The organism is Streptomyces sp. Y2F8-2, assembly GCF_014905555.1.
Classification (GTDB): domain Bacteria; phylum Actinomycetota; class Actinomycetes; order Streptomycetales; family Streptomycetaceae; genus Streptomyces; species Streptomyces cynarae.
In genome coordinates, this window is record NZ_BNGS01000003.1 from 1 (window position 1) to 112192 (window position 112192).

At 70.7% G+C, this 112192-nt stretch carries 106 protein-coding genes, 1 rRNA gene and 3 pseudogenes (1 of these 110 cut by a window edge); 76 read left to right on the forward strand and 34 right to left on the reverse strand.

Going from position 1 to position 112192, the window contains the following annotated elements; genetic code table 11:
• The 10 genes from rrf to SY2F82_RS09980 all read left to right on the forward strand — a co-directional run.
• Positions 1–78, forward strand: a 5S ribosomal RNA gene (gene rrf / locus SY2F82_RS09935); the annotation flags it as partial.
• Between the two features lie 61 nt (positions 79–139).
• On the forward strand, positions 140–784 hold the full coding sequence (locus tag SY2F82_RS09940; RefSeq protein WP_200418661.1) for an HAD family phosphatase: 645 nt from the start codon (positions 140–142) through the stop codon (positions 782–784).
• A 93-nt stretch (positions 785–877) separates the two neighbouring features.
• Entirely contained in the window at positions 878–1615 is a 738-nt protein-coding gene (locus SY2F82_RS09945) for a VC0807 family protein (protein WP_236041335.1), read from the forward strand.
• Between the two features lie 78 nt (positions 1616–1693).
• Complete coding sequence (locus SY2F82_RS09950; RefSeq protein ID WP_200418662.1) at positions 1694–2935, forward strand: MFS transporter; 1242 nt, start codon at positions 1694–1696, stop codon at positions 2933–2935.
• Positions 2886–4058 carry an acetoin utilization protein AcuC gene (locus tag SY2F82_RS09955; protein WP_200418663.1) on the forward strand — a complete coding sequence of 391 codons (1173 nt, stop codon included), beginning with the start codon at positions 2886–2888 and terminating at the stop codon, positions 4056–4058. Before SY2F82_RS09950 ends, SY2F82_RS09955 begins: the two co-directional genes overlap by 50 nt.
• A gap of 624 nt (positions 4059–4682) precedes the next feature.
• Positions 4683–5498: a phosphatase gene (locus tag SY2F82_RS09960; protein WP_200418664.1), complete on the forward strand. Its 816-nt coding sequence runs from the start codon at positions 4683–4685 to the stop codon at positions 5496–5498.
• A gap of 129 nt (positions 5499–5627) precedes the next feature.
• A complete protein-coding gene (locus SY2F82_RS09965) occupies positions 5628–5840 on the forward strand; it encodes a helix-turn-helix domain-containing protein (RefSeq protein WP_158712621.1) in 213 nt (70 codons plus the stop codon).
• A gap of 143 nt (positions 5841–5983) precedes the next feature.
• Positions 5984–6082, forward strand: a complete 99-nt coding sequence (locus SY2F82_RS09970; RefSeq protein WP_003948845.1) for a 30S ribosomal protein bS22 — start codon at positions 5984–5986, stop codon at positions 6080–6082.
• A 327-nt stretch (positions 6083–6409) separates the two neighbouring features.
• Positions 6410–7471, forward strand: a complete 1062-nt coding sequence (locus SY2F82_RS09975; protein ID WP_200418665.1) for an NAD-dependent epimerase/dehydratase family protein — start codon at positions 6410–6412, stop codon at positions 7469–7471.
• A 14-nt stretch (positions 7472–7485) separates the two neighbouring features.
• Positions 7486–8535: a lysophospholipid acyltransferase family protein gene (locus SY2F82_RS09980; protein ID WP_200418666.1), complete on the forward strand. Its 1050-nt coding sequence runs from the start codon at positions 7486–7488 to the stop codon at positions 8533–8535.
• Between the two features lie 75 nt (positions 8536–8610).
• On the opposite strand, the gene SY2F82_RS09985 is transcribed toward SY2F82_RS09980, so the two are convergent.
• The 3 genes from SY2F82_RS09985 to SY2F82_RS09995 form a co-directional block, all read right to left on the reverse strand.
• Entirely contained in the window at positions 8611–9828 is a 1218-nt protein-coding gene (locus tag SY2F82_RS09985) for a DUF5667 domain-containing protein (RefSeq protein WP_200418667.1), read from the reverse strand.
• A gap of 264 nt (positions 9829–10092) precedes the next feature.
• A complete protein-coding gene (locus SY2F82_RS09990) occupies positions 10093–10866 on the reverse strand; it encodes an ECF subfamily RNA polymerase sigma factor, BldN family (protein ID WP_200418668.1) in 774 nt (257 codons plus the stop codon).
• 1130 nt (positions 10867–11996) lie between these two features.
• Positions 11997–12908 carry an HAD family phosphatase gene (locus tag SY2F82_RS09995; protein WP_200418669.1) on the reverse strand — a complete coding sequence of 304 codons (912 nt, stop codon included), beginning with the start codon at positions 12906–12908 and terminating at the stop codon, positions 11997–11999.
• Positions 12909–13091: 183 nt separating this feature from the next.
• On the opposite strand from SY2F82_RS09995, the gene SY2F82_RS10000 reads away from it, so the two are divergent.
• The 6 genes from SY2F82_RS10000 (at position 13092) to hemB (ending at position 20137) form a co-directional block, all read left to right on the forward strand.
• Positions 13092–13382, forward strand: coding sequence for a glutaredoxin family protein (locus SY2F82_RS10000; protein WP_200418670.1), 291 nt, complete (start codon positions 13092–13094; stop codon positions 13380–13382).
• A gap of 236 nt (positions 13383–13618) precedes the next feature.
• Positions 13619–14392 carry a redox-sensing transcriptional repressor Rex gene (locus SY2F82_RS10005; RefSeq protein WP_200418671.1) on the forward strand — a complete coding sequence of 258 codons (774 nt, stop codon included), beginning with the start codon at positions 13619–13621 and terminating at the stop codon, positions 14390–14392.
• The gene (locus SY2F82_RS10010; RefSeq protein WP_200418672.1) at positions 14389–16131 is read left to right on the forward strand and encodes a glutamyl-tRNA reductase; all 1743 of its coding nucleotides are present in this window, start codon (positions 14389–14391) and stop codon (positions 16129–16131) included. The genes SY2F82_RS10005 and SY2F82_RS10010 overlap by 4 nt, the downstream gene beginning before the upstream one ends.
• The gene (hemC, locus tag SY2F82_RS10015) at positions 16128–17126 is read left to right on the forward strand and encodes a hydroxymethylbilane synthase (RefSeq protein WP_200418673.1); all 999 of its coding nucleotides are present in this window, start codon (positions 16128–16130) and stop codon (positions 17124–17126) included. The genes SY2F82_RS10010 and hemC overlap by 4 nt, the downstream gene beginning before the upstream one ends.
• Positions 17123–18829: a uroporphyrinogen-III synthase gene (locus SY2F82_RS10020; protein ID WP_200418674.1), complete on the forward strand. Its 1707-nt coding sequence runs from the start codon at positions 17123–17125 to the stop codon at positions 18827–18829. Before hemC ends, SY2F82_RS10020 begins: the two co-directional genes overlap by 4 nt.
• A 306-nt stretch (positions 18830–19135) precedes the next feature.
• A complete protein-coding gene (gene hemB / locus SY2F82_RS10025) occupies positions 19136–20137 on the forward strand; it encodes a porphobilinogen synthase (protein WP_200418675.1) in 1002 nt (333 codons plus the stop codon).
• Between the two features lie 19 nt (positions 20138–20156).
• Here the strand turns inward: hemB and SY2F82_RS10030 are convergent, their stop codons facing one another.
• Positions 20157–20753: a DUF4232 domain-containing protein gene (locus SY2F82_RS10030; protein ID WP_200418676.1), complete on the reverse strand. Its 597-nt coding sequence runs from the start codon at positions 20751–20753 to the stop codon at positions 20157–20159.
• Between the two features lie 356 nt (positions 20754–21109).
• Between SY2F82_RS10030 and SY2F82_RS10035 the strand changes: the two genes are divergently transcribed.
• The gene (locus tag SY2F82_RS10035; RefSeq protein WP_200418677.1) at positions 21110–22015 is read left to right on the forward strand and encodes an SAM-dependent methyltransferase; all 906 of its coding nucleotides are present in this window, start codon (positions 21110–21112) and stop codon (positions 22013–22015) included.
• A 21-nt stretch (positions 22016–22036) separates the two neighbouring features.
• On the opposite strand, the gene SY2F82_RS10040 is transcribed toward SY2F82_RS10035, so the two are convergent.
• On the reverse strand, positions 22037–22969 hold the full coding sequence (locus SY2F82_RS10040) for a phosphotransferase family protein (RefSeq protein WP_200418678.1): 933 nt from the start codon (positions 22967–22969) through the stop codon (positions 22037–22039).
• Positions 22970–23131: 162 nt separating this feature from the next.
• On the opposite strand from SY2F82_RS10040, the gene SY2F82_RS10045 reads away from it, so the two are divergent.
• Complete coding sequence (locus SY2F82_RS10045; protein WP_200418679.1) at positions 23132–24337, forward strand: PLP-dependent aminotransferase family protein; 1206 nt, start codon at positions 23132–23134, stop codon at positions 24335–24337.
• A gap of 7 nt (positions 24338–24344) precedes the next feature.
• On the opposite strand, the gene SY2F82_RS10050 is transcribed toward SY2F82_RS10045, so the two are convergent.
• On the reverse strand, positions 24345–24539 hold the full coding sequence (locus SY2F82_RS10050) for a DUF397 domain-containing protein (RefSeq protein WP_200418680.1): 195 nt from the start codon (positions 24537–24539) through the stop codon (positions 24345–24347).
• Positions 24536–25363, reverse strand: a complete 828-nt coding sequence (locus SY2F82_RS10055) for a helix-turn-helix transcriptional regulator (RefSeq protein ID WP_200418681.1) — start codon at positions 25361–25363, stop codon at positions 24536–24538. The genes SY2F82_RS10050 and SY2F82_RS10055 overlap by 4 nt, the downstream gene beginning before the upstream one ends.
• A 113-nt stretch (positions 25364–25476) precedes the next feature.
• On the opposite strand from SY2F82_RS10055, the gene SY2F82_RS10060 reads away from it, so the two are divergent.
• The gene (locus tag SY2F82_RS10060) at positions 25477–25893 is read left to right on the forward strand and encodes an ATP-binding protein (RefSeq protein ID WP_374707141.1); all 417 of its coding nucleotides are present in this window, start codon (positions 25477–25479) and stop codon (positions 25891–25893) included.
• A gap of 55 nt (positions 25894–25948) precedes the next feature.
• On the opposite strand, the gene SY2F82_RS10065 is transcribed toward SY2F82_RS10060, so the two are convergent.
• The gene (locus tag SY2F82_RS10065; protein WP_200418682.1) at positions 25949–26935 is read right to left on the reverse strand and encodes an XRE family transcriptional regulator; all 987 of its coding nucleotides are present in this window, start codon (positions 26933–26935) and stop codon (positions 25949–25951) included.
• Positions 26932–27759: a peptidoglycan-binding protein gene (locus SY2F82_RS10070; protein ID WP_200418683.1), complete on the reverse strand. Its 828-nt coding sequence runs from the start codon at positions 27757–27759 to the stop codon at positions 26932–26934. The genes SY2F82_RS10065 and SY2F82_RS10070 overlap by 4 nt, the downstream gene beginning before the upstream one ends.
• A gap of 333 nt (positions 27760–28092) precedes the next feature.
• Here SY2F82_RS10070 and SY2F82_RS10075 point away from each other — a divergent pair, with 333 nt between their 5' ends.
• The gene (locus tag SY2F82_RS10075; protein WP_200418684.1) at positions 28093–28548 is read left to right on the forward strand and encodes a peptidoglycan-binding domain-containing protein; all 456 of its coding nucleotides are present in this window, start codon (positions 28093–28095) and stop codon (positions 28546–28548) included.
• A 91-nt stretch (positions 28549–28639) separates the two neighbouring features.
• On the opposite strand, the gene argS is transcribed toward SY2F82_RS10075, so the two are convergent.
• Entirely contained in the window at positions 28640–30403 is a 1764-nt protein-coding gene (gene argS, locus SY2F82_RS10080) for an arginine--tRNA ligase (RefSeq protein ID WP_200418685.1), read from the reverse strand.
• 220 nt (positions 30404–30623) lie between these two features.
• On the opposite strand from argS, the gene lysS reads away from it, so the two are divergent.
• On the forward strand, positions 30624–32366 hold the full coding sequence (gene lysS, locus SY2F82_RS10085) for a lysine--tRNA ligase (protein ID WP_200418686.1): 1743 nt from the start codon (positions 30624–30626) through the stop codon (positions 32364–32366).
• Between the two features lie 77 nt (positions 32367–32443).
• On the opposite strand, the gene SY2F82_RS10090 is transcribed toward lysS, so the two are convergent.
• From SY2F82_RS10090 to SY2F82_RS10100, 3 genes are all read right to left on the reverse strand, one after another.
• On the reverse strand, positions 32444–33751 hold the full coding sequence (locus SY2F82_RS10090; protein ID WP_200419393.1) for a DUF2637 domain-containing protein: 1308 nt from the start codon (positions 33749–33751) through the stop codon (positions 32444–32446).
• A 180-nt stretch (positions 33752–33931) separates the two neighbouring features.
• On the reverse strand, positions 33932–34897 hold the full coding sequence (locus SY2F82_RS10095; RefSeq protein ID WP_200418687.1) for a DUF3558 family protein: 966 nt from the start codon (positions 34895–34897) through the stop codon (positions 33932–33934).
• Positions 34898–35015: 118 nt separating this feature from the next.
• Positions 35016–35906 (reverse strand): DUF3558 domain-containing protein, encoded by an 891-nt coding sequence (locus tag SY2F82_RS10100; protein WP_200418688.1) that lies wholly within the window; start codon positions 35904–35906, stop codon positions 35016–35018.
• 193 nt (positions 35907–36099) lie between these two features.
• On the opposite strand from SY2F82_RS10100, the gene SY2F82_RS10105 reads away from it, so the two are divergent.
• Positions 36100–37293 carry an RtcB family protein gene (locus SY2F82_RS10105; RefSeq protein WP_200418689.1) on the forward strand — a complete coding sequence of 398 codons (1194 nt, stop codon included), beginning with the start codon at positions 36100–36102 and terminating at the stop codon, positions 37291–37293.
• Positions 37294–37361: 68 nt separating this feature from the next.
• Here the strand turns inward: SY2F82_RS10105 and SY2F82_RS10110 are convergent, their stop codons facing one another.
• The 3 genes from SY2F82_RS10110 to SY2F82_RS10120 all read right to left on the reverse strand — a co-directional run bounded on the left by SY2F82_RS10110 (position 37362) and on the right by SY2F82_RS10120 (position 38754).
• The gene (locus SY2F82_RS10110; protein WP_200418690.1) at positions 37362–37532 is read right to left on the reverse strand and encodes a hypothetical protein; all 171 of its coding nucleotides are present in this window, start codon (positions 37530–37532) and stop codon (positions 37362–37364) included.
• The gene (locus SY2F82_RS10115) at positions 37532–38308 is read right to left on the reverse strand and encodes an SDR family NAD(P)-dependent oxidoreductase (protein WP_200418691.1); all 777 of its coding nucleotides are present in this window, start codon (positions 38306–38308) and stop codon (positions 37532–37534) included. Before SY2F82_RS10115 ends, SY2F82_RS10110 begins: the two co-directional genes overlap by 1 nt.
• 110 nt (positions 38309–38418) lie before the next feature.
• Complete coding sequence (locus SY2F82_RS10120; RefSeq protein WP_200418692.1) at positions 38419–38754, reverse strand: YnfA family protein; 336 nt, start codon at positions 38752–38754, stop codon at positions 38419–38421.
• On the opposite strand from SY2F82_RS10120, the gene SY2F82_RS10125 reads away from it, so the two are divergent.
• Together SY2F82_RS10125 and SY2F82_RS10130 are read left to right on the forward strand one after the other, a co-directional pair.
• Positions 38753–38962, forward strand: coding sequence for a hypothetical protein (locus SY2F82_RS10125; RefSeq protein WP_200418693.1), 210 nt, complete (start codon positions 38753–38755; stop codon positions 38960–38962). The two genes, SY2F82_RS10120 and SY2F82_RS10125, sit on opposite strands and share 2 nt — an antisense overlap.
• A gap of 97 nt (positions 38963–39059) precedes the next feature.
• A complete protein-coding gene (locus SY2F82_RS10130) occupies positions 39060–39518 on the forward strand; it encodes a hypothetical protein (protein ID WP_200418694.1) in 459 nt (152 codons plus the stop codon).
• Between the two features lie 6 nt (positions 39519–39524).
• Here the strand turns inward: SY2F82_RS10130 and SY2F82_RS10135 are convergent, their stop codons facing one another.
• Positions 39525–40319 (reverse strand): DUF6597 domain-containing transcriptional factor, encoded by a 795-nt coding sequence (locus SY2F82_RS10135; protein ID WP_200418695.1) that lies wholly within the window; start codon positions 40317–40319, stop codon positions 39525–39527.
• Between the two features lie 106 nt (positions 40320–40425).
• Between SY2F82_RS10135 and SY2F82_RS10140 the strand changes: the two genes are divergently transcribed.
• The 4 genes from SY2F82_RS10140 to SY2F82_RS10155 all read left to right on the forward strand — a co-directional run bounded on the left by SY2F82_RS10140 (position 40426) and on the right by SY2F82_RS10155 (position 45014).
• Positions 40426–41556 carry an LLM class flavin-dependent oxidoreductase gene (locus SY2F82_RS10140; protein ID WP_200418696.1) on the forward strand — a complete coding sequence of 377 codons (1131 nt, stop codon included), beginning with the start codon at positions 40426–40428 and terminating at the stop codon, positions 41554–41556.
• Complete coding sequence (locus SY2F82_RS10145) at positions 41553–42299, forward strand: FMN reductase (protein ID WP_200418697.1); 747 nt, start codon at positions 41553–41555, stop codon at positions 42297–42299. The genes SY2F82_RS10140 and SY2F82_RS10145 overlap by 4 nt, the downstream gene beginning before the upstream one ends.
• A 435-nt stretch (positions 42300–42734) precedes the next feature.
• Positions 42735–43445, forward strand: a complete 711-nt coding sequence (locus tag SY2F82_RS10150) for a response regulator transcription factor (protein WP_200418698.1) — start codon at positions 42735–42737, stop codon at positions 43443–43445.
• Between the two features lie 45 nt (positions 43446–43490).
• On the forward strand, positions 43491–45014 hold the full coding sequence (locus SY2F82_RS10155; RefSeq protein ID WP_200419394.1) for a HAMP domain-containing sensor histidine kinase: 1524 nt from the start codon (positions 43491–43493) through the stop codon (positions 45012–45014).
• An 11-nt stretch (positions 45015–45025) separates the two neighbouring features.
• On the opposite strand, the gene SY2F82_RS10160 is transcribed toward SY2F82_RS10155, so the two are convergent.
• Positions 45026–46981: an APC family permease gene (locus SY2F82_RS10160; RefSeq protein ID WP_200418699.1), complete on the reverse strand. Its 1956-nt coding sequence runs from the start codon at positions 46979–46981 to the stop codon at positions 45026–45028.
• Between the two features lie 371 nt (positions 46982–47352).
• Between SY2F82_RS10160 and SY2F82_RS10165 the strand changes: the two genes are divergently transcribed.
• The 6 genes from SY2F82_RS10165 to SY2F82_RS10190 all read left to right on the forward strand — a co-directional run bounded on the left by SY2F82_RS10165 (position 47353) and on the right by SY2F82_RS10190 (position 53388).
• On the forward strand, positions 47353–47856 hold the full coding sequence (locus SY2F82_RS10165; protein ID WP_200418700.1) for a hypothetical protein: 504 nt from the start codon (positions 47353–47355) through the stop codon (positions 47854–47856).
• A gap of 176 nt (positions 47857–48032) precedes the next feature.
• Positions 48033–48395, forward strand: coding sequence for a DUF952 domain-containing protein (locus SY2F82_RS10170; RefSeq protein ID WP_200418701.1), 363 nt, complete (start codon positions 48033–48035; stop codon positions 48393–48395).
• Between the two features lie 357 nt (positions 48396–48752).
• Complete coding sequence (gene kdpF / locus SY2F82_RS10175) at positions 48753–48830, forward strand: K(+)-transporting ATPase subunit F (RefSeq protein WP_374707157.1); 78 nt, start codon at positions 48753–48755, stop codon at positions 48828–48830.
• Positions 48831–48862: 32 nt separating this feature from the next.
• Positions 48863–50539: a potassium-transporting ATPase subunit KdpA gene (kdpA, locus tag SY2F82_RS10180; protein ID WP_200419395.1), complete on the forward strand. Its 1677-nt coding sequence runs from the start codon at positions 48863–48865 to the stop codon at positions 50537–50539.
• Positions 50540–50571: 32 nt separating this feature from the next.
• Positions 50572–52698, forward strand: a complete 2127-nt coding sequence (gene kdpB, locus SY2F82_RS10185) for a potassium-transporting ATPase subunit KdpB (RefSeq protein WP_200419396.1) — start codon at positions 50572–50574, stop codon at positions 52696–52698.
• 21 nt (positions 52699–52719) lie between these two features.
• Entirely contained in the window at positions 52720–53388 is a 669-nt protein-coding gene (locus SY2F82_RS10190) for a potassium-transporting ATPase subunit C (RefSeq protein WP_200418703.1), read from the forward strand.
• Between the two features lie 217 nt (positions 53389–53605).
• Here the strand turns inward: SY2F82_RS10190 and SY2F82_RS10195 are convergent, their stop codons facing one another.
• On the reverse strand, positions 53606–54286 hold the full coding sequence (locus SY2F82_RS10195) for a hypothetical protein (protein ID WP_200418704.1): 681 nt from the start codon (positions 54284–54286) through the stop codon (positions 53606–53608).
• 139 nt (positions 54287–54425) lie between these two features.
• On the opposite strand from SY2F82_RS10195, the gene hemL reads away from it, so the two are divergent.
• The 8 genes from hemL (at position 54426) to SY2F82_RS10235 (ending at position 62989) form a co-directional block, all read left to right on the forward strand.
• Positions 54426–55745: a glutamate-1-semialdehyde 2,1-aminomutase gene (gene hemL / locus SY2F82_RS10200; protein ID WP_200418705.1), complete on the forward strand. Its 1320-nt coding sequence runs from the start codon at positions 54426–54428 to the stop codon at positions 55743–55745.
• Complete coding sequence (locus tag SY2F82_RS10205; protein WP_200418706.1) at positions 55742–56431, forward strand: histidine phosphatase family protein; 690 nt, start codon at positions 55742–55744, stop codon at positions 56429–56431. Before hemL ends, SY2F82_RS10205 begins: the two co-directional genes overlap by 4 nt.
• A gap of 241 nt (positions 56432–56672) precedes the next feature.
• On the forward strand, positions 56673–57989 hold the full coding sequence (locus SY2F82_RS10210; RefSeq protein ID WP_200418707.1) for a hypothetical protein: 1317 nt from the start codon (positions 56673–56675) through the stop codon (positions 57987–57989).
• A 66-nt stretch (positions 57990–58055) separates the two neighbouring features.
• Positions 58056–58691 carry a TlpA disulfide reductase family protein gene (locus SY2F82_RS10215; protein ID WP_200418708.1) on the forward strand — a complete coding sequence of 212 codons (636 nt, stop codon included), beginning with the start codon at positions 58056–58058 and terminating at the stop codon, positions 58689–58691.
• A gap of 1 nt (position 58692) precedes the next feature.
• Positions 58693–59463, forward strand: a complete 771-nt coding sequence (locus SY2F82_RS10220) for a cytochrome c biogenesis CcdA family protein (protein ID WP_200418709.1) — start codon at positions 58693–58695, stop codon at positions 59461–59463.
• Positions 59464–59466: 3 nt separating this feature from the next.
• Entirely contained in the window at positions 59467–61371 is a 1905-nt protein-coding gene (locus SY2F82_RS10225) for a cytochrome c biogenesis protein ResB (protein ID WP_200418710.1), read from the forward strand.
• Positions 61368–62450, forward strand: coding sequence for a c-type cytochrome biogenesis protein CcsB (gene ccsB, locus SY2F82_RS10230; RefSeq protein ID WP_200418711.1), 1083 nt, complete (start codon positions 61368–61370; stop codon positions 62448–62450). Before SY2F82_RS10225 ends, ccsB begins: the two co-directional genes overlap by 4 nt.
• A 119-nt stretch (positions 62451–62569) precedes the next feature.
• The gene (locus SY2F82_RS10235; RefSeq protein WP_200418712.1) at positions 62570–62989 is read left to right on the forward strand and encodes an SRPBCC domain-containing protein; all 420 of its coding nucleotides are present in this window, start codon (positions 62570–62572) and stop codon (positions 62987–62989) included.
• Here the strand turns inward: SY2F82_RS10235 and SY2F82_RS10240 are convergent.
• Together SY2F82_RS10240 and SY2F82_RS10245 are read right to left on the reverse strand one after the other, a co-directional pair.
• Entirely contained in the window at positions 62986–64527 is a 1542-nt protein-coding gene (locus SY2F82_RS10240; RefSeq protein ID WP_200419397.1) for an ABC transporter substrate-binding protein, read from the reverse strand. The two genes, SY2F82_RS10235 and SY2F82_RS10240, sit on opposite strands and share 4 nt — an antisense overlap.
• A 103-nt stretch (positions 64528–64630) precedes the next feature.
• Positions 64631–66748: a hypothetical protein gene (locus SY2F82_RS10245; RefSeq protein WP_236041336.1), complete on the reverse strand. Its 2118-nt coding sequence runs from the start codon at positions 66746–66748 to the stop codon at positions 64631–64633.
• 156 nt (positions 66749–66904) lie between these two features.
• Between SY2F82_RS10245 and SY2F82_RS10250 the strand changes: the two genes are divergently transcribed.
• Positions 66905–67882, forward strand: a complete 978-nt coding sequence (locus tag SY2F82_RS10250; protein ID WP_200418713.1) for an isopenicillin N synthase family oxygenase — start codon at positions 66905–66907, stop codon at positions 67880–67882.
• A 26-nt stretch (positions 67883–67908) separates the two neighbouring features.
• Here the strand turns inward: SY2F82_RS10250 and SY2F82_RS10255 are convergent, their stop codons facing one another.
• A complete protein-coding gene (locus SY2F82_RS10255) occupies positions 67909–68307 on the reverse strand; it encodes a PLD nuclease N-terminal domain-containing protein (RefSeq protein WP_200418714.1) in 399 nt (132 codons plus the stop codon).
• A 187-nt stretch (positions 68308–68494) separates the two neighbouring features.
• Here SY2F82_RS10255 and SY2F82_RS10260 point away from each other — a divergent pair, with 187 nt between their 5' ends.
• The 9 genes from SY2F82_RS10260 to SY2F82_RS10300 all read left to right on the forward strand — a co-directional run bounded on the left by SY2F82_RS10260 (position 68495) and on the right by SY2F82_RS10300 (position 77596).
• Positions 68495–69952 (forward strand): menaquinone biosynthesis decarboxylase, encoded by a 1458-nt coding sequence (locus tag SY2F82_RS10260; RefSeq protein WP_200418715.1) that lies wholly within the window; start codon positions 68495–68497, stop codon positions 69950–69952.
• Positions 69949–70851, forward strand: a complete 903-nt coding sequence (gene mqnP / locus SY2F82_RS10265) for a menaquinone biosynthesis prenyltransferase MqnP (RefSeq protein ID WP_200418716.1) — start codon at positions 69949–69951, stop codon at positions 70849–70851. The genes SY2F82_RS10260 and mqnP overlap by 4 nt, the downstream gene beginning before the upstream one ends.
• A 200-nt stretch (positions 70852–71051) precedes the next feature.
• Positions 71052–73313 carry a glycosyltransferase family 39 protein gene (locus SY2F82_RS10270; RefSeq protein WP_200418717.1) on the forward strand — a complete coding sequence of 754 codons (2262 nt, stop codon included), beginning with the start codon at positions 71052–71054 and terminating at the stop codon, positions 73311–73313.
• Between the two features lie 148 nt (positions 73314–73461).
• The gene (locus SY2F82_RS10275) at positions 73462–74151 is read left to right on the forward strand and encodes a UbiX family flavin prenyltransferase (RefSeq protein ID WP_200418718.1); all 690 of its coding nucleotides are present in this window, start codon (positions 73462–73464) and stop codon (positions 74149–74151) included.
• A gap of 104 nt (positions 74152–74255) precedes the next feature.
• Entirely contained in the window at positions 74256–74711 is a 456-nt protein-coding gene (locus SY2F82_RS10280; protein WP_200418719.1) for an Lrp/AsnC family transcriptional regulator, read from the forward strand.
• 41 nt (positions 74712–74752) lie between these two features.
• The gene (gene mqnE / locus SY2F82_RS10285; RefSeq protein WP_200418720.1) at positions 74753–75916 is read left to right on the forward strand and encodes an aminofutalosine synthase MqnE; all 1164 of its coding nucleotides are present in this window, start codon (positions 74753–74755) and stop codon (positions 75914–75916) included.
• An 8-nt stretch (positions 75917–75924) separates the two neighbouring features.
• The gene (locus tag SY2F82_RS10290) at positions 75925–76449 is read left to right on the forward strand and encodes a GNAT family N-acetyltransferase (protein WP_200418721.1); all 525 of its coding nucleotides are present in this window, start codon (positions 75925–75927) and stop codon (positions 76447–76449) included.
• A 106-nt stretch (positions 76450–76555) separates the two neighbouring features.
• Complete coding sequence (locus SY2F82_RS10295) at positions 76556–76855, forward strand: DUF4229 domain-containing protein (RefSeq protein WP_103838156.1); 300 nt, start codon at positions 76556–76558, stop codon at positions 76853–76855.
• A gap of 39 nt (positions 76856–76894) precedes the next feature.
• A complete protein-coding gene (locus SY2F82_RS10300) occupies positions 76895–77596 on the forward strand; it encodes a TetR/AcrR family transcriptional regulator (RefSeq protein ID WP_200418722.1) in 702 nt (233 codons plus the stop codon).
• On the opposite strand, the gene SY2F82_RS10305 is transcribed toward SY2F82_RS10300, so the two are convergent.
• Positions 77541–78416 (reverse strand): MaoC/PaaZ C-terminal domain-containing protein, encoded by an 876-nt coding sequence (locus SY2F82_RS10305; RefSeq protein ID WP_200418723.1) that lies wholly within the window; start codon positions 78414–78416, stop codon positions 77541–77543. The genes SY2F82_RS10300 and SY2F82_RS10305 overlap by 56 nt on opposite strands.
• 332 nt (positions 78417–78748) lie before the next feature.
• Between SY2F82_RS10305 and SY2F82_RS10310 the strand changes: the two are divergent.
• From SY2F82_RS10310 to SY2F82_RS10325, 4 genes and pseudogenes are all read left to right on the forward strand, one after another.
• Positions 78749–78921 (forward strand): annotated as a pseudogene (locus tag SY2F82_RS10310) (acetyl-CoA C-acyltransferase); the annotation flags it as partial.
• A 207-nt stretch (positions 78922–79128) separates the two neighbouring features.
• Entirely contained in the window at positions 79129–81066 is a 1938-nt protein-coding gene (locus tag SY2F82_RS10315) for a long-chain fatty acid--CoA ligase (RefSeq protein WP_200418724.1), read from the forward strand.
• A gap of 157 nt (positions 81067–81223) precedes the next feature.
• Positions 81224–82234, forward strand: a complete 1011-nt coding sequence (locus SY2F82_RS10320; protein ID WP_200418725.1) for a DUF1259 domain-containing protein — start codon at positions 81224–81226, stop codon at positions 82232–82234.
• A gap of 70 nt (positions 82235–82304) precedes the next feature.
• Positions 82305–83510 carry a cytochrome P450 gene (locus tag SY2F82_RS10325; protein ID WP_200418726.1) on the forward strand — a complete coding sequence of 402 codons (1206 nt, stop codon included), beginning with the start codon at positions 82305–82307 and terminating at the stop codon, positions 83508–83510.
• A 15-nt stretch (positions 83511–83525) separates the two neighbouring features.
• On the opposite strand, the gene SY2F82_RS10330 is transcribed toward SY2F82_RS10325, so the two are convergent.
• Together SY2F82_RS10330 and SY2F82_RS10335 are read right to left on the reverse strand one after the other, a co-directional pair.
• Positions 83526–83840: an AzlD domain-containing protein gene (locus SY2F82_RS10330; RefSeq protein WP_200418727.1), complete on the reverse strand. Its 315-nt coding sequence runs from the start codon at positions 83838–83840 to the stop codon at positions 83526–83528.
• On the reverse strand, positions 83837–84553 hold the full coding sequence (locus SY2F82_RS10335) for an AzlC family ABC transporter permease (RefSeq protein ID WP_200418728.1): 717 nt from the start codon (positions 84551–84553) through the stop codon (positions 83837–83839). Before SY2F82_RS10335 ends, SY2F82_RS10330 begins: the two co-directional genes overlap by 4 nt.
• A gap of 70 nt (positions 84554–84623) precedes the next feature.
• Between SY2F82_RS10335 and SY2F82_RS10340 the strand changes: the two genes are divergently transcribed.
• A complete protein-coding gene (locus tag SY2F82_RS10340) occupies positions 84624–85199 on the forward strand; it encodes a helix-turn-helix domain-containing protein (protein WP_200418729.1) in 576 nt (191 codons plus the stop codon).
• A 142-nt stretch (positions 85200–85341) separates the two neighbouring features.
• Here SY2F82_RS10340 and SY2F82_RS10345 read toward each other — a convergent pair whose 3' ends face one another.
• Entirely contained in the window at positions 85342–85545 is a 204-nt protein-coding gene (locus SY2F82_RS10345) for a cold-shock protein (RefSeq protein WP_043442843.1), read from the reverse strand.
• A 286-nt stretch (positions 85546–85831) separates the two neighbouring features.
• Between SY2F82_RS10345 and SY2F82_RS10350 the strand changes: the two genes are divergently transcribed.
• From SY2F82_RS10350 to SY2F82_RS10370, 5 genes are all read left to right on the forward strand, one after another.
• A complete protein-coding gene (locus SY2F82_RS10350; protein WP_200418730.1) occupies positions 85832–86680 on the forward strand; it encodes a menaquinone biosynthetic enzyme MqnA/MqnD family protein in 849 nt (282 codons plus the stop codon).
• A gap of 33 nt (positions 86681–86713) precedes the next feature.
• On the forward strand, positions 86714–87439 hold the full coding sequence (locus tag SY2F82_RS10355; protein WP_200418731.1) for an A24 family peptidase: 726 nt from the start codon (positions 86714–86716) through the stop codon (positions 87437–87439).
• Positions 87440–87528: 89 nt separating this feature from the next.
• Positions 87529–88743 carry a cyclic dehypoxanthinyl futalosine synthase gene (gene mqnC, locus SY2F82_RS10360; protein ID WP_200418732.1) on the forward strand — a complete coding sequence of 405 codons (1215 nt, stop codon included), beginning with the start codon at positions 87529–87531 and terminating at the stop codon, positions 88741–88743.
• 7 nt (positions 88744–88750) lie between these two features.
• The gene (locus SY2F82_RS10365; protein WP_200418733.1) at positions 88751–89200 is read left to right on the forward strand and encodes a hypothetical protein; all 450 of its coding nucleotides are present in this window, start codon (positions 88751–88753) and stop codon (positions 89198–89200) included.
• A 79-nt stretch (positions 89201–89279) separates the two neighbouring features.
• Positions 89280–89975, forward strand: a complete 696-nt coding sequence (locus SY2F82_RS10370; protein WP_200418734.1) for a demethylmenaquinone methyltransferase — start codon at positions 89280–89282, stop codon at positions 89973–89975.
• On the opposite strand, the gene SY2F82_RS10375 is transcribed toward SY2F82_RS10370, so the two are convergent.
• Together SY2F82_RS10375 and SY2F82_RS10380 are read right to left on the reverse strand one after the other, a co-directional pair.
• Positions 89962–90303: a PASTA domain-containing protein gene (locus SY2F82_RS10375; RefSeq protein WP_236041337.1), complete on the reverse strand. Its 342-nt coding sequence runs from the start codon at positions 90301–90303 to the stop codon at positions 89962–89964. The genes SY2F82_RS10370 and SY2F82_RS10375 overlap by 14 nt on opposite strands.
• 93 nt (positions 90304–90396) lie before the next feature.
• Positions 90397–90903, reverse strand: coding sequence for a GNAT family N-acetyltransferase (locus tag SY2F82_RS10380; RefSeq protein ID WP_200418735.1), 507 nt, complete (start codon positions 90901–90903; stop codon positions 90397–90399).
• Between the two features lie 159 nt (positions 90904–91062).
• Here SY2F82_RS10380 and SY2F82_RS10385 point away from each other — a divergent pair, with 159 nt between their 5' ends.
• Positions 91063–92352 (forward strand): geranylgeranyl reductase family protein, encoded by a 1290-nt coding sequence (locus SY2F82_RS10385; protein WP_200418736.1) that lies wholly within the window; start codon positions 91063–91065, stop codon positions 92350–92352.
• Positions 92353–92432: 80 nt separating this feature from the next.
• Here the strand turns inward: SY2F82_RS10385 and SY2F82_RS10390 are convergent, their stop codons facing one another.
• The gene (locus SY2F82_RS10390) at positions 92433–94835 is read right to left on the reverse strand and encodes a hypothetical protein (protein ID WP_200418737.1); all 2403 of its coding nucleotides are present in this window, start codon (positions 94833–94835) and stop codon (positions 92433–92435) included.
• A 200-nt stretch (positions 94836–95035) separates the two neighbouring features.
• On the opposite strand from SY2F82_RS10390, the gene SY2F82_RS10395 reads away from it, so the two are divergent.
• The gene (locus SY2F82_RS10395) at positions 95036–95635 is read left to right on the forward strand and encodes a hypothetical protein (RefSeq protein ID WP_200418738.1); all 600 of its coding nucleotides are present in this window, start codon (positions 95036–95038) and stop codon (positions 95633–95635) included.
• Here the strand turns inward: SY2F82_RS10395 and SY2F82_RS10400 are convergent.
• The 3 genes and pseudogenes from SY2F82_RS10400 to SY2F82_RS10410 all read right to left on the reverse strand — a co-directional run.
• Positions 95624–95848 (reverse strand): annotated as a pseudogene (locus tag SY2F82_RS10400) (IS5/IS1182 family transposase); the annotation flags it as partial. The gene SY2F82_RS10395 and the pseudogene SY2F82_RS10400 overlap by 12 nt on opposite strands.
• Positions 95849–95956: 108 nt before the next feature.
• Positions 95957–96673, reverse strand: coding sequence for a class I SAM-dependent methyltransferase (locus SY2F82_RS10405; protein WP_200418740.1), 717 nt, complete (start codon positions 96671–96673; stop codon positions 95957–95959).
• Between the two features lie 53 nt (positions 96674–96726).
• Positions 96727–97242, reverse strand: coding sequence for a hypothetical protein (locus SY2F82_RS10410; protein ID WP_200418741.1), 516 nt, complete (start codon positions 97240–97242; stop codon positions 96727–96729).
• 135 nt (positions 97243–97377) lie between these two features.
• Between SY2F82_RS10410 and SY2F82_RS10415 the strand changes: the two genes are divergently transcribed.
• The 4 genes and pseudogenes from SY2F82_RS10415 (at position 97378) to SY2F82_RS10430 (ending at position 100409) form a co-directional block, all read left to right on the forward strand.
• Entirely contained in the window at positions 97378–98634 is a 1257-nt protein-coding gene (locus tag SY2F82_RS10415) for a histidine kinase (protein ID WP_200418742.1), read from the forward strand.
• Entirely contained in the window at positions 98622–99272 is a 651-nt protein-coding gene (locus SY2F82_RS10420) for a response regulator transcription factor (protein ID WP_200418743.1), read from the forward strand. Before SY2F82_RS10415 ends, SY2F82_RS10420 begins: the two co-directional genes overlap by 13 nt.
• A pseudogene (locus tag SY2F82_RS10425) lies at positions 99271–99426 on the forward strand (IS5/IS1182 family transposase); the annotation flags it as partial. The gene SY2F82_RS10420 and the pseudogene SY2F82_RS10425, both read left to right, overlap by 2 nt.
• 287 nt (positions 99427–99713) lie before the next feature.
• Positions 99714–100409 (forward strand): LAETG motif-containing sortase-dependent surface protein, encoded by a 696-nt coding sequence (locus SY2F82_RS10430; protein ID WP_200418744.1) that lies wholly within the window; start codon positions 99714–99716, stop codon positions 100407–100409.
• A gap of 46 nt (positions 100410–100455) precedes the next feature.
• Here the strand turns inward: SY2F82_RS10430 and def are convergent, their stop codons facing one another.
• Positions 100456–101106 (reverse strand): peptide deformylase, encoded by a 651-nt coding sequence (gene def, locus SY2F82_RS10435; RefSeq protein ID WP_200418745.1) that lies wholly within the window; start codon positions 101104–101106, stop codon positions 100456–100458.
• An 87-nt stretch (positions 101107–101193) separates the two neighbouring features.
• Between def and SY2F82_RS10440 the strand changes: the two genes are divergently transcribed.
• Complete coding sequence (locus SY2F82_RS10440; protein ID WP_200418746.1) at positions 101194–103005, forward strand: FAD-dependent oxidoreductase; 1812 nt, start codon at positions 101194–101196, stop codon at positions 103003–103005.
• A gap of 87 nt (positions 103006–103092) precedes the next feature.
• On the opposite strand, the gene SY2F82_RS10445 is transcribed toward SY2F82_RS10440, so the two are convergent.
• Entirely contained in the window at positions 103093–103893 is an 801-nt protein-coding gene (locus SY2F82_RS10445; protein ID WP_200418747.1) for a C40 family peptidase, read from the reverse strand.
• Between the two features lie 805 nt (positions 103894–104698).
• On the opposite strand from SY2F82_RS10445, the gene SY2F82_RS10450 reads away from it, so the two are divergent.
• The 7 genes in view from SY2F82_RS10450 to SY2F82_RS10480 are tightly spaced (at most 13 nt apart) and all read left to right on the forward strand, a layout consistent with a single transcriptional unit that may run on beyond the window.
• Positions 104699–105058: an NADH-quinone oxidoreductase subunit A gene (locus tag SY2F82_RS10450; protein ID WP_003992243.1), complete on the forward strand. Its 360-nt coding sequence runs from the start codon at positions 104699–104701 to the stop codon at positions 105056–105058.
• 13 nt (positions 105059–105071) lie between these two features.
• Positions 105072–105626, forward strand: a complete 555-nt coding sequence (locus SY2F82_RS10455) for an NADH-quinone oxidoreductase subunit B family protein (RefSeq protein ID WP_007383964.1) — start codon at positions 105072–105074, stop codon at positions 105624–105626.
• On the forward strand, positions 105623–106414 hold the full coding sequence (locus SY2F82_RS10460) for an NADH-quinone oxidoreductase subunit C (protein WP_236041338.1): 792 nt from the start codon (positions 105623–105625) through the stop codon (positions 106412–106414). The genes SY2F82_RS10455 and SY2F82_RS10460 overlap by 4 nt, the downstream gene beginning before the upstream one ends.
• Positions 106411–107793 (forward strand): NADH-quinone oxidoreductase subunit D, encoded by a 1383-nt coding sequence (locus SY2F82_RS10465; protein ID WP_236041339.1) that lies wholly within the window; start codon positions 106411–106413, stop codon positions 107791–107793. Before SY2F82_RS10460 ends, SY2F82_RS10465 begins: the two co-directional genes overlap by 4 nt.
• A complete protein-coding gene (gene nuoE / locus SY2F82_RS10470; protein WP_200418748.1) occupies positions 107790–108665 on the forward strand; it encodes an NADH-quinone oxidoreductase subunit NuoE in 876 nt (291 codons plus the stop codon). The genes SY2F82_RS10465 and nuoE overlap by 4 nt, the downstream gene beginning before the upstream one ends.
• Positions 108662–110050 carry an NADH-quinone oxidoreductase subunit NuoF gene (nuoF, locus tag SY2F82_RS10475; protein WP_374707142.1) on the forward strand — a complete coding sequence of 463 codons (1389 nt, stop codon included), beginning with the start codon at positions 108662–108664 and terminating at the stop codon, positions 110048–110050. The genes nuoE and nuoF overlap by 4 nt, the downstream gene beginning before the upstream one ends.
• Positions 110047–112192, forward strand: partial view of an NADH-quinone oxidoreductase subunit G gene (locus SY2F82_RS10480; RefSeq protein ID WP_200418750.1) — the 5' portion only. Its footprint extends 359 nt past the window's final position; 2146 of the gene's 2505 nt are visible here — the first part of the coding sequence; its start codon is at positions 110047–110049; its stop codon lies beyond the right edge, outside the window. The genes nuoF and SY2F82_RS10480 overlap by 4 nt, the downstream gene beginning before the upstream one ends.

Here is a 112192-nt window from a genome sequence, read left to right on the forward strand (position 1 = left end):
CCGAACCCGGAAGCTAAGCCTTACAGCGCCGATGGTACTGCAGGGGGGACCCTGTGGGAGAGTAGGACACCGCCGAACAATTCTTGAGAAAACCCCCGTGCTATTCAGCACGGGGGTTTTCTGCGTTTAGGGTCGAGCCATGCGCTATGACCTCGTCATCTTCGACAACGACGGCGTCCTCGTCGACAGCGAGCCCATCTCCAACCGGCTCCTGGCCGCGTACCTCACCGAGTTGGGGCACCCGACGACCTACGAGGACTCCATCCGGGACTACATGGGCTCGGCCATGCACCGCATCCACGACCTCGTCCTGCAGCGGACCGGAGAGCGACTGCCGGACGACTTCGACGACGTCTTCCACGCACGCGTCTTCGCCGCGTTCGAACGGGAGTTGGAGCCGGTCGCCGACGTCGAGAACGTGCTGGAGAAGCTGACGGCCGATGGTGTGCCGTTCTGTGTGGCGTCCTCCGGCAGCCATGACCGGATTCGGGTAGGGCACCGGACGACCGGGCTCGACCGGTGGTTCGACGACGGTCGCGTCTTCAGCTCGCAGGACGTGGGGCGGGGCAAGCCGGCGCCCGACCTGTTCCTGTACGCGGCCGAGCGGATGGGGGTCGCGCCGCAGAGGTGCGTGGTCGTCGAGGACAGTCCGCTCGGTGTGCAGGCCGCTGTGGCCGCCGGCATGGACGTGTACGGGTTCACCGCCATGACGCCCGCCGACCGTCTCGCCGGTGCCACCCAACTCTTCGCATCGATGGGTGAGTTGGCTGACCTGCTCGTATGACCCGGACCAGGGGCCCGGCACTGACATTTGTCATGCCGAGCTCCGGACGATCGTTTCTACTGGCGGACCCCTCACGGCGGCGAAGCTGAGGGCATGACGACGAACACGGTCTCCGAGAGCCAGAGCCAGAGCCAGAGGAAGAAGCAGAACTTCGCGCCGCTCATCATGGACGTGGCGGTGCCCGTCGGGTCGTACTACCTCTTCAAGGACGGCCTCGGCATGAGCACCTTCGCGGCGCTCGCCTGGAGCAGCGTCCCGCCCGCCGTGCGCACCGTCCTCGGTGTGGTGAAGGAGCGCAAGGTCAACGCCCTCGCCGTCCTCATCCTCGTGGTGAACGTCGTCGGGCTGCTGCTCAGCTTCGTCTCCGGTGACCCGCGGCTGATGCTCGCCAAGGACAGCGGCGTGAGCAGCACGATCGGGATCGGGATCCTGGTCTCTGTGGGGCTGGGCAAGCCGATGATGACCGCCGGGATGAAGCCCTGGCTGGTGAAGGGCGACGCGGCCAGGGAGGCGGCCTGGATGCGGCTGCAGAGTGGGTCCGCGGCCTTCCGGCGGGCCGAGCGGGTCTTCTCGGTGGTGTGGGGTGTGGTGCTCCTCGGTGAGTGCGTCGTGCGAGTCGTGGGCGCCTACACCCTGCCCGTGGACACGATGGTCTGGCTCGGCTCGGTCGTCCTCGCCGTCGCGATGGTGCTCGGGTTCTTCGTCAGCGGTGCTCTGGCCGCCGGCCCCATGGCGCACATGCTGGCCGCTGAAACGAACGCCGACGCGAACCCCGGTGCCGCCCCTGTAGCCGTCCCCGCGCCCGCTCCCGCGCCCGCCTTCGCCGAGTAACCCGCCGGGTAGAGCTGAACAAAAATCATCTTCGGCTGGATCTACCCACGGGTAGACCGGGGCCCTACGCTCGCCGCCATGACAGATGTGCTGCGGCGCGGTAGGGCCTCGCTGGCGTTCGGCTTCTTCGCTCAAGGCGCCGCCTTCGCCCTGCTGGTGACGCGGATTCCGGCCATCCAGGACCGGTACGGCGTATCCGACGCGCTTCTTCCCGTCTTCCTCGCCGCGGTGCCCGTTCTCGCCGGTGTGGGCAGTGTGACGACGGAGCAGCTGGTGAAGCGCGTACGGCCCAGTCGGCTGCTGCGCTGGTCGCAGCCGGTGGTCCTGCTCGCCCTCCTCGGTGTGGGGGCCGGCGGGCACATGGCCGAGCTGGCGGTGGCGCTGGCAGCGTTCGGGCTGACCGTCGGCGCGCTGGACGCCTCCATGAACATGCTCGGGGTGAGCCTCCAGCGGACGTACGGGCGCAGCATCATGCTCGGGTTCCACGCCGCGTACAGCCTCGGCGGGATCGTCGGTGCCTCGCTCGCCTGGGTGGGCGCGCACTGGCATCTGGCGCTGTGGGTGTCGTATCTGCCGGTTGTCGCGGTGCTGCTGCCGGCTGTTCTCGTCGGCAGTCGGTGGTACGTCGACGGGGGCTCGGCCCCGGTTCCGGAGGCCGGGGGTGACGAGGGGGCCCCGGGGGCCCGGGAGACGGAGGCCGGGACCGTCGTCTTCCGGTTGTTGCTGCCGCTCTGCCTGGTGATGACCTTCGCCTACATCGGGGACTCCACCGTCTCCAACTGGAGTGCGAAGTACCTCCAGGACACGCTCGGCAGCTCGGAGCAGCTGGCGACTGTTCCGTACAACGTCTACATGATCACCACGCTGCTCGGGCGGTCCATCGGCGACTTCGGGGTGCGGCGGTTCGGGGCCGTGGCGGTGGTACGGCTCGGGGCGCTGGTGGCGGCGCTCGGGTTCGCCGTGGTGGCGGGTGCGCCTGGGGCGTGGGTCGGGATGCTGGGGTTCACCCTGCTGGGGCTGGGGCTGTGCGTGCTGGTGCCGCAGACGTTCGCGGCCGCCGGGCGGCTGTTCCCGGGGGCTTCGGACACGGCGATCGCGCGGCTGAACATCTTCAACTACGTGGGCTTTCTGATCGGCTCGCCCTTGGTGGGTGCGCTCGGGGACGCCTGGAACTACCGGGGCGCCATGCTCATACCGATGGCGTTGGTCCTGGTGACACTGGTGTACGCCCGTTCGTTCAAGCCCGGACAAGACCGATACGGTGGCGGACATGAGCGGCCGCGCACAGCTGATGTGGGACGAGGCAGTAACGGGCTATGACTTCGGCCCGGACCATCCGATGGATCCGGTCCGGCTCGCGCTGACCCGGAGACTGGTCGACGCCTTCGGGCTCGACCGGGACGTCGACGTGGTCGCGGCGAAGCCCGCGGGCGAGTCGACGCTGCGGCTGGTGCACCGGGAGGACTACGTGGAGGCGGTGAAGGCCGCGTCCGCGGATCCGGAGGCGGCCGACGGGTCGTACGGGATCGGGACCCTCGACGATCCCGCGTTCGCCGGGATGCACGAGGTGTCCGCGCTGATCGCGGGGCAGTCGGTCGGGGCGGCGGAGGCGGTGTGGCGCGGGGACGCCCTGCACGCGGTGAACTTCGCGGGCGGGCTGCACCATGCGATGCCGGGCAGCGCGTCGGGGTTCTGCATCTACAACGACGCCGCGCTCGCCATCGCCCGGCTGCTGGAGCTGGGGGCGGAGCGGGTGGCGTACATCGATGTGGACGTGCACCACGGGGACGGGGTGCAGGCGGCGTTCTGGGACGATCCGCGGGTGCTGACGGTGTCGCTGCACGAGCATCCGCGGACGCTGTTCCCGCAGACCGGATGGCCGGAGGAGACGGGCGGGCCGAACGCGGAGGGCAGCGCAGTGAACGTGGCGCTGCCGGCGGGGACGGGCGATGCGGGGTGGGTGCGGGCCTTCCATGCCGTGGTGCCGGAGCTGATCGCGGACTTCCGGCCGCAGGTGCTGGTGACGCAGCACGGGGCCGACACCCACTTCGAGGATCCGCTCGCGCATCTCGCGGTGTCGCTGGACGCGCAGCGGGCGGTGCAGGTCGGGTGTCACGACCTGGCGCACGAGTACGCGGGCGGGCGGTGGGTCGCGCTGGGCGGGGGCGGCTATGCGGTGGTGGAGGTCGTGCCGCGCTCCTGGACGCATCTCGTCGCCGTCGCGGCGGGGCGGCCGATTGAGCCGGAGACGGTGATTCCGGAGGGGTGGCGGCAGGAAGTCTTCGCGCGGACGCGGCAGTTGGCGCCGGCGCGGATGACGGATGGGCGGTGGCCGGTGGCGTTCTCGGGGTGGGAGTCCGGGTACGATCCGGCCGATCGGCTGGACCAGGCGGTGCTGGCGGCGCGGAAGGCGGCGTATCCGCTGCGCGGGCTGCTGCCGTAGCCCCCGGGTGCGCCCGGGTTGGTTTCGCCCCCGCCGCCCCTACCCGTCCCACCCCCAGGGGCTCCGCCCCTTCAACCCCACCAGGGGCTCCGCCCCTGTCACCCCGGCGGGGACTGCGTCCCCTGCACCCCTCGTGGGGCTCCGCCCCGAGACCCCGCTGGGGCTCCGCCCCTGCCACCCCGGCGGGGACTGCGTCCCCTGCACCCCGCTTGGGCTTCGCCCTGGACGTCGGGACGGGGATTACGTCCCCCTGCTTGCCGTCAGGGGCTCCGCCCCCGCAACCCCGGCGGGGACTGCGTCCCCTGCACCCCGCTTGGGCTTCGCCCCGGACGTCGGGACGGGACTACGTCTTCCCCCTGCATGCCGTCAGGGGCTCCGCCCCCGCAACCCCGGCGGGGACTGCGTCGCCTCCACCCCTCGCGGGGCTCCGCGCTGGGGCTTCGCCCCTGCAATCCCGGCGGGACCGCGCCCCCTGCACCCCTCGCGGGGCTCCGCCCCAAAACCCCGCCGGGGCTTGCGGGGGGCTGGGGGCGCAGCCCTCAGGTGGGGGGCCGTTACGCCGACTGTGGGGTGTTGCCTGCGTTCTGGACGTGCGGTGGAGGTGATTGGGACAGCATCGCTGGCGTGTTGAGCACCGGCGCACTGCGTGCGCATCTGCTGGCTGCCCGGCTGGCCGGGACCGTGGCCACCTCCCGGGAGGAGAGCTTGCGCAGCTATCGGCTCTTCGCTGCCCGCGATCCCCGCGCGCTGATCGGACTCGATCCCGAATGGACATGGAGTTCTGAGGATTTGATCGGGTTGATGGCGGACAAGTGTGGAGTTTCGGCCGATCCACGGTATGTGTCCGGCCATGATGTGATCGATCCCGAGCGCACGCTGGAGGGGCTCGACGCGTTCGCCGAGCGCCTCGCCAGGGCCGCGCGCCACCGCGAGGCGGTGCTGCTCGGCACCGGGCACCCGCACCGGCTGCTCGGGTTCTACGCCGCGCTCGCGGACGCCCTGTCGGCGGCGGGATGTACCGTCCTCACCCCGGCGCAGGGTCGCTGTGTCGACATAACGACCCGGTTCGGCCTACGCACGTACAACCTTGATTACGTACGAGGAGTGGCCCTCGTACGAGAACCAGGATCCGGAAGAGCCGGTTGTGAGCCCGGCGCACACACGCACTCGCCGCTCCCGCTTCGCACCGCGCTGGCCGCCGCGGCGGAGGCAGGCGGCCCGTTGCCGGAACTGGTCATCGGGGACCACGGCTGGGTCTGCGGAGCAGGTCAGCTGGGGTTCGACGCGATCGGCCTCGCCGATACGGACGATCCCGCGCTCTTCGTCGGCGAGGCGGAGGGGCGGGTGTCCGTCGTCGTTCCACTCGATGACGCTGTGCGGTCTGATTACTACCGACCGCTTACTCGCTATGTACTCAATCGAGCGTGTCTGTCACAGTAGGCCGCGGATGCCATCCCCTCTTCCCCACTTGCATCATCCGCACCTACATTGGGGAGTGAGCACGCAGCGACGAAGAGTCACCGGAAGGGGAAGCCGGTGGCCGTCGAGTGCGGAAGGTGCAGGTGTGTCATGGCTGCAGCTGGCGAGAGGCCTCTGAACGAGGTTCAGTTCCTGACCGTGGCGGAAGTCGCCTCGGTGATGCGAGTGTCGAAGATGACCGTGTACCGGCTGGTGCACAGCGGTCATCTGCCGGCGATCCGGGTGGGGAGGTCCTTCCGGGTCCCGGAGCAAGCGGTTCACGAGTACCTCCGCGACAGCTATGTGGGGGTGGAAACGGTCTGACGGCGGCCCGCCGGAGGTCGTTGCGGACTCCGGCGGGACCTCGATTACAGCCTCAGCGCTCGGGTTGGGTAGGCTAGCCCCTCGTAGGTCGTATGGGCCCATGGCGCCCAGCACCGAGTGATGAGAAGTGAGCGAGGGTAGTCGTGGGCTCTGTTATCAAGAAGCGGCGCAAGCGGATGGCCAAGAAGAAGCACCGCAAGCTGCTCAAGCGCACTCGCGTTCAGCGTCGCAACAAGAAGTAAGGTGCGGCCCCGTCCAGGGGCGCCCCTGCTTCTGTGCGTGAGCGCGCGCAACACCCCCCACCACTGGTGGGGGGTGTTTGTCGTTTTCCGGGTGGGTGCGTTTGCGGATGTGCGTCTGTTCTGCGTGCGTTCCGGCGGTGCGTACGCCTGTGACGCGAATGGCTTGGTCCGGTCGTACGTACGGGTGGGTCGTCACTTCATGCATCGGGCGGTCATCACAGCGCAACATCGACCCGCTAAGTTGGCCGTATACGGGGAACGCGGCAGGCTGGCGGACAGAGCTACGTCCACTCACTACTGGACGCGACGGGAAGAGAGGCGCTGATCTTGGGCAAGGTCGTGCTCGTGACCGGAGTGGCCCGCCGGCTCGGCGGCCGGTTCGTACGACGGATCCAGCGTGACCCGGGGGTCGACCGCGTCATCGCGGTGGACGCGGTACCGCCCGAGCACCATCTGGGCGGCGCGGAGTTCATCCGGGCCGACATCCGCCAGCCCACCATCGCCCGGGTGCTCGCCGAGCACTCTGTGGACACGGTGGTCCACATGGACGTGACCGGCACCGCGCTGGGCAGCGGCAGCCGGGCCACGGTCAAGGAGACCAACGTCATCGGCACCATGCAGCTGCTGGGTGCCTGCCAGAAGTCCCCGAGCGTCAAACGGCTGGTCGTGAAGTCCAGTACGAACGTGTACGGGTCCGCGCCCCGCGACCCGGCCGTGTTCACCGAGACGACCCCGCCCAAGTCGCTGCCGAGCGGCGGCTTCGCCAAGGACGCCGTCGAGGTCGAGGGGTACGTGCGGGGCTTCGCGCGGCGCCGGCCCGACGTCGCCGTGTGCGTGCTGCGGTTCGCCAACATCCTCGGACCGCACGCCGACACGCCCCTCGCGTCGTACTTCTCCTTGCCGGTCCTGCCCACCGTGTTCGGTTACGACCCGCGGCTGCAGTTCGTGCACGAGGACGACGTGATCGAGGTGCTGCGCATCGGCGCGCACGAGCCCCGGCGCGGAACTCTCAACAGCGGCACGTTCAACATCGCCGGCGACGGGGTGCTGCTGCTGTCGCAGTGTGCGCGGCGCCTGGGCCGGCCCACCGTGCCGCTGCTTCTCCCGGCCGTCACATGGGTCGGGTCCGCGATGCGCAAGCTGAGCATGACGGACTTCTCGCCCGAGCAGATCCGGCTGCTCACCCACGGCCGGGTCGTGGCCACGGACCAGATGCGCGAGACGCTCGGCTACGAGCCGAAGTACACGACCGCGGAGACCTTCGCGGACTTCGCGCGCGGTCGCGGGCCCGGACTGCTGCCGCCCGAGGCCCTCGCGGGGGCCGTCGACCGGATCGCCGCACTGCCCGTCCTGGGCGGTGGCCACCCCCCGACGCCAACCGCCCACTGAGGAGCGCATCAACGATGGCGGACGCCAAGGTCATTCCGTTCGACGACGACCGGTCCCGGGGGGCTGCCGTGCAGCGGCCGTCGCGGCGCCGAGGCGCCGGGAACAGCCGGCTGAAGGGGGAGCCCGCGGTGGTCCGCGAGGTTCAGCCCCTGCACGGCGAGGCCCTCCCGCAGGATGATGTTCCCGTGACACGCGAGGAAAGGCCGCCGGCCCGCTCCCGGGAAGGGGGCCTGGAGCGGCGTATCGCCGGAGGGCTGGCCTTTCTGCGCCGACGTCTGACGGGCGACTACGAGGTCGACGACTTCGGCTACGACGAGGAGCTGACCGACCAGGTCCTGATGTCGCTGCTGCGGCCGGTGTACGAGAAGTACTTCCGGGTCGAGGTGAAGGGCATCGAGAACATCCCGGACAAGGGCGGGGCGCTGATCGTCGCCAACCACTCCGGGACGCTGCCGCTGGACGGCCTGATGATGCAGGTCGCCGTGCACGACAACCACCCGGCCGGGCGCCATCTGCGGCTGCTCGCGGCCGACTTGGTGTTCGTGCTGCCGGTGGTGAACGAACTGGCCCGCAAGGCCGGCCACACCCTGGCGTGCGCGGAGGACGCGGAACGGCTCCTCGAGCGCGGTGAGGTCGTCGGGGTGATGCCGGAGGGCTTCAAGGGGATCGGGAAGCCGTTCAGCGAGCGGTACAAGCTGCAGCGGTTCGGGCGTGGCGGCTTCGTCTCCACGGCGCTGCGGGCCGGGGCGCCGATCATTCCGTGCTCGATCGTCGGCGCGGAGGAGATCTACCCGATGATCGGCAACGCGAAGACGCTGGCTCGGCTGCTGGGGTTCCCGTACTTCCCGCTCACCCCGACGTTTCCCTGGCTGGGGCCGTTGGGGGCGATTCCGCTGCCGACGAAGTGGACGATTCAGTTCGGGGAGCCGATCGAGACGGACGGGTATCCGCCGGAGGCCGCGGAGGACCCGATGCTGATGTTCAACCTGACGGATCAGGTGCGGGAGCAGATTCAGCACACGTTGTACAAGCTGCTGGTGCAGCGGAGGTCCGTGTTCTTCTGAGCGGTGCGGAGTCCGCCGTACGACGATGGGGGCGCCCCTTGGTGGAAGGGGCGCCCCCATGCGGTTCCCGGTTCCCTACCTGTTCTCCTCGCCGTCGATGCCCAAGCCCGGTAGCAGGCCCGGAAGCAACGGCGGGAGCGTGACGTTCGGCCCCGAGGAGGGGGTCTTGCTCGTCGAGGGGGAACTGCTCGCGCTGTCCTTCGGGGGGTCCAGGAGACCGCCCGTGTTGCCTCCGAGCAGGCCGTCGCCGGTGCTGTTGGAGCTGGACGGCTGGGGGTTGCCGCTGCTGCTGTGGGTGCCGGGGGCGGAGCCGCCGCTGGTGCTGGGGGCCGGGGCGTCGGAGCCGGCGGAACCCGTGGAGCCCGGGGCGGAGCTGCGGTGCCGGCCGGGGCCGCCCTGGGACGGGGGCTGCGGCAGCAGCGACTGCAGCGGTGCGACATCCCGGTCTATGGCGTCGAAGACCGACGACACCTCCTGACTGACGTCCCCGAGCTGGGCGGGCAGCCGCTCGCGCAGGGCGCCCCAGGCCTCGCGGTGGGACTCGGAGAAGGCGGAGAGGGTCTGGATGGGCGCCAGTGAGCCGTTTCGCTCGTACGCCTCGTGCAGCAGGCGGTGGCCTTCGGCCGCGTCGTGCCGCATGCCGGACAGGGTGCGGCGGACCTCGGTGAGGGACTCGTGGTCGAGGTCGCCGGCGCGGCCGCGCTCCATCAGCCGACGGGCCTCGCTCAGCCGGGTCGAAGCCTGGTCGAGGTAGAGCTGCCCGCGGTCGTTGTCCCCGTCGGCCATGTCGAGTTTGACGTCCTCGATGCCGCGTTTGAGGCCGTAGAGGGAGTCGCCGGGCAGGGCGTCGGAACTCGCGGCGGCCACTCCACCGAAGGAGGCCGCGGCCACCCCGACGCCGAGTCCGCCCGCGGCGAGACCCTTGGTGAGCCGTGTCCGCGGGCGCAACTTCCCCAGCGTGGTTGCACGATGGGCGCCCCGCCCGTGTCGTTGCTCCGGCACCGAAGGGACCGCCGCCTCGCCCGCCGGGGCCGTGCCGTCCCGGAACATGGCCTCCATCGCGGCCACCAGCCGCGCGCGCTGGACGACCTTGACCTCCGGGGCGAGCGTCGGCCTGGGCAGTTCGCCGAGACGGGTCGCGAGACCCAACAGGCGGGTCTCATCGGTCCGTTCCGCAGCAGCCGGGGCCGGTCCTTCGGGCTGCTCGGCCGCCGCGCCCCGGTCGTCGGACTGCTCCTCCAGGGCCTGGGCGAAGGCGTTCGCCCGCCGGTGTGCCGATACGTTCGCGATCACTGGCGGCACCTCCTCTCGTCATGACGGTCGACTCCCCAGGGGGTCCTGAGGGTTGCACGCGCTGACCTCATCCACACGATCGAGTGATCAAAGAGGGTCAGGGTGTGACCACAGGGAGCCTGTATCCCGCACAACGAGCGGCTCGGCACTTGGGTTACGGACGGCGGATGATCGGATCGCGAACACAACGGGCTTGTACGGATGGTGAGTTGATGGTCGCGCTGTGTGTTCAATCGGTGGGTGGGCGAGGATGGGCCGAGGGTTTCAGCGGGCGTCTTCGGGGAGGAGTCGGGCCAGGGTGCGGACGGCCCGGTACTGAAGGGTCTTGATCGCGCCCTCGTTCTTGCCCATCACGCGGGCGGTCTCGGCGACGGACAGGCCCTGGAGGAAGCGGAGCGTGACGCACTCCTGCTGCTGGGGATTGAGTCGCCGCACGGCTTCGAGGAGGGCGGCGTTGGAGAGCGACTCCAGCACGGAGTCCTCCGGAGAGCGCTCGACCTCGTTGGCGTCGAGCATCTCGCCGGTCGTCACCTCCAGCCGGAAGCGGCTGGACTTGAAGTGGTCGGCGACCAGGTTGCGTGCGATGGTGACGAGCCAGGCGCCGAAGTCGCGGCCCTGCCAGGTGAAGGTGCCGATGCGGCGCAGGGCGCGCAGAAAGGTCTCGCTGGTGAGGTCCTCGGCGGTGGCCCTGCCTCCGACGCGGTAGTAGATGTAGCGGTAGACGGTGTCGCTGTACTGGTCGTACAGGCGCCCGAAGGCGTCGGCCTCGCCGGCCTGGGCGCGCTCCACGAGGTCCATCATGCGGGCGCTGTCGCTGTCCGCGGCCGGGCGGCGTGCGGTGGCGGCGGCCGCGCCCGAGCGGCCGCGCCTGCCGACCGCGGCGCTGCCTTCCGCCAGCGCGTAGCACGGGCCGACGGGGGCGGCGGTGGCGAAGGCGGGGGCGGCGTACGCGGTGGGGACGAAGCCGCGCAACAGCTCGTGGACCGTCGCGCGGAGCGTAGCCAGGCCCGAGGCGTCAACCCCGACGTGTGGGTACACGGGACTCCCAGTGGCAGAGCTTCCATCACGTGCAGTGCGGGACCGTTCACCCGTCGTAGCGACGGAGGGGTACCGGTTTGCGTCTGAGGAGAATAACGCTTAGTACAGGCAGCGCTACACCCAGTTGCTCAAATCATCGATTACGTCGCTTCTGTAACCGATTGACGCCTGCTCAAGTGCCGCATAGTGACCGTTTGGTGATCGGGTGAGTTCGGCTTCCGTCTGAGTGCGGGGCGTGTTGTGGCCGGGTGCGGGGTGGGAGGAGTGCCGGGCCGGGGGGCGGGGTAGAAACGCCCGAATGCACCCACCCGCCACAAGTCGCCGCCGACCACGGCACTTTGCTCGCCCCCGCCGCCCCTACCCGTCCCATCCCGGGGGCTGCCGCCCCCGGACCCCGCCAAGGCGAGCTCGAGGCGGGCGCGGAACTGGGATCCGGGAACGCTCCGTGCACGGTGCGTACAGGGAGCCCGCGCTGGGCCGGGGGCGGGGGAGGGTCCGCCCGGGGGCTGGGCGGCTAGCCCTGCGACGGCGTACGAGCGGTGGAGGACGCACGCCGAGCCGTCCTGCGTTCGAGGACGAGGCGGGTCACCGCATCGGGGGCCGGGGAGGGTTCTCTCGGGCGGGTCTGGGGACGGTCCCAGGCAGAGGCAGAGGCAGAGGCAGAGGCAGAGGCAGGGTGCGGAGCCTCCGGCTGGGGGCCTGGGACTGAGGGTCCTGGGGCCTGGGGCCGAGGCCGGGGACATGCTCCCCGGTGCGGCTCGGGCTGAGGGTGACGCCTGCGATGCGGCCAAAACCGAGGCTGCCGCCGCCTGTGATGAGGCTCCTGACCGAGGCTGACGCCTGTGACGCGGCTCCGGGCCGGGGTTGACGCTGCGATGCGGCTCCGGGTCTACGTTGAGGCCTGTAACGCGACCCCTCTCCGAGGCCGGCGCCTGTGACGCGGCCCCGGACCAAGGCTGACGCTGCGATGCGGCTCCGGGCCAACGCTGACGCCGAGCGGCCCCTGTCCGAGCTGACGCAGCGACGCGACGTGGGCCGACGCTGGCGCAGCGACGCGACGTGGGCCGACGCTGGCGCAGCGACGCGACGTGGCCCGGGGCGAGGCACCCCGGTCGGAAGGGGCGCGGAGTTCAGCGGCGGCGGCGGTGGAGGGCGATTGCGGCTGCCGTGCCTCCGGCCACCGCGCCCACCCCGGCCGCTGCCGGCAGGCCGACCTTCGCGGCCTTGCGGGCCGTGCGGTAGTCGCGCAGGCGCCAGTCGCAGGCGCGGGCGTGTTTGCGGAGCTTGGCGTCCGGGTTGATCGCGTAGGGGTGGCCCACCAGCGACAGCATCGGGATGTCGTTGTGCGAGTCGCTGTAGGCCGCGCAGCGCGAGAGGTCCAGCCCCTCTGCGACCGCCAACGCGCGGACCGCCTCCGCCTTCGCCGGGCCGTGGAGGGGTTCGCCCACCAGGCGGCCGGTGTAGACGCCGTCGACGGACTCCGCCACCGTGCCCAGGGCGCCGGTGAGGCCCAGCCTGCGTGCGATCACCGTGGCGATCTCCACCGGAGCGGCCGTCACCAGCCACACCTTCTGGCCCGCGTCCAGGTGCGCCTGCGCCAGTGCCCGCGTACCCGGCCAGATCCGCTCGGCCATGTACTCGTCGTAGATCTCCTCGCCGATCGACATCAGCTCGGAGACCCGGTGGCCCTTCACGATCGACAGCGCGGAGTCCCGCGCGTCCTGCATGTGCTCGGGATCCTCCACCCCGGCCAGCCGGAACCACGCCTGCTGCCAGGCGAACTTCGCCAGATCGCGGGTCTCGAAGAACTTCCGCTTGTACAGGCCCCGGCCGAAGTGGAACAGCGCGGCGCCCTGCATCACCGTGTTGTCCAGGTCGAAGAACGCCGCCGCCTTGTCGTCGCCGTGCACCGGGAACTGCTGTTCCTGGTCGGAGACGTCCTGCGAGGTCTTGCGCGCTGCCTCCGCCGAGGCCTCGCCTGCCAACACGCTCCGCGCCGTGGCGGAGCGCCTACGGGGAGTGAGCCATCCGAGAGCGGCCATGACGCGAGCATAGCCACTCTGTTCGGTGGTTCCGGACTCGAGAAGTTTGGAGGCTGTGAACTCTCCACGACGGAGTGGTCAAAGCTCTCCCAAGGAGTCATCCCCTTGGCGTGGCACGGGGGGTGGGCGAGGGCCCGACCCGGTAATGAGCGCGGGCTGCCGCCGCCTTCGGCCGGAGTGAGAATGGCCGACATGAGTCCTGTCTTTCGGCGTAACAGCAGCGGCCAGAACCCCACCGAGCGGCTCGTCACCCTCATCCGCAAGCCCGGGTGTCATCTCTGCGACGACGCGCAGGTCGTCATCGAGAAGGTGTGCGGCGAGCTCGGCGTGCCCTGGGAGCAGAAGGACATCACGCAGGACCAGCGGCTCCACGACGAGTACTGGGAGCAGATCCCCGTAGTCCTCGTCGACGGCGCCCAGCACACCTTCTGGCGTGTCGACGAGCAGCGGCTGCGCAGGGCGCTGACCGAGTAGTCCAAAGAGGTCCGCAAAGTCGCCTAGGATCGAGGGCGACTGGTCTTGGGGGCGGGGATCGTTGAGGAGAGTGTGCGGTGAAGCCCCCAGGAGTACCACGCGTGACCCCGGTCACGTTGGCCGGGCAAATCGGACACCATCTTTGTGCACGCGTTCACAAAGACATAGCCTGCATTCGACGGGGCGGTCTGGGGACGTGTGACCGCCCGCAGCCCCGCTCTACCCGCAGGAGCACCGTGGCAACTGGCCGAACTCACCGACCGGCGACCCGTAGCCGAGGGATTCCCGAGGCCACCGTCGCCAGGCTTCCGCTGTACCTCCGAGCCCTGACCGCGCTGTCGGAGCGCTCGGTACCCACGGTCTCCTCCGAGGAGCTGGCCGCCGCCGCGGGCGTGAACTCCGCGAAGCTGCGCAAGGACTTCTCCTACCTCGGCTCCTACGGCACCCGGGGCGTGGGTTACGACGTCGAGTATCTCGTCTACCAGATCTCCCGCGAACTGGGCCTGACCCAGGACTGGCCGGTTGTGATCGTCGGTATCGGTAACCTCGGCGCGGCGCTGGCCAACTACGGCGGGTTCGCCTCCCGCGGCTTCCGGGTCGCGGCCCTCATCGACGCCGACCCGGCCCTCACGGGCAAGGCGGTCGCCGGCATCCCGGTCCAGCACACGGACGATCTGGAAAAGATCATCAAGGACAACGGCGTCTCGATCGGCGTGATCGCGACCCCCGCGGGCGCCGCCCAGCAGGTCTGCGACCGGCTCGTGGGCGCGGGCGTGACCTCGATCCTGAACTTCGCGCCGACCGTGCTGACCGTTCCGGACGGTGTCGACGTCCGCAAGGTCGACCTCTCCATCGAGCTGCAGATCCTCGCCTTCCACGAGCAGCGCAAGGCCGGCGAGGAGGCCATCGCCGATGCGCTGCCCGACGGCCTGCCGGCGGCCGCCGCCACGACCACGGAGTCCGCCGACAAGGGACCCGACGGGGACGTCCCCGCCGTGATGCCGGCATGAGTCTCCTCGTCGTCGGGCTGAGCCACCGCAGCGCACCGGTCAGCGTCCTGGAGCGGGCCGCGCTGACCGCGGACGCCCAGGTCAAGCTGGTCCATGACACGGTCGCCGCCGAGCCGGCCACCGAGGCCGCGGTGCTCGCCACCTGCAACCGCATCGAGCTGTACGCGGACGTCGACAAGTTCCACGCCGGTGTCGCCGAGCTGTCCACCCTGCTCGCCCAGCACAGCGGGGTCGGCCTCGACGAGCTGACCCCCTACCTCTACGTCCACTACGAGGACCGGGCCGTCCACCACCTGTTCTCGGTGGCCTGCGGGCTGGACTCCATGGTCGTCGGCGAGGGGCAGATCCTCGGACAGATCAAGGACTCCCTGGCCACCGCGCAGGAGCAGCACACCGCCGGACGCCTGCTGAACGACCTGTTCCAGCAGTCCCTCAGGGTCGGCAAGCGCGCCCACTCCGAGACGGGCATCGACCGTGCCGGGCAGTCCCTGGTCACCTTCGGCCTGGAGCAGTTGTCGGCCGGTGCGCCGGTGGAGACATGGGCCAAGGGCAAGCGCGCCCTGGTGATCGGAGCCGGCTCCATGTCGTCGCTGGCCGCCGCGACGCTCGCGCGCGCCGGCGTCGCCGAGGTCGTGATCGCCAACCGCACGCTGGAGCGCGCCGAGCGCCTGGCGCAGATCCTCACCGAAGGGGACGACACGGACGTACTGGCGCGTGCGGTGCCGATGGAAGCGGTCCCGGACGAGCTGACACGTGCTGACGTCGTGGTGTCCTGTACGGGCGCGACCGGTCTCGTCCTGACCGCCGAGTCGGTCGCCGCGGCCCTCGAGGGCAGGGTGGAAGGACCGGTCGCCCCGGACGCCGGAGCCGCGCGTGTCACCGACCCGGCGCCGATACGCGGCGGCCTGCCGCCCACCAGTCTCGGCACCGAGGAGGGCTGCCCGCTGGACCTCTCGGCCGTGCAGGGCACCGCCCACTTCTCGGTGCTCGGCGAGGCCGCCGTCGCCGGGATGCCGGCCGCCGAGCTGGAGCAGCACGCCGCCTGGGTCGACAAGGGCGCCGAGGAGCCGCGCAGCGGTCGTACGGCCGTCGCGGCGGACCCGGAGACCGAGGCAGAGCTGATCAGCGCGCTCGCCGCGACCGTCGCCACGATCGGCCGGATCCCGGAGCGCCGCCGTCCGGAGCCCGTCCTCGAGGCTCCCCGCCCCGCGCCCGTGCTGTCGCTGCTGGACCTCGCGATGCCACGCGACATCGACGCGGCCGTGCACCGGCTGCTCGGGGTGCGGCTCGTCGACATCGAGTCGCTCGCCGAGGCCTCCGCCGACGCGCCGATGGCCGCCGACGTCGACCAGGTCCGGCGTATCGTCTCCGACGAGGTCGCCGCGTTCGGCGCCGCCCAGCGCGCGGCGCACATCACGCCCACCGTGGTCGCGCTGCGCTCGATGGCAGCGGAGGTGGTGGCCGGCGAGATCGCCCGTCTGGAGGGGCGGCTGCCCGGCCTCGACGACAAGCACCGCGCCGAGATCACGCAGACCGTGCGGCGCGTCGTCGACAAGCTGCTGCACGCGCCGACCGTACGGGTCAAGCAACTCGCGGCCGAGCCCGGCGGCGCCGGCTACGCGGACGCGCTGCGCACCCTGTTCGACCTGGATCCCGAGACGGTCGCCTCCGTCTCCCGGGCCGACGACACCAAGAGCACCGAGAACACCGAGAACGCCAAGAACCGAGGGCGAGCATGAGTGAGCAGTCACCACTGAGGCTCGGGACCAGGCGCAGCAAGTTGGCCATGGCCCAGTCCGGGCAGGTCGCCGACGCCGTGCGCCGGGTGACCGGACGGCCCGTGGAGCTCGTGGAGATCACGACGTACGGGGACACCTCCCGCGAGCACCTCGCGCAGATCGGCGGCACCGGTGTGTTCGTGACGGCCCTGCGCGACGCGCTGCTGCGCGGCGAGGTCGACTTCGCGGTGCACTCGCTGAAGGACCTGCCGACCGCGCAGCCCGAGGAGCTGGTGCTGGCCGCGGTGCCGGTACGCGAGGACCCGCGGGACGTGCTCGTCGCGCGCGACGCCCTGAAGTTCACCGACCTGCCCCGCGGGGCGCGCGTCGGCACCGGTTCGCCGCGCCGCATGGCGCAGCTGAACGCGTACGCGCGCGGCCACGGCCTCGACATCGAGACCGTCCCGATCCGCGGCAACATCGACACCCGAGTCGGATACGTCCGCAGCGGAGAGCTGGACGCCGTGGTCCTCGCCGCGGCCGGGCTCAACCGCATCGGGCGGATCGACGAGGTGACCGACTTCCTGTCGGTCGACACGGTTCTGCCCGCCCCCGGCCAGGGGGCACTGGCGATCGAGTGTGCCGCGGACAACGCGGACCTGATCGCGGCGCTCGCCGAGCTCGACGACCCGTTCACACGGGCCGCCGTGACCGCCGAGCGGTCCCTGCTCGCCTCCCTGGAGGCCGGTTGCAGCGCCCCCGTGGGCGCGCTGGCCGACCTTCCCCCACTCTCGGCTCCGCTCGAGCGGGGGGACCCCCAAGTCGACGGGCAGGTTGTCAAGGAAATGCGCCTGCGCGGAGTCGTCGGAACACCCGACGGCCGTACGTTGGTGCAGCTGTCCACCACCGGTCCCGTGCCCGAGACGCACGACCAGGCAATGGCGCTCGGTCGCGAACTCGCCGCCGAGATGCTCACCAAGGGCGCGGCCGGTCTGATGGGGGAGCGAGCACATTGAGCCCCACCACCCTTTCCGCCGGCCTTGAACACGGGCACGTCACCTTCCTCGGTGCCGGACCCGGAGATCCGGGGCTTCTCACACTGCGCGCCGTCGAGGCGCTGGCCAACGCGGACGTCCTCGTCGGCGAGCACGAGGTGCTCGACGTCGTGCGCACGCATGCCAGAGCGGGCGTCGCCGAGCTCAACACGGACACGGACCCCTCCACGGGCGCGTATCCGGGCGCGGGCACGCCTCAGCTGACGGTTGTTGACGGCGAGTCAACAGCCGCTGGTGTCCCTGCGTTGCGGGATGCCGCACATCTTGTCATGGAGGCTGCGCGGGGCGGCAAGCGGGTCGTCCGTGCGGTGTCCGGCGACCCCGGCCTGGACGCGTACGCGGCCGGCGAGATGCTGGCGTGCGCCGCCGAGGGCGTGCCGTTCGAGGTCGTCCCCGGCGTCGCGACCGCCGTGGGCGTGCCCGCGTACGCGGGTGTGCCGCTGCGGGACGCGCAGGGCGCGGACGTCCGGTTCGTGGACGCCCGGACCGCCTCCGACCGCTGCTGGACGGAGGTCGGCGCCTCCGACGGCACGGTCGTGGTGTCCACGACGCTGGACTCGGTGGCGGCGGCCGCCGGGGAGCTGGTGGCCGCGGGCCGCAAGCCGGACACCCCGATGACGGTGACGGTCGCCGGTACGACGACGCGGCAGCGCACCTGGACCGCCACCCTCGGCTCCATCGCGCAGACGCTGAAGCAGGCGAAGGTCCTGCCGTCCCCCGAGGGCGGGCGTGCGGTGATAGCCGTGGTCGGTGAGCGTTCCGCCGCCGCCCAGCGCGACCAGCTGTCGTGGTTCGAGAACAAGCCGCTGTTCGGCTGGAAGGTCCTCGTGCCGCGTACGAAGGAGCAGGCGGCGTCGCTCTCCGACCAGCTGAGGTCCTACGGGGCCGTGCCGCACGAGGTCCCGACGATCGCGGTGGAGCCCCCGCGCACCCCGCAGCAGATGGAACGAGCGGTCAAGGGCCTGGTGACGGGCCGCTACGAGTGGATCGCGTTCACGTCGGTCAACGCGGTGCGGGCGGTCCGGGAGAAGTTCGAGGAGTACGGCCTGGACGCGCGCGCCTTCGCGGGCATCAAGGTCGCGGCGGTCGGCGAGCAGACGGCGAAGGCGCTGGTGGACTTCGGCGTGAAGCCGGATCTGGTGCCGAGCGGCGAGCAGTCGGCGGCCGGCCTGCTGGAGGACTGGCCCCCGTACGACCCGGTCTTCGACCCGATCGACCGCGTGTTCCTGCCGCGCGCCGACATCGCGACCGAGACCCTGGTCGCCGGCCTGATCGAACTCGGCTGGGAGGTCGACGACGTGACGGCCTACCGGACGGTCCGCGCCTCGCCTCCGCCGGCCGAGACGCGTGAGGCGATCAAGGGCGGCGGTTTCGACGCGGTCCTGTTCACGTCGTCGTCCACGGTCCGGAACCTGGTCGGCATCGCGGGCAAGCCGCACAACGTGACGGTGATCGCGTGCATCGGCCCGGCGACCGCGAAGACGGCGGAGGAGCACGGTCTGCGCGTGGACGTCATGGCTCCGGAGCCGTCGGTCCACAAGCTGGCGGAGGCGCTGGCGGACTTCGGCCTCAAGCGCCGGGCCGCCGCGCTGGCGGCCGGGGATCCGGTGACGCGTCCGAGCGAGCGGAGGCCGGGGGCGCGGAGACGTCGGTCGACGACGTAGCGGTGTCCTCGCCCCCGCCGCCCCTACCCTTCCCGTCCTCCAGGGGCTCCGCCCCTTCGACCCCGCCGGGGCTCCGCCCCGGACCCCAGTCGGGGGCCGGCCCCCGGACCCCCGCTCCTCAAACTCCCCCCTGCTCGAAGAGCTTGGGGGAGTTTGAGGACGAGGCCGTCAAGGCCGAAGCGGGGGTCTGGGGGCGCAGCCCCCAGGGACGGGAAGGGAAGGGGCGGCGGGGTCGGCAACCGCCCGGAGTTCCGCCCGACGCAGCGTCGGCAAAAGGACCCCCGCGCCGGGCGTAGCGTAGAGGGCATGACGAAGTACGGATCCTTCCCCGGTACCCGTCCCCGGCGGCTGCGCACCACGCCCGTCATGCGCCGTATGGTCGCCGAGACCCGGCTGCACCCCGCCGACTTCATCCTTCCGGCCTTCGTGCGCGAGGGCGTCAGCGAGCCCGTGCCGATCGCGTCCATGCCCGGTGTCGTGCAGCACACCCGGGACAGCCTGAAGAAGGCGGCGCTGGAGGCCGTGGAGGCCGGGATCTCCGGGATCATGCTCTTCGGGGTGCCCGAGGAGTCGAAGAAGGACGCCGTCGGAACCCCGGGCACCGACCCGGACGGGATCCTGCAGGTCGCCATCCGGGACGTGCGCGCCGAGGTCGGCGACGACCTCCTCGTCATGTCGGACCTGTGCCTGGACGAGACCACGGATCACGGGCACTGCGGCGTGCTCGACGCCAGGGGCCGGGTCGACAACGACGCCACCCTGGAGCGGTACGCCGAGATGGCGCAGGTCCAGGCCGACGCCGGCGCCCATGTCGTCGGGCCCAGCGGGATGATGGACGGGCAGATCGGCGTCATCCGCGACGCGCTCGACCAGATCGGGCGCGAGGACGTCGCGATCCTCGCCTACACCGCCAAGTACTCCTCCGCCTTCTACGGTCCGTTCCGCGAGGCCGTCGCCTCCTCGCTGAAGGGCGACCGGAAGACCTACCAGCAGGACCCCGCCAACTGGCGCGAGTCCCTGCGCGAACTCGCCCTCGACCTCGAGGAGGGCGCCGACATGGTGATGGTCAAACCGGCCGGGCCCTACCTCGACATCCTGGCGAGGGTCGCGGACGCGGTCGACGTGCCCGTGGCCGCGTACCAGATCTCCGGCGAGTACGCCATGGTCGAGGCCGCCGCCGAGAAGGGCTGGCTCGACCGCGACCGGGCCATCCTGGAGACCCTGACCGGCATCAAGCGCGCCGGTGCGCGGAACATCCTCACCTACTGGGCCACCGAGGCGGCCCGCAAGCTCCGCGCTGACGCCTAGGACGTCGCTGGTACGTCGGCTAATACGTCAGCGCCGCCGTCCGGTTCGGCAGCCAGCACGTGACCCGCAGCATGTCGTCGACGTACACGCCCTCGGGCGGGAGTGCCGGGCGGGCGGCCGGGCCGGTGGGGAGCGTGATCGTGAGGGACGTGACGGTGCGGCCGTGACCGCCGGTGCCGTCCGCCGCCGACAGCAGCACGCCCGCGTATGCGGACCCCCCGGGCGAGAGGGTGATCCGGGACCCACGGGGCTTCGGCTCCCGGGCCGGTGGCGCCAGGGAGCCGGAATCGCCGAAGAGGGCCTTCGGGTAGCCGTTGAGGGAGCAGTTGACGGCGCCCGTGTTCGTCACCGTCAGCAGCAGGTGGTTCACCGGCTCGCTCACCCGCGTCACCGTCGCCCGCATGTGCCTGCCCGAGCAGGGGACCGCCCTGCCCGGGCGCCCGGTTTCCCGGACGGACGAGCCGGGCAGCGAGGAAGGGCCCTCGTCCCGTACGCCCTCGCCGTTCTCGCACGCCGACAGCGCGAGCGCGGCGAGCACGACCGTGACGGCGGCGAGCAGCCGGGGGCGGACGGCACCGTTGGGACGAGCGGCACGGGCGGGACGAGCAAAGGACATGGTCGGGGCCCTTCGGACGTGCGAGTTGGGGGGTGACACCTCCACTCGACCGGTCGGCGGGAGCGGAGGCCTCGACGGTCAGCTTGACCGGTGGTTCGCGCGCCCGCCACAGTCGCCGCCGAATTCGGGACGCCGAACCGATGGAATGCTTCCCGACCTGCGCAAACGCCGTCCCTCGGGAGGGAAACCCGGGACGGCGGACCACGGTTGGAAACGGACCGGGCACTTCCAACTGGCCTCAGGAGTTACGTTGTTGACCATCACAACGGTCGCTTGACACACCACCGGGGGAACGGCCGATCGACCGGTCGACCGATGGAACGACCGACTCCTTACGCCGACACCAGGGAGACGCCATGTCCGACGACGCCCTCAGCCACGACCCGGCTGAGCTGCGCAAGCGGATCGACACCACCAAGGCCCATCCGGCCCGCGTCTACGACGTCTTCCTCGGCGGCAAGGACAACTACCCGGTGGACCGCGCGGCCGCCGCCGCGGCGCTCGCCGCCAACCCGCGCGGCTACCTCGACGTGCGGCACAACCGCGACTTCCTGCGCCGCGCCGTGAACCGGCTGGCGAAGGAGGACGGCATCCGGCAGTTCCTCGACATCGGCACCGGCCTGCCGACCGGCGAGAACGTCCACCAGATCGCCCAGCGCGTCAACCCCGACTCCCGGGTCGTCTACGTCGACAACGACCCGGTCGTCCTGGCGCACGCCCGCGCCCTGCTCACCAGCGGACCCGAGGGCCGCACGGACTACATAGACGCCGACCTCAAGAGCCCCGACCGGATCCTCGAACAGGCCGCGAAGACCCTCGACTTCGACCAGCCGGTCGCCCTCGTGCTCGTGGCGATCCTGCACTTCGTCGAGGACGAGGAGGCCTACCCGATCGTGCGCGAGCTGATGGACGCGCTGCCCTCCGGGAGCCGACTGGTGCTCAGCCACCTCACCGAGGATCTCAACCCGGAGAACATCCGCGCCGTCCAGCGCACCTTCACCGAGCGCGGCTTCACCTTCGTGCTGCGCTCCAAGGACGAGGTCGCCCGGTTCTTCAGCGACACCCCGGGCCTCACGCCGGACGAGCCGGGCGTCGTCCCGGTCCACCACTGGCACCAGGACGGCGCGGCACCCGTCCCCGAGGCCGTGGACCCCGCCTACCTCGCCACCCTCGACGACATCGAGAAGGTCCGCTACCTCGACATCAACGACGTCACCGACGCCGACATCAACGTCTACGCGGCCACCGGCCGAAAGGCCTGACGCCGGGAGCGTTCCCCGGTGTCAGCCGTCCGTGCCGAACCACAGCTCGGCGAGTGCGTCGAAACGTGGTTCGGCCGGATGCGGCAGCTCGTGGAGGTAGAAGGGCAGATCGCTGTAGACGTGCAGCAGCGTGTACGCCATCAGCTGGTCCGGGTCGTACGGGGCGCGTCCGTAGGCCTCGTAGAAACGGCGGAGCTGGCGCGGGTCGGCACGGGTGACGAACAGGCCGACGCAGACGAAGTCGTACGCCGGGTCACCGATCATCGCCGGCTCGAAGTCGAACAGGCCGGTCAGCACGCGCCCGCCGCGCATGTCGATGGTCAGGTGCTCGCTCATGAACTCGGTGTGCAGCAGCACGCGTTCGGTGGACGCGGGCAGCGGGACGGAGTCCAGGAAGTCGGGGATCCGGCTCAGCCAGGGCTCGGTCACCCCGGAGTGACGGTGCCACTCGACCGCCCCGGCGCGCTGGCTGCGCAGGAACGCCGTCCAGTCCGGCGGCCCGACGATGTCCGTCAGCGGGTTCCAGAACATCGCGTGCAGCGAGGCCAGCGCCTCGGCCGACTCCGTGACGATACGGTCCTGTTCCGCGGCGGTGAGCCGGTGCCAGACGTCGTTCAGGGTCCAGCCGGGCAGCCGGGACATCAGCACCCACCGCCAGCCGTTCACGAACTCCTCGGTGCCGATCAACCGCGGGGTGGGGAGCTTGAGTTGACCCCACAGGTGGTGCAACACCCGTGCCTCACGGACGGCTTCCCGCGCATCGAACCGCGGATACAGCTTCAGCACCAGGTCGCCCCCGACGGCGTACACGGGCAGGGTCCCGTCCGGGAAGCGGCGCACCGCGAGTCCGACGAGGCCCATCTGGTCGAGCAGATGCAGCACGGCCGGGCGTAACACCCCCTCGTCCGAGACGATGGCTTTCAACTCGTCGTTCGTGTCCACGCTCGGCAGCATGCGCCGCATGCTAGGGCCCACGGACCGTCGTCCGCATGGCGAAACGAGACTGTTGTAAGGGGCAGCGATTTCCCTAAGGTGCATGAACGAGGTGTTTTCGAGTGGTGTTCCCTATGACGCATGAGGTCTGATGAACACCTGTACATATGAGGAGCCGCCCCCGTGACCTCCAGCGACAGCACGCCCAGCGGTCCGCCACAGCCCGCGTTCGCCGCCCGGGTCGCCTCGGTCGGCGGTTCCCCCGTTCGGGACATCCTCGCCGTCACCGCGCGTCCCGAAGTCGTCAACTTCGCGGGCGGCCTGCCCGCCCCCGGGCTCTTCGACAGCGAGGGCGTCGCCGCCGCGTTCCAGGCCGTGCTGACGGAGATCCCGCAGCGGGCGTTGCAGTATTCGACGACCGAGGGCGAACCGGCGCTGCGCACCGCACTCGCCGACCGCACCACCGCGCGCGGCCTCGCCACCGGCCCCGACGACCTCCTCGTCACCACCGGCTCCCAGCAGGCCCTCTCCCTGCTCGCCACCGCCCTGCTGGAGCCCGGCGACACGGTTCTCGTGGAGAACCCCTGCTACCTCGCCGCCCTCCAGGCCTTCGGCTTCGCGGGTGCGAGGGTCGTCGCCGTCCCCTGCGACGAGGACGGTGTCGACCCCGACGCGCTGGAGGAGCTGGTGGTGCGGGAGCACCCCAAGCTGCTCTACACCGTCCCCACCTTCCAGAACCCCACCGGGCGCACCCTGCCCGCCGACCGCCGCGCCGCGATCGCCGGCGTGGCCGCCCGGCACGGCCTGTGGATCGTCGAGGACGACCCGTACGGGGAGCTCCGCTTCGAGGGAGAGCGTGTCCCGTGGATCGCCTCGTACGAGGACGCCCACGACCGCGCGGTGCTCCTCGGCTCGTTCTCCAAGGTGATGGCCCCCGGCCTGCGCCTCGGCTGGCTGCGGGCGCCGGCGGCGCTGCGGCGGGCCTGCGCGATCGCCAAGCAGGCGGCCGACCTGCACACGCCGTCTGTCAACCAGCTCGCCGCCGCCCGGTACCTGGCGGACCGCGACCTCGACGCGCACGTCGCCCGGGTCGCCACGGCCTACCGCGAACGCCGCGACGCGATGCTCGCCGGCCTCGCGGAGGCCCTGCCCGAGGGCTCCGTCTGGAACCGCCCCCAGGGCGGCATGTTCCTCTGGGCGCGGCTCCCCGAGGGGTACGACACCACGGCGCTGCTGCCGCGGGTGGTGGAGCAGGACGTGGCGTACGTCCCGGGCGCGCCGTTCTACGCCGACGCGCCGGACCGGTCGACCCTTCGGCTGTGCTTCGTCACGCACACACCGGGGGAGATCGAGGAGGGGTTGCGCAGGCTGGGGAAGGGGCTGAGCTGAGGGTCGCCTAGCGCGTCGCGTAGGTGGTGAAGGCGGTCCAGGTGGCGGGGGTTACCTGGAGGGTGGGGCCGGTGGGGTTCTTGGAGTCGCGGATGTGGACCGCCGCGTTGTCGGTGGACTGGGGGGTGAAGGCGACTTCGAGACATTCGCCGCCCTCGCTGCCGCTGTAGCTCGACTTGAACCACTGAAGTGCGGTGTTCATTGGTCTCCTACCAGACGGTCCAGCAACCGCTTTGACTCCCGGGGAGTCAGGGCCTGTGCCCGCAGCATCGCATACTTGCGCGACAGGATGGACACCTCGTCCGGGTCGGGAACCCACTGGCTGCCCCGCTGACCCTCGATATAGGCCAAGTGCTGGTGGTCCGGCGTTTCCAGGAGCACGAACGGGCCGTCGAGACCGGCGTGAGACGGGCTTGCCAGCGGGAGAAACTGCACGGACAAGCCAGGAAGTTCGGCGCATTCGCGCAAGTGGCGTAACTGCTCGACGCGCACCTTCGGGCCACCGACCTCCAGGTGAAGGACGGGCTCCCATACGACGAAGCTCACCGTCGGCGGGACCTTGCGGTGCAGGATGTCCTGGCGGCCCATGCGGGCGGCGGCCCTGGTTTCGACCTCGTCCTCGTTGTAGGCCGGAACGCGCTCGCGCAGTACGGCACGGGCGTACTCCTCGGTCTGGAGAAGGCCGGGCAGAACCTGGTTTGCGTACAGGGAGAGCGCAATGGCCTCCCGCTCGTGTTCGACGTACAACTCGGCCCACATCGGGAACTGGTCGATCTCGGGAAGGTTGGCCACCCCCGCGGTCAACAACCCTTTGGTATCGAGGAGTTCGTCCAGCAGTTCCGCCAGATCCGGCTTCAGCGGTCGTCGCCCCTGCTCGATCGACGCGATGGTCTCCTCGTCGACCATGAGCTCCCTGGCCAGGGAGCCTTGGGTGTGGCCCGCCGCGCGGCGGGCCGTGCCGAGCTGGACGCCCAGCATCTTCATGGCCGAGACGTTCTTCTTCCGTGGAGGCTTCCTGGAGGTCATGCTGGTCCAACTCCCCGCGCGTGCCCGTTCGCGACCCCGAAGGAACCCGTACAAAAAAACCGTACGGGTTCACCGAGTGATCCACGGTAGTGACTCTCCGCAACACTCGTCTCGTGAACGAAATGATCCAACTCCCGCCCCTGCGCGAGAGGTTCTTCCGGCGGGAGCGCCGATCCGTCCCGGCCGCACGGCAGTTCGCGTACGAGGTCCTGGCCGGCTGGGGGCTCGCGGAGGCCGAGCGAAGTGACGACGTGCTGTTGTGTGTGGACGAGTTGGCGACGAACGCGCTGGTGCACGGGGTGCCGCCGGGCCGTTGCTTCCGGGTGTTCCTGCGGTACGACGGCGCGGTGCTGCGGGTGGAGGTGCACGACAGCGGTCCCGGTGAGCCGCGCATCCCGTTGGAGGCGGACGAGGGCGGCCGGGGACTGCTGCTGGTGGCGGCTCTCTCGGACAAGTGGGGGGTGGGGGAGCGGGACCCCGGCAAGGTGGTGTGGTGCGAATTTCTGTCACCGCTGCGGCCAGGCAGTTGAGCCCGCCGATGCGACACATTCCCCAGATGTGTCGCAGTTCCGCAGGCACACCACCTCAGTGGACGGTCGCCGCGGTTGGAGGCGGGGCCGTCACGCGGCCCTCGACGCACTCCGGTTGCCCGCCCGTCGTCGGACGGAAGCACGCCCGGACCGCGGTGCCGGGGCGGGTGGCGGCCATGGGGGTGTAGACGTAGTCCTTCGCGGCGTCGGCGTCCTTGACCCGGGCGGACTGACTGCGGCCGTCCGCCGTCACCTCGATCCGGTCCCCGACATGGGCGCCCCACACCCGGGCCCAACTCGCGCCGCAGTCCTTGCTGTAGCGCAGTTCCATACCGACGCCGGCGGCGGTGTGGTGCGACGCCAGGGTGGCCGGGTGGGGGCCGCAGTGCAGGGCCATCGGGTCCCCGCCCTCACAGGTGGTGCCCCCGCAGAGCGGGGCGAGGACGGGTTGGGGCGGGGACGGAAACGACCGCGGGGCCCCGCCCGGGTGCGGCAGGAGGAAGAGGGCCAGGGCGACGACTCCGGTGGCGAGGGCGCATACGGCGGCGACCAGCGCGGCGGCCGCGCCCTTCCGGACGGCGTGTCCGGTCGCCTCGGCCGGAGCGGGGGAGGTGCCGGTGGCCTTCGCCGTGTCCGTGGCGTCCGCCGCGTCCTTCGCCGCGTCCGCATCCGAGGTCCCCGCCGTGTCCCCGTCCGTGGCCGGGGAGGGGGACGAGGCCGGAGGCGGGGGCGACTGCTGTGCCGGGGTCGTGGGCCGCTCCTCCGCCCGTGCGCGTCCGCTCGCCTCCGACTCCGCCAGTTCCCACAGGGCCAGACAGCGGGCGGCGGGTTCGTGGGCGAGGCGGCACAGGTCCAGCACGGCCTGACGCGGCGGCAGCGTCTTGCCGTTGAGGTAGCGCTCCCAGGACGACTTGCTGTACGGGGTGCGTTCCTCCAGGCGGGCCAGGCTCAGACCGGTGCGTGCCTTCAGCTCGCGCAGTTCGGCCGCCAACCGCGCCCGCTCCGCGGACGTCGTCCCCTGCGTCCCCGTCGGCCGGGTCATTTGCGCAGCGCCCCCCAGGTGTGCGGTCCGACGATGCCGTCCGGGGGCAGCCCGGCCCGCTTCTGCAGGTCCTTGACCGCGCGCTCGGTCAGCGGCCCGTAGACACCGTCGATACCGCCCGGGGAGAAGCCCGCCCGGCGCAGCAGGCACTGCGCCTCGGCCACGTCCGGACCCGCCAGGCCCTGCGCCAGGATCGCGTCCTGCGTACGGCTGTTGCCCGCGTACCAGTGGCCGTCGGTCCGCTGGATGCGGCAGGTGTACGACGGCGCCGACCCCGACGCCGGGAAGGACCCGGTGGTCGAGGCGGGTCGGGTCGTCGCCGCCTTGTCGTCGGTGCCGTGGTCCGTGAGGCGGACGACCAGGAGGACCGCCGAGACGACGGCCAGCACCAGGGCGACGGCTCCCGCCGCCACCGCGATGCGCAACGGACGTCCGTGCGGCCGCGCCGCCTCGCCGTCCGCCGCGGACGGGGTCTCGTCGTCAGCCGAGGACGGACCGGCCTCGGCCGCCGAAGGCTCCTCCCCGTCCGCCTCCGCCACCGGCGTGCCCCGCCGCCGCTTCTCCCAGCCCTCCGCGGCCAGTTCGTGCAGCACCAGCAGCCGTGTCGGATCCTCGCCGCCGACCTGGGCCAGTGCCTCCACGGCCTCCCGGGGCGGCAGCGACCTGCCGTTGAGGTACCGCTCCCACGACTTCTGGCTGTAGCCGGTCTTCGCCGCCAGCCGCTGCATGCTCAGGTCGCCGTGGTCCTTCAGCCGCCGTAATCGCACCACCAACTGCCGCACACGCGGATCCAGGTCTGCGGGCAGCGCTTTCCAACGCGACATGTTCCCCCTACTCGCGTCCCGGGACCCTGGTCGTCGGTCCCCGTTTCCGCCGCATTCTGCATGAACTTTCACGGCGCACCCCACCTATCGGTTCCCGCCCCGGCACCGAATAGGCCACCCGCCCGCCCCACCCGCTCCCCGCCGACCTCGCGTCGAAGCGTCCCGCCCAGGCGTCCCGCCGAGACGTGTCCCCGCAGGTCAGCGCCCGGGACGTCCCACGAAGTCGTCACTGCGGCGGTGCTCGTGGCGGAGCCGGGCGCCCGGCCCGCACTCTCGAGTTGCCAGCGGCGCCCACCACGTCAGGTGCCGCCCGATCACCCGAAAGGGACACACATGCGACCGAACCTCATGGCGAGGACCCTCGTCGCCGCCACCGCCGTCGCCGGGATCGCCGCCGGCAGCCTCGCGGGTGCGACCGCGGGCTTCGCGGCCTCCGCGCCGGCCGTCAAGCCGGCGATGAGCACCCAGGCCGTCTCCGTGCAGGCGGTGAACAACCTCGGCCTGAACACGAAGGAGGCCAAGGGCATCCAGCGGGTGCTGAAGCGCGACTGGGGCTACAAGGGAGCCATCGACGGCCGGCTCGGCACCGACAGCTGGAAGGCCATGCAGCGCTACCTCCACAAGTACTGGGGCTACAACAAGAAGATCGACGGCGTCGTCGGCAGCGACACGGTGAAGGCGCTGCAGCGCATGCTGAAGAAGTACTGCGGCTACAAGGGCAAGATCGACGGAATCGCCGGGAAGGACACCAAGGCCGCCTTCAAGTGGTTCGCCAACCACTACGCCTGACGGCTGCCTGTGAGAGTCGCCCTTCGCGAAACACCGCGGCCCGTCCTCCCCACGGGGGAGAGGACGGGCCGCGGCCCCGACAGGGTGGGGCTCAGAGCCGCTCAGGCGTCCGGATGCCCAGCAGTGCCATCCCCTGGTGCAGCGTCCGGGCCGTGACGTCGCACAGGAACAAGCGGTTCTCCACCTGCTCCGGCGTCTGAGCCTTCAGCACCGGGCACTTGTCGTAGAACGACGTGTACAACGACGCCAGCTGGTACAGGTACGCCGCCATCTTGTGCGGGGCGTACTCCGCCGCCGCCTCCGCCACCGTCTCCGCGAACGCGTCCACGTGCAGGCCGAGCGCGCGCTCCGCGTCCGTCAGCGCCAGCTCCGGATGCGCGGTGGGCCGTACGTCGCCGGCCTTGCGCAGGATCGACTGGATACGGGCGTACGCGTACTGGAGGTAGACGGACGTGTCGCCGTTCAGCGAGACCATCTGGTCCAGGTCGAACTTGTAGTCCCGGTTCGCCGACGTCGACAGGTCCGCGTACTTCACCGCGCCGATGCCCACCTGGGCGCCCCGCTCGGCGATCTCCTCCTCGGACAGGTCCTGCGCCTTCTCCCGTACGACGGCGGAGGCACGGTCGATCGCCTCGTCCAGCAGGTCCACCAGCCGCACCGTCTCGCCCTCACGGGTCTTGAACGGCTTGCCGTCCTTGCCGAGGACCGTGCCGAAGGCGAGCTGGTAGGCCTTCACGTCGTCGTTCAGCCAGCCGGCCCTCCGCGCCGTCTCGAAGACCATCTTGAAGTGGAGCGACTGGCGGGCGTCCACGACGTAGATGATCGAGTTCGCCTTCAGGTTGAAGACACGGTCCCTGATCGCGGACAGGTCCGTCGCCGCGTAGCCGTAGCCGCCGTCCGACTTCTGCACGATCAGCGGGACCGGCTTGCCGTCCGGGCCCTTGATGTCGTCGAAGAAGACGCAGAGCGCCCCTTCGGAGCGGACGGCGACGCCCGAGTCCTCCAGGAGGCGGCAGGTCTCGGCCAGCATGTCGTTGTAGCCGGACTCGCCGACGATGTCGGGGTCCCGGATCTCCATGTCCAGCTTCTCGAAGACCGAGAAGAAGTAGATCTTCGACTCGTCGACGAACTTCTGCCACATGGCGAGCGTGTGCGGATCGCCGGCCTGGAGGTCGACCACCCGGCGCCGCGCCCGCGTCTTGAACTCCTCGTCGGAGTCGAAGAGCTTGCGCGCGGCCTTGTAGAGGCGGTCGAGGTTCGACATCGCCTCCTCGCCCGTCACCTCGGCGGCCTTGTGGTCCAGTTCGTGCGGGTGCTCGTCCAGGTACTGGATGAGCATGCCGAACTGGGTGCCCCAGTCGCCGATGTGGTGCCGGCGGATCACCGTCTCGCCGGTGAACTCCAGAAGCTTGACGACCGAGTCGCCGATCACCGCGGAGCGCAGGTGGCCGACGTGCATCTCCTTCGCCACGTTCGGCTGGGCGTAGTCGATCACCGTGGTGCCCGGCTGCTCGGCGTACGGCACGCCGAGGCGGCCCTCGGCGTCGGCGGCGCGGGCGGCGAGGTTCTCGGTGATCGCCTTGTCCGTGACCGTGACGTTGAGGAAGCCCGGGCCCGAGACCTCGACCTTCCCGATCACGTCACCGGTGACCACCTGGCCGACGACCTGCGTCGCCAACTCCCTCGGGTTCGCCTTCGCCTTCTTCGCCAGCGCCAGGATCCCGTTGGCCTGGAAGTCCGCCCGGTCGCTGCGTCGCAGCAGCGGGTCCGCGTCGGCGGTCTCCGGCAGGGCAGCCGAGAGGGCGGACGCGAGGCGCTGGTGGACGGCGGACGTGAGGGAGGTGACCGAGGCCATAGGAATGGGTGCCGTTCTCCTCGTGGGATGGACAGTCACGACCAGTATCCCATGCGGGGTAAAGCGAATTTTTCCGGTCGCCCGGTGAACGGCCGCGCCCGTCCGCCCGTCCAACGCGTTGAAAAGGCGTTTTCGTGGATGTGGCGCCAGCTGGGACAATGGAGCGGTCAGCCGTGCGACCGTACCGGCTGCTCGTGGAGAACCTTCAGAAAAAGAGGACGTGCCGATCGTGGCTCAGAGCACCGAGACCACCGACTGGGTCTCCCGTTTCGCGGATGAGGTCATCGAGGAGTCGGAGCGTCGGGCCCCGGGCAAACCGGTCGTCGTCGCGTCCGGACTGTCTCCGTCCGGCCCCATCCACCTGGGGAACCTGCGCGAGGTCATGACCCCGCACCTGGTCGCCGACGAGATCCGCCGGCGCGGCTACGAGGTGCGGCACCTGATCTCCTGGGACGACTACGACCGGTACCGGAAGGTGCCGGCCGGTGTCGCGGGCGTGGACGAGTCGTGGTCCGAGCACATCGGCAAGCCGCTCACCTCCGTCCCGGCCCCGAAGGGCTCGGCGTACCCGAACTGGGCCGAGCACTTCAAGGCCGCCATGATCGCCTCGCTCGCCGAGCTGGGCGTGGAGTTCGACGGCATCAGCCAGACCGCGCAGTACACCTCCGGCGTGTACCGGGACCAGATCCTGCACGCGATGAGGCACCGCGGCGACATCGACGCGATCCTCGCCCAGTACCGCACCAAGCCGAAGCCCGCCAAGAAGCAGCAGCAGAAGCCCGTCGACGAGGCCGAGCTGGAGGCCGAGGAGGGCTCGGGCGCCGCGTCCGAGGACGACGGCAGCTCCGGCTCCGCCGGCTACTTCCCGTACAAGCCGTACTGCGGCCGGTGCGGCAAGGACTTCACCACGGTCACCGCGTACGACGACGACTCGACCGAGATGACGTACACCTGCACCGCGTGCGGCTTCTCCGAGACGGTCCGGCTGAGCGAGTTCAACCGCGGCAAGCTGGTCTGGAAGGTCGACTGGCCGATGCGCTGGGCCTACGAGGGCGTGATCTTCGAGCCGAGCGGTGTCGACCACTCGTCGCCGGGCTCCTCCTACCAGGTCGGCGGGCAGATCGTCGGGATCTTCGGCGGCAAGCAGCCCATCGGGCCCATGTACGCCTTCGTCGGCATCTCCGGCATGGCGAAGATGTCGTCGTCCCGCGGTGGCGTCCCCACCCCGGCCGACGCCCTCCAGATCATGGAGCCCCAGCTGCTGCGCTGGCTCTACGCCCGCCGCAGGCCCAACCAGTCCTTCAAGATCGCCTTCGACCAGGAGATCCAGCGCCTCTACGACGAGTGGGACAAGCTGGCGGGCAAGGTCGCCGACGGCTCCGCCCTCCCCGGCGACGTCGCCGCGTACACCCGCGCGGTCGGCACCGCCGCCGGTGAGCTGCCGAAGACGCCCCGCCCGCTGCCCTACCGCACCCTCGCGTCCGTCGCCGACATCACCGCCGGCCACCAGGACCAGGCGCTGCGCATCCTGTCCGACCTCGACCCGGCCAACCCGCTGAGCTCGCTCGACGAGGCCCGCCCGCGGTACGACAAGGCCGAGGCGTGGATCAACACCCACGTCCCCGCCGACCAGCGCACCATCGTCCGCGACGAGCCCGACGCCGAACTGCTGAAGTCCCTCGACGAGCCCTCCCAGCAGTCCATCCGGCTGCTGCTCGACGGCCTGGAGGAGCACTGGTCGCTGGACGGGCTCACCCACCTCGTGTACGGCGTGCCCAAGGTCCAGGCCGGATTCTCCGCGGACGCCACGCCCAAGGAGCTGCCGCCGGAGATCAAGACGGCCCAGCGGTCGTTCTTCGCGCTCCTGTACCACCTGCTCGTCGGCCGCGACACCGGCCCGCGCCTGCCCACGCTGCTGCTCGCGGTGGGCCAGGACCGGGTGCGGGCCCTGCTCGGGGAGTAGGACCGAGCAGAAGGCGCCCGGTGCTCCTCGGCACCGGGCGCCCTTTCATGCGGGACGGATCCAGGGCCCCTCAGACCCTAGGCGATGTGGTCTTCTTCCAGTTCCGCGTTGTAGCGGTTCGTGAAGCGGTTGACCATGCGCTTGGCCTCCTCCGGGGGGAGGCCGATGCTGAACTCCGCCTCGACGTTCTCGCTGAACTCACGGGGCGTCGGGTAGCTGCCGTTGATCGACTGCTTGAAGACCTGGTAGTACGCGTCCTCGTCCGGCTGGGGCGTGCCGCCGCCCTCGCCGAGCTCGCGGGTGCGGTTCGGGCCCACGGGGATGGGGAAGCTGCCGGTGTCCTCGGGGGAGGGCTGCGGGGGTCCCTGCGGGCCGGGCTGCTGGAAGCCCTGCGGGGGTCCCTGCGGGCCCGACTGCTGGAAGCCCTGCGGCGCCGTCTGCTCGAACTGCTCCGGGTGCTGCTCCTCGTACCAGTCGTCGTACGGCGGTTCCGGCTCGTACGACGGGTCGTAGCCGCCGTGGTAGTCGATCTGCCGTTGGGCCTGGAACCAGGGGCTCTGGTCGTCCGGCTCCTCGTATCCCGGCTGTCCGGCGATCTGGTTGCCCTCCAGCTGGGGGCGCTGCCCGCCGAGAGGGGCCGCCTGCTGCGGGACGGGAGCCGCTCCGGCCGCACGACTGCCCGCGGCCGCCTCCAGCCGCGGCGCCGGGGGTATCAGCGCCGGTTCTATGCCCGCCGCCGCCAGGCCCGCCGGAGCCGTCTCCGCCAGCGGGACGCCGTACCGCGCCAGCCTCAGCGGCATCAGCGACTCCACCGGGGCCTTACGACGCCATGCACGGCCGAAGCGGGAACGCAGGCGCGCCTGGTAGACGAGACGCTCCTGCTCCAGCTTGATCACCTGGTCGTACGACCGCAGCTCCCACAGCTTCATCCGCCGCCACAGCAGAAACGTCGGAACCGGCGAGAGCAGCCAGCGGGTCAGGCGGACGCCCTCCATGTGCTTGTCCGCCGTGATGTCCGCGATCCGGCCGATCGCATGCCGGGCCGCCTCCACCGCGACCACGAACAGCACCGGGATCACCGCGTGCATGCCCACGCCCAGCGGGTCCGGCCACGCCGCCGCGCCGTTGAACGCGATCGTCGCCAGCGTCAGCAGCCACGCCGTCTGACGCAGCAGGGGGAAGGGGATGCGGATCCAGGTCAGCAGCAGGTCCAGGGCCAGCAGCACACAGATGCCCGCATCGATACCGATGGGGAAGACATAACTGAAGTTGCCGAAGCCCTTCTTGAGGGCCAGCGCACGGACGGCCGCGTACGAGCCCGCGAAGCCGATCCCGGCGATGATGACAGCACCCGTGACCACCACGCCGATGAGAACCCGGTGCATCCGTGTCAACTGCAGTGGCGCGGCCACCTGTACTCCCCTCCCAGTGCCTGTTGTTGCGCGCAACAGGGTGGCACACGCGTGCGGTGAACGGGTGGCCGGTATGGGGAGACCCCCCATCCGCACCGGACAGAACCCCCGCAACCGCCCTGCGCGCGCTACGAGTTCCCTGCGGCAGCCGGCTCAGCTCTTCTGCGAGGCCGACGCCGACGGAGACCCGCCCTTCGCTGGGCTCGCCGACGCGGAGGACGACGGCGACGCCGACTTCGACGGCGAGGCGCTCTTCGACGCCCCCTGCGACGGAGACCCGCCCGCCGCCCTGCCACCGTCGTTGTTCGCCGCCGACACCGCGGACACCACCTCCTTGACGGCCTTCTCCGCCGCCTTGGTCAGGTCGTCCGCGTCCGGCGTCTTGTCGCCGGCCAGGCCCGCGCCGTTGTAGTCGACGGTGACCACGACGTTCTCCAAGCGCGCCACCACAGTCTGCTGCTTGAAGTCGCCTTCCTTCTTCTTCAGGTCGTACGTCACCGCCGTCGCCGCGTCGCCCGCCCCGGAAACCGGCACCGCCTTGGTGCTCTTCGCGCCGTCGACCGCCTTGGCGTCCTGCACCTGCTGGTCGTAGTACTGCTGCGCCAGCTTGTTCCCGTCGCCGCGCGTGGCATCCGACTCGAAGCGCAGCAGGGAGACGTTGAGCCAGCGGAACTGGGAGCCCTTGACGCCGTTGTTCTGCAGACTGCTCCACGAGCAGCTCGACCGCGTCTTCGCGTCGTCCGTCGAGCCCGCCTTGCCGGACTTGACACCCTTCGGGACCAGCTCGCCCAGGGTCTTCTGGGACAGCACCGAGCAGGGCTGGGGCAGCGTCGCGTACGCGGCGGGCCGCACCGCGTTGGCCGACGCGCTCTGCGAGGGCCGTGCGCTCGACTCCTGCGCCTGCGGCTTGGCATCGCCGCCCGAGCCCGAACCGGAGGAGCCCGAGGAACACCCGGCGGCGACGAGCACCGCGGGGACGGCGGCCGCGCAGACGAGGAAACGGCTCACGCGCGAACCCCGCCGGCCCGGCCGGCACTCGCCCCGCTCGCCCTGATCACTGTGATCGTGCTGCTTCCGGTGGTCTCGCTGTGCAGGTCGGTGCATGGTTCCTTCACTCATGACGCTTGTGACGCTCGTGGTCGTGCGGTCGGAACGGTTCCGAGGGGCCACGGTACGCGGTGGGGACGGATGCGCGGTGAGGTTCGGTTCCCTCGCCGGGGCCGGGCGAGGGGGTCCGTCAGCCCAGCGAGCCGGCCAGCTGTCCGGCCAGTTTCCTGGCCTTGTCCTGCATGTCCTTGCTGCTCGGGGTGGTCCCGGGGGCGGCCGGCTGCTCGTCGTACTCGATGGTCACGATGACGTTGGACGTGCGGAACACCACAGTCACGGTCCGCTGCTGGGCGGTGCTCAGCTCGTCGTCGATGAACGCCTCGTCGCCGAGGTCGTCGAGGGTGCGGGGCTGGAGATCGGCCGGGGTTCCGGTGACGGAGGGACTGCCGGAGGGACTGCCGGAGGGAGAGCCGGACGCCGATGCCGAGGGGTTGGGACCGCCGGCGGCCCCGGCGGCGGAAACGGCGGCGGAGGCGGAGGAGGACGGAGAAGCAGAGCCGGACCCGGAACCGGGACTCGGGCTCGCAGGGGGACCGGAACTCGAACCGGAACTCGAACTGGAACCGGCGCTGGGCTCCGGAAGGTTCGCGGCCTGCTCCTTGGTGGCGTAGACCTGGTGGGCGGCGTTGTCGTCGGAGACCGTGTTGTCGTACGACACCACCCGCTCGAAGTCCACGAACAGATGGTCCGTGGCGTCGGTCGACTCCGCCTTCCAACGGCAGCCGGAGCGGCGGTCGTTGTTGTAGGTGAGGGCGGCCTCGCCCTGGTACGCCTTGTCGCGCTGCTCCTGGTCCGCTATGCGCGTCAGGCCCGGCAGAAGCGCGTCGAGGGTGTCATGGCTCACGGCGCTGCAGGCGTCGGCAAGGGTGCGGTACTTGCCCGGCTGCGGGGCGGCGGCGCTCGTGGTGGAACCGGCCTTGGGGTCCGCGGCCCGGCCACCGCTGCCGGAACCGCCGGTGCAGGCGGCCAACAGGGCCGCGAGGAGCACGGCGGCGCCCGGTACGTACGCCTTCCGCTGCACGGTCAGACTCCTCTCGACGGTGTTCCGCGGGGTGGGGCCGCTGGTTATTCGGTTGCCGCACGGGGCGGCCCCCTGGAGACAATGTGTATCGCACGCACTGCCGTGGACGCCGGTCCGTTGTCCCTTACGTCGACCTTGGCGCCGGTTTTGCGCTTACAGACTTCTGTTGTGATTCCGGGGGATCGAGGACGATATGTCGTACGTAGAGGTGCCGGGGGCGAAGGTCCCGATCCGCATGTGGGTGGACCCGGCGACGGTCGAGGACGCCGCGATGCAGCAGCTGCGGAACGTGGCGACCCTGCCGTGGATCAAGGGCCTGGCGGTCATGCCGGACGTCCACTACGGCAAGGGGGCGACGGTCGGCTCGGTGATCGCGATGCGGGACGCGGTGTGTCCGGCGGCGGTCGGGGTCGACATCGGGTGCGGGATGTCCGCCGTGAAGACGTCACTGACGGCGAACGACCTGCCGGGGGATCTGTCACGCCTGCGCTCGAAGATCGAGCAGGCGATCCCGGTGGGGCGGGGGATGCATGCCGATCCCGTCGACCCGGGGCGACTGCACGGGTTCGCCACCTCGGGGTGGGAGGAGTTCTGGGGGCGGTTCGGCGGAGTCGCTGAAGCGGTCAAATTCCGTCAGGATCGGGCGGAAAAGCAGATGGGAACGCTCGGATCCGGCAACCATTTTGTGGAAATATGCACAGATACGGTGGGTTCGGTCTGGCTGATGCTCCACTCCGGCTCTCGCAACATCGGCAAGGAACTCGCCGAGCACCACATCGGTGTGGCGCAGAGCCTCCCGCACAACCAGGGCCTGGTCGACCGTGACCTCGCCGTCTTCGTCGCGGACACCCCGCAGATGGCGGCGTACCGCAACGACCTGTACTGGGCACAGGAGTATGCGAAGTACAACCGCACGCTGATGATGGCCCTCCTGAAGGACGTGATCCGCAAGGAGTTCAAGAAGGCGAAGCCGACTTTCGAGCCGGAGATCTCCTGCCACCACAACTACGTGGCGGAGGAGCGGTACGAGGGCATGGACCTGCTCGTGACCCGTAAGGGGGCCATCCGTGCGGGATCCGGCGAGTACGGGATCATCCCCGGTTCGATGGGTACGGGTTCGTACATCGTGAAGGGCCTCGGAAACGAGAAGTCGTTCAACTCGGCGTCGCACGGCGCCGGTCGGCGCATGAGCCGGAACGCCGCGAAGCGCCGCTTCACGGCGAAGGACCTTCAGGACCAGACACGGGGCGTGGAGTGCCGCAAGGACTCCGGCGTCGTGGACGAGATCCCGGGCGCGTACAAGCCCATCGAGAAGGTCATCGAGCAGCAGACCGACCTGGTGGAGGTCGTGGCCAAGCTGAAGCAGGTCGTCTGTGTGAAGGGCTGAGTGCCGGGACGGGCGCGGCGGTCGTCTGCCGCGCCCATGGCCCGTCCCTCAAACCGGCTGCCCGGATGTCACTTCGCGTGCCGGACCGCGTAGATCATCACGAACGCCACGATGTGGATGCCGAAGAGGAAGTACGCCAGGTAGTACCAGACGTAGCGTTCGCGCTTCTTCTCCAGGGAGAGGCGTCGCTGTTCGGCTGTGCGGTCCGCGTCGTCGGCCGGTGGGGTCGGGGCGGCCATCAAAGGTCCCGGTGGACCTTGGTGTTCGAGGCCTGGGCGCGGGGGCGGACCACCAGGAGGTCGACGTTGACGTGGCTGGGACGGGTGACCGCCCAGGTGATCGTGTCGGCGACGTCGTCCGCCGTCAGGGGCTCGGCGACGCCCTCGTAGACCTTCGCCGCCTTGTCCTGGTCGCCGCCGAAGCGGGTCAGCGCGAACTCGTCCGTCTTCACCATGCCGGGGGCGATCTCGATCACGCGGACCGGGGTGCCGACGATCTCCAGGCGCAGGGTCTCGGCGAGGACGTGCTCGGCGTGCTTGGCGGCGACGTAACCCGCGCCGCCCTCGTACGTGGCGTGGCCGGCGGTGGAGGAGACGACGACCACCGTGCCGTCGCCGCTCGCGGTCAGGGCGGGGAGCAGGGCCTGGGTGACGTTGAGGGTGCCGAGGACGTTCGTCTCGTACATCCGGCGCCAGTCCTCGGGGTCGCCGGTCGCGACCGGGTCGGCGCCGAGCGCGCCGCCCGCGTTGTTCACGAGGACGCCGATCGTCTTGAAAGCGGTGGCGAACTCGTCGACCGCCGCACGGTCGGTGACGTCGAGCGCGTACGCCGTCGCCGAGTGGCCGGCGCCCGTGAGTTCCTCCGCGAGCGCCTCGATACGGTCCTTGCGGCGGGCGGTGAGGACCACGCGGTAGCCCGCTTCGGCGAGTTGCCGGGCCGTCGCGGCGCCGATTCCGCTGCTCGCGCCCGTGACGACGGCGATACGGGAGGCGGCGGCGGGTGCTGCGGCGGTCATGGGCGACTCCTCGACGGTCGTTCGGCAGTTGCTCGTTCATGCGGGCGTGAGCGGCCTCCGCCCAGGATAGGTGGCGGGGGCACGCGCCCGGCGTGGTGCCCGAAAGGTGGTCAGTGGCCCCGCGGTGCCCACATGATCACGGCCATTCCGGCGAGGCAGATCAGCGCCCCGGTCACATCCCAGCGGTCCGGGCGGTAGCCGTCCGCCACCACGCCCCAGGCCAGTGAACCGGCCACGAAGACACCGCCGTACGCCGCCAGGACGCGGCCGAAGTGGGCATCCGGCTGGAATGTGGCGACGAAGCCGTAGATACCGAGGGCCATGACGCCCGCGCCGACCCACAGCCATCCGCGGTGTTCGCGCAATCCCTGCCAGACCAGCCAGGCGCCGCCGATCTCGAACAGCGCGGCGAGGAGGAACAGGGCGGCGGAGCGGAGGATCAGCATGCGGCCACCCTCGCATGCCGGCCGCTGCGGGACGGGCCTGGGCGAAGCCGGACGCCACGGCAGCCGGGCCGCAGGGGGACCGGCCTGCCCGCACCACGAACGGGAGCGACCTTGCCATGTCCTGATCGGGGTCGCCGTGGTCACGGCTGCAGTGCCGGCCGCCACCGCCGAGGCGCTCGCCCGTCGTACGGCGACGGTCGACGCGTGACCGCTCGCACGCCTCACCTGCCCGGCGGCGCCTGTCCCGCCGTCCGCGTGGCATACATGCGGTGATCGTCCGGGGGCCGACGCGGAGGAAGTGACGTATGCGGAAGCGGATCGCAGGTGTGCTGGGCGCGGCCCTGGCGGTGGGTGCCGCCGTGCCCGCCGTGGCGGTGGTGCCCAAGGTCGCCATCGCCTCTCACGGGTATGTGACCCTGACCGGTGGCCGGGCCGACGTACGGCTGACCCCGCGCAACGACGGGTGGGCCGCCGTCGCCCGGGCGACCGTACGGTTGCGCTTCTCGCGCGCCCTGGGCGGTCCGCAGCAGCTGCCGAAGGGCTGTGCGGCGGCCGACGCGAACACGGTGGTGTGCGGGACGGGACCGCTCGCGGCGGGCGGGACGGGCTGGGAGATCCGGCTGCGGGTGGGTCTTGCGGGGGCGCCGGCCGAGGTGCGGCTGCAGGTCGAGACCCTGCACAACGGCGACGCCGCCGACCGGGACTCCGTCGGGGACCGGCAGCAGGTGCTCGCGCTGGAGACGGGGGACGAGTACGCCTTCTAGGGGCGCTCATGGGGGGCTGTGCCGGACGTAGGCCGTGGGGGGCACCCCCACCGTCGCCGTGAAGTCCCTCACCAGGTGGGCCTGGTCCGCGTAGCCCAGGTCGGCTGCCAGGCCCGCCCAGTCCACCGCCCTCTCGGTCTCCGCGCGTTCCAGGGCCTCGTGGATGCGGTAGCGCAGGACGACCCACTTGGGGCCCACGCCCACGTACGCGGCGAACAGGCGCTGCATGAGCCGTACGGACATGCCCTCGGACCGGGCGAAGTCGGTGACGCGGCGGATGGTGCGGTCCGTGCGGATGCGGTCGACCAGGGCCATGGCGAGGTCGGCCCGGGGGTCGGGGCGGGGGGCGAGGCCGAGGAGGAAGGTGTCCAGGGCGGCCACGCGGGCGTCCTCGTCGTCGGGGGCGAGGACGGCGTGCGCGTCGGCTTCCGGGAGCGGGAGCCGCTTGCCCGTCCACTGTGACACCGGCCGGTCCGGGAAGAAGGGGCGGAAGCCGCCCGGGCGGAACTGGATGCCGCAGACCCGGCCCTTTCCCTCCAGTTTCTGGGTGAAGAGTTCCAGGCCGATGCCGGCGATCTCGGCGAAGGGCTCCCGGTCCTCGTACTGCTGGAAGACGATGTTCACGGACGGGTGCGGGACCACGTGTGAGGCGTACGGCCGGGTCAGGTCCCAGTCGATCAGCCAGTAGTGCTCCAGGTACGGCCGCAGGGGTGCGGCCGGTTCGCGGCGGCGGAAGTCCACGTGCGCGAAGAGCTCCGCTGCGTCGACGATTCCTCGGGTGTCACGGCGTGGGACGGCCATGTCCGGGATCGTACGAGCGGGCACTGACAGGGGCGGAATAGCGGGAAGGGCGGAACCGTTTGCGAGTATGGTTGAATCGTAAACAACTTGGAGGGTGTGAGCGATCATGCAGTTCGGGATCTTCAGCGTCGGTGATGTCACGCCGGACCCGACCACGGGCCGGACGCCGACCGAGCGCGAGCGGATCAAGGCCATGGTCGCCATCGCGCTGAAGGCCGAGGAGGTCGGCCTGGACGTCTTCGCGACGGGCGAGCACCACAACCCGCCGTTCGTGCCGTCGTCCCCGACCACGATGCTCGGCCACATAGCCGCGCGCACCGAGAAGCTGATCCTCTCCACGTCCACCACCCTCATCACCACCAACGACCCGGTGAAGATCGCCGAGGACTACGCGATGCTCCAGCACCTCGCGGACGGCCGGGTCGACCTGATGATGGGGCGCGGCAACACCGGCCCGGTGTATCCGTGGTTCGGGCAGGACATCCGGGAGGGCATCAACCTCGCCATCGAGAACTACGCCCTGCTGCGCCGGCTGTGGCGCGAGGACGTGGTGAACTGGGAGGGCAAGTTCCGCACGCCGCTGCAGGGCTTCACGTCCACGCCGCGCCCCATGGACGACGTGCCGCCGTTCGTCTGGCACGGCTCCATCCGCTCCCCGGAGATCGCCGAGCAGGCCGCCTTCTACGGCGACGGCTTCTTCCACAACAACATCTTCTGGCCCGCCGACCACACCAAGCGCATGGTCGAGTTCTACCGGGAGCGCTTCGCCCACTACGGGCACGGCACCCCCGAGCAGGCGATCGTCGGCCTGGGCGGGCAGGTGTTCATGCGGAAGAACTCCCAGGACGCGGTCCGCGAGTTCCGCCCCTACTTCGACAACGCGCCGGTGTACGGGCACGGGCCGTCCCTGGAGGACTTCACCGAGCAGACCCCGCTGACCGTCGGGTCGCCGCAGCAGGTGATCGAGAAGACGCTGGGCTTCCGCGAGTACGCCGGCGACTACCAGCGGCAGCTGTTCCTGATGGACCACGCGGGACTGCCGCTGAAGACCGTGCTGGAGCAGCTCGACATGCTCGGCGAGGAGGTCGTGCCGGTGCTGCGGAAGGAGTTCGCGAAGGACCGGCCGGCCGGGGTGCCGGACGCGCCGACGCACGCGTCGCTGCTGGCCGCCAAGGAGGCCAAGGAGGCCGGGGAGAGCGCGAAGGAGACCGCCGCGGAAGGGGTGAGCGCCGTATGAAAAAGCTGGTCGTCGTCTCGGCCGGGCTGAGCGTGCCGTCGTCGACGCGACTGCTCGCGGACCGGCTGGCCGCCGCGGTGGAGCACCGGGCGCCGGTGTCGGTGCGGGTCGTGGAGGTGCGGGACCTCGCCGTGGAGATCGCGCACAACTTCACCAACGGCTTTCCGGGCCCGGCCCTGGCCGCCGCGCTCGAGGCCGTGACCAAGGCGGACGGGCTGATCGTCGTCACACCGGTGTTCTCGGCGTCGTACAGCGGGCTGTTCAAGTCGTTCTTCGACGTGCTGGACAAGGACGCGATGGTGGGCAAGCCGGTCCTGATCGCCGCCACCGGCGGCTCGGCCCGCCACTCCCTGGTCCTGGACCATGCGCTGCGTCCGCTGTTCTCCTACCTGCGCGCGGTGGTCGCCCCGACGGGCGTCTACGCGGCGTCGGAGGACTGGGGCGCGGAGGGCCTGCCGGAGCGGGTCGAACGGGCGGCGGGGGAGCTGGCCGGGCTGATGGGGGCGGGGTCCCTCCGGGAGGAGCCGGACGGGGCGGTGACGGTCCCTGCCCCCTCCGCACCCGAGCCCGCCGAGTCCGTGGCGGGGTCTGCCGGTGCCGTGCCGGAGCCCGCGGGAGCCAAGAGCGCGGCCGGGGCGGCGGACGGCGACGGTGCGCCCGCCGGGGACGACCGTGGCGCGACCGTCTCGCACGGCTTCCGGGTGGTCCCGTTCGAGCAGCAGCTGGCCGCCCTGCGCGGCTAGGGTCTTTCGTTCGGGTCAGGCCGGACCATGCCGTGGGTGTGGGTGGGCCGCCGCCGTCGTGCCGTGCCGGCCCACCCTTCCGCATCGGCCCCTCTCCGGACCGGGGGGAGGATCCGGGACCGGCCGGCGGACCCCTCACCCGGCTCGCCCTGGGATGGCGGGCCGGGGGGCTCGGGGGTTCGGCGGGCCGGTGGCTCTGATCGCGCCGTCGGGCGGCGGGCCCCGCCGCCCGACGCCCGCGGCCGCTGCGCCGCGGCCCGCCTCGATGACTCTCCGCGTTCCCTCCCCGGAGGGTCACGCGGTGAAGTGACTCAGCCGACACAGTGGCCCGACCAGGTAAGTCACCGCAGCCGAGGCGGTGAGAGGCGGGTAAGAAGCCCCTTCCTCGCTCCACCACCCGCTGGTGCACCGCCGTGACCTTGGCAGACTGGGGGCGTGACCCAGACAGTGCTGCTCGCCGAGGACGACCGCGCCATCCGTCATGCCCTGGAACGCGCGCTGACGCTGGAGGGTTACCAGGTGACCGCCGTGGCCGACGGGGTGGAGGCCCTCGCCCAGGCCCACCGCAGCCGCCCCGACGTGCTCGTCCTCGATGTGATGATGCCCGGCATCGACGGCCTCCAGGTGTGCCGCGTGCTGCGTGCCGAGGGCGACCGCACGCCCATCCTGATGCTCACCGCACTGGTCGAGACGGCCGACCGCATCGCCGGCCTGGACGCGGGCGCCGACGACTACGTCGTCAAACCGTTCGACGTCGAGGAGGTCTTCGCCCGGCTCCGGGCCCTGCTGCGCCGCACCAACGGCGGCCCCTTCGAGGCCCCCAAGGAAGAGGACAAGACCCCCATCGGCCAGGTGTCCGTCGCCGGGCTGCGCATGGACGTGCAGGCGCGCCGGGCGTGGCGCGGCGAGCGCGAGCTGGAACTGACCCGCACCGAGTTCGACCTGCTCGAACTACTCGCACGCAACGCGGGCATCGTGCTCGACCACGCCACGATCTACGACCGCATCTGGGGTTACGACTTCGGCCCCGGGTCCAAGAACCTCGCCGTCTACGTGGGCTATCTGCGGCGCAAGCTCGACGAGCCGGGCGCACCGGCGCTCATCCACACGGTTCGCGGCGTGGGGTACGTACTGAGGGAGGACTAGGTGCCTCCACGCGGTTCCGGCGCCGACGCGGGCGTCGGATTCTGGATGCGCCTGTGGCATCGGCTGCCGCCCGGGCTGCGCGGCCGGCTGCGGCTGCGGGCCCGGCTGCGCAAGGTGTCCTCGCTGCGGACGACCTTCACGGTGTCGTTCGCGGCCGTCGCCGCCGGCGTCACCGTCCTCGTCGGCTTCCTGAGCTACGACGCCGCCGCCCGCCTGGTGCGCGTGGACCAGCAGACCGTGTTCACCCAGGTCGTCGCCGACCTGCGGGACCAGGTCAGCCAGAAGCAGCTGATGCCGGACGACTTCGCCATCTCCGACAAGGACCACGACACCCCGCGCGACGACATCATCCGCCCCGCCCGCACGGTCGTGCAGGTGCTCGGCCCCGGCGGCGCGGTCGTCGACCACTCCAACCCGCCGCTGCCCGTGGGCGCCGACGACCGCAGCATCGCCGCCAGTGCCAAGGCCGCCAAGCTGCTGGAGCACAAGAACGTCGACGTCGGCGGCGACGTCTACCGGGTCGCGACCGTCGCGCTCGGCCACGGCCGGGGCGGGGTGCAGGTCGCCCAGGAGCTCAGCTCCACCGAGGACCTGCTGCGCAGCCTCCAGCAGCGCACGGCCCTGCTGATGGGAGCGGTCGTGAGCGCGGCCGGCCTGTTCGGCTGGTGGCTGGCCCGGCGGATCACCCGGCGGCTGGTCGTCCTGGCCGGGGCCGCCGAGGACGTGGCGCGCACCCGGCGGCTCGGCATTCAGGTGCCGGTCACCGGGAACGACGAAGTGGGCCGTCTCGGCCGGTCCTTCGACCGCATGCTCGGGCGCCTCGCCCGGTCGGAGGAGGACCAGCGGCGCCTGGTGCAGGACGCGGGTCACGAGCTGCGCACGCCGCTCACCTCGCTGCGGACGAACATCTCCCTGCTGCGCCGGATAGACGAGCTGCCGCCCGCCGCCCGCGAGGAGCTGGTCGCCGACCTCGCGGAGGAGTCCCGCGAGCTGACCGACCTGGTGAACGAGCTGGTCGCGCTGGCGGCCGGGCAGTCGGACACCGAGCCGGTGCAACGGCTGACGCTGGCCGACGTCGCGGAGGACGCGGCGACGATCGCCCGGCGGCGTACGGGGCGTGAGATCGCCGTCCGGGCCAGTGGTGACACGACGGTCGACGGCCGTACCACCGCCTTGCAGCGAGCGGTGTCGAACCTGCTGGAGAACGCCGCGAAGTTCGACCGGGACGCCGAGGCGCCGATCGAGATCGTCGTGACCGGTCCCGAGCATCCGCTCCAGCTGGAGGACTCGGACGAGCCGGAGAGCGGGACGCCGCTGGGGATCGTACGGGTGGAGGTGCTGGACCGGGGGCCCGGGATCGAGGAGGCGGATCTCATGCGGATCTTCGACCGGTTCTACCGGGCCGCGGACGCGCGGAGTCTGCCGGGGTCGGGGCTGGGGTTGTCGATCGTGCGCGAGGTCGCCACCTCGCACGGGGGCGCGTCGTTCGCGTACCGGCGTGAGGGGGGCGGGGCGGTCATCGGGTTCACGGTGGGCGGAGGAGCCAGGGCCGGGGCCGGGGGCGACTGACCGGGGCACCTTCACCCGACGTGCACGCGTGGCCGGCGTGCGCGGTTCGGTTCCGCTTCGCGCAGGACCTCCCGGGTGACCGGGGCCACCTCGCCCTGGCCGAAGAGGAAGAAGCGCAGGAAGTTGGCGAACGGGTTGCCCTCGGTCCACTCGAAGTAGATGTGCGGGATGCAGCCGGTGCTCTCCCGGACGTGCAGCAGCAGGGCCGCGAGGGCGTTGGGGATCGAGGACGACTCCAGGGTGAGCACCCGGTAGCGGCCGTGCATGACCTCGCCGCGGACCGCCATGCTCGACTCGAACTCCGAGGGGTCGCCGACGGTCACCTCCACGAAGACGAAGTCCTCCTGGAGCGGGAGGTCGTTGTCGTTGCGGATCTGCTCGATCTTCCCCCGGTACTCGTCGTGGTCCCGGTTGCCGGGCTCGTTGGCGATGAAGCGGATACGGCGGCTGGCGATGTCCCTGACGAAACGTTCCGCCATGTCGTCGAGCGTCACGCTGGTCACGCGCAGCTCGAAGGAGCGGGCCAGCCGGGACAGCAGGGAGACGAGGATGATGCCGGCGATGAAGCAGGCGCCGATCTTCACACCGTCCGGCCGCTCGATGACGTTCATGACCGTCGTGTACAGGAACACCGTGGAGATCGCCGCGAAGAGGACCACCAGACGGCGCTGGCGGGCCTTGTGGGTGGCGATGGTCACCGCGATCGCCGCGGAGCTGATCAGCACCAGGACGCCGGTGGCGTAGGCGCCGCCCTGGGCGTCGACGTTGGCGTCGAAGATCCAGGTGACCAGGAAGGCGATCAGGGTGAAGACGATGACCATGGGGCGCACCGCGCGGGCCCAGTGCGGGGCCATGCCGTAGCGGGGCAGGTAGCGGGGCATCAGGTTGAGCAGCCCGGCCATGGCGGAGGCGCCCGCGAACCACAGGATCGCGATCGTCGAGATGTCGTAGACCGAGCCGAAGCCGCTCCCCAGGTACTCGTGCGCGAGGTAGGCCAGCGCGCGCCCGTTGGCGGGGCCGCCCAGTTTGAATTCGGGTGCCGGGATCAGCAGCGTCGTGATGAAGCTGGTGGTGATCAGGAAGACGCTCATGATGACCGCGGCCGTGGTCAGCAGCTTCTTGGTGTCCCGGATCCGGCCGGCGGGCCTGTCCTCGGTGTCGCCGGGGTCGCCCTGGACGTGGGGCATGACGGCGACACCGGTCTCGAAGCCGGACAGGCCGAGCGCCAGCTTCGGGAAGACGATCAGGGCCAGCCCGACCATGACGAACACGTTGCCGTGCTGCACGGTCAGAGCGGCGGTCCAGTCGGTCACCACGTGCTCGGCGGTCAGGACGTGCCACAGGCCCACCACCACGACGACGGCGTTCAGCGCCAGGTACACGCCGACCAGGGCGACCGCGACGCCGATGGCCTCCAGGAAGCCCTTGAGGAAGACGGCACCGAGCAGGGCGATCAGAAGCAGGGTGATCAGCATCTGGTGGCCGTGCAGGGCGCTGGTGAGGTGGGGGTTCTGGATCAGGTGGGTGGAGGCGTCGGCGGCGGAGAGGGTGATGGTGATCAGGAAGTCGGTGGCGGCGAAGCCGAGCAGGGTGAGGACGAAGAGCTTGCCCTGCCAGAAGGAGAGCAGGCGCTCCAGCATGGCGATGGAGCCTTCTCCGTGCGGGCTCTCCTCGGCGACGCGGCGGTAGACGGGCAGGGCGCCGGCCAGGGTGACGGCGACGAGGACGACGGTGGCGACGGGGGAGAGCAGGCCGGCGGCGAGGGCGGCGATACCGGGCTGGTAGCCGAGGGTGGAGAAGTAGTCGACGCCGGTCAGGCACATCACACGCCACCAGCGCTGGCCCTTGTGCGGGGGCTCGGGCTGGGCGTACGGACCCTGCGGGACGTCCGCCTTGCCCATGTCGGACAGCCCCTGCAGCATCCACGCCCGCAACCGGCTCGGACGAGCGTGCTCCGTGGCGGCCATCGGCGTGCTCCTGCCCTACGGCTCTACGAACGGCCCGGCCACCTACGGCACATCCACCCCATACGTGGCCATAGAGGATGCCGCGCTACCAGCGTAGGCAGAGGGAGGGGCGGGGGCCTGCGCACGGCGGCGGGCGGAGGGCGGCGCGGGTCGGCGGCAGGGACGCGAAGCGGAAAAAGGTAAGAAATAGCTCGTCGAGGTGACCCGATCCACCTGCTCTGATTACAACAGGTAACCGGTTCGGGGGCGTCGGCGTTAGTGCAATGCGGTGACATCCGGGTCGCCGCCGGATCGGTTACATGGAAGCCTCAAGAGTGCGCGCGCTGGGGGAGTCCGTCAGTGGGGGATCTGTCGAAGCACAGGAGACAAACGTGAAATCCTCACTTCGCACCCGCTCCGCCCGTGCGCTTGCCGCCGGTGCCCTCTCTGCTGCGCTGCTGGCGTCCGCGGCGGCCACCGCGTTCGCCGCCGACCCGGTCGCACCCAACCCGGTCGCACCCAACCCGGTCGCGCCCGACCCGGCGCACAGCGCGTCGGCGAAGCTGCCGGGCCTGGTGACGAAGCCGGACCAGACCAACCGCAAGCCGGCTGTGACCGCGGCCTCGATCACCATCCGCGCCAACAAGACCGACGTGAAGTCCGGCCAGTCGGTGACGCTCACGGGTCAGACCAAGGGCCTGAAGGCGGGCGACAGGCTCGACCTCCAGCGCTACGACGGCAGGAAGTGGACCACCGTGAAGACCGTCACGGTCAAGCGGGGCAGCAGCTACACCTATGCCGTGGTCACTCCCAAGCTGACCGGGATGGGCAAGGAGAAGCTTCGCGTGGTTCACGCGAAGACGATGTCGCCGACGGTGACCATCACCGTGAAGTGACGCCGTGAAAGCGGGGGCGTCCCGGACGGGGCGCCCCCGCTTCCACGTGCCTCCCCCTGGGCACGGGGGTGTGTCCGTCCCCTCTGGGCGCGGGGATGTGTGCGTCCCCCTGGGCGCGGGGATGTGTCCGCCCCCAGGGCGCGGGAGGCCGGGCGCACCCGTAGTTGAATCGGGCCATGATCTATCACGTCGTACCGCTCGCCGACTGGAACGCGGCTCCCGACCGCCCGTACGCCCCCGCCTCCCTCGCCGAGGACGGCTTCGTCCACTGCTCTCCCGACGAGGAGACGACGCTGGCCGTCGTCAACGCGTTCTACCGGGACACGCCGAGGCCGCTGCTGGCGCTGCTCCTCGACGAGAGCCGGCTCACCGCGCGGTGCGAGTGGGAGCGGGCGGTCCCCGCGCCGCCGCCGGGCGTGGCCGAGGGCACCCTGTTCCCCCATGTGTTCGGCCCGGTCGACCGCGACGCCGTCACGCGGATCCTGGAGGTCGAGTGGGACCAGGAGGGCCGGGCGGCCGGGTTGAAGGACGTGGACTGATCCGCGCGTCGATCAGCGCCTGCCGCTGGGCAGCGCGGCCCCGGCCCCGGCCCCGGCCCCGGCCCCGGGCCCGGGGCCGAGGCCGAGGCCGAGGGCCTGGGAGCGGGCCCGGGCATCAGGCGCCGTAAGAGCCCCGTCAAAGACGCGGGGACCGCCGTATGAGGGCCGTCAACGGACGACCGGATCCGGCCGGAGAGGAGTTCTCCTCTAAGCGTCCGTTTGCCGCACCTCATTCCAGGAGTTCGCGATGGCCGATGTGGCCTTCGTCGTCGTCACGCTCGCTGTCTTCGCGCTGGTGGCCCTCGTCGCCAAGGGGGTGACGAAGCTGTGACCGCCGAGGCCGCATCCGATTTCGAGATGGGCGTCGGCCTGGTCGTGGCCGTCGCCCTGCTGGGCTACCTCGTCCTCGCCCTGCTCTTCCCGGAGAGGTTCTGACGGTGACATCGACTGCCACCGCAGCGGGCGACATGGGCCCCGTCCTTGCCGGCTTCCTCCAACTGCTCTCGCTGATGGGCGCTCTGGCGCTCGCCCACGTTCCCCTTGGCACCTACATGGCGAGGGTCTTCTCCTCCGACAGGCACCTGCGCGTCGAGAGATGGATCTACCGGGGCATCGGCGCCGACCCCGACACGGAGATGCGCTGGCCCGCCTACCTGCGCGGTGTCCTCGCCTTCTCCACGGTCGGTGTCCTCTTCCTGTACCTGCTGCAGCGGATCCAGGGCGTGCTGCCGCTGTCGCTGGGCTTCAAGTCGATCGACCCGGCCCAGGCGTTCAACACGGCGGCGTCCTTCGTGACCAACACCGACTGGCAGTCGTACTACGGCGAGCAGGCCATGGGCCACGTCGTGCAGACCGCCGGGCTGGCCGTGCAGAACTTCGTGTCGGCCGCGGTGGGCATCGCGGTGGCCGTGGCGCTGGTGCGCGGCTTCGCCCGGTCCCGTACCGGTGAACTGGGCAACTTCTGGGCCGACCTGGTGCGCGGCACGATCCGCATCCTGCTGCCGGGCGCGGCGATCGCCGCCGTCGTGCTGGTGGCGTGCGGCGCGATCCAGAACTTCTCCGGCATCCACGAGGTCGGCCGATTTCTCCATGGGCACGGCATGGGCGGCTCGCAGCAGTGGAACGGCGGTGCGGTCGCCTCGCAGGAGGCCGTCAAGGAGTTGGGCACCAACGGCGGCGGCTACTTCAACGCCAACAGCGCCCACCCCTTCGAGAACCCGACCCCGTTCACCAACCTGTTCGAGATCTTCCTGCTGCTGGTGATCCCCTTCTCGCTGACCCGCACGTTCGGTGTGATGGTCGGCTCGGTCAAGCAGGGCTACGCGATCCTCGCGACGATGGCCACCATCTGGGTCGGCTTCGTCATCCTGATGATGTGGACGGAGTTCGCCCACCACGGCCCGGCCCTGCAACTCGCGGGCGGTGCGATGGAGGGCAAGGAGGTCCGCTTCGGGGTGGGCTCCTCGTCGATCTTCGCGGTGTCGACCACGCTGACCTCGACCGGCGCGGTGGACTCCTTCCACTCCTCCTTCACCGGACTCGGCGGCGGCATCGCCATGCTCGGCATGATGCTGGGCGAGATCGCGCCCGGAGGTACGGGCTCCGGCCTCTACGGCATCCTGGTCATGGCCGTGATCGCGGTGTTCATCGCGGGGCTCATGGTCGGCCGTACGCCCGAGTACCTGGGCAAGAAGATCGGCTCCCGTGAGATCAAGCTGGCCGCGATCTACATCCTGGTCACCCCGGCGCTGGTGCTGGTCCTCACCGCCGTCTCGATGGCGCTGCCGACCCCGCGGCACTCGATGCTCAACCCGGGCGCGCACGGGTTCTCCGAGGTGCTGTACGCCTTCACGTCCGCGTCGAACAACAACGGCTCGGCCTTCGCCGGCCTGAACGCGAACACGGACTGGTTCAACACCAGTACGGGGCTGGCGATGCTGCTCGGCCGCTTCCTGCCCGTCGTGTTCGTCCTCGCCCTGGCCGGCTCGCTCGGCGAGCAGAAGGCGGTCCCGGTCACCGCGGGCACCCTGCGCACCGAAAAGCCGCTGTTCGCCGGGCTTCTGGTGGGCGCGATCCTGATCATCACCGGTCTCACCTACTTCCCGGCCCTCGCGCTGGGTCCGCTCGCCGAAGGGCTGGCGTGATGACCGCCCGTACAGACAAGCAAGAGGACTCGATGTCCACAGCCACACCCACCGGGGCGCCGCACGGCGACGTCCCCACCGGGGCGCCGCACAGCGACGTGCCCACCGCGCACAAGCCCGCCGCGGGCCGTGTCGGCGCGGGCCTGTTCGACGCCGGGCAGCTGCTCACATCGCTGCCGGACGCCTTCCGCAAGCTCGACCCGTGGGTGATGGTCAAGTCGCCCGTGATGTTCGTGGTCCTCGTCGGCTCCGTCCTGACGACCGTGTTCTCGTTCAAGGACCCGGGGGACTGGTTCGGCTGGGCGATCAGCGCCTGGCTGTGGCTGACCGTCGTCTTCGCCAACCTGGCGGAGGCGGTCGCCGAGGGCCGCGGCAAGGCCCAGGCGGACACGCTGCGCAAGGCCAAGACGGACACCGTGGCCCGCCGTCTGGCCGGTGACGGCGAGGAGCGGGTGGCGGGCACCGCACTGCGCATCGGTGACCTGGTGGTGTGCGAGGCGGGCGACATCATCCCCGGCGACGGTGACGTCGTGGAAGGCGTCGCCTCCGTCGACGAGTCGGCCATCACCGGCGAGTCGGCACCCGTGATCCGCGAGTCCGGCGGCGACAGGTCCGCGGTGACCGGCGGAACGAAGGTCCTCTCCGACCGCATCGTCATCAAGATCACGACCAGGCCCGGTGAGACCTTCATCGACCGCATGATCAACCTGGTCGAGGGGGCGGCCCGGCAGAAGACCCCGAACGAGATCGCGCTGAACATCCTGCTGGCCTCGCTGACGATCGTCTTCCTGCTGGCCTGCGCCACGCTGCCGCCGTTCGCGGACTACGCGGGCACCCACCTGACGATGGTCGTGCTGGTGGCCCTGCTGGTCTGCCTCATCCCGACGACGATCGGGGCACTGCTGTCGGCGATCGGCATCGCGGGCATGGACCGCCTGGTCCAGCGCAACGTCCTGGCGATGTCGGGCCGTGCGGTCGAGGCCGCCGGTGACGTCTCGACGCTGCTGCTCGACAAGACCGGCACCATCACCTTCGGCAACCGTCAGGCGTCCGAGTTCGTGCCGGTCAGGGGTGCGACGGATGCCGAGGTGGCGGATGCCGCCCAGCTCTCCTCGCTGGCCGACGAGACGCCGGAGGGCCGCTCCGTCGTCGTCCTCGCCAAGGAGCGGTACGGGCTGCGCGAACGCCACCAGGGCGAGCTGGCCGGCGCCGAGTGGATCGCGTTCACCGCCCAGACCCGTATGTCGGGGGTGGACGTCGACGGCAGGGAGATCCGCAAGGGCGCGGCCGGTTCGGTCATCGCCTGGGTGGAGGAGCGGGGCGGCACCGTCGCCGAGGACGCGGGCGGGATCGCGGGCCGTATCTCGGAGGCGGGCGGCACCCCGCTGCTGGTCGCGGTCCAGGACGAACGGGGCGCCCGCGTCCTCGGTGTCATCCACCTCAAGGACGTCGTCAAGGACGGCATGCGGGAGCGGTTCGAGGAACTGCGCCGCATGGGCATCAAGACCGTCATGATCACCGGCGACAACCCGCTCACCGCGAAGGCGATCGCCGAGGAGGCGGGCGTCGACGACTTCCTCGCCGAGGCCACCCCCGAGGACAAGATGGCCCTGATCAAGCGGGAGCAGGCGGGCGGCAAACTGGTCGCGATGACCGGTGACGGCACCAACGACGCCCCCGCCCTCGCACAGGCGGACGTCGGCGTGGCCATGAACACCGGGACGTCGGCCGCGAAGGAGGCCGGCAACATGGTCGACCTCGACTCCGACCCGACCAAGCTCATCGAGATCGTCGAGATCGGCAAGCAACTCCTCATCACCCGGGGCGCGTTGACGACGTTCTCCATCGCCAACGACGTCGCGAAGTACTTCGCGATCATTCCGGCGCTGTTCGCGGCGGTGTACCCGGGCCTGGGCAGGCTCAACATCATGCACCTGTCCTCACCGGACTCCGCGATCCTGTCGGCGGTGATCTTCAACGCGCTGATCATCATCGCCCTGGTGCCGCTCGCCTTGAAGGGCGTGCGCTACCGGCCCATGAGCGCGGACAGGATGCTGCGCCGCAACCTCGGCATCTACGGCATCGGCGGCCTGATCGCCCCCTTCATCGGCATCAAGATCATCGACATGCTCATCTCCCTCATCCCCGGGCTGCACTGAACCGAAAGCGTGCTGATCGTCATGAACAACTCGGTCACGAACACCGCCCGGCTGCTCGGGGCGGCCCTGCGCGCCCTTCTCGCGCTGACCCTGGTGACGGGCGTCGTCTACCCGCTGGTGATCACCGGGATCGCCCAGGGGCTGTTCCCCGGCAAGGCGAACGGCTCCAAGATCGAGGCGGACGGCGGGGTCGTCGGCTCCTCCCTGATAGGGCAGTCGTACGACCTGCCGCTGAAGAAGGGACAGCAAAGTCCCGAGCCCGACCTGAAGTGGTTCCAGGGCCGCCCGGCGAACGGGCTCGGCACCAACAGCGTCAACACCCGGTACAAGCTGATCCTGTCCGGCGCCACCAACCTCGCGGCCGACAACGAGGTGCTCGTCCAGCAGGTGAAGGCGGCCCGTGCCGCGGTCATCAAGGACGACTCGGTGCCCGGCTACACGGTCAAGCCCTCCGACATCCCCGCCGACGCGGTGACCTCCTCCGGCTCGGGCCTGGACCCGGACATCTCCCCGCAGTACGCCGAACTCCAGGTCCACCGGGTCGCCCAGAGGAACGGCCTGTCCGTCGCCCAGGTGGAGAAGCTGGTCGAGGACCACACGCAGGGGCGCACCCTCGGTTTCATGGGGGAGCCCCGCGTGAACGTCCTGGAGCTCAACATGGCACTCAGGGAGCTTGTGGGCAGGCACTGACGGTGGCCCGGCCGGGCTCAGCGGGTCTCGTCCGCGCCCTCCGGAATGGTCACGAGGGTGGTTCCCAAGGCTGCGGGCGGTCATGTCGCCGCAGGCGGTGGTCGCGTCGGCCGGCCGGTCGGCACTGCCGGAGTGAGGCGGGAAAACAGGCGAACAGCAGGTGGGTGCCGTTAGGGCGGGACCCGAAAGTCCCGCCCGAAACACGCGAAAGTCGAGGTCAGGGCCACACCAGGCAATACGGCTGATGCCCTGCCTCATGCAGCCGATGCGAGAAGTCCTGCCACTCGTGCAGCAACTGGTACACGTTGAACGCGTCCCGCGGGCCGCCCCGGTCCGGCACCGTCGACCAGATGAAGGCCGCCGCGCCGACCTGTTCCTCGCCGATGCCGCGCAGTGGATCCACGACCGTCATGGGGAGTTTGACGACCGCGTAGTCGGGGTGCAGGACCACCAGTTCCAGCGGTGGGACCTTGTGCAGCGGGACGCCCTCGATGCCCGTGAGCACCATCGCCGCCATCGTCTCCGGCTTGATCTTGGTGAACATGCCGCCCATGCCGAGCTCGTCACCACCGAGCTCCTCGGGGCGCATCGAGATCGGGACACGGGCCGCCGTGGCGCCGTCCGGCGCGCCGAAGTACTTGTACGTCACCCCCACCCGACCACCATTCCCGCTTCCTGCCCCGAGCCGATCCCGCCTACGGTTCACATGGTCCATGCCATCCATACGCGTCAGTCGGTCGATTCGCTCAGGACCACCGGGACCGACAGGACCACCCTGTGAACCCTGCGTCTGACGTGTCTCGCTCGTTTCCTCCGCGTCGCGCCGGTGCCTTCCCCGCCGGGCACGCCGAGGACCGAGGTCATCGGTCCCTTCGCCCAGTCCGCCACCGCGATGCATATCTCCACCCGACTGCTTTTCTAGGACGCGTGGCCCCCGCCGCGCAACCCGATCATCGTGTCAGTGACCTCCCCCGCGGCCGCCCGCCGAAACGTGCGTTCAACCACCTGTCCGCAGGATCTTCGAGGCCTCTGACACCATGGCTAGTGTGAGCTATCCGTACGAAGCCCCAGTTTCGCAGACTCTTTTCGAGCGCGCGGCGGTCGTCACGCCCGGCGGCGTGAACTCTCCGGTGCGCGCCTTCCGCGCCGTGGGCGGTACGCCCCGGTTCATGGTGTCCGGTAATGGTCCGTATCTGACCGACGCCGATGGACGCGAATATGTCGATCTCGTGTGTTCCTGGGGGCCGATGATCCTCGGGCACTCCCACCCGGACGTGATCGCCGCGGTCCAGGATGCCGTCGCCCACGGTACCTCCTTCGGTACGCCCGGTGAGGGCGAGGTCGCTCTCGCCGAGGAGATCGTCGCCCGGGTCGCGCCCGTCGAGCAGGTCCGGCTCGTCTCCAGTGGCACCGAGGCCACCATGTCCGCCATCCGGCTCGCCCGCGGGTTCACCCAGCGGTCCAAGGTGATCAAGTTCGCCGGTTGTTACCACGGGCACGTCGATTCGCTGCTGGCCGCCGCGGGCAGTGGTGTGGCCACCTTCGCGCTGCCCGACACCCCCGGTGTCACCGGCGCCCAGGCCGGCGACACGATCGTCCTGCCCTACAACGACCTCGAGGCCGTCCGCGCCGCCTTCGCCGCGCACCCCGGCGAGATCGCCTGCGTGATCACCGAGGCGTCCCCGGGGAACATGGGCGTCGTCCCGCCGCTGCCCGGGTTCAACCAGGGGCTCAAGGACCTGTGCCGGGACAACGGCGCCCTCTACATCTCCGACGAGGTCATGACCGGGTTCCGCACCAGCAGGGCCGGCTGGTACGGCGTCGACGGGGTCGAGCCCGACCTGATGACCTTCGGCAAGGTCATGGGCGGCGGTTTCCCCGCCGCCGCGTTCGGTGGCCGCAAGGACGTCATGGCGCACCTCGCGCCGGCCGGGCCCGTCTACCAGGCCGGCACCCTCTCCGGGAACCCGGTGGCCACCGCCGCCGGCCTCGCGCAGTTGAAGCTGCTCGACGACGCCGCGTACGACAAGGTCGACGCCGTCTCGGCCGAGATCCGTACGCTCGTCACGGAGGCGCTGAGCAAGGAGGGCGTGGCGCACCAGCTGCAGAACGCCTCCAACATGTTCTCCGTGTTCTTCACCGACCGGCCGGTGCGCAACTACGAGGACGCCAAGGCGCAGGAGTCCTTCCGGTTCACCGCCTTCTTCCACTCCCTCCTCTCCCAGGGCGTCTACCTGCCGCCCTCCTCGTTCGAGTCCTGGTTCGTCTCCACCGCGCACGACGAGCGGGCCATCCAGCGGATCGCCGACGCCCTTCCGGCGGCGGCCCGGGCAGCAGCGGAGGCAACCGCGGCATGAGCGACATCACAGTCGTCCACCTGATGCGGCACGGCGAGGTCGCCAACCCGGACGGAATCCTCTACGGGAGACTGCCCGGCTACCACCTCTCCGAGCTCGGCCGGCAGATGGCCGAGCGGGTCGCCGAGCACCTGGCCTCGCGGGACATCACCCATGTCGTCTCCTCCCCGCTGGAGCGGGCGCAGGAGACGGCCACCCCGATTGCCAAGGCACACGGTCTCGATCTGGCCACCGACGAGCGGCTCATCGAGGCCGACAACGTGTTCCAGGGGAAGACCTTCGGCGTCGGGGACGGGGCGCTCAGGCGGCCCGAGAACTGGAAGCACCTGGTCAACCCGTTCAAGCCGTCCTGGGGCGAGCCGTATGTGGAGCAGGTCGTCCGGATGATGGCGGCGCTGAACGCCGCCAAGGACGCCGCGCGCGGGCACGAGGCCGTGTGTGTGAGCCACCAGTTGCCGATCTGGATCGTGCGCAGCTTCGTGGAGCGGCGGCGGCTGTGGCACGACCCGCGCAAGCGGCAGTGCACGCTCGCCTCCCTCACCACGTTCACGTACCAGGGCGACAAGATCGTGTCGGTGGGCTACACCGAGCCGGCCCGCGACCTGGTGCCGCCGCATCTGCGCGCGGGTGCCAAGCCGGCGAAGGGGAAGTCCGCTCCCGGGAACAGCAAGGCGTTCGGGGCCTGAAAGCCTGTGGGACCCAGGGTCTGACGGCGGAACACAGGGCCTGACGGCGGAAGAGGGGAAACGTTCCACGCCCTACGGTTGACGGCTCGGCGTACGCTTCGCCACAAGACGTATCCAGTCCTGGTATCAGGCAGTATCTTCGTAAAATCCGCTCCTGGTATGCGGTTTCAGCGGAACCTGCCTCTCCATCGCGCCCTCTCACTGTGCGACCACTGAGAGGGCGCTATGAGATGGGGACGGAATGCGGGACATCAGCCGACGGGGACTGATAGGACTCGGCGCGGGGGCGGCGGCCATGGGACTCGCCGCGTGCGGTACCCAGCATGACGGCGCGAGTCCCGCCCACGGTTCCGGCAAGGGGGGATCCGACGGTTCCGGCGGCCCCGGCAACAGCCCCACGGCCACCGCTCGTCCGCTGGGTGACGGTTCCACCGCCGACACCGGCAAGCAGCCGAACCAGCCGGACAAGCCGGTGCCGCTGGAGCCGGGCCAGACTCCTCCGCAGTTCGTGGTCTTCTCCTGGGACGGCGCCGGCGAGGTCGGCAACGGCCTCTTCCCGCGCTTCCTCGACCTCGCCAAGGAGCACGGCGCGCACATGACGTTCTTCCTCTCCGGGATCTACCTGCTGCCGGAGTCGAAGAAGCGCAAGTACCTGCCGCCGAACAACGCGCCGGGCGCCTCCGACATCGGCTACCTCAGCGACGACCACGTCAAGGCCACGCTGACCAACGTCCGCCGGGCCTGGCTCGAAGGCCACGAGATAGGCACCCACTTCAACGGCCACTTCTGTGGCGAAGCTCACGGCTCGGTCAAGTGGTGGACGCCCAAGCAGTGGCGCAGCGAGATCGACCAGGCCAAGGCCTTCGTCAAGGAGTGGAAGACCAACACCGGCTGGCACGACATGCCGCCCCTGCCCTTCGACTACGACAAGGAGCTGGTCGGCGGCCGTACGCCCTGTCTGCTGGGCCAGGACAACCTGCTGCCCACCGCCCGCGAACTGGGCTGGCGCTACGACGCCTCCTCGCCCGGCGGCAATCAGGTGTGGCCGACGAAGCGACACGGGCTCTGGGACTACCCGCTCCAGGCGATCCCGTTCCCGGGGCACAGCTTCCAGGTGCTGTCCATGGACTACAACATCATGGCCAACCAGTCGAAGAACTCGACCAAGGCGCCCGCGTACAACTACCCGGGCTGGCGCCAGCAGGCGGCACAGGCCTACATAGCCGGATTCAAGCGGGCGTATGAGACAAACCGGGCACCTTTCTTCATAGGCAACCACTTCGAGCACTGGAACGGCGGCATCTACATGGACGCCGTCGAAGAGGCGTTCAAGCACATCGCTCGGGAGAAGGAGAAGGGCGCCGACGTCCGCATCGTCTCCTTCCGGCAGTTCACGGACTGGATCGACGTGCAGCGGCCCGAGATCGTGGCCAAGCTGCGCACGCTCGGGGTCGGGCAGGCGCCGGCCGGCGGCTGGAAGGCGTTTCTCTCCGAAACCTCCGGTGCCGGCAAGAAGACCTCGGGCGGCACCTCGGGGACCCCATCGAACCCCGCCTGAAATGCGGGTTTCCGCCCACAAGGGGGGTGCGCAAGATCCCCGGAACGGACATGCGAAACTTTTCACATGAGTGCCGCCTGTCGCGCCCCCCAGCGCCTGAACCGCACCCGTAGCCGCAGCCGCCGACGCGCCGTCCTGGCCACCGCCGGGGCCGCCGTCGCGGCGCTCGTCCTGTCCGCCTGCGGGTCCGGCGGCACCTCGGGGGGCTCCGGCAACACCAACTTCATCACCGGCAAGGACGGCATCGCGACCGTCAAGAAGGGCGAGCGGGCCGACGCCCCCGACCTGTCCGGCACCACCATCGACGGCAAGAAGCTCGACGTCGCCGACTACAAGGGCAAGGTCGTCGTCATCAACGTCTGGGGCTCCTGGTGCCCGCCCTGCCGCGCCGAGGCGCCCAACTTCGTCAAGGTCGCCAAGGAGACGGCGAGCAAGGGCGTCCAGTTCGTCGGCATCAACACCCGCGACACCAGCACCGGTCCGGCCCGCGCCTTCGAGCAGCAGTACGGGGTCACGTACCCGAGCCTGTACGACCCGACCGGCAAGCTGATGCTCCGCTTCAAGAAGGGCACGCTCAACCCGCAGGCGATCCCGTCCACGCTGGTCATCGACCGGGACGGGAAGATCGCCGCGCGCACACTGCAGGCCCTCACCGAGGACAAGTTGCGCGAGATGCTCGACCCGGTCCTCGCGGAGAAGTGACGTGACGGCCGTCTCCACGCTCGCCGCCGAGGGCTACAACGGCACGGTGCTCAACGGCGCCCTGCTGGTCGCCCTCCCCGTCGCCCTGCTCGGCGGTCTCGTCTCCTTCTTCTCCCCGTGCGTCCTGCCGCTGGTGCCCGGCTATCTGTCGTATGTGACCGGGGTCACCGGCACCGACCTGGCCGAGGCCCGGCGCGGGCGGATGGTCGCGGGCGCCTCCCTGTTCGTGCTCGGCTTCACCGCCGTGTTCGTCTCCACCGGGGCGCTGTTCGGGTTCTTCGGCTCGACGCTCCAGGAACACAAGGACGTTCTGTCCAAGGTGCTGGGCGTCTTCATGATCCTCATGGGTCTGTTCTTCATGGGGGCGATGCCCTGGTTCACCCAGCGGGAGTTCCGCTTCCACAAGCGGCCCGTGGCGGGTCTGGTCAGCGCGCCCGTGCTGGGCGCGCTGTTCGGCATCGGCTGGACCCCGTGCATCGGCCCGACCCTGTCCTCGGTGCTGATGCTCTCCTCCGACCAGGGCAGCGCAGGTCGCGGCGCCCTCCTCACCATCGCCTACTGCCTCGGCCTCGGCGTGCCCTTCGTGCTCGCCGCCGTCGCCTTCCGCAAGGCGCTCGGCGCGTTCGGCTGGGTGAAGCGGCACTACCAGTGGGTGATGCGCATCGGCGGCGGCATGATGATCGCGACCGGGCTGCTGCTGGTCACCGGCGCCTGGGACGGCATCGTGCAGCAGATGCAGAGCTGGTCCGACGGCTTCACGGTGGGGGTCTGATCCATGAGCGACACACGGAGCACCGACGTGCACAGTGAAGAGGCCCCCGAGATCCTGGCGCAGGACAGTGAGGCCGACCTCGGCGAGGCCGGGTCGCAACTGTCCACCGCCCCCGTCGAGACGGCTGTGCCCGGCTCCTTCGGCGGCTCCCGCGCCCCCGGCGCCAAGGGCTGGATCACCTGGACCGCGCGGGAGATCATCGGCTGGGCCCGCTGGTTCTGGCGGCAGCTGACCTCCATGCGGGTCGCGCTGATCCTGCTGTTCCTGCTCTCGCTCGCCGCGGTCCCCGGCTCGCTGATCCCGCAGACCGGCCAGAACGCGCTGAAGGTCCAGGACTTCAAGGACTCGCACAAGACGCTCGGCCAGATCTACGACAAGCTCGGGCTGTTCCACGTCTACAGCTCGGTGTGGTTCTCCGCGATCTACATCCTGCTGTTCATCTCGCTCATCGGCTGCATCATCCCGCGCACCTGGCAGTTCACCGGCCAGCTCAGGGGCCGTCCGCCGGCCGCCCCCAAGCGGCTGACCCGGCTGCCCGCGTACGCGACCTGGCGCACCGACGCCGACCCCGAGCAGGTCCGCGAGGCCGCGCTGGCGGTTCTGGGACGCCGCCGCTTCCGCGCGCATTCCCCCAAGCTCTCGGCTTCTCTCGAGCAGGGAGGGACCCCCATCGGGGACGCGGTGGCCGCCGAGAAGGGCTATCTGCGCGAGGCCGGCAACCTGGTCTTCCACATCGCGCTCGTCGTGATGCTGGTCGCCTTCGCCTGGGGCCAGTTGTACAAGACGGAGGGCAACAAGCTGATCGTCGAGGGCGACGGCTTCTCCAACACCCTCACCCAGTACGACGACTTCAAGTCAGGCAACCTCTTCAGCGACGACAACCTGGTGCCGTTCAGCTTCACCCTGGACAAGTTCACCGGCACCTACGAGCGCAACGGCCCCAACAAGGGCACCCCGCGCACCTACCAGGCGAACATCACCTACAGCGTGGGCGCCTACGGCAAGGACAAGAAGACCACCATCAAGGTCAACGAGCCGTTGGTGATCGGCGACGCCAAGGTGTACCTGGTCAGCCACGGCTACGCGCCTGTCGTCACCGTCCGCGACGGCAAGGGGAACGTCGTCTTCCATGACGCCGTGCCGCTGCTGCCGATCGACTCCAACGTGACCTCCCAGGGCGCCGTCAAGGTCCTCGACGGCTACAAGAACGCCCAGGGCCAGTCCGAGCAGCTCGGCTTCCCGGCGTTCTTCGTGCCGACCTTCGCGGGCGCCGGCCAGGGCACGATGTTCTCCCAGTTCCCGGCGCTCGACTACCCGGTGCTCGCGGTGTCCGCGTACCACGGCGACCTGGGCGTCAACGCGGGCATCCCGCAGAACGTGTACCAGCTGGACACCAAGGCGAGGGGCCTGAAGCCGTTCAAGGACGCCAAGGGCGACATCGTCAAGGCCCGTCTGCTGCCCGGCGAGACCATGAAGCTGCCGGGCGGGAACGGCTCGATCACCTTCGACAAGCAGATCAAGTCGTGGGCCGGCTTCCAGGTGGTGCAGCAGCCCGGCACCGGGTGGGCGCTCGGCGGCGCGATCGCCGCGATCTTCGGCCTGGCCGCCTCGCTGTTCATCCAGCGCCGCCGCGTGTGGGTGCGCGCGACGACCGGGGCCGACGGCGTCACCGTCGTCGAGATGGCCGGCCTCGGCCGCAGCGAGTCCGCGAAGGTGCCCGAGGAGCTGGGTGACCTGGCCGCGCTCGTCCACGAGCAGGCACCCACGAAGACCGACGAGAGCGACGAGACCGTCGAGTCCGCCGAGAACGACGAGACCGCCGACGACACGACCCCCGACGCCGACCCCGAACAGGAGCCGGACGCCGCAACCCCCGTACCTGCCGCTGAAGGGGCTCAGAAAAAGTGACCCTCGCCACCGCCACCAACGAACACCTCGCGAACATCAGCAACACGCTGATCTACTCCGCGATGGCCGTCTACACCCTGGCCTTCTTCGCGTACATCGCCGAATGGCTCTTCGGCAGCCGCAGCAAGGTCGCCCGCACGGCCAACGCGCTCACCACCGAGGCCGGGCGGAAGGCCGCCGGGCCCGCGGTGACGGTCAACAAGGCGGGGGGCACCGCGGTCCTGGAACGGCCCAAGGTCGTCACCCGGGCCGTGGCCGGCGCCCGTGACGTGCCGGACGGCCCCGGCGCCCACGGCGGTGACGAGCAGGGCGACCTCTACGGGCGTATCGCCATCTCCCTCACCCTGCTCGCCTTCCTCGTGGAGCTGGGCGGCGTCATCGCCCGTGCGGCCTCCGTGGAGCGGGCGCCGTGGGGCAACATGTACGAGTTCAACATCACGTTCTCCACGGTCGCCGTCGGCGTCTACCTCACGCTGCTGGCGCTGAAGAAGAACGTGCGCTGGCTCGGCCTCTTCCTGACCACCACGGTCCTGCTCGACCTCGGCCTCGCCGTCACCGTCCTCTACACGGCGAGCGACCAGCTGGTCCCGGCCCTGCACTCGTACTGGCTGTACATCCACGTCTCCACCGCGATCATCTGTGGCGCGGTCTTCTACGTCGGCGCGGTCGGCACGATCCTGTACCTGTTCAAGGACTCCTACGAGAACAAGCTGGCGAGCGGCGGCAAGCCCGGCACCTTCGCCACGTCCGTCCTGGAGCGGCTGCCGTCCTCGGCGTCCCTCGACAAGTTCTCCTACCGCGTGAACGCCGCCGTCTTCCCGCTGTGGACGTTCACGATCATCGCGGGCGCCATCTGGGCGGAGTCCGCCTGGGGCCGCTACTGGGGCTGGGACCCGAAGGAGACCTGGGCGTTCATCACCTGGGTCGCCTACGCGTGCTACCTGCACGCCCGCTCCACGGCCGGCTGGAAGGGCCGCAAGGCGGCGTACATCGCGCTCATCGCCTTCGGCTGCTGGCTGTTCAACTACTACGGCGTGAACATCTTCGTGGGCGGCAAGCACTCGTACGCGGGCGTCTGAGTCCCTGCGACGAAAGCCGGTTCCCCGGACGCGGGTCAGGGGGAACCGGCCTTCGCCGTGCACGCGGGCGAGCGGCCGTAACGCGTGCGGAACGCTCCCTCGGGAGCGAGGCTGGTGTCATGACCGATCCCATCGAAGAGGGCACAGCCGAGCACCGGGGGGACGCCTACGTACGGCACTACCTGCTGCGCCTGCCCCGCCCCGTGGAGGACGTCTGGCCGGTGCTGGCCTCCGCCGCCGGCCTCGCGGAGTGGCTGGCCCCCGCCGAGCCGTTCGAACCACGGCTCGGCGGCGCGGTGGGCCTGCGGCTCCCGGACGGCCCGGCCGAGGGCCGGATCACGGCCTGGGACGTGGAACGGGTCGCCGAGTACACGGTGGCGGGCAGGGGCCGCATCCGCTTCCACCTGGAGCCGGGCCGCCCGACGGGGACGACGGTGCGGTTCACGCACGAGAGCGGGGAGGACAGGGACCCGGGCTGGCGGGAACGGTTCGAACGCCTGCTGGGGTCCTTGGCCCCGGCTCTTGACGACGGTGCCTAGGCAGGGGGCAGGCACTCCTTGGCCGGCGGACGGCCCTCCGGCCAGGCGATGCGCACGAACCGCGCACCCCCGTCCGGGGTGAGTTCCACGATCGGTACGGCCTTGTCGTACGGGTTCCCGTGCACGTCGAGGCAGATCCAGCCGCTCGCCCCGTCGACCCGGTGCGAGCCCTTCATGAACGCCCACTCGTTCACCACGTCCGCCAGCGCCGGCACCGCGTCGCCGGTCGGCGTGGCCTCCCGCATCCCCTGCACCGCGAGCCGCATGGCGTCGTACGCGATGGTCAGCTGCCCGTCGGCGAGATCCACCGGACCGATCGGCCCCACCGGCTGCTTCGTGCCACGCGCGATCAGGCCGTCCAGCTCCTGCGCGTCCGCCGCGCTGCCGCCGGTCCGCGCCGTCTCCTTCTTCCACGCGTCGGGATGCGCGAGCGCGGTGTAGCGCACGGACAGGTTCCGCGTGAGGGCCTTCCAGTCGAGGCGCTTGTCCCCGTTGAGGTACGAGCCCTCGTCGCCCGTGAGCACGGTGAGCCGGTGGTCCATGCAGCCGCGCGCGCCCAGCGCGTTGACGAACTGCCGCAGCTGGGTGTGGCGCCCGGCGAACAGGATCGTGTCCGTGGTCTTCGGGGTGTCGCACACCAGTTGGGTGATCTGCCGGAACTGGTTCGCGGTCGTGCCCTCCTGCGTTCGGTCCACGGGCGGGGTGAACGGCTGCGCCTGGTACGGCGATCCGGCCACCAGCTTCTCGAACGCGCTCTGCAGGGTGCGCGTGTAGGGGTCGCCCGGCTTGTCGTACACCAGCAGCGCCCTGCCCCCGGAGACCCGGGCGAAGGACGCGAGCGCACGGGCCGAGTCGCTGTTGGTGGGGGCGACACGGGCGAGCCCCGGGTAGGGGTCCTTGCCGTCGGCCCCGTTGGCGAGGCTGTCGGCGGTGATGGAGGAGCCGACGACCGGGATGCCGCGGTGGGTCAGCTCCTTGACGGCGGCACGGTTGTTGTCGGTGCTCAGCCCTATCCCGGTCACCGCCCGCAGCCGGTCGGCGCCCTCGGCCATCAGCGTCAGCCGGTCGACCACACGCGGCCAGTAGGACCCGTCCCGGCCGGTGTTGGCGAGCACCAGCCGGATCTGGGGGGTCTCCCCGGTCGCGTCATGGTTGGCCCGGTACTGGGCGAGATAGGCGCCCTGGAGTTCGTGCAGCGTGTCGTCCACGCTGTCCGGGTCGCTCGCGGTGAACGGCTCGAAGAGCGCGACGGTGACGTAACTGCCGGACTTCAGACGGTCGTTCTCCCGGTACACCGCCTTCACCACGTCGGCGAACCGACGCTGCCCGAAGTCGTACGCCGTCGTCGACACGCCCACGCAGTCGCCGCCGTCGAGGCGGGCCACGCCCGGAGCGCAGGAGGGCTGCCGGCCGACGTAGGTGACGACGGCCCACGCGGTGCCGGCCACCAGCACGGCGGCGAGCAGCAGCGCCGCATACCGGCGGAAGCGGATCTCCCAGACGTCCTCGCGCAGCCAGGTCCACCAGCGTGCCGCCATCATCGCCCCCCGTTCTCGTACGGTCCGCGGGGACCGCCCCGGCCACCGGGACCACCCGGAACACCCCCGCCCCACGGACCGCAACGGCCCGCCGTCATACCGGTCATCCCCGGCCCCCGTCCCCGTCCCCGTCCTCGCCGTCGCCGGGGATGCGCAGGGTCCGTCCGGCCAGCGCGTCCGTCGGCCAGTCCCGCGAGGCACGCCACAGCAGGGCGGTGCCCGAGGGACGCAGGTTCGACAGCTGCTCCAGTTCGAAGCGCAGCCGTTCGGCCACCTTCACATCGGGCAGCACCAGCGGATCGGTCAGCTGCCACACCGCGTGCAGCAGCCGCCGCACCCGCAGGTGCAGGACGGGGTCCACGCCCTGCGGCGGCCGCTGTTCGGCATCCGTACGGCCGAGCGCCACCGCGGCCCGGTGGTCGTGGTCGTGACCGCCGTCGAAGTCCCGGCCCTCCGGGTCGTGCGCGTGGTAGTAGGGCGCGGACGCGATGAAGACCAGCGCGGACAGCCAGGTGCCGACATCCGTGCCGGTGAAGGTGTCGCGCAGATGGGCCACGGCGAAGTCCGCCTTGCCCAGGGCGAGTTCGTGATGCAACCGGTAGCGGGCGGCGTCCGCCCCGCCCTGCTCGCCGTAGTGGTCGACGAGCGCGCGGTGCGCCGCCTGCCACTGGGCGTGGCCCGCGTCGAGGTGGTGCAGCCGCAGCAGGAGCAGCGTGCGCAGGAACGGGTCCCCGACGAACTGTCCCGGCGCGCTCGGCCAGCCCTCCGCGGCGAGCCGTTCCTCCAGTCCGAGCACCCCCGCCGCGCCGAAGTCGTCCGGGAGGCGGTCCCGGGCGAGCGCCAGCGCGGACGTGCGGTCGTGGGCGGCCGCGAGCACGGTCAGCTCGTCGAGCCGGCCGCCCGGGACCAGCCGGTCCAGCAGCTCCTGGTAGGCGGGGCGGCCGTCGTGGTCGTCGTGGACGGTGACGTCCCCGGTGAGCAGCGCGCCGAGGGACGCGGCCCCGCGCGGCAGGTTCTGCCGCGCCGACTCGGCGAGCAGGGTGATGCCCAGCGGGCTGCCGCCGGTGAGCCGGTGCGTGGCGTGCGGGAGCTGGGGCGGTACGTCGACGCCCTGGCAGACGGCGCCCACGATGTGCAGGGTGTCGTCGGGCTTGAGCGGCGGCAGCGACACGAGCAGCGCCCGGGAGGACGGGGAGGCGCCGGGCTCCCAGCCGGTGGTGCGGGCGACCTCGGTCAGGGTGCGGCGGGCCGCGTTGCGCAGGGCCGGGTGGGTGTGGCCGCGCAGAGCCGAGAAGAAGACGACCTGGTCGCGGATGCCGTCCGCGCGGTCACGCAGGACGCACTCCAGCAGGCCGCGTCCGGCGGGCTCCTGCACGTTGTCGATGAGGATCACCGGGCGGCCGACGCGGCGGGAGCGCTGCACCACACCCGCGTAGGCGTCGTCGAGGTCGGCCAGCAGGGCCCGCACGAGATGGCGCTCGGCGTGGGTGCGGGAGTCGCCGCCGGCCCGGAAGTGCCCGGACAGCAGGATGAGCCCCAGCTTGGGGTTGCCGCCCGCGTTCGGATAGTCGCGGTACCAGGTGGCCGCCCTGCGCAGCCGGCGGTGGGTGGGGGAGACGCCCTCGCTGAAGGACTCCAGGGTCGCCTCGATGATCGGCTCGACGACGGGCCCGGTGTTCGACATGGACGCGATGAGCTTGGCGACCACCTTGCTCACCCAGCGGCCCGCGAAGCCGTCGAGGAAGGACCGGGAGTCGTTCAGCAGGAGGATCCGCTCGGCCTCCTGCCGGATGCGCGGTACGTCCCGGTCGCCCCAGCCGCCCGCCGCGACCGCGAGCAGCCCGGAGGCGAGGCGCGGGAACCCGATCCGCCGGGCGCCCGTGACAGGCTCGGCGAGCTGCTCGGCGACGGTGGTCAGCGCCTGCGCGACCGGCGACCAGACCTCGCCGGGCCGCTCCGGCGGCGGCCCCGCGAACTGCGGCTCCTCACCGTCGATCAGCGCGACGGGCGTGTGCCCCTGGTAGGCGGCGCGCACCTCGTCGAGCAGCGCGCTCTTGCCGAGTCCGCGACCGCCCGCGAACACCACGAACGGCAGGTCGGCGTCGTGCTCGTACGGACAGGAGCGGAGCTGGTGGGGGCGCAGACCCACGAGCCGCGAGGCGAACCCGGGCGGCTCGGTGTCGAACAGAGGCTCCCGGCCGTGCAGCCGTCTGTCGTCCACCGCATCTCCCCCCGGCGCGGTCCGCTTCGCTGTGCTGCTGTGAGCTGTACCCAGAAGTGAGGTATACCCAGACCACCGTTGAAAAACGGGGAGTTGATCCGGATCGGAGCGCACGATGACCGTCTGGTTGCGAAAGTCTGCGGAACGAGGACGACGATGACCGAGGCCCTGACCGATCCCCGTATCCCCACCATCGACCTGCGGCCGTGGCTGCACGGCGACCCCGCCGCCCGCGCCCGCATCGCCCGCACCGTCGACGAAGCCCTCCAGACCGCGGGATTCCTGCTGGTCACCGGCCACGGCGTGGACCCGTCCCTGCGCACCCGGATCCGCGAGGCCGCGCGGACCTTCTTCACACTGCCGGTGGCGGTCAAGGAGAAGTACGCGGCCCGGGTCGGCGGGCGCGGCTGGCTCGGCCCCGGCACGGAGGCCAACGGCTACGCGGAGGGCACCGAGACACCGCCCGACCTGAAGGAGTCACTGACCTTCGCGACGCAGGAGCCGTTCGAGGACCCGGAGATCGACGCGGAGTGGTACGCGCCGAACGTCTGGCCGGCGGAGGTGCCGGAGCTGCGCGGGCTGTGCGAGGAGTACCTGGCGCGGATGGCGGAGCTGGAGAACCGTCTGCTGTCGCTGCTCGGCGAGGCACTGGGCCTGGAACCGGACTTCTTCACACGGCACATGGCCCGTCCGACCTACGGCTTCAACATCAACTGGTACCCGGGTAGGGACGTCGTCGGCGAGCCGGAGCCGGGCCAGTTCCGCATCGGCCCGCACACCGACTTCGGCACGGTCACGATCCTGGACCGGCAGGCGGGCAGGGGCGGCCTGCAGGTGTGGACGGACGAGGGCGGCTGGGAGGACGCCCCTTACGACCCCGAGGCGTTCACCATCAACATCGGTGACCTGATGGCCCGCTGGACGGGTGACCGCTGGCGCTCGGGCCGCCACCGCGTCCTGCCACCGCCGGTGGACGCTCCCGCCGAGGAGCTGATGTCCCTGGTCTACTTCGGCGAGTGCACCCCGGGGACGATCGTGGAGTCGGTTCCGGCGCCGGTGGGCAGGGTGGCGTACGAGCCGGTGGACTCGCATGTGTACCTGCGGGAGAAGCTGGACTCGATCACGGTGAACTGAGGCCCACTGGAGCAGCCCGGGTTCCGTCAGTCGGCCGCGGGCCCCTCGCCCCGCTCCCGCCGCCGCAGCTCCTCCTCGCGGCGGCGCAGGTCGGCCTCCCACTCCTTCAGCAGGGCCTCGTCCTTCTTGTTCTCTTCCTTGAGGGACCTGAGGAACTCGGGATTGTCGTCGGGTGCGACAAAGGCGCTGCGGTGGTTGCGGTGCCACTCGGAGGGCGTGGATCCGTACGCCGGGGCGGGGCCGCGGTGCTTGCCGGCCACCAGCCAGGCGATCGGGCCGACCAGCACCTCGCCGAAGAGCAGGATGATGATGACCCAGACCACCTTGGGCAGCCCGCGCACCTGCTCCTCGGGGGTGTTCAGGCAGTCGATGAAGGCGTATATCCACAGCGCCAGGACCAGCAGGAACGGCAGATACCTGAACATGGTGGTGCGATCCCCCAGGAGACGGCGAGGGGCGTGCGACTGGCCCCGGTGACGGGGTCAGGGTAGCGGGCGGCCGCTGTGCTGTTCCGGGGGCGCTGCCCCCCGGCCGCTCCGCGCGGCCGGACCCCCCGGCCGAACCGCCGGGGTGCCCGGAGTTCTGCACCGGGTCTCGGCGATACTGGGACGCATGGCTTATGACGATCTTCGGTCCCTGCTCCGGGCGCTGGAGCGCGAGGGAGACCTCAAGCGCATCAAAGCCGAGGTCGACCCCTATCTGGAGGTCGGGGAGATCGTCGACCGGGTGCAGAAGTCCGGCGGTCCCGCGCTGCTCTTCGAGAACGTGCGCGGGTCGAGCATGCCGCTGGCGATGAACGTCTTCGGCACCGACCGGCGGCTGCTGAAGTCCCTCGGCCTGAAGTCGTACGACGAGATCTCCGAGAAGATCGGCGGCCTGCTGAGGCCCGAGCTGCCGCACGGGTTCGTCGGGGTGCGCGAGGCCTTCGGGAAGCTCGGCGCGATGGCGCACGTGCCGCCCAGGAAGGTGAAGGCCGACAACGCGCCCGTCCAGGAAGTCGTGCTGCACGGCGACGACGTCGACCTCGACACCCTGCCCGCCCTGTTCACCTGGCCCAAGGACGGCGGCTCCTTCTTCAACCTCGGGCTGACCCACACCAAGGACCCCGGGACCGGGATCCGCAACCTCGGTCTGTACCGCCTCCAGCGCCACGACAGGCGCACCATCGGCATGCACTGGCAGATCCACAAGGACAGCCGCAACCACTACCAGGTGGCGGCCCGGCGCGGGGAGAGGCTGCCGGTCGCCATCGCCTTCGGCTGCCCGCCCGCCGTGACGTACGCCGCCACCGCGCCGCTGCCCGGCGACATCGACGAGTACCTGTTCGCCGGCTTCATCGCGGGCAAGCGGATCGAGATGGTCGACTGCAAGACGGTGCCCCTCCAGGTCCCGGCGAACGCCGAGGTGGTCCTGGAGGGCTGGCTGGAGCCCGGGGAGATGCTGCCGGAGGGGCCGTTCGGCGACCACACCGGCTTCTACACCCCGCAGGAGCCCTTCCCGGCGCTGACCATCGACTGCGTCACCATGCGCCGCCGCCCGCTGCTCCAGTCGATCGTCGTGGGCCGCCCGCCGACGGAGGACGGACCGCTCGGCCGCGCGACGGAGCGGTTCTTCCTCCCCCTGCTGAAGATCATCGTGCCGGACGTCGTGGACTACCACCTGCCCGAGGCGGGCGGCTTCCACAACTGCGCGATCGTCTCGATCGACAAGAAGTACCCCAAGCACGCCCAGAAGGTGATGCACGCCGTCTGGGGCGCCCACATGATGTCCCTCACCAAGCTGATCGTGGTCGTCGACTCCGACTGCGACGTCCACGATCTGCACGAGGTCGCCTGGCGCGCCCTCGGCAACACGGACTACGCCCGGGACCTCACCGTCGTCGAAGGCCCCGTCGACCATCTCGACCACGCCTCCTACCAGCAGTTCTGGGGCGGCAAGGCGGGCATCGACGCCACGAAGAAGTGGCCCGAGGAGGGCTACACGAGGGACGGCGGCTGGCCCGACATGGTCCTGTCCGACCCCGATACGGCGGCGAAGGTCACCCGCCGCTGGAAGGAGTACGGCCTGTGAGCAGCGCCTCCGCCGCGATCCCGCAGCCCGGACGCACCAAGGCGTTCCTGCGCCTGGTGATGATCGAGCACTCCGTCTTCGCCCTGCCCTTCGCGTACATCGCCGCACTGACCGCGATGTACCAGTGGGACCGGAACATCCACTGGGGACGGCTGCTCCTCGTCACCGTCGCGATGGTGGGACTGCGCACCTTCGCCATGGCCGCGAACCGGATCATCGACCGCGAGATCGACGCCCGCAACCCGCGCACCGCCCAACGCGAGCTGGTCACCGGCGCGATGACGGTGCGGCACGCGTGGACCGGCGCCCTGATCGCGCTGGTCTTCTTCCTGGGCGCCGCGGCCCTGCTCAACCCGCTGTGCCTGGCGCTCGCCCCCATCGCGGTCATCCCGATGGTGGTGTACCCGTACGGCAAGCGGTTCACCAACTTCCCGCAGGCCATCCTCGGTCTCGCCCAGGCGATGGGCCCCATCGGCGGCTGGCTCGCGATCAGCGGCAGGTGGGACTGGGACGCGGTGATCCTCGGCCTCGCCGTCGGCATCTGGATCGGCGGCTTCGACCTGATCTACGCCTGCCAGGACGTGGAGACGGACCGCGAGATCGGCGTCCTGTCGGTACCGGCCCGCTTCGGCATCCCGGCGGCCATCTGGGGCGCCCGCGCCTGTCACGCCGTCACCACGGCACTGTTCGTCTGGTACGCGGTCGTCACCGGCGCCGGCTTCTTCTTCTGGCTCGGCCTGGTGATCGTGGCGGGCGCCTTCCTCTACGAGCACACGATCGTCCGCCCGCACGACCTGACCCGCCTGAACCGGGCCTTCTTCAGCGTCAACGGGTTCATCGGCATCGCCCTGTTCGGGTGCGCGCTGCTGGATCTCCTGACCCGCGGGCTGACGGCCTGAATGCCGTGCAGCTCAAAAGCTGTGCGTCCACTGTGTCATTCATGTGATCGGCGTACGTACAGGGCTGGTAACGGACGGCACTTCGCGGAGTGAAATGCCGCCCGGTCGGGTTAAAGAATCGTCCTGATTCTGGCGAGAATTTTCTTGAAACGGGCCTTTTCGGTGGGGCGGGCGCGCCCTGTGCCCCAAGACTGCTGTGCATGGCTACGACAGTCCTCACCCCGCCCACCGGTGCCGTTCGCCGCGCGCCGTGGCGTTCGCCGGCGGATCAGCCGGCATACGCGCGCCCGGCGCTGCTGGTCATCATCGTGCTCGCCGCCGTGCTCTACGCATGGGGGATCGACCACAGCCAGTACCACACGTTCTATGCGAACGCCGTCCGCAGCATGACGGAGAGTTGGAAGGCTTTCTTCTACGGCTCTTTCGACCCCGGGAATTCCATCACCCTCGACAAATTGCCGGGATTCCTGTGGCCGCAGGCGCTTTCCGCCCGCATCTTCGGATTCCATCCGTGGGCGCTGATCCTTCCTCAGGTCCTCGAGGGGGTCGCGAGCCTGCTGGTCCTGCACCGGCTGGTGCGCCGCTGGGCAGGCGTGAACGCGGCGCTGATCGCCTGCACGGCGTTCCTGCTGACACCGGTGGCCGTGGGGCTCTTCCGCACCGCCGTCGAGGACCCCGCCTTCACGTTGTGTCTGCTGCTGGCGGCCGAGGCCACCCAGCGTGCCGCCCGGGACGGCCGACCGGGCCCACTGGTGCTCGCCGGTGTGTGGGTCGGGCTCGGCTTCCAGGCCAAGATGCTGGAGGCATGGGCGGTGCTGCCCGCGCTCACCCTGGTCTACCTGCTCTCGGCCCCGATCACGCTGCGGAGGCGGCTGGCGCACCTCGGCGTGTCCGCGGTGGTGACGACCGCCGTGTCGGCGTCCTGGATGCTCGCCGTCACCCTCACCCCCGCCAAGGACCGGCCCTATGTGGATGGCACCACCAACAACTCCGCGTTCAGCATGGTGGTCGGCTACAACTTCCTGAACCGCTTCTCCTCCCTCGGCATCAGCGCGGCCTCCACGGGGAGCGTGAGCGCCACGCAGGGCGGCGGAGGCGGCCGGGGCGGCCCATGGCAGGGGACGGGCCTGGGGCAGGGGGCAGGTCCGGGGCAGGGGGCCGACCGGACGGGCGGCACCGGCGTCGGCGCCCAGTACCGCCGTACCGGTACGCGGGACGCCCTGGGAGCCGGGACCAACGCAGTGCACCGGACCGGCGGCCGGGGCGGTGACCAGAACGGCTGGTCGAAGATGTTCGGTACCTCACTCGCCTCCCAGACCGGCTGGCTCTACCCGATCGCCGCCGTCGCCGTCGTCTGCGGTCTCCTGTGGCGCCGAGGCAGGCCGCGCACCGACCGGACCCGTTCCGGGTTCCTCCTCTGGGGTACGTGGCTGACCACGTACTTCCTGGTCTTCAGCGCGGGAAGCGTCGCCGGCCACACGTACTACATGGGCGTGATCGCCGTACCGCTCGCCGCGCTCACCGGCGGCGGTGTCGCGCTGCTGTGGCGCGCCTACCGCGCCGGCGGCCGTCGCGCATGGGCGCTGCCGGGCGCGGTGGCGGCGACGGCGGCGTGGAGCGCGTACCTCGCCGGCCAGTTCCCGTCGTTCCTGCCGTGGCTGGCGCCCGCGGTGGGCGTGCTCGGTCTCGGATCCGTCGTCCTGCTGGTGTGGGCCCGTCCGGGTCGTACGCCGTCCGGCGGCCGGCTCGCCCTCGCCGGGCTGGCGGCCTCCCTCACGGCGGTGCTGCTCGCGCCGAGCGCGTGGGCGGTGCAGGTGTTCAACCCCTCCTACAGCAGTTCCGGCATGGGCGCGGTCGGTCCCTCCGCCACGAACCGCGGCCACGGCTCGGTGATTTCGGCGGCCGGCCGGACGGGCCGCCCGGCCTGGGGCGGCGGCGCGACGCGCGGCACCAGGGCGACCCGCGGCGGCACGGGCGGCTTCGGCGGCGTGGGCGGATTCGGGGGCGTGGGCGGCTTCGGCGGCATCGGCGTGGAGGGCGGGCTCACCGCCACCCAGCGGGAGGTGCTCGACTACACCACCGCGCACCAGGGCTCGGCCGCCTACGTGTTCGCCACCACAAGCTGGAACGGCGCGTCCCCGTACATCCTCGCCACCGGTGCCCACGTCCTGCCGCTCGGCGGGTTCAGCGGCAGGGTGCCGTTCCCGACCGAGGCGCAGTTCCGGGAGCTGGTCGACACGGGCAAGGTGCGGTACGTGCTGCTGGACGCCGGCCGCGGCACGGGCGCACCGTTCGGCGGCGGCGGTGGGACGACGGCCACGGCGCGGATCACCGACTGGGTCCGCTCCGCCTGCACCCCCGTCCCGGCCTCGGCGTACGGCGGCGCGGACTCCGCCGCCCCGGGCACGGCCGGCGGAGCGGCCGCGGCCCAGACGCTGTACCGGTGCACGCCGGGCCACTGACCGGCCCGCGCCGGGACGGCCCCTCCGCTCGCGGGCGGAGGGGCCGTTCTCATGAGCGGGTCCCGTACCGGGCGAGGAGGCGGCGGGGGCTCCGGTAACCGGCCCCTTGGCCCGTTCCTGCGCCGCGGCGCCGGATAGGCTCGGTGTCGTGAACCGAGTCAAGCCAGGAGAGACGCCGCGTACGCCTTGGATCGTAGGGGTGTCCGGCGCTTCCGGCACCCCGTATGCCGCCGCCGTACTGCGTGGACTCCTCGCCGCGGGCGAGAGCGTCGACCTCGTCGTCTCCCGTGCCTCGCGGCTCACCCTGCTCGACGAGACAGGGATCGCCTTCCGGGACGCCCACTGGCGGGAGGACCTGCGTGAATGGCTGGGACGGGGCGCCGACGGAAAGCCGGGGACGTTCGTGGTCGACGTCGACGGAGACCGTGTGCGGCACTGGGGCGCCGGTGACCTGGCCGCCGGGCCGTCCTCCGGGTCGTACCCGGCGAAGGGCATGCTGATCGTGCCCGCGTCCACGGCGTGTGTGGCGGGGGTCGCGCTCGGGCTGTCGAAGGACCTGTTGCAGCGGGCCGCGAGCGTCACCCTCAAGGAGGGGCGGCGCCTGGTCGTCGCCGTACGGGAGACCCCGCTCGCCGGGCAGACCCTCAAGCAGCTGGTGGCGCTGGACGAGGCGGGAGCGGTGGTGCTGCCCGCGTCGCCGGCGTTCTACGCGGGGGCCACGCACATCCAGGACCTCGTGGACTTCGTCGCGGGACGGGTGCTGGACGCGGCAGGGGTGCCGCACCGGCTGTACCGCCGCTGGGAGGGCGAACTCGGCGGTTCCCGGCCCGCCCGGTGAGTCGGCACCCAGGAGCACCAGGCAGTAGCAGCACAGCACCACTCATCACTTCAGGAACTCTGCAGATCTCTCATCGGATCTCTTCACCGGAAGGCTTCGATCGCATGGACGCGGTGGACAGGCAGCTCATTCAGGCCCTGAGGGAGAACGGCCGGGCCTCCTACGCGGAGTTGGGGCGCCTCGTCGGCCTGTCGGGACCGAGCGTCACCGACCGCATCAACCGTCTGGAGGCGGCGGGCGTCATCACGGGTTACCGCGCCACGGTGGACGCCGCCTCGCTCGGCCTCGGAGTGACGGCCCTCATCGGCATCTCGCTCTCCGACGCCGCCGACCACGAGGACGTGGCGCGCCGGCTGAAGGACCTGCCCGAGATCGAGGACTGCTGGTTCATCGCCGGCGACGACTCCTTCATGCTCAAGGTGCGGGCGACGGACGTGGACGGCCTGGAGAAGATCATCCGCCGGCTGTCGGGCACCAAGGGCGTCTCCCGGACCCGTACCACGATCGTGCTGTCGACGAAGTGGGAGAACAGGGTCGGGGATCTGCCGGAACAGGCGTAGGGCTACGGTTGACGGAGTCTGTCTCAGAAAGAGGTATCCGCATGGACGTCGGGCTCAAGCGCGAGCTGGAGGAGAAGGTCCGCTCCGGTGAGCGGCTGACCCGCGAGGACGGCATCGCGCTGTACGAGTCGGACGACCTGGCCTGGCTGGGCGGCCTCGCGCACGAGGTCCGTACGCGCAAGAACGGTGACGTGGTCCACTTCAACGTCAACCGCCACCTCAACATGACGAACGTGTGCACCGCGTCGTGCGCCTACTGCTCCTTCCAGCGCAAGCCGGGCGAGAAGGACGCGTACACGATGCGCATCGAGGAGGCCGTCAAACTCGCCAAGGCGATGGAGTCGGAGAACCTCACCGAGCTGCACATCGTCAACGGCCTGCACCCGAACCTGCCGTGGCGCTACTACCCGCGGTCGCTGCGCGAACTGAAGCAGGCGCTGCCGAACGTGTCGCTGAAGGCGTTCACGGCGACGGAGATCCACCACTTCGAGACGATCTCCGGTCTTTCGGCCTCCGAGATCCTGGACGAGCTGATCGACGCGGGTCTGGAGTCGCTGACCGGCGGCGGCGCGGAGATCTTCGACTGGGAGGTCCGCCAGCACATCGTCGACCACCGGACCCACTGGGAGGACTGGTCGCGCATCCACCGCCTGGCGCACGAGAAGGGCCTGAAGACCCCGTGCACCATGCTGTACGGCCACATCGAGGAGCCGCGCCACCGCGTGGACCACGTGCTGCGCCTGCGTGAGCTCCAGGACGAGACCGGTGGCTTCCAGGTCTTCATCCCGCTGCGCTACCAGCACGACTTCGTGGACATGAAGGACGGCAAGGTCCGCAACCGTCTCCAGGCCCGGACGCAGATGGCGACGGGCGCGGAGGCCCTGAAGACGTTCGCGGTCTCGCGCCTGCTCTTCGACAACGTCCCGCACGTCAAGGTCTTCTGGGTGATGCACGGCGTCCAGACCGCCCAACTGGCCCTGCAGCACGGTGCGGACGACATGGACGGCTCGGTCGTCGAGTACAAGATCACGCACGACGCGGACAACTTCGGCACGCCGAACAAGCTGACCCGCGAGGACCTGCTGGAGCTGATCCGCGACGCCGGGTTCCGTCCGGTGGAGCGGAACACCCGGTACGAGATCATCCGGGAGTACGAGGGCCCGGACCCGGCGCGCCGGGAGCAGCCGCAGCCGATGAGGGTGTGACCCGGGCGGTGGCTCTCGATTTCACGCTCGACCCCGCCATGACCCCTGCCCTCCGCGACGGGATCCTCGACCTCTGGGTCGACGTGACCAACGCGGGGGGAGCCGTGGGGTTCGTGGCGCCGGTCACCCCGGACGCGATACGCCCCGAGCTGCTGAAGCACCTGATGGCCATGAGCGAGGGGCGCAGCCGGCTGCTCGTCGGGCAGGACGAGGACGGGCGGGTGGCCGCGACCGCGTTCCTCACGTTCAACACGCACCGCCTGATGACCCACTGGATCTGGCTCTACACGGTCATGGTCCACCCGCGGCACCAGGGCAAGGGCTACGGCCGTGACCTGCTGGCCGCCGCCGCGGACGCGGCCCGCGGCCTGGAGGGCATAGGGGCGATACGGCTCACCTGCCGCGGCGGCCTCGGCCTGGAGCGGTTCTACGGCTCCTGCGGCTACAAAGAGGTCGGCCGGGTCCCCGGAGCGATCCGGGTGGCCCCCGGGGACGACCGCGACGACATCACCATGCTCCTGCCGCTGGGGTGAGCGGGGTGGCGCGCACCCCGCTGCAAGATCGGGTCCTCGGCGTGCTTCACTGGACGGTGCCCTTTGGGAACGTTCGGAACGGATCGGAACGGAAGAGTGGATTGAGATGCTCCGATACACGCTGATGCGCCTCGGTATCCTCGCGGGCTGCCTCGTGGTCGTCTGGGGTCTCGTCTACTCGGGCATCGCCCCGCGCGGCCTCGGCGCCTCCAACGGCCTGTGGATCGTCATGCTGGCCCTGGTGATCTCGGCGCCGATCAGCTTCGTGGTGCTGCGCAAGGAGCGGGACCGGGCGTCGGTGCAGATCGTGCAGCGGGTGGACCGTATGAAGGCGAACCTCGAGGCGAACCGCAGCCAGGAGGACGTGGCCGACGACACGGCACGGGCGCAGGGACAGACTTCCTGAAAGCCCGTGTCGCAGCGGGCTGACCGTAGTCTTGCCCGCATGGGTTCCGTGAAGACCAAGCGGATGCCGCGGGCCGTGCGGGAGCAGCAGATGCTCGACGCCGCCGTGAAGACCTTCGGGCAGCGCGGCTACATGGCCGCCTCCATGGACGAGATCGCCGAACTCGCCGGTGTGTCCAAGCCGTTGGTGTACCTGTACCTGAACTCCAAGGAATCTCTCTTCAGCGCCTGCATCCGCCGCGAGGCCGCCACCCTCGTCGAGGCGGTCCGCTCCGGCGTCCGGCCCGGGACCGGCGCCGACCGCCGGCTCTGGGAAGGGCTCCTGGCCTTCTTCACGCACACCGCGCGGAACCCGGACGGCTGGGCCATCCTCCACCTCCAGGCCCGTACGCACGGTGAACCCTTCGCCGCCGAGGTGGCCGCGATGCGCGAGGAGATCGTCGCGTTCGTCACCCGGCTCATCGCCGTCGCGGCCCGTGACGGGGGCACCTCCTGCTCCAACGGAGTCGAGAGCTCGGGGGACCACAGCGACCCCGCCCTGCCCGAACACGAGGTCGCCGGGCTCGCCGAGGCCCTGGTCGGGGCCGCCGAGTCGCTCGCGGCCTGGGCCAACGTCACCCCCGGTGTCTCCGCCCGGCAGGCCGCGGCGACCCTGATGAACTTCGCCTGGGCGGGGCTCGGCGATCTCATGGAGGGCCGCCCCTGGTCACCGCCCTCGCCTCAGGCCGAAGCTCCCCGATGAGGTGAGCCCTGTCCCCGCCCCGCAACTCGAACCGCCTGCCGTCGGCCGCGTAGGTGACGGTGCCGGGCAGCAGGACGGGCGCCTTGAACTCCGCGCGCAGGTGCACGGCGGCGGGCACCGGTTGCTCGGCGAGGCACCGGGCGACGGTCCACATGCCGTGCGCGATGGCCCGGGGGAAGCCGAAGAGGCGGGCGGTGAGCGGGTGCAGATGGATGGGGTTCCGGTCCCCGGACACGGCCGCGTACCGCCGCCCGACGTCTTCGGCCAGCCGCCACTCGGCCAGGGCGGGAAGGGGTGCGCGGTCCTCGGCAGGCGGGGGTGCTGCCGGTGCGGTCGTGCGGTGCCGGGCGAGATAGGTGCTGGCCGAGTCCCACACGACGCGGCCGCCGGTACGGGCCTCGGTGACGACGACGGCCTGGGTACCGCGCCGGTGGGGCGCCAACTCGGCGACGCGCACGGTCAGTTCGTACTCGCCGTCGGGTCCGAGGGCTTCCCGCTGGGTGATCTCGATGGAGGTGTGCACCAGTCCGAGGAGGGGCAGCGGGAACGCCTGGCCGGCCATCATCCGCATGGCGAGGGGGAACGCGAGGACGTGCGGGTAGGTGAGGGGGAGGGCGTCCACGCCGGTGGGGAATCCACAGACGCGCTCGTAGGCGGCGAGGTGGGGGAGGTCGACGCGTACGCCGGGGAGAGTGAGGGGCGTACGGGGGAAGGGGGCGTCGGAGCGGGGCCGCTTGAAAGGGGAGAGAAGGGCACCGCGGGCAAGAACCGGAAGCAGGGAAGGCACGAGGGACTCCTTGGTCGACTCAGCGGCGGGCATGGGCGCCGCCGGGGCGGCACGGATGGGCGCCGGGGGCACCTCCCAGGCCGTCAGGGCACTGGGGGAGGCACCCCGTCAGCGCCGGGGTGCGCGACTCCCCCCGGGGTCGACGGCAGCACCGGGCGCAGTTCGGCTTACTCCCGAGTAAGGTTACCGGGGGTAAGGCTACGTCACCGGTGAGGAGCAGGTCGAGATGAGCAGGCCCCTCACGATCGGGGAGGTGCGGCGGGTCGCGGTCGTCGGCGGCAGCCGCATTCCCTTCGCCCGCTCCGGCGGCCCGTACGCCACCGCCTGCAACCGGCAGATGCCGACCGCGGCGGTCGACGGCCTGGAACGTGGCCGGGTCCTCCCTGGCCACCGGCCACCCCTTCGCCGCCACGGGCACCCGGATCGTGGCGACGCGCGCGGGGCTCCTGGCCGAGCGGCACAGCCCCCCTCGCGCGGCCTGATCTCGATCTGCGCGGCCGGCGGCCAAGGCGTCACGGCGATCCCGGAACGCCCCTGACGGCACCTCAAACCCGTGGGGCAAGGCCTGCACAGCCCCGTCCCCGGACCATCCCCGAACCCGCACAGACTCCCCACGCGGGCGCCGTACGATCGCGGTCCTAACCGGCGGTAACAGCGAGCCGCTTCCGCAGGTGAACACCTCGGCGCGCACCGCGCGTACCTATGCAGCACAGCAGTGTGTAGCTGCAGGCCCCAGGAGCTGCCCATGCCCATCTCGTACTCGTCCACGCCCGTGCCCGCCGCCCCCGTCGACCTCGACCACGACGGCCGCCCGGTGCTCGTGGAGCCGGAGATCCGGCGGCTGAACGGGGTGGTCCGGGAGGCCTACATGCCGCCGCTGGTGCCGCCGGTGACCCACGGCTCGCTCGCCGACCTGCCGTTCGAGAACGCGAGCGAGGCGCCCGGCCACCGGGTGCTCAGCCGCCGGGACGCGGACGGCGGCTGGACGGATGTGACGGCGGCCCAGTTCGCCGACCAGGTGCTGGCCCTGGCGAAGGGGCTGATCTCCGAGGGCCTGATGCCGGGCGACCGGATCGCGGTCATGGCGCGCACGACGTACGAGTGGACGCTGCTGGACTTCGCGGCCTGGGCGGCCGGCCTGGTCACGGTCCCCGTCTACCCCACCTCGTCGGTGTTCCAGACCCGCTGGATCCTCCAGGACTCCGGCGCGGTGGCCCTGATCACGGAGACCGTCGGCCAGGCGGCGGCCATCGGCCCGGAACGCCACCGCCTGCCCGACCTGCGCCACGCCTGGGTGATCGAGAAGGGGCACGTGGAGCGGCTGGCCGAGCTGGGAGCGGCGGTCCCCGACCAGGAGGTGACCGTCCGCCGGGGCGTGCTCGGCCCGGACACCCTCGCCACCCTCGTCTACACCTCGGGCACGACCGGACGCCCCAAGGGGTGTGCGCTGACACACGGCAACTTCCTGGCGGAGGTGGACAACGCCACCCAGCTCCTCCACCCGGTCTTCCACGCCAGGACGAGCGAGGAGCCGTCGACGCTGCTGTTCCTGCCGCTGTCGCACGTCTTCGGCCGTATGGTCGCGGTCGCCTGCATCCGCGCACGGGTACGGCTCGGACACGCGCCCAGCATGAAGGCGGAGGACCTCCTGGCCGACCTGGCGAGCTTCCGGCCGACGTTCCTGCTGGTCATCCCGTACATGCTGGAGAAGGTCTTCAACAACGCCCGCGCGGCGGCCGAGCGCGGCGGCCGGGGAGCGCTGTTCGACCGCGCGGCCTCGGTGGCCCGCCGCTACGGCGAGGCGCTGGAGGCCCGGCAGCACGGCACCGGCCCCGGCCCGAGCCGCGCCCTGAAGGCGGCCCGCGCCTTCTACGACCCGCTCGTCTACCGCCGCATCCGCGGCGCCCTGGGCGGCCGGCTCCGCCACGTGATCAGCGGCGGCTCCCCGCTGGGCATGCGCCTCGCCGCCTTCTACGCGGGCGCCGGCATCGAGATCTTCGAGGGCTACGGCCTGACGGAGTCGACCGGCGCGGCCACCGTCACGCCCCCGCTCAGGCCCCGGCTGGGCACCGTGGGCCGGCCGCTGCCCGGCACCCGGGTGCGGATCGCGGCGGACGGCGAGGTGCTGCTCTCCGGCGGGCAGATCTTCCGCGGCTACTGGGACCCGCACGCGGGCGGGGTGATCCCGGCGACCCCCGACGGCTGGTTCCCGACGGGCGACATCGGCCGCCTGGACGACGAGGGGTACCTCACGATCACGGGCCGGAAGAAGGAGATCCTGATCACCGCGGGCGGCAAGAACGTGGCGCCCGCCCCGCTGGAGAACTGGCTGCGCTCCCACCCCCTGATCTCGCACTGCCTCGTCATCGGCGACGGCCGCCCGTATGTCTCCGCCCTCATCACGCTCGATGTGGACGGCATCACCCACTGGCGCCGGATGAACGGCAAGCACCCCGTCCCGCCGGAGCTGCTGGTGGGGGACGAGGAGCTCGAGGCGGTCCTGCAGCGCGCGGTGGACGAGGCCAACAAACTCGTCTCCCGCCCCGAGTCGATCCGCCGCTTCACGGTCCTGCCCGTGGACTTCACCGAGGAGGCCGGGCATCTGACGCCGTCGATGAAGCTGCGCCGTGAGGCGATCATGCGGGCCTTCGCCCGGGAGGTGGAGGAGCTGTACGCGCAGTAGGGCCCGTGCGTCACGCGCCCGCCGCCGAAGGCTTCACCCGATCGCGAACGAGCACTAGCCCACATGGCCGCAGGGGCGGCCGTGCTGGCGGCGGTCCGCAGCTCCCCGTGCTTCCATCGGGTCGAGGAGGCGTCGAGGAGGCGTCGAGGAGGCGGACATGATGGCTGAGGACCCACAGCAAGACACCCACGGCCGAGCGGTTGCGCCTCGGCGGCGCGTGCTGGCCGCGGCAGCCGCCCTTGCGCCGGCGCTGGCCGTCGCGCAGCAGGCCCCAGCCCGCGCCCTGTCCGCCCCGGCGGACCACAGGCACGGTGACGCGGTGGTCCGGCCGGTGCGCACCACCCTGTCCGACTGGACGGACGTGGCCAAGGCGCTGGGCCGGGGCGGTGACATGAAGCGCAACCTGATGTACCACACGGGCCTGCCGCGCCACGACCTGTCGGTGATCTCGAAAGGCGTCCTGATCAAACCGGAGCTCGCGCTGGGCTCCCATGTGTCCTTCGTCCGCTACGCCGACGGCAGCACGATGACGATGGGCGACCTGGTCGTCACCGAACAGGAACTGCAGCCGTTCCTCGACGTCCTGCACCAACAGGGTCTCGCGGTGACCGCGCTCCACAAGCACCTGCTCTCCCACACGCCCAACGTCTGGTGGGCGCACGTCCACGCCCACGGCCACGACCCGGTGGCCGTCGCCCGCGGTCTGCGTGCGGCGTTCGACCGCACCGGCACCCCGCGCCCGCAGCGTCCCGCCAAGTCGAGCCACACACTGGACACGGCGGCCATCGACGCCGCGCTGGGCGTCAAGGGCTCGTACGACGACGGGATCTACAAGAGCCTCTTCATCCGCCGAGAGACCATCGTCGAGGGCGGCATGGTGCTGCCTCCGGGTCTGGGGTCGACCACCGCGTTCAACTGGCAGCCGCTGGGCGCCGGGCGAGTGGCGATCAGCGGCGACCTGGCGATGGTCGCCGGGGAGGTCCAGGACGTCCTCGCGGCACTGAGACGTGCCCGGATGGAACTCGTCGAGCTGCACAACCACGGCCTGAGGGACGAGCCCCGCCTGTTCTTCACCCACTTCTGGGCCGTCGGGAACGCCGTCACGCTGGCCCGGGGCCTGCGCGCCGCCGTGGACGCCACCAACGTGGCACCGGCCTCGGTCGGCTGAAGAGAGGTCGTCCCGCCGCCCCGGTGCGGCCAGGAACCAACAGAGCACGTGGACGAGGGAGAACCCCGCGATGACCCAGAGCACCGAACCCACGATGTGCCCGTTCGACTTCAGCGAGGGTCTGGAGTTCGATCCCGCGCTCGCGGAGCTGATGGCCCGCGATTCCATCACCCGTATCCGGCTGCCTTACGGCGACGGCGCCGCCTGGCTCATCACCGACTTCGAGGGCGTACGGCAGGTGACCACCGACCAGCGGTTCAGCCGGGCGGCGATCATGGGGCACGACTATCCGCGGCTGACTCCGGAGCCCATCGTCTCCCCGGAGTCCATCAACGTGATGGACCCGCCCCACAGCAGCCGCCTGCGCCGTCTGGCGTCCCAGGGCTTCGCCCGGGGGCACGTGGAGCGGATGCGGCAGCAGATCGTCCGGCTGGCCGACACCCTCCTGGAGGAGATGGCCGAGCAGGGGCCGCCCGCGGACCTCGTCCAGCACCTGTCCAACCAGCTCCCGCAGCAGACCATCTACGACGTCCTCGGCATTCCCCGCGAGGACTGGGCGCGGATGCAGGAGTACGCGCACCAGTTGCTCGAGACCGGGCCGGACAGCCGCGAGACCGCCGCGAACGCCAAGGCCGGGCTGCGCTCCTACTTCCTGGAGCAGGTCGAACAGCGGCGGCGCGCCCCCGGGAACGACCTGATCAGCGCGCTGGCCGCGGCCAAGGACGGCGACGACGCCCTCGACGACGAGGAACTGGCGGTCATGGCGCTGACGCTGGTGCTCAGCGGGCAGGACACCGCCACCTGCCAGATCAGCGACATCTGCTACCTGCTGCTGACCCGCCCCGAGCTGATGGAGCACCTGAGGAGCCGGCCGGAGTCCCTGACCGACGTCATCAACGAGCTGCTCCGCTACATCCCGTTCCGCAAGGGGGTCGGCATCCCCCGGGTGGCGCTGGAGGACGTCGAGATGGACGGCGTACGGATCCGCAAGGGCGACTTCGTCCATGTGTCGTACCTGACGGCGAACCGCGACCCGAAGCGCTACCCGGACCCGGACGTCATCGACCCGGAGCGGCCGCCCATGCCCCACATGACGTTCGGCTGGGGCGGCCACCGCTGCATCGCCGTACCGCTGGCGATGGCGGAGCTGGAGGTGGCCGTCGGGCGCCTGGTGGAGCGGTTCCCGACGCTGCGCCTCGCCGTGCCGGCGGAGGAGATCCGCTGGGACACGCAGACGATCCGACGCTTCCCGCTGGAGCTGCCGGTGACCTGGTGAGGCGCGGCCGGGCGGTCAGGCCACCCCGGCCGCCCGCAGCAGGGCCGTCGTGGCCGCCGCGCCCAGCACCACGACCACGAACGGCGCCCGCCGCCACGCCAGGCCCACGGCCACCAGGACCCCGGCCGGGCGCGCCCACCCGGCGAAGCCGCCCGACTCGGTGAGCGCGCCGGTCGCCAGCAGGGCGACCAGCAGCACCACAGCGCCCGCCGACAGCAGGCGCTGGACCCGGTCGGGGAGTTCGACACGGCCGTGCAGCAGCGGGCCCGCCAGCCGGAAGGCGTACGTCCCCACGGCCAGCGCCACGATCGCGGCGAACGTCGCCCTCATGCCTGCCTCCCCGAGCCCTGTCGGCCCAGCGCGAGCAGCCCTGCCAGTGCCAGCAGCACCGGCAGCCCCGCCGGCACCAACGGCGTCACCGCGAGGGCCACCGCGCCGCCGGCCAGCGCCGCCCGCCGTACGCCTGCGTCGTCCCGTACGGAGGGGAGGACCAGCGCCGCCAGCACGGCGGGGAAGGCGGCGTCCAGCCCGAAGGTGTCGGTGTCGCCGAGTGCTCCCCCGGCGAGGGCCCCGCCGAGCACGCTCACGTTCCACACCGTGTACATCCCGATCCCGGAGATCCAGAACGCCGCGCGGCGCCGGGCCGGGTCCCGCTGGGCCAGGGCGAAGGCCGCCGTCTCGTCGGTCACCAGGTGAGCGCCCAGGAACCGGGCCGTGCGCCCCCGGCCGCCCAGCACGTCCGCCACCGCGAGGCTGAACGCCGCCGTACGCGTGTTCAGCAGCAGACCCGTCGCCGCCGCGGCCACGGGCCCGCCCCCGGCGAGCAGGATCCCCACCGCGCTGAACTGAGCCGAGCCCGCGTACACCACCAGCGACATCACCACCGGCACCCACACCGGCAGCCCGCCCGCGACCGCGATCGCCCCGAACGACACGCCGACCACTCCACTGGCGAGGCAGACCAGGGAGATGTCCCGGAGCAGGGCACGGTCCACGGCCGTCGGTAAGGGGAGGACATCGGGGGTTCGGAACAGCGAACGCATGTTTCCTACAATGGACAACAGCCTCTCTGTTCGTCAAGCTGAACGAACGTACCGACGGAGCGAACGCCCGATGACCGACGACACCGCCGTCCCACCGCCCCGGCTCCCGCTGGACTGGATCGCCGCCGCCCTGCGCCGGGAGCGCACCCGGGCCGGGCTCTCCCTCTCCGAGCTGGCCAAGCGGGCCGGTATCGCCAAGTCCACGCTGTCCCAGCTGGAGGCGGCGGGCGGCAATCCCAGCGTGGAGACCCTGTGGGCGCTCGGTGTCGCCCTCGGCGTGCCCTTCAGCGCGCTGGTCGAACCGCCCGCCCCGGCCGTTCAGGTGATTCGTGCGGGTCAGGGGCCGAGCGTGCACTCCGAGCAGGCCGGCTATGCGGCGACCCTGCTGTCCGCGAGCCCGCCCGGCGCGCGCCGGGACCTCTACCACATCCGGCTGGAACCGGGGGCCGCGCGCGTGTCAGAACCCCATATTCCGGGCAGTGTGGAGCACTTGGTCGTGAGTGAGGGGCGGGTTCTCGCCGGGCCGCGCGGCGAGGAGGTGGAGTTGGGCCCCGGGGACTACATGGCGTTCCGCGGTGACGTCGCCCATGTGTACGAGGCACTGGCACCCGGGAGCGCCTTCGTGCTCGTCATGCAGCACGTGTGAGCGTGCCTCAGCCCTCGTGGGGAAGGCCGGCGCATCCTTGAAGAATTCGCGAAGAATTCACCGAAAGGCAGGAGCCCCGCCGCCGAATGGCGCGGGGCTCCTTGGGTACTGCTCTCAGTTCTGGATCAGGGACTCAGCGATCTCAGATCGCGGTGACGTTCTCCGCCTGCGGGCCCTTCGGCCCCTGCGTCACGTCGAAGGAGACCTGCTGGTTCTCCTCGAGGGAACGGAAGCCGTTCGCGTTGATCGCGGAGTAGTGGACGAAGACGTCCGGGCCGCCGCCTTCCTGGGCGATGAAGCCAAAGCCCTTCTCGGCGTTGAACCACTTCACGGTTCCGGTAGCCATAAGCCCTCCTTGGGCCCAAAGGGTTGCCCTGCTCCAGAACTGCAAGTGTGAAAACGGAACCGCCGCACAACTGCATATGTCTGAAAACGACGAGAGCCCGCGGTCACATGCTCCGCAGGCTCTGTACTGCAAGGAAACCAAACTGCAACTTGCTGTGAGCGTAGCACGCGGGCAACCAAAAGCAATAGAGGTCAAGATCACGTCACCCGGACGTTTGAATGATCCCGGAACCCTTGACAGCGGGGGCGAAGGCGGGGCCGCGCAGCGCGAGGGCTAGTCTCGCGATGTGGACAATTCTCGCACCCGGCCGCGCGTCGGCCACATCCAGTTCCTCAACTGCCTGCCCCTGTACTGGGGGCTCGCGAGAACCGGCACCCTCCTCGACTTCGAGCTGACCAAGGACACGCCCGAGAAGCTCAGCGAGCGGCTCGTGCGGGGCGACCTCGACATCGGTCCGATCACCCTGGTCGAGTTCCTCAAGAACGCCGACGACCTGGTCGCCTTTCCCGACATCGCGGTCGGCTGCGACGGCCCGGTGATGTCCTGCGTGATCGTCTCCCAGGTCCCGCTGGACCGGCTGGACGGCGCCCGGGTCGCCCTCGGCTCCACCTCGCGGACCTCCGTACGCCTCGCCCAGCTGCTGCTCGCCGAGCGGTACGGGGTGGCCCCGGACTACTACACCTGCCCGCCCGACCTCAGCCTGATGATGCAGGAGGCCGAGGCGGCCGTGCTGATCGGCGACGCGGCCCTGCGCGCCAACCTCATCGACGGACCGCGCTTCGGCCTCGACGTGCACGACCTCGGCACGCTGTGGAAGGAGTGGACGGGCCTGCCGTTCGTCTTCGCGGTGTGGGCGGCCCGGCGCGACTACCTGGAGCGGGAGCCCTTCATCACCCGCACGGTGCACGAGGCCTTCCTCTCCTCCCGCAATCTGTCCCTGGAGGAGGTCGGCAAGGTCGCGGAGCAGGCGGCGCGCTGGGAGGCCTTCGACGAGGACGTGCTGGAGCGGTACTTCACGACGCTCGACTTCAGCTTCGGGGGCCCGCAGCTGGAGGCCGTCGCCGAGTTCGCCCGCCGGGTCGGCCCGACGACCGGTTTCCCGCCGGACGTGAAGGTGAAGCTGCTCGAACGGTAGGGGAGTTGTCCGCTCCGTCCCTACGCTGTCCGGGTGGATCTGGACCTCTGGGCGGCCGTCGGTGCCGCGGTGTGGGGTGCGGCGGCCGGCGCGCTGGTGCCGCGTGCCGCGTACCGGCTGTCCGTCGAGCCCGGGCAGCCGTGGCGGGACCGGTGCCCGGACGGGCATCCGATCGGCGGATGGGTCGGACGGGGGCGGTGTGCGGACGGGCGGGCGTACGGCCCCGGGACCGTGCTCGTGGGCGCGGTCACCGCACTGGTGTGCGCGGTGCTCGCACTCGCCACCGGCACGCGCCCGGAGCTGGCCGTGTGGCTGCTGCTCGCCCCCGTCGGCGTCCTGCTGACCCTCGTGGACTTCCGGGTGCAGCGCCTGCCGGACGTCCTGACCCTGCCGTTGGCCGGCGCCGCCCCCGCCCTGCTGGGGCTGGCCGCGCTGGCGCCCGAGCACGCGGGGCGGTGGCGCACCGCACTGCTCGGTGCGCTCGTGCTGGGCGGCGCCTACTTCCTGCTGTTCCTCCTCAACCCGCACGGCCTCGGCTTCGGGGACGTCAAGCTGGCGCCCGGGCTCGGGGCGGTGCTCGGCTGGTACGGCTGGGGGACCGTGGTGCTCGGGACCTTCGCCGGGTTCCTGTTCGGGGGGCTGTACGGGCTCGGGCTCGTCCTCGTCCGGCGCGCCGGACGGCGTACGGCGATCCCGTTCGGGCCGTTCCTCATCGCGGGCACGTTCGTCGGGCTGCTCATCGGCGCGTACGCGGCCTGACGTCGGGCCCGTAAAAGCGCTGGCGTAGGCTGGTTCGGTCCGTTCACGACCCTTACGTGTCCGTCCATCCCCCGCCGAAAGGGAGCCCGGTGACCGAGAAGGCCGACCTCACGTCCATTGATGTCACAGCCGTGCTCGACCGTGCCGCCGACGGTGGGCGGATCACCCCCGAGGAAGCGCTCGTCCTGTACCGCGAGGCGCCGCTGCACGCGCTGGGCGCCGCGGCCGACGCCGTGCGCCGCCGCAAGTACGCCGGGATCGAGCACATCGCGACGTACATCATCGAGCGCAACATCAACTACACGAACGTGTGTGTGACGGCGTGCAAGTTCTGCGCCTTCTACGCGGCCCCCAAGGACACGGAGAAGGGCTGGACGCGCGACCTCGACGACATCCTGCGCCGCTGCGCCGAGACCGTCGAACTCGGCGGCACCCAGATCATGTTCCAGGGCGGCCACCACCCGGACTACGGTGTCGAGTACTACGAGAAGCACTTCCGCGCCATCAAGGAGGCGTTCCCCCAGCTGGTCATCCACAGCCTGGGGGCGTCCGAGGTGGAGCACATGGCCCGTATCTCGGGCGTGTCCGTGGAGGAGGCCATCTCCCGCATCCACGCCGCCGGGCTCGACTCCTTCGCCGGCGCCGGTGCCGAACTGCTGCCCGAGCGGCCGCGCAAGGCGATCGCGCCGCTGAAGGAGAGCGGCGAGCGCTGGCTGGAGATCATGGAGACCGCGCACCGGCTGGGCGTGGAGTCCACCTCGACCATGCTGATGGGCACCGGCGAGACCAACGCCGAGCGCATCGAGCACCTGCGGATGATCCGCGACGTGCAGGACCGCACGGGCGGGTTCCGGGCGTTCATCCCGTACACCTACCAGCCCGAGAACAACCACCTGAAGGGCCGCACCCAGGCGACCATCTTCGAGTACCTGCGGATGATCGCGGTCGCCCGCCTCTTCCTCGACAACGTCCGGCACATCCAGGGTTCCTGGCTGACCACCGGCAAGGACGTCGGTCAACTGACCCTGCACTACGGCGCCGACGACCTCGGCTCGATCATGCTCGAGGAGAACGTCGTCTCGTCGGCCGGCGCCAAGCACCGCTCCAACCGCATGGAGATCATCGACCTGATCCGGAAGGCGGGGCGCGTCCCGGCCCAGCGGTCGACGACGTACGAGCACCTCGTGGTCCACGACGACCCGGCCGACGACCCGGTCGACGACCGCGTGATGTCCCACATCTCCTCCACGGCCATCGAGGGCGGCACGGCCCATCCGGAGTTGAAGCTCCTGACGTCCAACTAGGCTCACGGTGCTGACGATTCACACCGCGGACGAGGTCCGGGTGGCGTGGGACGCCGAACCCGTCAAGGACGGTGCCGTCGCCGTCGAGGGCACCCGGATCGCCGCGGTGGGGCCCCTCGCCGCTCTCCAGGAGCGGTTCCCGGGCGCCCGCGTACGCCGCTGGCCCGGCGCCCTCGGCCCCGCGCTCGTGCACGAGGGCCCGCTGCCGGAAGCGCCCACACCGCGCGAACGCGTCCACGCGGTGCTGAAGCTGGGCGCGGTGGCCGTACTGGAGCAGCACGCGGGCACGCCCGAACTGCGGGCCGCCGCCGAGCGCAACGACGTCGTGGTGCTGCCGGGCTCCCGCCCGGCAGGCGCGCTCGTCGAGACCGGCCGCGCCGACCTCGCCGTCTTCGGCGAGGCGGGCGCCTGCCTGGCCACGGTCTGCGCGGGGCGTCTGGTGCACCGCAGGCGCTGAGTCGGCCGGTTCAAGACGCGCCCTGCCGTGGGCACCGGCCGGGCGCGGTCGGCTCAGGCGCTCCTGACACAATGGCCCCGTGACCCGCGCATCCCTGGACAAGCAGCCGCACGAAGTCGCCTCGATGTTCGACGACGTGGCGGAACGGTACGACCTGACGAACGACGTGCTGTCACTCGGGCAGGCGCGGCTGTGGCGCAAGGAGGTCGCGAAGGCGGTCGACGCGCGGCCCGCGCAGAAGGTCCTGGACCTCGCGGCCGGCACGGCGACCTCGTCGCTCCCCTTCACACGGACCGGCGCATACGTCGTCCCGTGCGACTTCTCGCTCGGGATGCTCCAGGTCGGCAAGAAGCGGCATCCCTGGATGCCCTTCACCGCCGGCGACGCGACGAGGCTGCCGTTCAAGGACGACACCTTCGACGCCGTCACCATCTCCTTCGGACTGCGCAACGTGCAGAACACGGACGCGGCGCTGCGCGAGCTGTACCGGGTGACCAAGCCCGGCGGGCGGGTCGTGATCTGCGAGTTCTCGCATCCCACATGGGCGCCGTTCCGCACGGTCTACACGGAGTACCTGATGCGCGCGCTGCCGCCGGTGGCCCGCGCGGTGTCGTCCAACCCCGACGCGTACGTCTACCTCGCCGAGTCCATCCGCGCCTGGCCCGACCAGCCGGCCCTCGCCGAGCGGCTGTGCAAGGCGGGCTGGTCCAAGGTGGCGTGGCGGAACCTCACCGGCGGGATCGTGGCCCTGCACCGGGGCTTCAAGCAGGACTGACCATGTAAGGGTCGCCCGGCTCGTTCAGCTCGCGCTGCATTCCGCCCCGGGGCGGTGGCGGCACGCGCGGCTCCCGTACGCCCGCTCCTCCGCCGCCCTCGCCCTCACCGAGGTCGAACCAGACGGTGACGACGGCACCGCGCGGCACCTCGGCGCCCGGCTGCGGGTACTGCCGTACGACGTAGTCGACGACGATGTGGTGGAAGTCGGGCCGGTCCGGTGCGGCGAGCAGGACGCCCTGCTGCTTGGCGGCCTCGCGCGCGTCCATCGCCATCAGACCGATCAGCCGCGGCACGCGCACTTCGGGTGTTTTGGGTGGTATAGGCACAGATGTCACCCCCAGCGGTACTGGAAGGGTAACCGGCCGGGGGTGCCACCCGGAAGCGCCGGGTGTCTTTCTGTGACAGTCGATCACACAGGGTCACAGATCGAGCCGGTAGCAGTGGCTCTGCCGCTGCGACGACGGCCTCTCGTACGTCTCCGCGAGGCGCATCCCCAGCCGCTGTGCGACCGCGATGGACCGCGTGTTGCGGGTGTCGACCATGGCGACCACGCTGCTCACGCCCGCCGCTCGCACGCGCTCCAGGGTCGTCCGGGCGGCCGCCGTCACATACCCCTTGCCCCAGTGCGCCCGCCCGAGCCGCCAGCCGATCTCGATCTCCCCCTTCGGTCCCCACTCGCGCGGCCACGGCTGGGCGCCCGTGAAGCCGATGACCTCCCCGGCCTCGTCGAGCACGCTCCACAGACAGAAGCCGTACTCGGCGTCGTGCCGGCGCTGGCGGGCGGTGAGCTCCTCGTAGACGGACAGCTCGGCGGCCTGGCCGCCGAGGAACTCCATGACCTCGGGGTCGGCGAACACCCGGTGCCAGGCGAAGGCGTCCTCGTCACTGGGGACGCGCAGCCGTACGTCGGGGAGAGCTCGGTTCATGGGGGCAGCCCTTCAGCCGGGAGGTCGGTGACGCTGAATAGACTGCCCATGTCCAGTGCCCGTCAGCACGCCGTTTCGGCCGCGGTTTCGCCGGGGCCTTCCTCGCTGCTGGCGCCAGGCGCTGGTGTTGCCGTCGTCGAGTCTTGGGGAGAACCCGCCGTGACCGAGCCCCAGCCCCTTACCGAACACACCGCCGATGTGATCGTCGTCGGGGCCGGGCCAGCCGGTTCCACCACCGCGTACTACCTCGCGAAGGCGGGCCTGGACGTCCTGCTGCTGGAGAAGACCGCGTTCCCGCGCGAGAAGGTGTGCGGTGACGGCCTGACGCCGCGCGCCACCAAGCAGCTCGTCGCGATGGGCATCGACATCTCCGAGGAGGCCGGCTGGCTGCGCAACAAGGGTCTGCGCATCATCGGCGGCGGGGTGCGGCTCCAGCTCGACTGGCCGGATCTCGCCTCCTACCCGGACTACGGACTGGTCCGCAAGCGCGACGACTTCGACGAACAGCTGGCCCGGCAGGCGCAGAAGGCGGGCGCGCGGCTGTACGAGCGCTGCAATGTGGGCGCCCCGATCGTCGACGACCGCACCGGCCGTATCACCGGCGTGCACGCCAAGCTGGGCGACGAGAAGCGCGAGGTCACCTTCCACGCGCCGCTGGTGGTCGCGGCGGACGGCAACTCCTCGCGGCTGTCGCTGGGGATGGGCCTGCACCGCCGCGAGGACCGCCCCATGGGCGTCGCGGTCCGTACGTACTTCACCTCCCCGCGCCACGACGACGACTACCTGGAGTCCTGGCTGGAGCTGTGGGACCGGCGCGGCGGCCAGGAGCGGCTGCTGCCCGGCTACGGCTGGATCTTCGGCATGGGCGACGGGACGAGCAACGTCGGCCTGGGCGTGCTGAACACCTCGGAGTCCTTCAAGGAGCTGGACTGGCGCGAGGTGCTCAAGGCCTGGTGCGCCTCGATGCCCGAGGACTGGGGCTACACCCCCGAGAACATGACCGGCCCGATCCGCGGCGCCGCCCTCCCCATGGCCTTCAACCGCCAGCCGCACTACACCAAGGGCCTGTTGCTCGTCGGCGACGCGGGCGGCCTGGTGAACCCCTTCAACGGCGAGGGCATCGCCTACGCCATGGAGTCCGGGCAGATCGCGGCGGACGTCATCGTCCAGGCCGTGGCCCGCGCGACCCCCGGCCAGCGCGAACTCGCCCTGCACAACTACCCGAAGATCCTGAAGGACACCTACGGCGGCTATTACACGCTGGGCCGCGCCTTCGTGAAGCTGATCGGCAACCCGAAGGTGATGAAGGTCGCGACCCAGCGCGGCCTCACGCACCCCGTGCTCATGAAGTTCACCCTGAAGATGCTCGCCAACCTCACCGACCCGACGGGCGGCGACGCGATGGACCGGATCATCAACGGGCTGAGCAAGGTGGCCCCGCGTTCGTGATCAAGAAGCGGCCCCCTTTCCACCTCCCGCCGGGACGTGGAAAGGGGGCCGCGGTCACTCCGTGACGCCGGGCGTGCCGGTCAGTTCCGCGCGGGGCGGCGGCGCTTCACACGGAACAGGACGAAGCCGGCGGCCAGGAGCACTGCGGCGGTGGCAGCAGCGACTCCGATCCGGGTGCCGGTGTCGGCGAGGCCGCCTCCGCCGCCGTCTCCGTCGTCGTTGCGCGGCGGGGTGCCGGCCGGTGGAGTGTGGCTGCCGGGGCTGCTCGGCGCCGGGCTGCCCGGGGTGTGAGTGGGCGTGGGGGTGGGCTTGCCCGTGGGTGTCGGGGTTGGTGTCGGGGAGGGCGGGACGCTGCCGCCGTTGTCGATCTTCGCGGCGCCGTTGCCGCCGAAGAAGCCGGTATAGGTGCTGCGGTAGCCGGTCTCCTCGCGGAGGGACCGCTTGGTGGTCTTGTCCAGGGCCGGGTGCTCGACCGTGAAGCGGGCCCGGCTGATCTTCTGTTCGGGCTGCTTGGAGAAGTCGACGCCGCCCACGCCCTGGTTGTAGACCTTGCCGCCGTAGCGCAGTTCGAACCAGTCGATGCCCTCGCGCAGGGACTTCATGTACTTGTCGTACGTGCCCTGCTTGGTCCAGTCCTGGTTCGGGGCGCGCAGCGGCCACCGGCTCACGTCGTTGCTGTTGATGATCGGCCGGAAGTCGGTGGCCTTCTTCGCGTCCTGCTGGCGGATGAACTCGGCGGCCACGCGGGACTTGTACACGCGGCGCAGGTCGGCGTACGTGGGAGCGGTGTTGACCTGCTTGTCGACCTGCGGCATCACAGAGCGGCGCAGCAGGGCCTCGCTGGTGCGCTTCTCCGGGTCGGTCAGGTCGCAGACGCGGGCGCCGGGTGGGTGGTACTTGACGTCCATCCACTCGGTCGACACCTTCAGGGGGGCGTCGAGGATGTAGATCCCGCCGTCCTGCTCGCGGACCTTCGCGGGCTCGGGTTCGATCCACAGCCGCACGGAGGGGAAGCAGGGCAGCCCGTCACGTCGGGGGACGGTGTCCCAGAACGTCTTGGCGTCCGGGTTCTTGTCCGGGTTGATGGCGTGCGCGAAGTCGGTCTTCATCGCGAAGTCGGCGTCCAGCAGGATGCGGCCGGCGTCGGTCTTCGCGAAGGTGGAGTCCATGATCTTGTCGGGCTGGTCCGGGTTGAGGTTGACCCAGAACTTGTCCGGCGTGAGCGCGAGCCAGGTGAACATGGCGTCGGAGGCGAGCTGGAGCTTGGCCTGGCCGCCGTAGCCCGGGTCGGTGTCCTCGTCGTCCACGTAGTCGGCCTTGAACGAGTAGTCCAGTGCCTTGCCCTTGACCGGGTTTCCGACGTACTGGAGTTCCAGGGTGGTGAAGTCGACGCCGCCGGGTCCGCGGCCGAGCGCGGAGCGGGAGTTGACCGCGTTGAACTCTCGCTGGATCGCCTTGGCTTCGGCCGGTGTCCTGCCGGAGCCGAACGCGATGTCGTCGATCGGACCGGCCGATCCCTGCCGGGGGTTGGGGTTCATCACGTTGTACGTCGTGGAGTACTTCGTGGTGGGGAAGACGCCCTGGCCGGTGGCGTTGCGCTGGTAGATGCGGACCGGGTTGCCGGTGGTGCCGCGCTCGCCCTGGAGTTCCCGGTTGAGCCTGCCGTACTGGTTGACGGTGCCCTTGGCGGCCTTCTCGCCGCCGTAGACGACGAGCTTGTTCTTGGTGAAGTCGTAGGTGGAGTCCTTGTGCCGCAGGACGATGTTGTCGTCGCGGAACTGCTTGGACCTGTACTTCGCGGTGGACTTGAACTCGCTGAACTCGCCTTGCTTCTGGTTGTAGGCGTCGTACTTGCGGCGGGCGAGGAGGTTGCCGTCCTTGTCGCGGATCTCGACCGTGACCTCGCACAGCCAGTCCGGGCCGACCATGTTGAAGTCACGGACGGTCTTGGCTTCGAAGGCGGCACCCTTGCGGTTGTTCTTCTCGTTGAGGATGAGCCGGTTCTTCAGCCAATTGCCCCAGCCGATGTTCGGGTTCTTCGCCGTCGCCTTGAACCGGCCGTAGCGCGCGTAGACGGCCCGCTTCATGTCGTCCGGGTTCTTCGTCCGGGCGTACTCGGCGTCCCACTTGTCGATGTCGTCGTCCGTGTTACCGGCGGCGGCGAGATCCCCGGGGCTGGGGGCCGGGAGGTTGTCCCAGCCCTTGAAGGTGTTGTCGTAGACGTACTGTTCGGGCTCGCCGCCCCAGCTTTCCTCGAACTGGCCGCCGCCGAGGGGTGCGCCGGAGTTCGCAGGGGTACGGGAGTACGTCTTGCCGAGGTGGTACTCGTCGCAGCGCTTGCCGCCGATGATCTTCGCGGTGTCGCCCGGCGCGGCGTGCGCGAGGGTGGGCGGAAGCCCGACCAGCATCATTCCGGCCGCAGAGGCGACCGCGAGCGCGGACGCGAGGCGCCGGCGCAGCCGAACTCTCAATAAGGTGCTCAAAGCGTGTCCCTGGTGGGGGGCTCAGGGGACGAGGTCAGTGGACGGGATAGGGCCCCCGTGACATGTCCCTGCCCACCGCCTTTACACACTAGAACCTCAGACGGCCCACAGCGCAGCAGTTGTCGACGCTCGGCATGTCAACTCGGCCGTGCTGCTTGCCGGTTCGCCGGGCTCCGGCGTGTTCGCTACCGTGACCACCCATGACCACTTCCGCGGATCACGGCACGGACCCGACGCGGCACCCGGAGCTCCTCGCATGGCTGGACGGGCGCCGGCAGGCCTTCGACCAGTGGGCGCAGCAGACCGGCGTCGAGCGGCTCGACTTCAGCCCCGACTCCCTGAACGTGCTCGAAGACCTTCTCCGCGCGTCGTTCACCTCGGATGAGGAGATCCGCGCGCAGCGGCTCGACCCGTTCGTGCAGGGCGCCGTCTGGTACCTCGGGGAAGTGATCTGCCGCGCCAAGGGCATGGTGTGGAAGTACGAGCGCGACGTCGACCTGGCCGACACAGCTGCGACGCCGCCTCTGTTCGGCCCGGACGCGCCGACGGGCGTTCTCGACACCCCGTGTGTCAGCTTCCCGGAGGACGGCCCCGAGCGGGGCCTGTACCCGCTGAACATCCTGTGCCGCACGCTCGTCGCCAAGGACGAGCTGGGTGAGCCGGTCGATGAACACCTGGTCGACGCCCTCGCAGACGACTACCTCGATGACGAGTTCGACGAGGACGAGGACGAGGACGAGGATGAGGACGAGGGCGACGACGGCGAGGACTGGGCGGTTTCGTTTGGATCACCTGGCTGACCAGAGGAAGATGCTCGCAAGGTGGAGTCCGGCCAGGTAGATGGCTGCTGTCTTCTCGTAGCGGGTGGCGATGCCTCGCCACTGTTTCAAGCGGTTGATGCAGCGTTCGACCGTGTTGCGTTGCTTGTAGGTCTCGCGGTCGAAGGCGGGTGGCCCGCCACCCCGGCTGCCGCGTCGCAGACGGTGGCCGCGTTGATCGGCCGGCACGGGGATGACCGCCTGTGGCTGGCCGCGGTTGGTGCGGAGTCCCCTCGCCTCCTGGAGCGGCCTACCGCGCGCCAGGTTGTTCAGCTCGGTGATCGCGGTCCCTGCGTGCGGTGCTCACGCTTCCCCGTCGTTGGTGTCCCGGTCGCTGTGGGCGAGGCGCTCGCTCTGGTGGCCTGGCGCGTCCGCTCTGCACGGTCGGAAGCGGGCGAGGTATGCCGGGCTTGGGCCGCGGCGCTCGGTCAGGTGGAGGCCAGCGGCGTCGGCGAGCCGGTGCAGCCGGCCGAAGGAGATCCAGTGCCGGTCGAAGAACTCGCCGATCACCAGCCGCCCGCCTGGTGCCAACACCCGTGCCGCCTCGCGCAGTACCCGATCCGGCTCGGGGATCTCGCCGAGCGCGGTCACGGCGTATACGGCGTCGAATGTCCCGTCGGCGAAGGGCAGTTCACGTGCGTCCGAGCGGGTGGGCGTGATCGTCGCCAGGCCGTCGCGCTCTGCGCGGCACATCACGTGGTCGAGCATCTCCTGCTGGATGTCGAGCACATCGAGCCGTCCCTCCGGCCCGAGCTGCGGGGCGACGTGCAGCGACTGCAGTCCGGTCCCCGGGCCGATCTCCAGGATCCGCTCCCCCGGCCGCGGCCGCAGTACGGCGTCCATCCGGTCGGCTGTCAGGAACGGCAACGGCACGTCGAGGAGGCCGCGTTGGGCGTACGGATAGGGCGCCGTGTCGCCCAGCCACCAGGCGGCGGCCAACGCGGCGCCGACGCCGGCGGCGACCGCCCAGCGGGTCCGGGCCGGGATCGGGGCGACGGGGGCGGTGGTGATGCGGTGCATGGTGTTCTCCGGTGGATTGGTTTGGTCCGTGGCATGTGGCTGGGCGGTCGGCGTCACGCGTGCCGGCTCAGCGCCCGCAGTGCCAGCCGGCCGCACAGCGCGGCGAGCGGCAGCTCGGCGCCGAGCGCCATGGCGACCGCGGTGGCGAAGTCGCCGCCCGGGGCCGCGGTCGTGGTGTCGAACCAGGCGTCCACCACAAGCAGCGTCGCGGTCGCGGCGGCTGCCAGGGCGTGCCGCCGGTCGCCGCGGGCGGCGAGGAGGCCGGTGGCGATCAGGCTGAGCGCCTCCAGCGCGTCGAGCCCGACCCAGGCGACCGGCCAGTGCGCCGCGGTCGCGGTGGCCGGCAGGCCGGTGGCCAGCACGTACAGCCATGGCAGCAGGGCGAGCCCGCAGGCGACCAGCAGCCACCCGGCCCGCCGCATGCCCCGCGCCGGGCGCGGCTCCTCCGCCTCTTCGTGGAGCGGGATGACCTCGGTACGGTCGAAGCCCTCGGCACCGGCCAATTCGTCATTGCGCAACACCAGTTGACGCATCGTCTTCCCCCGCTCCCCGCCGGCTCTGCCCTTCACGTGCTCCACCCTCCGCCGCACACGGGGGCGCCGTCAGTCACGCAGGGTTCCGACCCGGGGTGGAGAAAAGTGCACCTCCGAACCGGGCGGGAGCGTCATGGCACGGGGATGGCCTGCGGCTTTACCGTTTGACGCATGCAACTCACGACGTGGCTGCAGCTGGTGCTGGGCCGGCCGTTCCGCAGGGCGGGACACCGGACCGCGCTCGTCGCCGCCGGCCTGCCGCTCCACCTCGCCGTGGTGCCACTGTGGCTCTGGCTGGCCGCCGCGATGGCGGGGGCGCCGGCCGTGATTCCGCTGCCCGTGCTGCTCACACTCTGGGTGACACCCCTGCTGACCGTCGGGCAGCGGCGACGCTACCGGGCGCTCGTCGGCAAGGACCTCCCGCGCCCCGCCGTACCCGGGTCGGGACGCAACTGGAAGTCGGCGGTACGTCGGCTGACCACGCGGGCCTTGTGGCGGCAGGTCTGCTACCACGCCGTGGCGGGTCCGCTGCTCGCCGTCCTGGACCTCGCCGTCCTCGCCGTCTGGGCCGCCGCTCTCGTGGCCGCCTCCATCTACGTGTGGATCTGGGCGCTGCCCCCGCAGTGGCGGGTCACCGACCTCGGGTACACCACGCAGGCCGCGTACATCACCGCCGGCGGCCTCGCCCTGCTGTTCCTCGGGCCCCGGCTGACCGGCGCTCTGGTGCGGCTGGACACCCGGGCGGCCGAGGTCCTGCTCGGCCCCAGCCGCACGGAGAAGCTGGCCCGCCGGGTAGCCGACCTCGCCGAGAGCCGGGCCGGCGTGCTCGACGCCGCCGACGCCGAGCGGCGGCGGATCGAGCGCGACCTGCACGACGGCGCACAGCAGCGCCTCGTCTCACTCGCCGTCAACCTGGGCCTGGCCAGGTCCACCCTCGGCGACCTGCCGGAGGACGCCCGCAAGGTGATCGACGAGGCGCACCGCGAGGCGAAGGAGGCGATCGCCGAGCTGAACAACCTGGTGCGCGGCCTGCATCCGGCCGTCCTTGAGGACCGCGGCCTCGACGCCGCGCTGTCCGGGGTCGCCGCCCGCCTCCCGATCCCGGTGCGCGTGGCGGTGGACCTGCCGCAGCGCCCCTCACCCACGGTCGAGGCCGTCGCGTACTTCGTGGTCTCCGAAGCCCTGACGAACGTGGTCAAACACGCCCAGGCGACCCGGGCGGACGTGACCGTGGAGCGGATCGGGGAGACACTGCTGGTGGTCGTCGCGGACGACGGCGCGGGCGGCGCGGATCTCGCTGCGGCCGGCGGTGGCACCGGGCTCGCCGGGCTCGCCAAGCGCGTCGCGTCCGTCGACGGCACGTTCTCCTGCCGCAGCCCCGCCGGGGGCCCGACCGTCATCACCGTGGAGCTGCCGTGCGCGCCGTGATCGCCGAGGATTCCCTCTTGCTGCGCATCGGCGTGGTCAAGGTGCTGGAGGCGGCCGGCTTCGAGATGTGCGCGCAAGTCACCGACGCAGAAGGGCTGCTGGCAGCCGTCGAGGAGCACCGGCCCGACATCGCCGTGGTCGACGTGCGCATGCCGCCCGGCTTCACCGACGAGGGAGTGCGCGCCGCGCTGGTGATCCGCCGCCAGTACCCGCGTACCGCCGTGCTCCTGCTGTCGCAGTACGTGGAGGAGCGGTACGCCGCCGATCTGCTCGCCGCCAACACCTCGGGCGTCGGCTATCTGCTCAAGCAACGGGTCGCCGACGTCGAGGAGTTCGCCGAGGCGGTACGCCGGGTGGCGGCCGGCGGCACCGCGCTCGACCCGCAGGTCGTCGCGCAGCTGCTGGTGCGCCGGCACAGCGATCCGCTCGACCGGCTGACACCGCGCGAGCGGGAGGTGCTGGAGCTGATGGCGGGCGGCCGGTCCAACTCCGGCATCGCCGCCGAGCTGGTCGTGAGCGAGAGCGCGGTCGCCAAGCACATCAACAGCATCTTCACCAAGCTCGACCTGCCCAAGGCCGACGCCGACCACCGCCGCGTCCTGGCGGTGCTGCGCTTCCTGGGCGTTGCGACCGCATAGTGCGCGATCACGCCCCCATGCCCACAACACGGTCGAACGCTGCATCAACCGCTTGAAACAGTGGCGAGGCATCGCCACCCGCTACGAGAAGACAGCAGCCATCTACCTGGCCGGACTCCACGTTGCGAGCATCTTCCTCTGGTCAGCCAGGTGATCCAAACGAAACCGCCTAGGCTAGGGCTTGTTCCTCGGATCAGCAGAAGTCGGGCGAAGACTTTCGAGACGATCGGTGTGTACGGCGCCTCGGGTCCGCCATGACCATCTCCTGACCGATCTCCGGCCGGATCATGACCAGCCATTCATCGTGCCTTGACCTGTGGTGACGGGCCTTTGACAGCAGGCTCGACGGGCTTGTAGACGTGAGGGGCCTCGGGCTCCCGCGGCTCGCCTGTCGGCCCGGTGGAACGTCCGTCGCATCCTCATCGACCGTGAAGGACAAGAGTGTTCCTTTCCCCATCGCGCGCCGCCGGAGCGGCACGTGTCATAGGCACTGTCGGCGCCGCGGCCGCACTCTCCATCGGTGCCGCGCACACGGCGCTGGCGTGCAGCATCAGCGACTTCTCGGCGGCGGCCGTGTGCGACGCGGGCGGCAAGGGCGTCATCCGCGTCACCGACAAGGACGCCTCCGGCACCCCGGCCACCGTCAGCCTGTACATGCAGCTGAGCATGCCGGGCGGCGAACGGCTCGTCGACACGAGGACGATCGAGCACCCGACCGTGCAGGGCGTCTCCGTCGATCTCACCCCCCTCGACTGGTACGCGGGGGAGACCTTCCGGGTCCACGTCACCGCGGGCGACAAGGTCAACGACGACATCCGGCCGCTGACCGTCGTGGCGGACGAAACCTGCGAGTCCTCCGGCTCCACCTCCCCGGCGCCCACCACTCCGTCCGCGAATCCCTCCTCGGCGTCCTCCGCCACCCCGACGACGCCGCCGAGCCCGGCGCAGAGCAGTGGCGCAGCCGCCGTACCGGGTGCGAGCAGCGCCCCGTCGCCCGCGGGTGGTGGCGCCGGCCTCGCCGAGACCGGCGCGGGCAGCGGCACCACGGTGATCGCCGGCATCGCCGCCGCCCTGGTCGTGGCCGGCGGCGGCGTGGTCGTCGCGCTGCGCCGCCGAGCGGCACACCGCTCCCACTGACAGCCCCTGTCGCACCGGCACAGGGCTTGAGCGGGGCGGCACGGCATCAAGGTGACGTCGAAGGCTGTGCCCAGCCGCTCAGCGCCTCGATGTTGGCGGCCCGGCGTGCGAGCACCTCGTCGCGCCGGGCCGCCATCTGCCGCAGCGCGTCCTTCCGGTCCCGATCGGGGAGCCGGTCCAGGTAGACGTGCCCGTCGCAGTGGTCGGTCTCGTGCTCGAGGCAGCGGGCGAAGTACCCCGTCCCCTCGATGACGAGTGGCTCCCCGTCCTTGTCGAGGCCGCGTACCACGGCCCGGTCAGGACGCGGTACGTCCACGACGGCACCGGGCACCGACAGGCATCCCTCGCTCTCCTCGAGCAGCCGGCGTCCGGTGGGGGCGAGGGTGTCGAGCACCGGGTTGACGACGTGCCCGACATGCCGGACCCCCTCGTCGTCCGGGCAGTCGTAGACGAACAGTCGCAGACCGACCCCGACCTGGTTCGCCGCGAGACCGGCCCCTTCGGCGATGTACATCGTCAGGAACATGTCGTCGATGAGCGCGGCGAGATCGGGTCCGAACTCGGTCACGTCCCGGCACGGCTTGTGCAGAACCTCCTCACCGACCTCGGTGACGCGCCGCACCTTGCCGCGCCGGGCCTCGGGCGCGAGCGGCGGATACGCGTCGACGGGCCTGCCCTGGACGAAAACGCTGGGCATCGCTGTGTCTCCTTTGGTGTGAGGATGCTGTGGCGGCGGGAAATCGGGCTTCCGGCATCCGGAGTCCCTCCCTACCCTCCGGGACTCATGACAACAGAACCCGCGCAGCAGCCGCAGGAGAACACCGGCCACACCCGCAGACGGTTCCTCGCGGGCGCCGGAGGAGTGGCGAGCGCGCTCGCCTTACGGCCGAGCGGCAGCGCCCGTGCCGCCACCCGCAAGCACGTCGCCGTGCTCGGCGGCGGTGTCTCGGGGCTCAGCGCCGCCCAGGAACTCGCAGAACGCGGCTATGCCGTCACCGTCTACGAGTACTACGACGTCCTCGGCGGCAAGGCCCGCTCCATGGACGTGCCCGGTACGGGGAGCGGTGGCCGCAGACCGCTGCCCGGCGAGCACGGCTTCCGGTTCTTCCCCGGTTTCTACCGGAACCTGCCGGACACCATGCGCCGCATCCCCTTCCCCGGCAATGCGAACGGCGTCCACGACAACCTGCGCAGTGGAACCGAGGAGTTGTTCGCCCGCAGTTCCGGCCGTCCCGACCTGCACTTCCCCCTGCGCCGGGTGACCACCCCGCCGGCCCCCGACGACATCACCCCGTCCTGGCTCCGCGACCAGATCCTGTCCGTACTGGACCTGGGCACCCGCCTGCCCGCCCACGAGGCCGCCTACTTCGCCGACCGCCTCCTGGTCCACCTCACCAGCTGCGACGCCCGCCGCGAGGACCAGTGGGAGAAGACGTCCTGGTGGCGGTTCATCCGGGCCGAGGAGATGAGCGCGGAGTACCAGACCCTCCTCGGCATCGGCCAGACCCGCAACCTCGTCGCCACGCGCGCGGAGGTGGCCTCCACGCGCACGGTCGGCCGCGTCATCATCGAGGCCCTCATCCTCTGGGGCCTGCTCGGCCGCGGCCTGGACGGCGACGCCGACATCGACCGCGTCCTCAACGCCCCGACCAGCGAGGCCTGGATCGATCCCTGGGCCGCGCACCTGCGCTCCCTCGGCGTCGAGTTCGTGCTGGGCACCGAGGTCCGTGAGGTGGGTTACGCGGGCGGGCGCGTCACCGGCGTGAGGGTCGCCGCGCGCGACGGCGGCGACGAGCGCACCGTCACCGCCGACCACTACGTCTCCGCGATGCCCGTCGAACACGCCCGCCGCACCTGGGGCGCCGCCCTGCGCGCCGCCGACCCGCAGCTCGCCCGGTGCGACGCGCTCAGGACGGACTGGATGACCGGGGTGCAGTTCTATCTGCGCACGCCCACGCCCGTCGTCCACGGGCACATCAACTGCCTGGACTCGCCCTGGTCGGTCACCGGGATCGGGCAGGCGCAGTTCTGGGACGTACGGGACTTCTCGCGGGACTACGGCGACGGTCAGGCGCGGGACTGCCTGTCCGCGATCATCTCGGAGTGGGACAAGCCCGGCATCCTGTACGGCAAGACGGCCCGCGAGTGCACCAAGGAGGAGATCGTCGCCGAGCTGTGGGCCCAGCTGAAGGACGGACTCAACGACTCGGGGAAGACCACGTTGAGGGACGAGGACCGCCTGGGCTGGTTCATGGACCCGGCGGTGACCGGTCTCGGCGGCCCCGACCCGCAGAACCGCGAGCCGCTCCTCATCCATCCCACGGGCACGCTCTACAACCGCCCCTCGGCGAGGACCGCCGTACCGAATTTCTTCCTCGCGGGCGACTACGTCCGGACGGACGTGGACCTGGCGACGATGGAGGGCGCCAACGAGTCGGCGCGCAGGGCCGTCAACGCGCTGCTGGACGCGGACGGCGCGGACGCCGAGCGGTGCCGGATCTGGGAGCTGTACCGTCCGCCGGAGCTGGAGCCCCTCAAGCGGGTGGACGAGGTGCGTTACCGGCTCGGCCTGCCGAACACGTTCGACGTGGGGTGAGCGAAGGCGGCCGGGGACGAGCCGGGAGGGCCGTCGCCTCGAACGGGCGACGGCCCCGCGATCCCCGTACCGCTTACGACGGCTCGGTCAGAGCACGCGGACCGCGCCGGACGGCGGGTCGTACGACAGCGGGTGCTCCCCGACGCCGCTGGAGGGGTTCTGCGCGCCGACGAACATGCCGTCGCCCACGTACACCGCGACGTGGTAGGCGCTGCCCGCGCCGCCCCAGTACAGGATGTCCCCGGGCTGCAGGTTGCTCAGCGAGACCTGGGTGCCGGCCGTCGACTGGTCCTGGGAGACCCGCGGAAGGTTGATTCCGACCTGCTTGAAGGCCGTCTGCACCAGTCCGGAGCAGTCGTACGCCGACGGACCGGTGGCGCCGGAGACGTAGGCCTTGCCGATCTGCGCCTTGACGAAGGCGACGACCTCCGCGGCCGAACCGGTGGCCGTGGAGGAGCCCGTCGAGATGCTGGTCGCGGCGGCGAGGACGGTCCGCTCGGCGCTGCGCGAGGCGGCCTCCGCCTGCTTGCGCTCCGCCTCGGCCTTCCGCTTGGCCTCGGCCTCCTTCTTCTTGGCCTCCGCGAGGTCCGCCTTCGCCTGCTTCGCGGCATTCGCGGCGGCCGTGTCACGCTCGACCTGCAGCTGGTAGTTGGCCGCGGCCTGCTGGGTGGCCGCCGCGGACTGTGCGACCTGCGTGGCCACGTCGGCCGTCAGGGTCGGCAGCTCGAGCGTCTGGGTCACCGGCTCCGCGGCGTCGGCCGATGCCGAGGCCCCGGCCACGGCCAGGGTGCTGAGGACACCACCGGCGACTGAGGCCCGCATCGCGATGGTCGACGCGCTGCGGTTGCGGGGCTTCCGGTGGCTGCGTATGTGAGCGGTGTGGGACATGGGGACAAGCGGTACCAGGGACTCCTCCATACCTTCAAGAAACGTGTGGTGCGCCACAGTTGTTCAATGGGCGGCCTGAATCCCGGGCGTGTCATTCTTTATTGACGCCGTAACGGGCAAAGCGGACAGTGATGATCAAGGCTGTGATCATGGGTTTTCGTCGTTACGTCCCGAATTGCTCCTGGCTTACCACTGGTTGAGGCGAATAGCCAAGCCCGCTTTATTGAACCCTCACACGGATGTGGCACAGGTCACGGAACGGTCACTGCCGCGGGGGCGTCTCGCGCGCGCAGCGGGCGACTCGGTCCGTCCGCCTGCCCTGCCGCTTGTGAATGCATGCACCTCTGGGCGTGAAGCCGCCCCTCTGCTCGTGAACGCGTGCACACGTCCACATTCGCCCCCGCCCCTCCCTCTGAAGTGTGAACGGGCTCCCCTATCAAGGGTTCTGGTCCAGCGCCAATTTGCTTTGAACGCTTGCCGTTTGATAGTGCAAGACCGCCTCTACCAGCGGAGACGAGCGAAAATGTCACCTCTTGGTGATCACTCGACTGCTTCGCGTACGTAGATCACCGCTCATCCGACTTCATGATCCTTCGCCGGGTGGTGGAGATCACAAAGTACGTGCTGACCCCCGTGTCGCAGATCACACACCCGCGGGCATAAGATGCACGGCAGTTGGGCTTGTGACCTGCTTCACATGTCCGCGATCTTCGCTGGGGCAAGCGGGGCTTTCGGGACATGTGGGACGGAAGTGAGCCCAGCGCAACCGCCAGCAGTCAGTGCCGACTGAGAGGAGCGAGGAGCGGTGAACGCGTATGCGCCCATCCTCGTACTGGGAGCCCTCGGGGCAGGCTTTGCGATCTTCTCCGTGGTCATGGCCACGCTGATCGGTCCGAAGCGGTACAACCGCGCCAAGCTCGAGGCCTACGAGTGCGGTATCGAGCCGACCCCCACGCCGGCCGGCGGCGGGCGCTTCCCGATCAAGTACTACCTGACGGCGATGCTCTTCATCGTCTTCGACATCGAGATCGTCTTCCTCTACCCCTGGGCCGTCACCTTCGACGCCCTGGGGATCTTCGGGCTCGTGGAGATGCTGCTCTTCGTGCTCACCGTCTTCGTCGCGTACGCGTACGTATGGCGGCGCGGCGGCCTGGAATGGGACTGAGGGGCCTTACGTCATGGGACTCGAAGAAAAGCTGCCGAGCGGTTTCCTTCTGACCACCGTCGAGCAGGCCGCGGGCTGGGTGCGCAAGGCGTCGGTCTTCCCCGCCACCTTCGGCCTCGCCTGCTGCGCCATCGAGATGATGACCACCGGCGCCGGCCGCTACGACCTGGCGCGCTTCGGCATGGAGGTCTTCCGCGGCTCGCCCCGCCAGGCGGACCTGATGATCGTCGCCGGCCGGGTCAGCCAGAAGATGGCGCCGGTCCTCAGGCAGGTCTACGACCAGATGCCGAACCCCAAGTGGGTGATCTCGATGGGCGTGTGCGCCTCCTCGGGCGGCATGTTCAACAACTACGCGATCGTGCAGGGCGTCGACCACATCGTCCCCGTCGACATCTACCTGCCCGGCTGCCCGCCACGGCCCGAGATGCTGATGGACGCGATCCTCAAGCTCCACCAGAAGATCCAGTCCTCCAAGCTCGGTGTGAACGCCGAGGAGGCGGCCCGCGAGGCGGAGGAAGCGGCGCTCAAGGCCCTGCCGACGATCGAGATGAAGGGGCTGCTGCGATGAGCGACGCGAACCGCAACGGCGCGGGCGCGCACCCGGGCGGGGTGAACGGCAACGGGGTGAACGGCAACGGCGTCAACCCCGAGAAGGACCTCGGCGCCGCGAACCTCCCCGGCCGGCGCGGCGAGGGCGGCGAGGAGATCCGCGTCCAGCGCGGCATGTTCGGCGCCAACAACGGCGGCGACACCTCCGGCTACGGCGGCCTGGTCCGCTCCATCCGCCTCCCGGGCGCGGCCACCCGCCCCTACGGCGGCTGGTTCGACGAGGTCGCCGACGAACTGGAGGGCGCCCTGGAGGAGCAGGGACTCGTCCCTGAGAACGCCATCGAGAAGACCGTCGTCGACCGCGGCGAGCTGACCTTCCACATCGAACGCGAGTACCTTCTCGCCGTCGCCCAGACCCTCCGCGACGACCCGGCGCTCCGCTTCGAGCTGTGCACGGGCGTGAGCGGAGTGCACTACCCCGGCGACAAGGGGCGCGAACTGCACGCCGTCTACCACCTGCGCTCGATCACCCACAACCGGCTGATCCGCCTGGAGGTCAGCGCCCCCGACTCCGACCCGCACGTCCCGTCGCTCGTGTCCGTGTATCCGACGAACGACTGGCACGAACGCGAGACGTACGACTTCTTCGGCCTGGTCTTCGACGGCCACCCGGCGCTGACGCGGATCATGATGCCGGACGACTGGCAGGGCCATCCGCAGCGCAAGGACTACCCCCTCGGCGGCATCCCCGTCGAGTACAAGGGCGCCCAGATCCCGGCTCCGGACCAGCGGAGGTCGTACTCATGAGCACGCACACCCCGTCGTCGGCCCACCCGTCGCCCGACCACCACCCCTCATCGGGTCCCTTCGGGACGCAGGCTTCCGCGCGCGAGACCACCGAGGGCACCGTCTACACGGTGACCGGCGGTGACTGGGACGAGGTCGTCGAGTCCGTGTCCCGCGCCGACGACGAGCGCCTGATCGTCAACATGGGTCCCCAGCACCCGTCCACGCACGGCGTGCTGAGGCTCATCCTGGAGATCGAGGGCGAAACGGTCACCGAGGCCCGCTGCGGCATCGGCTACCTGCACACCGGCATCGAGAAGAACCTCGAGTACCGCACGTGGACGCAGGGCACCACGTTCGTGACGCGCATGGACTACCTGACGCCGTTCTTCAACGAGACGGCGTACTGCCTCGCCGTGGAGAAACTCCTCGGCATCGAGGACCAGGTCCCCGACCGCGCCTCCGTGATCCGGGTGCTCCTGATGGAGCTGAACCGGCTCTCCTCCCACCTGGTGTGCATCGCCACCGGCGGCATGGAGCTCGGCGCCACCACGATCATGATCTACGGCTTCCGCGACCGGGAGATGATCCTCGACATCTACGAGCTGATCACCGGCCTGCGGATGAACCACGCCTACGTCCGCCCCGGCGGACTCGCCCAGGACCTCCCGCCGGGCGCCGTGGACCAGATCCGCGAGTTCGTGAAGAAGATGAAGAAGAACCTCCCGGAGTACGACAAGCTCGCCACCGGGAACCCCATCTTCAAGGCCCGTATGCAGGACATCGGCTACCTGGACCTCGCGGGCTGCATGGCCCTCGGCGCCACGGGGCCGATCCTGCGCTCCGCCGGCCTGCCGCACGACCTGCGCAAGGCACAGCCCTACTGCGGCTACGAGACCTACGACTTCGATGTCCCCACCGCCGACACCTGTGACGCCTACGGACGCTTCCTCGTCCGCCTCGAGGAGATGCGCCAGTCGGTCAGGATCATCGAGCAGTGCCTGGACCGGCTGCAGCCCGGCGCGGTCATGGTCGCCGACAAGAAGATCGCCTGGCCTGCCCAGCTCGCCCTGGGACCGGACGGGCTCGGCAACTCCCTGGACCACATCAAGAAGATCATGGGCACCTCCATGGAGGCTCTGATCCACCACTTCAAACTGGTGACCGAGGGCTTCCGCGTCCCGCCGGGACAGGCGTACGCGGCGGTCGAGTCACCCAAGGGCGAACTCGGCGTGCACGCCGTCTCAGACGGCGGCACCCGCCCCTACCGGGTCCACTTCCGCGACCCGTCCTTCACCAACCTGCAGGCCATGGCGGCGATGTGCGAGGGCGGCCAGGTCGCCGACGTCATCGTCGCCGTCGCGTCCATCGACCCCGTGATGGGAGGCGTCGACCGGTGACCACCTCTTCTTCCGAGCGGGGCGTCAGCCTGGGCATGCCCGAACTGCCCGCGCCCGACTACCCGGACGACGTGCGGGCCCGGCTGGAGCGGGACGCGCACGAGATCATCGCCCGCTACCCGGACTCCCGGTCCGCCCTCCTGCCGCTGCTGCACCTGGTGCAGTCGGAGGAGGGCCATGTCACGCGCACCGGGATGCGGTTCTGCGCCGAGGTTCTGGGTCTGACCACGGCCGAGGTCACCGCGGTCGCCACCTTCTACACCATGTACCGGCGGCGGCCCTCCGGTGACTACCAGGTGGGTGTCTGCACCAACACCCTGTGCGCCGTCATGGGCGGCGACGCCATCTTCGAGGCCCTCCAGGAGCACCTGGGCGTCGGCAACGGCGAGACCACCGACGACGGCAAGGTCACCCTGGAGCACATCGAGTGCAACGCGGCCTGCGACTACGCGCCGGTCGTGATGGTCAACTGGGAGTTCTTCGACAACCAGACCCCCGAGACCGCCCGGCGCCTCGTCGACGACCTGCGCGCGGGACGGCAGGTCGCTCCCACCCGCGGTGCCCCCCTGTGCACCTTCAAGGAGACCGCCCGGATGCTGGCGGGCTTCCCCGACGAACGGGACGGGGCCGTCGAGGCGACCGGCAGCGCGGGTCCGGCCTCCCTGGTCGGGCTGCGGCTGGCCAAGGGGGAGTCCGCCGCCGCGCGCGTGGTGCACCCGCGGGACGGCGGGCCGCACGACGAGGCCGGGGACACGGCCGTGCACCAGCCGTCGCCGTCCGAGCACCTCATCTCGCACGACGCGCCACAGGACACATCGGCCTCCGACCCGGCACACCCGGCCGGGCCCGTAGCCGACGAGGGAGGGCAGTGATGACCTTGGCACCCGAAAATGGGGGCACCGCCCGCCCGAGCGGATTCGAGGGTGGGGGAGAGACCAGCCCCGAGAAGCTGCTCGTGCCCGTGCTGTCGGCCTTCTGGGACGAGGAGAGCTCCTGGACGCTGGACGTCTACCGCAGGCACGACGGCTACGAGGGGCTCCGCAAGGCGCTCGCCATGTCGCCGGACGACGTGATCGCGTACGTCAAGGACTCCGGACTGCGCGGGCGCGGCGGCGCGGGATTCCCCACGGGAATGAAGTGGCAGTTCATTCCCCAGGGGGACGGCAAGCCTCACTATCTGGTTGTCAACGCCGACGAATCGGAGCCCGGCACCTGCAAGGACATCCCGCTCCTCTTCGCGAACCCGCACAGCCTCATCGAGGGCATCGTCATCGCGTGCTACGCCATCAGGTCGTCGCATGCCTTCATCTATCTGCGTGGTGAAGTCGTCCCCGTGCTGCGGCGGTTGCACTCGGCCGTGCGCGAGGCCTACGCGGCGGGCTACCTCGGCGAGAACATCCTGGGCAGCGGGCTCGATCTCGACGTCACCGTGCACGCGGGCGCGGGCGCGTACATCTGCGGTGAGGAGACCGCACTGCTCGACTCGCTCGAAGGCCGCCGTGGTCAACCGCGGCTCCGTCCCCCCTTCCCTGCGGTCGCGGGCCTCTACGCGTGCCCGACTGTGGTGAACAACGTCGAGTCGATCGCGTCGGTTCCCGCGATCCTGAACCGGGGCAAGGAATGGTTCCGGTCGATGGGCAGCGACAAGTCGCCCGGCTTCACGCTGTACTCGCTCAGCGGCCATGTGGCCAACCCCGGCCAGTACGAGGCCCCGCTCGGCATCACGTTGCGGCAGCTCCTCGACATGAGCGGCGGCATGCGGCCCGGCCACCGGCTGAAGTTCTGGACGCCGGGCGGCTCGTCCACGCCGATGTTCACCGAGGAGCACCTCGACGTCGCGCTGGACTACGAGGGAGTGGGCGCCGCCGGGTCCATGCTCGGCACCAAGGCCCTGCAGTGCTTCGACGAGACGACCTGCGTGGTGCGGGCCGTCACCCGCTGGACCGAGTTCTACGCCCACGAGTCCTGCGGCAAGTGCACACCCTGCCGGGAAGGCACGTACTGGCTCGTGCAGCTGCTGCGGGACATCGAGGCGGGCAAGGGCGTCATGTCCGACCTCGACAAGCTCGCCGACATCGCCGACAACATCAACGGCAAGTCCTTCTGCGCCCTCGGCGACGGCGCCGCCTCGCCGATCTTCTCCTCCCTCAAGTACTTCCGCGAGGAGTACGAGGACCACATCACGGGCCGGGGCTGCCCCTTCGACCCGGCCAAGTCCACGGCCTGGGCGGACAAGCCCGCGGAGGTGAACGCATGACTGTGACCACCAGCGCTCCCTCAGGTGGGGGAGAGGCGGCGGTCCCGCCGGAGGACCTCGTCACGCTGACGATCGACGGCGTCGAGATCAGCGTGCCCAAGGGCACCCTGGTCATCCGCGCCGCCGAACAGCTCGGCATCGAGATCCCCCGCTTCTGCGACCACCCCCTGCTCGACCCGGCCGGCGCCTGCCGCCAGTGCATCGTCGAGGTCGAGGGCCAGCGCAAGCCCATGGCGTCCTGCACGATCACGTGTACGGACGGGATGGTCGTGAAGACGCACCTCACCTCGCCCGTCGCCGAGAAGGCCCAGAAGGGTGTGATGGAGCTCCTGCTCATCAACCACCCGCTGGACTGCCCCGTCTGCGACAAGGGTGGCGAGTGCCCGCTGCAGAACCAGGCGATGTCGCACGGCAACGCCGAGTCCCGCTTCGAGGGGAAGAAGCGGACGTACGAGAAGCCGGTCCCGATCTCCACGCAGGTGCTGCTCGACCGTGAGCGGTGCGTGCTGTGCGCCCGCTGCACCCGGTTCTCCAACCAGATCGCGGGCGACCCGATGATCGAGCTGCTGGAGCGGGGCGCGTTGCAGCAGGTCGGCACCGGAGAGGGCGACCCCTTCGAGTCGTACTTCTCCGGGAACACCATCCAGATCTGCCCGGTCGGTGCACTGACCTCGGCGGCGTACCGCTTCCGCTCCCGCCCCTTCGACCTGGTCTCGTCCCCGTCGGTCTGCGAGCACTGCTCCGGCGGCTGCGCCACCCGCACCGACCACCGGCGCGGCAAGGTCATGCGGCGCCTGGCCGCCTACGATCCGGAGGTCAACGAGGAGTGGATCTGCGACAAGGGGCGCTTCGCGTTCCGGTACGCGCAGATGAAGGACCGGCTCGATGTGCCGCTGGTGCGGCGCGAGAGCGGTGAGCTGGAGCCCGCGTCCTGGCCCGAGGCGCTCGACATCGCCGCCCGGGGGCTGCTCGCCGCGCGGGGCCGGGCCGGGGTGCTCACCGGCGGCCGGCTCACCGTGGAGGACGCCTACGCGTACAGCAAGTTCGCGCGCGTGGCGCTCGACACGAACGACATCGACTTCCGCGCGCGCGTGCACAGCGGCGAGGAGGCCGACTTCCTGGCCGCCCGGATCGCCGGACGCGGCCGCGACCTCGACGGTACGGGCGTCACGTTCACCTTCCTCGAGAAGGCGCCCGCCGTCCTGCTCGTCGGGTTCGAGTCCGAGGAGGAGGCGCCCGGCGTCTTCCTGCGGCTGCGCAAGGCCTGGCGGGGGCACGGCCAGCAGGTGTTCGCTCTGGCCACGCACGCCACCCGGGGCCTGGAGAAGGCCGGCGGCACCCTGCTGCCCGCCGCGCCGGGGACCGAGACCGAGTGGCTGGACGCGCTGGCCGGACGGGTCGGCCTGGAGGAGGACGGCGTACGGGCCGCGGAGGCGCTGCGCACCGAGGGCGCCGTGATCGTCGTCGGTGAACGCCTCGCCGCCGTCGCCGGCGGCCTCACCGCCGCCGTCCGTACCGCGGCCGCCACCGGCGCCCGGCTGGCGTGGATCCCGCGCCGGGCCGGAGAACGGGGCGCGGTCGAGGTGGGCGCGCTGCCCTCGCTGCTGCCGGGCGGGCGTCCGGCCACCGATCCGCGCGCGCGGGAGGAGGTCGCCGCCGTCTGGGGCCTTGCCGACCTCCCGCACCGCTACGGCCGGGACACGGGCCAGATCGTCGAGGCCGCGGCCACCGGCGAACTTCGCGCCCTGGTCGTGGCCGGCGTCGAGGTCGCCGACCTGCCGGATCCGGCACGCGCACGTGAAGCACTGTCCGAGGTGGACTTCCTGGTCTCCCTGGAACTGCGGCCCAGCGAGGTCACCGAGCGCGCGGACGTGGTGCTGCCGGTCGCGGCGGCCGCCGAGAAGGCCGGCACCTTCCTCAACTGGGAGGGCAGGGCCCGCTTCTTCGAGGCCGCGCTCAAGCCCGACCAGATGACCCGCCCGCTGATGCCGACCGACGCGCGCGTGCTCCAGATGCTCGCCGACGCGATGGACGTGCACCTGGGGCTGCCCGATCTGCGCACGATCCGCGTGGAACTGGACCGCCTCGCCGCCTGGGACGGTCCGCGGGCCGCCAACCCCCTGGAGATCGGCGGACAGCTGC

Excerpts from the sequence above, each read along its gene's own strand:
- SY2F82_RS09940 (WP_200418661.1), top strand. The coding sequence starts at position 140 with ATGCGCTATGACCTCGTCATCTTCGACAACGACGGCGTCCTCGTCGAC.
- SY2F82_RS09945 (WP_236041335.1), top strand. The coding sequence starts at position 878 with ATGACGACGAACACGGTCTCCGAGAGCCAGAGCCAGAGCCAGAGGAAG.
- SY2F82_RS09950 (WP_200418662.1), top strand. The coding sequence starts at position 1,694 with ATGACAGATGTGCTGCGGCGCGGTAGGGCCTCGCTGGCGTTCGGCTTC.
- SY2F82_RS09955 (WP_200418663.1), top strand. The coding sequence starts at position 2,886 with ATGAGCGGCCGCGCACAGCTGATGTGGGACGAGGCAGTAACGGGCTAT.
- SY2F82_RS09965 (WP_158712621.1), top strand. The coding sequence starts at position 5,628 with ATGGCTGCAGCTGGCGAGAGGCCTCTGAACGAGGTTCAGTTCCTGACC.
- SY2F82_RS09980 (WP_200418666.1), top strand. The coding sequence starts at position 7,486 with ATGGCGGACGCCAAGGTCATTCCGTTCGACGACGACCGGTCCCGGGGG.
- SY2F82_RS09995 (WP_200418669.1), bottom strand. The coding sequence starts at position 12,908 with ATGGCCGCTCTCGGATGGCTCACTCCCCGTAGGCGCTCCGCCACGGCG.
- SY2F82_RS10000 (WP_200418670.1), top strand. The coding sequence starts at position 13,092 with ATGGCCGACATGAGTCCTGTCTTTCGGCGTAACAGCAGCGGCCAGAAC.
- SY2F82_RS10010 (WP_200418672.1), top strand. The coding sequence starts at position 14,389 with ATGAGTCTCCTCGTCGTCGGGCTGAGCCACCGCAGCGCACCGGTCAGC.
- hemC (WP_200418673.1), top strand. The coding sequence starts at position 16,128 with ATGAGTGAGCAGTCACCACTGAGGCTCGGGACCAGGCGCAGCAAGTTG.
- hemB (WP_200418675.1), top strand. The coding sequence starts at position 19,136 with ATGACGAAGTACGGATCCTTCCCCGGTACCCGTCCCCGGCGGCTGCGC.
- SY2F82_RS10030 (WP_200418676.1), bottom strand. The coding sequence starts at position 20,753 with ATGTCCTTTGCTCGTCCCGCCCGTGCCGCTCGTCCCAACGGTGCCGTC.
- SY2F82_RS10035 (WP_200418677.1), top strand. The coding sequence starts at position 21,110 with ATGTCCGACGACGCCCTCAGCCACGACCCGGCTGAGCTGCGCAAGCGG.
- SY2F82_RS10040 (WP_200418678.1), bottom strand. The coding sequence starts at position 22,969 with ATGCTGCCGAGCGTGGACACGAACGACGAGTTGAAAGCCATCGTCTCG.
- SY2F82_RS10050 (WP_200418680.1), bottom strand. The coding sequence starts at position 24,539 with ATGAACACCGCACTTCAGTGGTTCAAGTCGAGCTACAGCGGCAGCGAG.
- SY2F82_RS10055 (WP_200418681.1), bottom strand. The coding sequence starts at position 25,363 with ATGACCTCCAGGAAGCCTCCACGGAAGAAGAACGTCTCGGCCATGAAG.
- SY2F82_RS10065 (WP_200418682.1), bottom strand. The coding sequence starts at position 26,935 with ATGACCCGGCCGACGGGGACGCAGGGGACGACGTCCGCGGAGCGGGCG.
- SY2F82_RS10070 (WP_200418683.1), bottom strand. The coding sequence starts at position 27,759 with ATGTCGCGTTGGAAAGCGCTGCCCGCAGACCTGGATCCGCGTGTGCGG.
- SY2F82_RS10075 (WP_200418684.1), top strand. The coding sequence starts at position 28,093 with ATGCGACCGAACCTCATGGCGAGGACCCTCGTCGCCGCCACCGCCGTC.
- argS (WP_200418685.1), bottom strand. The coding sequence starts at position 30,403 with ATGGCCTCGGTCACCTCCCTCACGTCCGCCGTCCACCAGCGCCTCGCG.
- SY2F82_RS10090 (WP_200419393.1), bottom strand. The coding sequence starts at position 33,751 with ATGCACCGGGTTCTCATCGGCGTGGTGGTCACGGGTGCTGTCATCATC.
- SY2F82_RS10095 (WP_200418687.1), bottom strand. The coding sequence starts at position 34,897 with ATGAGTGAAGGAACCATGCACCGACCTGCACAGCGAGACCACCGGAAG.
- SY2F82_RS10105 (WP_200418689.1), top strand. The coding sequence starts at position 36,100 with ATGTCGTACGTAGAGGTGCCGGGGGCGAAGGTCCCGATCCGCATGTGG.
- SY2F82_RS10110 (WP_200418690.1), bottom strand. The coding sequence starts at position 37,532 with ATGGCCGCCCCGACCCCACCGGCCGACGACGCGGACCGCACAGCCGAA.
- SY2F82_RS10115 (WP_200418691.1), bottom strand. The coding sequence starts at position 38,308 with ATGACCGCCGCAGCACCCGCCGCCGCCTCCCGTATCGCCGTCGTCACG.
- SY2F82_RS10125 (WP_200418693.1), top strand. The coding sequence starts at position 38,753 with ATGCGGCCACCCTCGCATGCCGGCCGCTGCGGGACGGGCCTGGGCGAA.
- SY2F82_RS10120 (WP_200418692.1), bottom strand. The coding sequence starts at position 38,754 with ATGCTGATCCTCCGCTCCGCCGCCCTGTTCCTCCTCGCCGCGCTGTTC.
- SY2F82_RS10130 (WP_200418694.1), top strand. The coding sequence starts at position 39,060 with ATGCGGAAGCGGATCGCAGGTGTGCTGGGCGCGGCCCTGGCGGTGGGT.
- SY2F82_RS10135 (WP_200418695.1), bottom strand. The coding sequence starts at position 40,319 with ATGGCCGTCCCACGCCGTGACACCCGAGGAATCGTCGACGCAGCGGAG.
- SY2F82_RS10140 (WP_200418696.1), top strand. The coding sequence starts at position 40,426 with ATGCAGTTCGGGATCTTCAGCGTCGGTGATGTCACGCCGGACCCGACC.
- SY2F82_RS10145 (WP_200418697.1), top strand. The coding sequence starts at position 41,553 with ATGAAAAAGCTGGTCGTCGTCTCGGCCGGGCTGAGCGTGCCGTCGTCG.
- SY2F82_RS10155 (WP_200419394.1), top strand. The coding sequence starts at position 43,491 with ATGCGCCTGTGGCATCGGCTGCCGCCCGGGCTGCGCGGCCGGCTGCGG.
- SY2F82_RS10160 (WP_200418699.1), bottom strand. The coding sequence starts at position 46,981 with ATGGCCGCCACGGAGCACGCTCGTCCGAGCCGGTTGCGGGCGTGGATG.
- SY2F82_RS10170 (WP_200418701.1), top strand. The coding sequence starts at position 48,033 with ATGATCTATCACGTCGTACCGCTCGCCGACTGGAACGCGGCTCCCGAC.
- kdpF (WP_374707157.1), top strand. The coding sequence starts at position 48,753 with ATGGGCGTCGGCCTGGTCGTGGCCGTCGCCCTGCTGGGCTACCTCGTC.
- kdpA (WP_200419395.1), top strand. The coding sequence starts at position 48,863 with ATGGGCCCCGTCCTTGCCGGCTTCCTCCAACTGCTCTCGCTGATGGGC.
- kdpB (WP_200419396.1), top strand. The coding sequence starts at position 50,572 with ATGTCCACAGCCACACCCACCGGGGCGCCGCACGGCGACGTCCCCACC.
- SY2F82_RS10190 (WP_200418703.1), top strand. The coding sequence starts at position 52,720 with ATGAACAACTCGGTCACGAACACCGCCCGGCTGCTCGGGGCGGCCCTG.
- SY2F82_RS10195 (WP_200418704.1), bottom strand. The coding sequence starts at position 54,286 with ATGCATCGCGGTGGCGGACTGGGCGAAGGGACCGATGACCTCGGTCCT.
- hemL (WP_200418705.1), top strand. The coding sequence starts at position 54,426 with ATGGCTAGTGTGAGCTATCCGTACGAAGCCCCAGTTTCGCAGACTCTT.
- SY2F82_RS10205 (WP_200418706.1), top strand. The coding sequence starts at position 55,742 with ATGAGCGACATCACAGTCGTCCACCTGATGCGGCACGGCGAGGTCGCC.
- SY2F82_RS10210 (WP_200418707.1), top strand. The coding sequence starts at position 56,673 with ATGCGGGACATCAGCCGACGGGGACTGATAGGACTCGGCGCGGGGGCG.
- SY2F82_RS10215 (WP_200418708.1), top strand. The coding sequence starts at position 58,056 with ATGAGTGCCGCCTGTCGCGCCCCCCAGCGCCTGAACCGCACCCGTAGC.
- SY2F82_RS10225 (WP_200418710.1), top strand. The coding sequence starts at position 59,467 with ATGAGCGACACACGGAGCACCGACGTGCACAGTGAAGAGGCCCCCGAG.
- SY2F82_RS10235 (WP_200418712.1), top strand. The coding sequence starts at position 62,570 with ATGACCGATCCCATCGAAGAGGGCACAGCCGAGCACCGGGGGGACGCC.
- SY2F82_RS10240 (WP_200419397.1), bottom strand. The coding sequence starts at position 64,527 with ATGGCGGCACGCTGGTGGACCTGGCTGCGCGAGGACGTCTGGGAGATC.
- SY2F82_RS10250 (WP_200418713.1), top strand. The coding sequence starts at position 66,905 with ATGACCGAGGCCCTGACCGATCCCCGTATCCCCACCATCGACCTGCGG.
- SY2F82_RS10255 (WP_200418714.1), bottom strand. The coding sequence starts at position 68,307 with ATGTTCAGGTATCTGCCGTTCCTGCTGGTCCTGGCGCTGTGGATATAC.
- SY2F82_RS10260 (WP_200418715.1), top strand. The coding sequence starts at position 68,495 with ATGGCTTATGACGATCTTCGGTCCCTGCTCCGGGCGCTGGAGCGCGAG.
- SY2F82_RS10270 (WP_200418717.1), top strand. The coding sequence starts at position 71,052 with ATGGCTACGACAGTCCTCACCCCGCCCACCGGTGCCGTTCGCCGCGCG.
- SY2F82_RS10280 (WP_200418719.1), top strand. The coding sequence starts at position 74,256 with ATGGACGCGGTGGACAGGCAGCTCATTCAGGCCCTGAGGGAGAACGGC.
- mqnE (WP_200418720.1), top strand. The coding sequence starts at position 74,753 with ATGGACGTCGGGCTCAAGCGCGAGCTGGAGGAGAAGGTCCGCTCCGGT.
- SY2F82_RS10295 (WP_103838156.1), top strand. The coding sequence starts at position 76,556 with ATGCTCCGATACACGCTGATGCGCCTCGGTATCCTCGCGGGCTGCCTC.
- SY2F82_RS10300 (WP_200418722.1), top strand. The coding sequence starts at position 76,895 with ATGGGTTCCGTGAAGACCAAGCGGATGCCGCGGGCCGTGCGGGAGCAG.
- SY2F82_RS10305 (WP_200418723.1), bottom strand. The coding sequence starts at position 78,416 with ATGCCCGCCGCTGAGTCGACCAAGGAGTCCCTCGTGCCTTCCCTGCTT.
- SY2F82_RS10315 (WP_200418724.1), top strand. The coding sequence starts at position 79,129 with ATGCCCATCTCGTACTCGTCCACGCCCGTGCCCGCCGCCCCCGTCGAC.
- SY2F82_RS10320 (WP_200418725.1), top strand. The coding sequence starts at position 81,224 with ATGATGGCTGAGGACCCACAGCAAGACACCCACGGCCGAGCGGTTGCG.
- SY2F82_RS10325 (WP_200418726.1), top strand. The coding sequence starts at position 82,305 with ATGACCCAGAGCACCGAACCCACGATGTGCCCGTTCGACTTCAGCGAG.
- SY2F82_RS10330 (WP_200418727.1), bottom strand. The coding sequence starts at position 83,840 with ATGAGGGCGACGTTCGCCGCGATCGTGGCGCTGGCCGTGGGGACGTAC.
- SY2F82_RS10335 (WP_200418728.1), bottom strand. The coding sequence starts at position 84,553 with ATGCGTTCGCTGTTCCGAACCCCCGATGTCCTCCCCTTACCGACGGCC.
- SY2F82_RS10340 (WP_200418729.1), top strand. The coding sequence starts at position 84,624 with ATGACCGACGACACCGCCGTCCCACCGCCCCGGCTCCCGCTGGACTGG.
- SY2F82_RS10345 (WP_043442843.1), bottom strand. The coding sequence starts at position 85,545 with ATGGCTACCGGAACCGTGAAGTGGTTCAACGCCGAGAAGGGCTTTGGC.
- SY2F82_RS10380 (WP_200418735.1), bottom strand. The coding sequence starts at position 90,903 with ATGAACCGAGCTCTCCCCGACGTACGGCTGCGCGTCCCCAGTGACGAG.
- SY2F82_RS10395 (WP_200418738.1), top strand. The coding sequence starts at position 95,036 with ATGACCACTTCCGCGGATCACGGCACGGACCCGACGCGGCACCCGGAG.
- SY2F82_RS10405 (WP_200418740.1), bottom strand. The coding sequence starts at position 96,673 with ATGCACCGCATCACCACCGCCCCCGTCGCCCCGATCCCGGCCCGGACC.
- SY2F82_RS10415 (WP_200418742.1), top strand. The coding sequence starts at position 97,378 with ATGCAACTCACGACGTGGCTGCAGCTGGTGCTGGGCCGGCCGTTCCGC.
- def (WP_200418745.1), bottom strand. The coding sequence starts at position 101,106 with ATGCCCAGCGTTTTCGTCCAGGGCAGGCCCGTCGACGCGTATCCGCCG.
- SY2F82_RS10440 (WP_200418746.1), top strand. The coding sequence starts at position 101,194 with ATGACAACAGAACCCGCGCAGCAGCCGCAGGAGAACACCGGCCACACC.
- SY2F82_RS10445 (WP_200418747.1), bottom strand. The coding sequence starts at position 103,893 with ATGTCCCACACCGCTCACATACGCAGCCACCGGAAGCCCCGCAACCGC.
- SY2F82_RS10455 (WP_007383964.1), top strand. The coding sequence starts at position 105,072 with ATGGGACTCGAAGAAAAGCTGCCGAGCGGTTTCCTTCTGACCACCGTC.
- SY2F82_RS10460 (WP_236041338.1), top strand. The coding sequence starts at position 105,623 with ATGAGCGACGCGAACCGCAACGGCGCGGGCGCGCACCCGGGCGGGGTG.
- SY2F82_RS10465 (WP_236041339.1), top strand. The coding sequence starts at position 106,411 with ATGAGCACGCACACCCCGTCGTCGGCCCACCCGTCGCCCGACCACCAC.